Origin of the sequence: Microbaculum marinum (assembly GCF_037855135.1) — a bacterium.
Taxonomy (GTDB): domain Bacteria; phylum Pseudomonadota; class Alphaproteobacteria; order Rhizobiales; family Tepidamorphaceae; genus Microbaculum; species Microbaculum marinum.
Window position 1 is genome coordinate 170,137 of the sequence record NZ_JAZHOF010000001.1, and the last position, 114,823, is coordinate 284,959.

107 protein-coding genes (2 of these 107 running past the window's edge) are annotated in these 114,823 nt (G+C 66.8%); 58 read left to right on the plus strand and 49 right to left on the minus strand.

What is annotated here, in order from left to right; genetic code table 11:
- The 12 genes from V3328_RS00795 to V3328_RS00850 form a co-directional block, all read left to right on the plus strand.
- Positions 1-1,349, plus strand: partial view of a TRAP transporter permease gene (locus tag V3328_RS00795; protein ID WP_340327731.1) — the 3' portion only. Its footprint begins 583 nt before the window's first position; 1,349 of the gene's 1,932 nt are visible here — the last part of the coding sequence; its start codon lies off the left edge, out of view; it ends in the stop codon at positions 1,347-1,349.
- Positions 1,342-3,678, plus strand: coding sequence for a xanthine dehydrogenase family protein molybdopterin-binding subunit (locus V3328_RS00800; protein ID WP_340327732.1), 2,337 nt, complete (start codon positions 1,342-1,344; stop codon positions 3,676-3,678). The genes V3328_RS00795 and V3328_RS00800 overlap by 8 nt, the downstream gene beginning before the upstream one ends.
- Positions 3,671-6,037 (plus strand): xanthine dehydrogenase family protein molybdopterin-binding subunit, encoded by a 2,367-nt coding sequence (locus V3328_RS00805; protein WP_340327733.1) that lies wholly within the window; start codon positions 3,671-3,673, stop codon positions 6,035-6,037. Before V3328_RS00800 ends, V3328_RS00805 begins: the two co-directional genes overlap by 8 nt.
- Positions 6,034-6,792 carry a class II aldolase/adducin family protein gene (locus V3328_RS00810; RefSeq protein ID WP_340327734.1) on the plus strand — a complete coding sequence of 253 codons (759 nt, stop codon included), beginning with the start codon at positions 6,034-6,036 and terminating at the stop codon, positions 6,790-6,792. The genes V3328_RS00805 and V3328_RS00810 overlap by 4 nt, the downstream gene beginning before the upstream one ends.
- Positions 6,789-7,670, plus strand: a complete 882-nt coding sequence (locus V3328_RS00815; protein ID WP_340327735.1) for an FAD binding domain-containing protein — start codon at positions 6,789-6,791, stop codon at positions 7,668-7,670. The genes V3328_RS00810 and V3328_RS00815 overlap by 4 nt, the downstream gene beginning before the upstream one ends.
- 7 nt (positions 7,671-7,677) lie before the next feature.
- Positions 7,678-8,169, plus strand: a complete 492-nt coding sequence (locus V3328_RS00820) for a (2Fe-2S)-binding protein (RefSeq protein WP_340327736.1) — start codon at positions 7,678-7,680, stop codon at positions 8,167-8,169.
- A 15-nt stretch (positions 8,170-8,184) separates the two neighbouring features.
- Positions 8,185-9,087, plus strand: coding sequence for a polysaccharide deacetylase family protein (locus V3328_RS00825; protein WP_340327737.1), 903 nt, complete (start codon positions 8,185-8,187; stop codon positions 9,085-9,087).
- 29 nt (positions 9,088-9,116) lie between these two features.
- Entirely contained in the window at positions 9,117-10,328 is a 1,212-nt protein-coding gene (locus tag V3328_RS00830; protein WP_340327738.1) for an MFS transporter, read from the plus strand.
- Positions 10,329-10,360: 32 nt separating this feature from the next.
- Complete coding sequence (locus tag V3328_RS00835; RefSeq protein ID WP_340327739.1) at positions 10,361-11,371, plus strand: asparaginase; 1,011 nt, start codon at positions 10,361-10,363, stop codon at positions 11,369-11,371.
- Between the two features lie 167 nt (positions 11,372-11,538).
- Entirely contained in the window at positions 11,539-12,936 is a 1,398-nt protein-coding gene (gene tcuA, locus V3328_RS00840; RefSeq protein WP_340327740.1) for an FAD-dependent tricarballylate dehydrogenase TcuA, read from the plus strand.
- A complete protein-coding gene (gene tcuB / locus V3328_RS00845) occupies positions 12,923-14,068 on the plus strand; it encodes a tricarballylate utilization 4Fe-4S protein TcuB (RefSeq protein WP_340327741.1) in 1,146 nt (381 codons plus the stop codon). Before tcuA ends, tcuB begins: the two co-directional genes overlap by 14 nt.
- Positions 14,069-14,104: 36 nt before the next feature.
- On the plus strand, positions 14,105-14,779 hold the full coding sequence (locus V3328_RS00850) for a GntR family transcriptional regulator (RefSeq protein ID WP_340327742.1): 675 nt from the start codon (positions 14,105-14,107) through the stop codon (positions 14,777-14,779).
- A gap of 13 nt (positions 14,780-14,792) precedes the next feature.
- On the opposite strand, the gene V3328_RS00855 is transcribed toward V3328_RS00850, so the two are convergent.
- The 6 genes from V3328_RS00855 to V3328_RS00880 all read right to left on the minus strand — a co-directional run bounded on the left by V3328_RS00855 (position 14,793) and on the right by V3328_RS00880 (position 19,746).
- On the minus strand, positions 14,793-15,395 hold the full coding sequence (locus V3328_RS00855; protein ID WP_340327743.1) for a DJ-1/PfpI family protein: 603 nt from the start codon (positions 15,393-15,395) through the stop codon (positions 14,793-14,795).
- Between the two features lie 20 nt (positions 15,396-15,415).
- Positions 15,416-16,099, minus strand: coding sequence for a hypothetical protein (locus V3328_RS00860; protein WP_340327744.1), 684 nt, complete (start codon positions 16,097-16,099; stop codon positions 15,416-15,418).
- Between the two features lie 24 nt (positions 16,100-16,123).
- Positions 16,124-16,999, minus strand: a complete 876-nt coding sequence (locus V3328_RS00865; RefSeq protein WP_340327745.1) for an ABC transporter ATP-binding protein — start codon at positions 16,997-16,999, stop codon at positions 16,124-16,126.
- Positions 16,996-17,979, minus strand: a complete 984-nt coding sequence (locus V3328_RS00870; RefSeq protein ID WP_340327746.1) for an ABC transporter substrate-binding protein — start codon at positions 17,977-17,979, stop codon at positions 16,996-16,998. Before V3328_RS00870 ends, V3328_RS00865 begins: the two co-directional genes overlap by 4 nt.
- Positions 17,980-18,085: 106 nt before the next feature.
- Complete coding sequence (locus tag V3328_RS00875; RefSeq protein WP_340327747.1) at positions 18,086-18,925, minus strand: ABC transporter permease; 840 nt, start codon at positions 18,923-18,925, stop codon at positions 18,086-18,088.
- Complete coding sequence (locus tag V3328_RS00880; RefSeq protein ID WP_340327748.1) at positions 18,922-19,746, minus strand: IclR family transcriptional regulator; 825 nt, start codon at positions 19,744-19,746, stop codon at positions 18,922-18,924. The genes V3328_RS00875 and V3328_RS00880 overlap by 4 nt, the downstream gene beginning before the upstream one ends.
- Before the next feature lie 181 nt (positions 19,747-19,927).
- Between V3328_RS00880 and V3328_RS00885 the strand changes: the two genes are divergently transcribed.
- Positions 19,928-22,000, plus strand: coding sequence for a hydantoinase/oxoprolinase family protein (locus V3328_RS00885; protein ID WP_340327749.1), 2,073 nt, complete (start codon positions 19,928-19,930; stop codon positions 21,998-22,000).
- Positions 21,997-23,967 carry a hydantoinase B/oxoprolinase family protein gene (locus tag V3328_RS00890; RefSeq protein ID WP_340327750.1) on the plus strand — a complete coding sequence of 657 codons (1,971 nt, stop codon included), beginning with the start codon at positions 21,997-21,999 and terminating at the stop codon, positions 23,965-23,967. The genes V3328_RS00885 and V3328_RS00890 overlap by 4 nt, the downstream gene beginning before the upstream one ends.
- Positions 23,968-24,022: 55 nt before the next feature.
- Here the strand turns inward: V3328_RS00890 and V3328_RS00895 are convergent, their stop codons facing one another.
- Positions 24,023-24,982, minus strand: coding sequence for a LysR family transcriptional regulator (locus V3328_RS00895; RefSeq protein ID WP_340327751.1), 960 nt, complete (start codon positions 24,980-24,982; stop codon positions 24,023-24,025).
- A 106-nt stretch (positions 24,983-25,088) separates the two neighbouring features.
- On the opposite strand from V3328_RS00895, the gene V3328_RS00900 reads away from it, so the two are divergent.
- The 7 genes from V3328_RS00900 to V3328_RS00930 all read left to right on the plus strand — a co-directional run bounded on the left by V3328_RS00900 (position 25,089) and on the right by V3328_RS00930 (position 32,221).
- The gene (locus tag V3328_RS00900; protein WP_340327752.1) at positions 25,089-25,955 is read left to right on the plus strand and encodes an ABC transporter permease; all 867 of its coding nucleotides are present in this window, start codon (positions 25,089-25,091) and stop codon (positions 25,953-25,955) included.
- The gene (locus tag V3328_RS00905) at positions 25,955-26,740 is read left to right on the plus strand and encodes an ABC transporter permease (RefSeq protein ID WP_340327753.1); all 786 of its coding nucleotides are present in this window, start codon (positions 25,955-25,957) and stop codon (positions 26,738-26,740) included. The genes V3328_RS00900 and V3328_RS00905 overlap by 1 nt, the downstream gene beginning before the upstream one ends.
- A 40-nt stretch (positions 26,741-26,780) precedes the next feature.
- Positions 26,781-27,920 (plus strand): extracellular solute-binding protein, encoded by a 1,140-nt coding sequence (locus tag V3328_RS00910; RefSeq protein WP_340327754.1) that lies wholly within the window; start codon positions 26,781-26,783, stop codon positions 27,918-27,920.
- A gap of 76 nt (positions 27,921-27,996) precedes the next feature.
- Positions 27,997-29,088 carry an ABC transporter ATP-binding protein gene (locus tag V3328_RS00915; protein ID WP_340327755.1) on the plus strand — a complete coding sequence of 364 codons (1,092 nt, stop codon included), beginning with the start codon at positions 27,997-27,999 and terminating at the stop codon, positions 29,086-29,088.
- Between the two features lie 123 nt (positions 29,089-29,211).
- Positions 29,212-30,000 carry an enoyl-CoA hydratase gene (locus tag V3328_RS00920; protein WP_340327757.1) on the plus strand — a complete coding sequence of 263 codons (789 nt, stop codon included), beginning with the start codon at positions 29,212-29,214 and terminating at the stop codon, positions 29,998-30,000.
- Positions 29,997-31,190, plus strand: a complete 1,194-nt coding sequence (locus V3328_RS00925) for an acyl-CoA dehydrogenase family protein (RefSeq protein ID WP_340327758.1) — start codon at positions 29,997-29,999, stop codon at positions 31,188-31,190. Before V3328_RS00920 ends, V3328_RS00925 begins: the two co-directional genes overlap by 4 nt.
- Complete coding sequence (locus tag V3328_RS00930) at positions 31,187-32,221, plus strand: acyl-CoA dehydrogenase family protein (protein ID WP_340327759.1); 1,035 nt, start codon at positions 31,187-31,189, stop codon at positions 32,219-32,221. The genes V3328_RS00925 and V3328_RS00930 overlap by 4 nt, the downstream gene beginning before the upstream one ends.
- 8 nt (positions 32,222-32,229) lie before the next feature.
- On the opposite strand, the gene V3328_RS00935 is transcribed toward V3328_RS00930, so the two are convergent.
- Positions 32,230-33,006 carry an IclR family transcriptional regulator gene (locus V3328_RS00935; RefSeq protein ID WP_340327760.1) on the minus strand — a complete coding sequence of 259 codons (777 nt, stop codon included), beginning with the start codon at positions 33,004-33,006 and terminating at the stop codon, positions 32,230-32,232.
- Positions 33,007-33,417: 411 nt separating this feature from the next.
- On the opposite strand from V3328_RS00935, the gene V3328_RS00940 reads away from it, so the two are divergent.
- The 9 genes from V3328_RS00940 (at position 33,418) to V3328_RS00980 (ending at position 44,647) form a co-directional block, all read left to right on the plus strand.
- Positions 33,418-34,476, plus strand: a complete 1,059-nt coding sequence (locus tag V3328_RS00940) for an ABC transporter substrate-binding protein (protein WP_340327761.1) — start codon at positions 33,418-33,420, stop codon at positions 34,474-34,476.
- Positions 34,477-34,615: 139 nt separating this feature from the next.
- A complete protein-coding gene (locus V3328_RS00945) occupies positions 34,616-35,740 on the plus strand; it encodes an ABC transporter ATP-binding protein (protein ID WP_340327762.1) in 1,125 nt (374 codons plus the stop codon).
- Positions 35,737-37,464 carry an ABC transporter permease gene (locus V3328_RS00950; protein ID WP_340327763.1) on the plus strand — a complete coding sequence of 576 codons (1,728 nt, stop codon included), beginning with the start codon at positions 35,737-35,739 and terminating at the stop codon, positions 37,462-37,464. The genes V3328_RS00945 and V3328_RS00950 overlap by 4 nt, the downstream gene beginning before the upstream one ends.
- An 86-nt stretch (positions 37,465-37,550) precedes the next feature.
- Complete coding sequence (locus V3328_RS00955) at positions 37,551-38,981, plus strand: phenylacetate--CoA ligase family protein (RefSeq protein WP_340327764.1); 1,431 nt, start codon at positions 37,551-37,553, stop codon at positions 38,979-38,981.
- Between the two features lie 14 nt (positions 38,982-38,995).
- Complete coding sequence (locus tag V3328_RS00960; RefSeq protein ID WP_340327765.1) at positions 38,996-39,790, plus strand: CoA transferase subunit A; 795 nt, start codon at positions 38,996-38,998, stop codon at positions 39,788-39,790.
- Positions 39,790-40,623 carry a hypothetical protein gene (locus tag V3328_RS00965; protein ID WP_340327766.1) on the plus strand — a complete coding sequence of 278 codons (834 nt, stop codon included), beginning with the start codon at positions 39,790-39,792 and terminating at the stop codon, positions 40,621-40,623. The genes V3328_RS00960 and V3328_RS00965 overlap by 1 nt, the downstream gene beginning before the upstream one ends.
- Positions 40,624-40,637: 14 nt before the next feature.
- Positions 40,638-42,386, plus strand: coding sequence for an acetolactate synthase catalytic subunit (locus tag V3328_RS00970; protein WP_378758875.1), 1,749 nt, complete (start codon positions 40,638-40,640; stop codon positions 42,384-42,386).
- Between the two features lie 112 nt (positions 42,387-42,498).
- Entirely contained in the window at positions 42,499-43,260 is a 762-nt protein-coding gene (locus V3328_RS00975; RefSeq protein ID WP_340327768.1) for a TetR/AcrR family transcriptional regulator, read from the plus strand.
- Positions 43,261-43,264: 4 nt separating this feature from the next.
- Positions 43,265-44,647 carry an FAD-dependent oxidoreductase gene (locus V3328_RS00980; protein WP_340327769.1) on the plus strand — a complete coding sequence of 461 codons (1,383 nt, stop codon included), beginning with the start codon at positions 43,265-43,267 and terminating at the stop codon, positions 44,645-44,647.
- Between the two features lie 9 nt (positions 44,648-44,656).
- Here V3328_RS00980 and V3328_RS00985 read toward each other — a convergent pair whose 3' ends face one another.
- A complete protein-coding gene (locus V3328_RS00985) occupies positions 44,657-45,835 on the minus strand; it encodes an AI-2E family transporter (protein ID WP_340327770.1) in 1,179 nt (392 codons plus the stop codon).
- Positions 45,836-46,105: 270 nt separating this feature from the next.
- On the opposite strand from V3328_RS00985, the gene V3328_RS00990 reads away from it, so the two are divergent.
- The 3 genes from V3328_RS00990 (at position 46,106) to V3328_RS01000 (ending at position 47,137) form a co-directional block, all read left to right on the plus strand.
- Complete coding sequence (locus V3328_RS00990) at positions 46,106-46,303, plus strand: CsbD family protein (RefSeq protein ID WP_340327771.1); 198 nt, start codon at positions 46,106-46,108, stop codon at positions 46,301-46,303.
- 141 nt (positions 46,304-46,444) lie between these two features.
- A complete protein-coding gene (locus tag V3328_RS00995; protein ID WP_340327772.1) occupies positions 46,445-46,603 on the plus strand; it encodes a DUF3309 family protein in 159 nt (52 codons plus the stop codon).
- 51 nt (positions 46,604-46,654) lie between these two features.
- A complete protein-coding gene (locus tag V3328_RS01000) occupies positions 46,655-47,137 on the plus strand; it encodes a YciE/YciF ferroxidase family protein (RefSeq protein ID WP_340328251.1) in 483 nt (160 codons plus the stop codon).
- A gap of 61 nt (positions 47,138-47,198) precedes the next feature.
- Here V3328_RS01000 and V3328_RS01005 read toward each other — a convergent pair whose 3' ends face one another.
- Positions 47,199-47,948, minus strand: coding sequence for a Crp/Fnr family transcriptional regulator (locus tag V3328_RS01005; protein ID WP_340327773.1), 750 nt, complete (start codon positions 47,946-47,948; stop codon positions 47,199-47,201).
- A 655-nt stretch (positions 47,949-48,603) separates the two neighbouring features.
- Here V3328_RS01005 and V3328_RS01010 point away from each other — a divergent pair.
- A complete protein-coding gene (locus V3328_RS01010) occupies positions 48,604-50,424 on the plus strand; it encodes a sensor histidine kinase (RefSeq protein WP_340327774.1) in 1,821 nt (606 codons plus the stop codon).
- On the opposite strand, the gene V3328_RS01015 is transcribed toward V3328_RS01010, so the two are convergent.
- The 5 genes from V3328_RS01015 to V3328_RS01035 all read right to left on the minus strand — a co-directional run bounded on the left by V3328_RS01015 (position 50,410) and on the right by V3328_RS01035 (position 55,203).
- A complete protein-coding gene (locus tag V3328_RS01015; protein ID WP_340328252.1) occupies positions 50,410-51,756 on the minus strand; it encodes a DUF2254 domain-containing protein in 1,347 nt (448 codons plus the stop codon). The two genes, V3328_RS01010 and V3328_RS01015, sit on opposite strands and share 15 nt — an antisense overlap.
- On the minus strand, positions 51,732-52,100 hold the full coding sequence (locus tag V3328_RS01020) for a response regulator (RefSeq protein WP_340327775.1): 369 nt from the start codon (positions 52,098-52,100) through the stop codon (positions 51,732-51,734). The genes V3328_RS01015 and V3328_RS01020 overlap by 25 nt, the downstream gene beginning before the upstream one ends.
- Positions 52,097-54,085 carry an HWE histidine kinase domain-containing protein gene (locus V3328_RS01025; RefSeq protein WP_340327776.1) on the minus strand — a complete coding sequence of 663 codons (1,989 nt, stop codon included), beginning with the start codon at positions 54,083-54,085 and terminating at the stop codon, positions 52,097-52,099. The genes V3328_RS01020 and V3328_RS01025 overlap by 4 nt, the downstream gene beginning before the upstream one ends.
- 345 nt (positions 54,086-54,430) lie before the next feature.
- Positions 54,431-54,982, minus strand: a complete 552-nt coding sequence (locus V3328_RS01030) for a sigma-70 family RNA polymerase sigma factor (protein ID WP_340327777.1) — start codon at positions 54,980-54,982, stop codon at positions 54,431-54,433.
- Positions 54,979-55,203: a NepR family anti-sigma factor gene (locus tag V3328_RS01035; RefSeq protein ID WP_340327778.1), complete on the minus strand. Its 225-nt coding sequence runs from the start codon at positions 55,201-55,203 to the stop codon at positions 54,979-54,981. Before V3328_RS01035 ends, V3328_RS01030 begins: the two co-directional genes overlap by 4 nt.
- A gap of 169 nt (positions 55,204-55,372) precedes the next feature.
- Here V3328_RS01035 and V3328_RS01040 point away from each other — a divergent pair, with 169 nt between their 5' ends.
- The 12 genes from V3328_RS01040 (at position 55,373) to V3328_RS01095 (ending at position 63,902) form a co-directional block, all read left to right on the plus strand.
- A complete protein-coding gene (locus V3328_RS01040; protein ID WP_340327779.1) occupies positions 55,373-56,167 on the plus strand; it encodes a response regulator in 795 nt (264 codons plus the stop codon).
- A gap of 142 nt (positions 56,168-56,309) precedes the next feature.
- Positions 56,310-56,474, plus strand: a complete 165-nt coding sequence (locus V3328_RS01045; RefSeq protein WP_340327780.1) for a DUF1328 domain-containing protein — start codon at positions 56,310-56,312, stop codon at positions 56,472-56,474.
- A gap of 94 nt (positions 56,475-56,568) precedes the next feature.
- Positions 56,569-56,739: a hypothetical protein gene (locus tag V3328_RS01050; RefSeq protein WP_340327781.1), complete on the plus strand. Its 171-nt coding sequence runs from the start codon at positions 56,569-56,571 to the stop codon at positions 56,737-56,739.
- A gap of 15 nt (positions 56,740-56,754) precedes the next feature.
- Positions 56,755-56,955 (plus strand): PLDc N-terminal domain-containing protein, encoded by a 201-nt coding sequence (locus V3328_RS01055; protein WP_340327782.1) that lies wholly within the window; start codon positions 56,755-56,757, stop codon positions 56,953-56,955.
- 19 nt (positions 56,956-56,974) lie between these two features.
- Positions 56,975-57,211, plus strand: coding sequence for a hypothetical protein (locus tag V3328_RS01060; protein WP_340327783.1), 237 nt, complete (start codon positions 56,975-56,977; stop codon positions 57,209-57,211).
- A gap of 308 nt (positions 57,212-57,519) precedes the next feature.
- Positions 57,520-58,008 carry a hypothetical protein gene (locus tag V3328_RS01065; protein WP_340327784.1) on the plus strand — a complete coding sequence of 163 codons (489 nt, stop codon included), beginning with the start codon at positions 57,520-57,522 and terminating at the stop codon, positions 58,006-58,008.
- A gap of 13 nt (positions 58,009-58,021) precedes the next feature.
- Entirely contained in the window at positions 58,022-58,444 is a 423-nt protein-coding gene (locus tag V3328_RS01070) for a phage holin family protein (protein ID WP_340327785.1), read from the plus strand.
- Positions 58,441-58,818, plus strand: coding sequence for a hypothetical protein (locus tag V3328_RS01075; RefSeq protein WP_340327786.1), 378 nt, complete (start codon positions 58,441-58,443; stop codon positions 58,816-58,818). The genes V3328_RS01070 and V3328_RS01075 overlap by 4 nt, the downstream gene beginning before the upstream one ends.
- Positions 58,819-58,964: 146 nt before the next feature.
- A complete protein-coding gene (locus V3328_RS01080) occupies positions 58,965-59,408 on the plus strand; it encodes a hypothetical protein (protein WP_340327787.1) in 444 nt (147 codons plus the stop codon).
- 282 nt (positions 59,409-59,690) lie between these two features.
- Positions 59,691-60,566: a YihY/virulence factor BrkB family protein gene (locus V3328_RS01085; RefSeq protein WP_340327788.1), complete on the plus strand. Its 876-nt coding sequence runs from the start codon at positions 59,691-59,693 to the stop codon at positions 60,564-60,566.
- Positions 60,567-60,773: 207 nt separating this feature from the next.
- Entirely contained in the window at positions 60,774-61,574 is an 801-nt protein-coding gene (locus V3328_RS01090; protein WP_340327789.1) for a CbbQ/NirQ/NorQ/GpvN family protein, read from the plus strand.
- A 3-nt stretch (positions 61,575-61,577) separates the two neighbouring features.
- Positions 61,578-63,902 (plus strand): nitric oxide reductase activation protein NorD, encoded by a 2,325-nt coding sequence (locus tag V3328_RS01095; protein WP_340327790.1) that lies wholly within the window; start codon positions 61,578-61,580, stop codon positions 63,900-63,902.
- A gap of 168 nt (positions 63,903-64,070) precedes the next feature.
- Here the strand turns inward: V3328_RS01095 and V3328_RS01100 are convergent, their stop codons facing one another.
- The 18 genes from V3328_RS01100 to ilvD form a co-directional block, all read right to left on the minus strand.
- Entirely contained in the window at positions 64,071-64,931 is an 861-nt protein-coding gene (locus V3328_RS01100) for an urease accessory protein UreD (protein ID WP_340327792.1), read from the minus strand.
- A complete protein-coding gene (gene ureG, locus V3328_RS01105) occupies positions 64,928-65,581 on the minus strand; it encodes an urease accessory protein UreG (RefSeq protein WP_340327793.1) in 654 nt (217 codons plus the stop codon). The genes V3328_RS01100 and ureG overlap by 4 nt, the downstream gene beginning before the upstream one ends.
- A 4-nt stretch (positions 65,582-65,585) precedes the next feature.
- On the minus strand, positions 65,586-67,295 hold the full coding sequence (ureC, locus tag V3328_RS01110; RefSeq protein ID WP_340327794.1) for an urease subunit alpha: 1,710 nt from the start codon (positions 67,293-67,295) through the stop codon (positions 65,586-65,588).
- Positions 67,296-67,297: 2 nt separating this feature from the next.
- Positions 67,298-67,993, minus strand: coding sequence for an urease subunit gamma (locus tag V3328_RS01115; protein WP_340327795.1), 696 nt, complete (start codon positions 67,991-67,993; stop codon positions 67,298-67,300).
- Positions 67,994-68,005: 12 nt separating this feature from the next.
- Positions 68,006-69,451 carry an amidase gene (locus V3328_RS01120; protein ID WP_340327796.1) on the minus strand — a complete coding sequence of 482 codons (1,446 nt, stop codon included), beginning with the start codon at positions 69,449-69,451 and terminating at the stop codon, positions 68,006-68,008.
- 51 nt (positions 69,452-69,502) lie between these two features.
- Positions 69,503-70,516: an alpha/beta fold hydrolase gene (locus V3328_RS01125; protein WP_340327797.1), complete on the minus strand. Its 1,014-nt coding sequence runs from the start codon at positions 70,514-70,516 to the stop codon at positions 69,503-69,505.
- Between the two features lie 65 nt (positions 70,517-70,581).
- Positions 70,582-71,916 (minus strand): purine-cytosine permease family protein, encoded by a 1,335-nt coding sequence (locus tag V3328_RS01130; RefSeq protein WP_340327798.1) that lies wholly within the window; start codon positions 71,914-71,916, stop codon positions 70,582-70,584.
- 147 nt (positions 71,917-72,063) lie between these two features.
- Positions 72,064-72,744: an urease accessory protein UreF gene (locus V3328_RS01135; protein ID WP_340327799.1), complete on the minus strand. Its 681-nt coding sequence runs from the start codon at positions 72,742-72,744 to the stop codon at positions 72,064-72,066.
- A 4-nt stretch (positions 72,745-72,748) separates the two neighbouring features.
- The gene (gene ureE, locus V3328_RS01140) at positions 72,749-73,210 is read right to left on the minus strand and encodes an urease accessory protein UreE (protein WP_340327800.1); all 462 of its coding nucleotides are present in this window, start codon (positions 73,208-73,210) and stop codon (positions 72,749-72,751) included.
- An 84-nt stretch (positions 73,211-73,294) separates the two neighbouring features.
- Positions 73,295-74,332, minus strand: a complete 1,038-nt coding sequence (locus V3328_RS01145; protein ID WP_340327801.1) for an aliphatic amidase — start codon at positions 74,330-74,332, stop codon at positions 73,295-73,297.
- A gap of 64 nt (positions 74,333-74,396) precedes the next feature.
- Positions 74,397-75,092, minus strand: a complete 696-nt coding sequence (gene urtE, locus V3328_RS01150; protein WP_340327802.1) for an urea ABC transporter ATP-binding subunit UrtE — start codon at positions 75,090-75,092, stop codon at positions 74,397-74,399.
- Positions 75,093-75,102: 10 nt separating this feature from the next.
- The gene (gene urtD, locus V3328_RS01155; RefSeq protein WP_340327803.1) at positions 75,103-75,855 is read right to left on the minus strand and encodes an urea ABC transporter ATP-binding protein UrtD; all 753 of its coding nucleotides are present in this window, start codon (positions 75,853-75,855) and stop codon (positions 75,103-75,105) included.
- Between the two features lie 11 nt (positions 75,856-75,866).
- Positions 75,867-77,015, minus strand: a complete 1,149-nt coding sequence (gene urtC, locus V3328_RS01160) for an urea ABC transporter permease subunit UrtC (RefSeq protein ID WP_378758883.1) — start codon at positions 77,013-77,015, stop codon at positions 75,867-75,869.
- A gap of 19 nt (positions 77,016-77,034) precedes the next feature.
- On the minus strand, positions 77,035-77,928 hold the full coding sequence (gene urtB, locus V3328_RS01165; RefSeq protein ID WP_340327805.1) for an urea ABC transporter permease subunit UrtB: 894 nt from the start codon (positions 77,926-77,928) through the stop codon (positions 77,035-77,037).
- Positions 77,929-77,991: 63 nt separating this feature from the next.
- The gene (locus tag V3328_RS01170) at positions 77,992-79,248 is read right to left on the minus strand and encodes a transporter substrate-binding protein (protein WP_340327806.1); all 1,257 of its coding nucleotides are present in this window, start codon (positions 79,246-79,248) and stop codon (positions 77,992-77,994) included.
- A 326-nt stretch (positions 79,249-79,574) separates the two neighbouring features.
- Positions 79,575-80,201, minus strand: coding sequence for an ANTAR domain-containing response regulator (locus tag V3328_RS01175; RefSeq protein ID WP_340327807.1), 627 nt, complete (start codon positions 80,199-80,201; stop codon positions 79,575-79,577).
- Positions 80,202-80,214: 13 nt separating this feature from the next.
- A complete protein-coding gene (locus tag V3328_RS01180; protein ID WP_340327808.1) occupies positions 80,215-81,399 on the minus strand; it encodes a transporter substrate-binding domain-containing protein in 1,185 nt (394 codons plus the stop codon).
- 156 nt (positions 81,400-81,555) lie between these two features.
- Positions 81,556-83,445: a dihydroxy-acid dehydratase gene (gene ilvD / locus V3328_RS01185; RefSeq protein WP_340327809.1), complete on the minus strand. Its 1,890-nt coding sequence runs from the start codon at positions 83,443-83,445 to the stop codon at positions 81,556-81,558.
- Between the two features lie 137 nt (positions 83,446-83,582).
- Between ilvD and V3328_RS01190 the strand changes: the two genes are divergently transcribed.
- From V3328_RS01190 to V3328_RS01225, 8 genes are all read left to right on the plus strand, one after another.
- Positions 83,583-84,434 (plus strand): LysR substrate-binding domain-containing protein, encoded by an 852-nt coding sequence (locus tag V3328_RS01190; RefSeq protein WP_340327810.1) that lies wholly within the window; start codon positions 83,583-83,585, stop codon positions 84,432-84,434.
- 347 nt (positions 84,435-84,781) lie between these two features.
- A complete protein-coding gene (locus V3328_RS01195) occupies positions 84,782-85,771 on the plus strand; it encodes a TRAP transporter substrate-binding protein (RefSeq protein ID WP_340327811.1) in 990 nt (329 codons plus the stop codon).
- Positions 85,772-85,773: 2 nt separating this feature from the next.
- Entirely contained in the window at positions 85,774-86,163 is a 390-nt protein-coding gene (locus tag V3328_RS01200; RefSeq protein ID WP_340327812.1) for a cupin domain-containing protein, read from the plus strand.
- 423 nt (positions 86,164-86,586) lie between these two features.
- On the plus strand, positions 86,587-87,141 hold the full coding sequence (locus V3328_RS01205) for a TRAP transporter small permease (RefSeq protein ID WP_340327813.1): 555 nt from the start codon (positions 86,587-86,589) through the stop codon (positions 87,139-87,141).
- Entirely contained in the window at positions 87,138-88,415 is a 1,278-nt protein-coding gene (locus tag V3328_RS01210) for a TRAP transporter large permease (RefSeq protein WP_340327814.1), read from the plus strand. The genes V3328_RS01205 and V3328_RS01210 overlap by 4 nt, the downstream gene beginning before the upstream one ends.
- A gap of 10 nt (positions 88,416-88,425) precedes the next feature.
- Complete coding sequence (locus V3328_RS01215; protein ID WP_340327815.1) at positions 88,426-89,208, plus strand: IclR family transcriptional regulator; 783 nt, start codon at positions 88,426-88,428, stop codon at positions 89,206-89,208.
- Positions 89,205-91,277, plus strand: a complete 2,073-nt coding sequence (locus tag V3328_RS01220) for a hydantoinase/oxoprolinase family protein (protein WP_340327816.1) — start codon at positions 89,205-89,207, stop codon at positions 91,275-91,277. Before V3328_RS01215 ends, V3328_RS01220 begins: the two co-directional genes overlap by 4 nt.
- A gap of 182 nt (positions 91,278-91,459) precedes the next feature.
- Positions 91,460-93,007, plus strand: coding sequence for a hydantoinase B/oxoprolinase family protein (locus V3328_RS01225; RefSeq protein WP_340327817.1), 1,548 nt, complete (start codon positions 91,460-91,462; stop codon positions 93,005-93,007).
- 15 nt (positions 93,008-93,022) lie between these two features.
- On the opposite strand, the gene V3328_RS01230 is transcribed toward V3328_RS01225, so the two are convergent.
- From V3328_RS01230 to V3328_RS01295, 14 genes are all read right to left on the minus strand, one after another.
- The gene (locus V3328_RS01230) at positions 93,023-94,045 is read right to left on the minus strand and encodes a LacI family DNA-binding transcriptional regulator (protein ID WP_340327818.1); all 1,023 of its coding nucleotides are present in this window, start codon (positions 94,043-94,045) and stop codon (positions 93,023-93,025) included.
- Between the two features lie 126 nt (positions 94,046-94,171).
- Positions 94,172-95,077: a beta-keto acid cleavage family enzyme gene (locus V3328_RS01235; RefSeq protein ID WP_340327819.1), complete on the minus strand. Its 906-nt coding sequence runs from the start codon at positions 95,075-95,077 to the stop codon at positions 94,172-94,174.
- A 54-nt stretch (positions 95,078-95,131) separates the two neighbouring features.
- Positions 95,132-96,028: an MBL fold metallo-hydrolase gene (locus V3328_RS01240; protein ID WP_340327820.1), complete on the minus strand. Its 897-nt coding sequence runs from the start codon at positions 96,026-96,028 to the stop codon at positions 95,132-95,134.
- Positions 96,029-96,046: 18 nt separating this feature from the next.
- Complete coding sequence (locus tag V3328_RS01245) at positions 96,047-96,865, minus strand: alpha/beta fold hydrolase (RefSeq protein ID WP_340327821.1); 819 nt, start codon at positions 96,863-96,865, stop codon at positions 96,047-96,049.
- A 174-nt stretch (positions 96,866-97,039) separates the two neighbouring features.
- A complete protein-coding gene (locus tag V3328_RS01250; protein ID WP_340327822.1) occupies positions 97,040-97,738 on the minus strand; it encodes an ABC transporter ATP-binding protein in 699 nt (232 codons plus the stop codon).
- Positions 97,735-98,514 (minus strand): ABC transporter ATP-binding protein, encoded by a 780-nt coding sequence (locus V3328_RS01255; RefSeq protein WP_340327823.1) that lies wholly within the window; start codon positions 98,512-98,514, stop codon positions 97,735-97,737. Before V3328_RS01255 ends, V3328_RS01250 begins: the two co-directional genes overlap by 4 nt.
- A 2-nt stretch (positions 98,515-98,516) precedes the next feature.
- On the minus strand, positions 98,517-99,377 hold the full coding sequence (locus tag V3328_RS01260) for a branched-chain amino acid ABC transporter permease (RefSeq protein WP_340327824.1): 861 nt from the start codon (positions 99,375-99,377) through the stop codon (positions 98,517-98,519).
- Positions 99,378-99,386: 9 nt separating this feature from the next.
- Entirely contained in the window at positions 99,387-100,262 is an 876-nt protein-coding gene (locus tag V3328_RS01265; RefSeq protein WP_340327825.1) for a branched-chain amino acid ABC transporter permease, read from the minus strand.
- A gap of 9 nt (positions 100,263-100,271) precedes the next feature.
- Positions 100,272-101,381 carry an ABC transporter substrate-binding protein gene (locus V3328_RS01270; RefSeq protein ID WP_340327826.1) on the minus strand — a complete coding sequence of 370 codons (1,110 nt, stop codon included), beginning with the start codon at positions 101,379-101,381 and terminating at the stop codon, positions 100,272-100,274.
- 309 nt (positions 101,382-101,690) lie between these two features.
- Positions 101,691-102,971: a TRAP transporter large permease gene (locus V3328_RS01275; protein WP_340327827.1), complete on the minus strand. Its 1,281-nt coding sequence runs from the start codon at positions 102,969-102,971 to the stop codon at positions 101,691-101,693.
- Positions 102,972-102,991: 20 nt separating this feature from the next.
- Positions 102,992-103,549 carry a TRAP transporter small permease gene (locus V3328_RS01280; RefSeq protein WP_340327828.1) on the minus strand — a complete coding sequence of 186 codons (558 nt, stop codon included), beginning with the start codon at positions 103,547-103,549 and terminating at the stop codon, positions 102,992-102,994.
- Positions 103,550-103,565: 16 nt separating this feature from the next.
- Positions 103,566-104,552: a TRAP transporter substrate-binding protein DctP gene (gene dctP, locus V3328_RS01285; protein WP_340327829.1), complete on the minus strand. Its 987-nt coding sequence runs from the start codon at positions 104,550-104,552 to the stop codon at positions 103,566-103,568.
- A 64-nt stretch (positions 104,553-104,616) separates the two neighbouring features.
- Positions 104,617-105,804: a CaiB/BaiF CoA transferase family protein gene (locus tag V3328_RS01290; protein ID WP_340327830.1), complete on the minus strand. Its 1,188-nt coding sequence runs from the start codon at positions 105,802-105,804 to the stop codon at positions 104,617-104,619.
- A 73-nt stretch (positions 105,805-105,877) separates the two neighbouring features.
- The gene (locus V3328_RS01295) at positions 105,878-106,849 is read right to left on the minus strand and encodes a helix-turn-helix domain-containing protein (RefSeq protein WP_340327831.1); all 972 of its coding nucleotides are present in this window, start codon (positions 106,847-106,849) and stop codon (positions 105,878-105,880) included.
- A 141-nt stretch (positions 106,850-106,990) separates the two neighbouring features.
- Here V3328_RS01295 and V3328_RS01300 point away from each other — a divergent pair, with 141 nt between their 5' ends.
- From V3328_RS01300 to V3328_RS01315, 4 genes are all read left to right on the plus strand, one after another.
- On the plus strand, positions 106,991-108,010 hold the full coding sequence (locus V3328_RS01300; protein ID WP_340327832.1) for an NAD(P)H-dependent flavin oxidoreductase: 1,020 nt from the start codon (positions 106,991-106,993) through the stop codon (positions 108,008-108,010).
- Positions 108,011-108,019: 9 nt separating this feature from the next.
- Complete coding sequence (locus V3328_RS01305) at positions 108,020-108,901, plus strand: NAD(P)H-binding protein (RefSeq protein ID WP_340327833.1); 882 nt, start codon at positions 108,020-108,022, stop codon at positions 108,899-108,901.
- A complete protein-coding gene (locus V3328_RS01310) occupies positions 108,901-110,265 on the plus strand; it encodes an amidase family protein (protein WP_340327834.1) in 1,365 nt (454 codons plus the stop codon). The genes V3328_RS01305 and V3328_RS01310 overlap by 1 nt, the downstream gene beginning before the upstream one ends.
- A gap of 79 nt (positions 110,266-110,344) precedes the next feature.
- Positions 110,345-111,637 (plus strand): nickel-dependent lactate racemase family protein, encoded by a 1,293-nt coding sequence (locus V3328_RS01315; RefSeq protein WP_340327835.1) that lies wholly within the window; start codon positions 110,345-110,347, stop codon positions 111,635-111,637.
- A 203-nt stretch (positions 111,638-111,840) separates the two neighbouring features.
- Here V3328_RS01315 and V3328_RS01320 read toward each other — a convergent pair whose 3' ends face one another.
- On the minus strand, positions 111,841-112,818 hold the full coding sequence (locus V3328_RS01320) for a helix-turn-helix transcriptional regulator (protein ID WP_340327836.1): 978 nt from the start codon (positions 112,816-112,818) through the stop codon (positions 111,841-111,843).
- A gap of 67 nt (positions 112,819-112,885) precedes the next feature.
- Positions 112,886-114,823, minus strand: partial view of a N,N-dimethylformamidase beta subunit family domain-containing protein gene (locus V3328_RS01325; protein WP_340327837.1) — the 3' portion only. It continues 366 nt past the right edge of the window; only the last 1,938 of its 2,304 coding nucleotides appear in the window; its start codon lies beyond the right edge, outside the window — the gene reads right to left on this strand; the stop codon is at positions 112,886-112,888.

The window sequence follows — 114,823 nt, forward strand, 5'->3', positions numbered from 1 at the left end:
TGTTCGTGATGTTCGGCACGTTGCTGGAGCGGGCCGGCGGCGGGCAGTTCTTCTTCGACCTGGCGGCATCGCTGACCGGCAGGCGGCCGGGCGGTCCGGCCAAGGTGGCCGTCTTCTCCTCCGGCCTGTTCGGCATGATGTCGGGCAGCCCCACGGCGGACGTGGTGACCACGGGGTCGGTGACCATCCCGGTGATGCGCAGGCTCGGCTACAGCCCGACGCTCGCCGGCGGAGTCGAGGTCGCCGCTTCGACCGGCGGCAGCATCCTTCCGCCGGTCATGGGCGCGGCCGTGTTCATCATGGCCGAGTACACCGGCATCTCCTATCTCGAGATCGTGGTGGCGAGCATCATTCCCGCCATCCTGTACTATCTGTGCGTGTTCCTGCAGGTCGACTTCAGGTCCCGCAAGCTCGGGCTGCTGGGCCTCGACGAGAGCCAGTTGCCGAGCATCGCGGCGACCATACGCACAGGCTGGCTGTTCACCCTGCCGCTGGTGGCGCTGACCGTGGCGCTGCTCCAGCACTACACCCCGACATATGTCGCGCTGTTCGGGCTGATCACGATCCTGGCGATATGGGTCGTGCGGTGGCGGACGTTCTCGCTGCGGTCGCTGTATGACGGGATCGCCCAGACGACTATCAGCATGGTGGCGGTGACCGGCGCCTGCGCGGCGGCGGGAATGGTGATCGGCGGCATCACGATGACGGGCCTCGCCGGCAAGGTCTCGGAACTGCTGATCCTCATAGGCGGCGCCAACATCGTCCTGACGCTGCTGATCTGCGCGGGGATGACGATCCTGCTCGGCATGGGAATGCCTACGCCTGCGGCGTATGCTCTCGCCGCCGCCCTGCTGGCCCCGACGCTCGTCGGCGACTACGGCTTCTCGGTGATGCAGGCGAACCTGTTCCTGCTCTACTTCTCCGTGCTCTCGGCGATGACGCCGCCGGTGGCGGTCGCGGCCTATGCCGCTTCCGCGATCGCGGACGCGAATCCGATCTCGATCGCGGCGGCGGCCTGCCGGCTCGCCGTCGCCGCCTTCGTGCTGCCGTTCGCCTTCATGTTCGACCCGGGCATCCTGCTGCTCGACACGGTACCGGCGATCGTGCTGGCGGTGCTGACCACGGCAACGGCCGTCGTGCTGATCTCCGTTGCCGCGGAAGGATTCTTCCGCGAGAAGGTCGGCACACCGGCACGCATTGCGCTTGCGGCGTGTGCGCTGGCCCTGCTGGGCCCGAACGTGGAGCTTATTCTGGCCGGTCTCGTCGTCGGCGCGATCGGCATAGTCATGGCCTATCGCGACCACATGTCGGCGCGGTCGGAGAGCGTGCGGAGGTCGACAGTTGGCTGAACGTGTCGCGCAGGCGTCCCGGCGGGCCGGCCGCTACATCGGCCGGCCGGTCACCCGCCTCGAGGATCCACCGCTGGTCACCGGGCGCGCCCGCTTCGTCGGCGACGTCAACTTCCCGAGGCAGCTGCACGCCCGGATCGTCCGCTCGTCGCATGCCAAGGGCCGCATCGTCTCGATCGACGCCGATGAGGCCCGCGCGGTGCCCGGCGTGGTGGCCGTGTGGACGGCCGCGGATATGGCGGACGTCCCCAACATTCCGTTCCGCGCCACTGCCATCAAGGGCCTGACGCCGTATACCCAGCCGCCGCTGGCGCGCGACTACGTGCGCTTCGTGGGAGAGCCTGTCGCCGTCGTAATCGCCGACGACGCCTATGTCGCCGAGGATGCCGCAGAACTGGTCTTCGCCGACATCGAGGAGCTGGATCCCTATCTTGACGCGACGGCGGATCCCGGCGAGTTCGCCCCCGGCCTCGGCTGCGAGCCGGTGGTGATCGAGAAGGGCTACGGCGACACCGACGCGGCGTTCGATGCAGCGCACGCGGTCGTCGAACTCGAGCTGTCGACCGGCCGGCACTCCGCCGTGCCGATGGAACCGAGGGGACTGCTCGCCCGCTTCGATGAATCGCGCGGCGTGCTCGAACTGTACGGGGCGGCAAAGCGCCCGCACTGGAACCGCGACCAGCTCGCCGAACTGTTCTCCATGAGCCCGGCCGACATCGAGCTGTTCGAGAACAGCGTCGGCGGCGGCTTCGGGGTTCGCGGCGAGCTCTATCCCGAGGACCTCATCCTGTGCCACGCGGCGCTGACGCTCCGGCGGCCGGTGAAGTGGATCGAGGATCGCCGCGAGCACCTGCTGTCGGCCAACCAGTCGCGCGAGCAGACGCACCGTATCCGGGCCGCCGTCGACGCGGAGGGGCGCATCCTGGCGATCGACGAGTGCCTGTTCCACGACCAGGGCGCCTATGTGCGCACGCATGGCGCGCGCGTCGCCGACATGACGATCGGGCTGCTGCTCGGCCCCTACCGCGTCCCTGCCTACAGGGCGCGGGCCCACTACCGGCTGACCAACAAGACGCCGGCCGCGACCTATCGGGCGCCGGGCCGCTTCGAGGGCACCTTCGTCCGCGAGCGGCTGATCGAGGCGATCGGCCGGAATCTGGGCATAGACGCCCTGCAGGTCCGCCGCGTGAACCTGCTGGCCAGCTCCGACATGCCGTACGAGCGCGGGCTGAGCGCGCTTGAGACCGAGGTGGTCCTCGATTCCGGCGACTACGAAGGCCTGCTCGACAAGGCGCTCGACTTCGTCGGCTGGAACGATCTGCAGGACGAGGCGGAACGTCGCCGGGCCGCCGGCGAGGCGGTCGGCGTCGGTCTGGGCATGTTCGTCGAGAAGAGCGGCCTCGGCCCCTCCGAGGTGGTGGACGTCTCCGTCCAAACCGACGGCTCGGTCCGCGTCGTGACCGGCGCGGCCTCGGTCGGCCAGGGCATGGAAACCGTCATCGCACAGATCTGCGCGGAGACGCTCGGCGTCGACTACCGCCGCATCCGGGTGCTGCACGGCGACACCAACCTCATTCCCTTCGGCTTCGGCGCCCATGCCTCGCGGGTCACCGTCATGACGGGCGAGGCGGCGCGGCGGGCCTGCGAGACGGTGCGCGACAAGGCCCTCGACCTGGCGGCCGAGCTGCTGCAGATGGACAGGGACAAGCTCTCCATAGAGGAGGGCACGGTCGGCGCATCGGAGGGCGAGGGGCCGTCGATCTCGCTCGGCGAACTGGCGCGCAACCTGACGCCCGCGTCCACCGTGCGCGGCGACCGCGAGCCGGGCCTGTCGGCGACCGGCTGGTTCCACAACAAGCACATGAACTATCCCTACGGCATCCACGTCGCCAAGGTCCGCGTCGACCGCGAGACGGGCCACGTCGAGGTCGAGAGGTATGCCGTCATCTATGACATCGGCCGGGCCGTCAATCCGGCCCTGGTCGAGGGGCAGATCGTCGGCGGCCTGGCGCAGGGGCTCGGCGGCGCGCTGTACGAGGAGTTCGTCTACGACGACACCGGGCAGCCGCTCTCGGTGACGCTCGCCGACTACCAGATGGTGACGGCCACCGAAATGCCCCCGGTCGACGTGCTGATCCTCGAGGATGCGCCGAGCCCGCTCAATCCGCTCGGCATCAAGGGGGCGGGCGAAGCCGGAGTGAATGCGGCCGGCGCGGCGATCGCTTCAGCGGTCGACGACGCGCTGCAGATGCCCGGCCTGGTGCGTCGCCTGCCGATCACGCCGCAGTCCCTGCGCAAGCAGCTTCTGACGGAGAACGCGGGTGAGTAACGAAGCGGAGACGAAGGTCTTCGGACGTCGCGTCCGGCGGCTCGAGGACAGGGCCCTCGTCACCGGCAAGGGCCGGTATCTCGACGACATCCAGCCGGCCGGTTGCCTTGCGGCAGCCTTCGTGCGCAGCCCGCACGCCCACGCAGCGATCCAGTCCATCGACGCGAGCGAGGCGCTGGAGATGCCGGGCGTGCGCGGCGTCTACACGATGGAGGACCTGGCCCCGTTCCTGACCGGCCGACGGCTGGTCGTCGGGCTTCCGAGCGCCGCGATCAGGCTGCAGGTCGACCGCCCCGTGCTGGCCGACGGAGAGGTCGTGCATGTCGGCGAGCCGATCGCGATCGTGATCGCCGACACCCGCTCGCAGGCCGAGGATGCGGCCGAGGCGTTGTTCGTCGATTTCGACCCGCTGCCGGTCGTTTCCGACTGCAGGGACGCACTGCGCGACGGCGCGCCGACGGTTCATCGCGACGGGCCGCACAATTGCCTGGCGACGTTCGGCTTCTCCTTCGGCGATGTCGACGCCGCCTTCTCCACCGCGACCCACACGGTCAGCGGCACCTACGAGGTCCATCGCGGCGGCGCCCATTCGATCGAAGGGCGCGGTGTCGTCGCCATGCCCGATCCGGTTCCCGACCGATCGACCGACCGGCTGCTGGTATGGAGCTCGACGCAGACGCCGCTGGCGCTGAAGAAGGTGCTCTGCCAGCTCCTCGACCGCGACGACGACGGTGTGAGGGTACACACCCCGGACCTCGGCGGCGGGTTCGGGCCGAAGCTCGTCACCTATCCCGAGGAGGTGGCGGTCGCCGCCGTCGCATCGATGATCGCCAGGCCCGTCAAGTGGGTGGAGGACCGGCAGGAGCATTTCGTCGCCACCGCGCAGGAGCGCGACCAGGTCTGGGACATGGCGATGGCGGTCGACGCGGAGGGGCGCATCCTCGGCATCCGCGGGACGCTGCTCCACGATCACGGCGCCTACACCGCCCGCGGTCTCAACATCGCCTACGGCTCCGGCGTGACGGTGCCGCTGCCCTACAATGTCGGTGCCTACGGGATCGACATCTCCGTTGTGCTGACCAACAAGGTGCCGACGGCGCCGATCCGCGGTGCCGGCCAGCCGCAGGCCGCCTTCGTCATGGAGCGGCTGCTCGACAAGGCCGCCGCCGCCGTCGGTATCGACCGGGCCGAGATCCGCCGGCGCAACCTGGTGCGCGCCGACCAGATGCCCTGCGAGAAGCCGCTCAAGCTGAGGGGCGGCGGCAACATCGTTCTGGACAGCGGCGACTATCCCGCCACGATGGAAAGTGCGCTGAAGCGGGTCGACTGGGACGGATTCGCCGCGCGCCGGCAGGCGTCGCGCGAAAAGGGCCTGCTGCGCGGCATCGGGCTTGCCAACTACGTCGAGGGCACCGGCCGGGGTCCCTACGAAAGCGTCAAGGTCGAGATCAGCCGCAACGGGCGGATCCAGGCGACGACGGGCGCCGCGGCCATGGGCCAGGGCACCGAGACGATGATCGCCCAGATCGTCGCCGAACAGCTCGGCGGCGAGCTCTCGCTCGTCTCTGTACGGACCGGCGACACCGACAATCCGCTCGGCTTCGGCGGGTTCAATTCGCGCCAGACCGTCGTCGCCGGCGCCTCGGCGCACGCGGCCGCCATCAAGGTGCGCGACAGCATGCTGAAGCTGGCCGGTCACTTGCTGGAGACGAGCCCGGACGATCTCGAGGTTCTGCCCGGCCGCGTCGCGCTCAAGGGGGTCGGCGATCGTCATGTCACCTTCGCCGATCTCGCCAGTGCGTCCCTGGGCCTGCCGGGATATCCGCTGCCGGGTATCGAGACACCGGGCCTGTCGGCCCGCGAAAGCGTGGTGATCAACGACATGGCCTACACCAACGGCACCGCCGTCGCCGAGGTCGAAGTCGACCCGGACACGGGCTCGGTCGAGGTGCTGGACTTCACCTTCGCGCACGATTGCGGACGCATGGTCAATCCGGACCTCGTCGACGGCCAGATCGTCGGCGCCGTCGCGCACGGACTGGGAAACGCGCTGTTCGAGCACATGCTGTTCGACCAGGAAGCGCAGCCGCTTACGACGACATTCGCGGACTATCTGATGGTGACTGCAGCCGAGATGCCGACGGTCGAGATCCTCCACACGGAATCGCCGAGCCCCCTAAACGCGCTCGGCGTCAAGGGCGTGGGAGAGTCCGGCGTCATCCCGATTACGCCGGCGGTCGCCTCGGCAATCGACGACGCGCTGTCGGAATTCGGCGTGCACATCGCCCGGGCGCCGGTCTCACCGCAGGCGGTGCGGGCCGAGATCCTGCAAGCCCAGAGCGGGGGGCAGGCCTCGTGAGCGATCGCGCTTCGCCTGCCGCCGGTCTCGACGATCTCGTCGCCGCCCACCGCATCCTCGTGCGCGAAGGCGTGCTCGATGCGTTCGGCCACGTGAGCCTGCGCGATCCTCAGGAACCCGACAGCTTCTGGCTGGCCTCCGCGTTGCCGCCGAGCGTGGTGGGCCGCCGCGACATGATCCGTTTCGGCATCGACGGCGAGCCGCGCGAGCAGGTCGACTTGCCGTTGTTCGCCGAGCGCTTCATCCACTCGGCGATCTATGCCGCCAGGCCGGACGTCCAGTCGATCTGCCACCATCACGCCCCGTCGATCCTGCCGTTCTGCCTGTCGGACACGCCGCTGGTCGCGGTCAGCCAGACCGGCGCCTTCATCGGCGAGCGGGCGCCGATCTGGGACAGCGCACGGGAGTTCGGTCCGACGCGGATGGTCGTCGACACGCCCGCCCAGGCCGCGTCACTTGCCGGCGCGCTGGGAGGCCAATCGCTGGTCCTGATGCGCGGCCACGGCGCGACGGTTGCCGGACGCTCGGTAAAGGACGTGGTGTTCAAGTCGATCTACGCCTGCCGCGACGCGGACTTCCAGCGCGCGGCACTTGCAATGGGGCCGGTCACACCCCTGTCGGCCGGAGAGATTGCATTGGGCAGGACACCGGGAGATCCGGCGCTGGAGCGCTGCTGGATCCATTGGAACGCGGTCGCCGGACCGGAAGGCGGCGGGCCCGGACACAAGGACAAGAAAGAAGGACAAGAGCCATGAAGGCGGCACCCTTCACGCTGCACCGGCCGGCTACGGTCGAGGAGGCGGTCTCCCTGATGGCGCGATATGCCGAGGACGGCGGACTTGTGCTCGCCGGCGGCCAGAGCCTGACGCCGATGATGGCGCTTCGGGTCGCCTATCCGCCGCATCTCGTCGACATCAACAACGTCGCCGGCCTCGATTCCCTGACCGCCGGCGAGGGATATTTCGGCATCGGCGCGACGGTGCGCCATGCGCGCTTCCACCGCCCGGTGCCGGAGGCCGGGAGACTGGGCGAGGTGCTGGCGACGGTCGTGAGGCACATCGCCCACTATCCGATCCGCCAGCGCGGCACGTTCTGCGGCAGCCTCGCCCACGCGGATCCAGCCTCCGAATGGTGTCTCGTCGCCGCCACCCTCGATGCCGACCTCCGCCTCGTCGGCGAAGGCGGCGAGCGGCTCGTGCCGGTATCCGAATTCATCGACGGCGCCATGTCGACGGTACGCGAGCCCGAAGAGATTCTCGTCGAGGCGCGTCTGCCGCTGCTGGCAAAGGAAGTCCGCTTCGGCTTCTACGAGTTCAACCGCCGCGCCGGCGACTTCGCGCTCGGCATGGCACTCGTCGTCTACGACCTCGACGGCGGAGTCATGCGGAACGTGCGCGTCGGCCTCGGCGGCATCGAGGAGAAGGCGCGGCGGATAGGCGTCGCCGAAGCCGCCCTCGAAGGCCAGGCGGCCTCGGCGGAGGCTTTCGCTGCGGCGGCGGCGGCAACCGTCGACGATGTCGAGGCAATGGAAGACGCGACGACGTCGCAAGCCTACCGGCGCGATCTGTCCGGCGTCGTCGTGCGCCGGGCTCTGGAAGCCAGCCTCGACACGGACACACGCGGAACCGAGTGAGCGATCAATGGACAAGCAATCCCTGCAACTGACCGTCAACGGCGAAGCCCACGACATCCGCGTCGAGCACCGCAAGACGCTGGCCGACGCCATACGCGACGACTGCGGCCTCACCGGAACGCATGTCGGCTGCGAGCACGGGGTGTGCGGCGCCTGCACCGTGATGGTGGACAGCCGGCCGGTGCGCTCCTGCCTCATGTTTGCGCACCAGGCGGCGGGATGCGATATCCGCACTGTGGAATCGCTCGCCGACGGCGACGACCTGCATCCGCTGCAGCAGGCCTTCATCGACAATCATGCGCTGCAATGCGGATTCTGCACGCCGGGGTTCCTGATGCTGGTGGCCGGAGCCTATGAGAACGATCCCGACATCGAGGATTCCGAACTGGTCGAGCTGCTCTCCTCCAATCTGTGCCGCTGCACCGGCTACCAGAACATCATCAAGGCGGTGCGTTCGGTCTCCGGGCAGCTGAAGGCCAGGACGACCGAGAAAGCCTAGGATCAGGAGGTCGCCATGGCGCTGATCGAGTTGAAGACCCACGACCGGTATCCCTACAGCCCGATCCCGGAACGGCCGGATTTCAGCTGGCCCGACGGCAAGCGGCTGGCGGTCTGCGTCTGCAACAACATCGAGGTGTTCAGCTTCCTGTCCGGCCTGGGCAGCGACAGCGCCTCCCTGACGGCGCCTCAGACGACGCGCAACTATGCGTGGCGGGACTACGGCAACCGGGTCGGGCAATGGTACCTGTTCGATCTGCTCGACGAATACGGCCTGCCGGCCTCGCACAATTTCAACTCCCTGCTGTTCGACGCCTGCCCGCAGATCGCCGACCGGATCATCGCCCGCGGCGACGAGTTCGTCGGCCACGGCCGTACCAATGCCGAACGCCAGGACGTTCTCGACGAGGCCGGCGAGCGTGCCCTCATCGCGGAATCCACCAGGGCGATCGCCGACTACTCCGGCACGCCGCCCCAGGGCTGGCTCGGGCCCTACCTGGCGCAGACGCCGGCCACGCTCGATCTGTTGAAGGAGGCAGGCTATCGCTACGTTCTGGATTGGCCGGCCGACGACCAGCCCTTCTGGATGCGCACCCGGTCGGGTCCGCTGCTGTCGGTTCCCTATTCGATCGAACTCAACGATTCCCCCTCGATGGTGTTCCGCCAGGAAAGCGCCATGTCGTTCGAGCGGATGATCGTCGACCAGTTCGACGAGATGCTGCTGCAGTCGCGCAAACATTCGTTAGTGTTCACGGTGGTACTCCATCCCTTCGTGATCGGTATCCCGTTCCGGCTCCGCGCCCTTCGCCGGGCGCTCGCCCACATCATGGGGCACCGGCAGGATATCTGGGTCGCGACACCGGGGCAGGTTGCCGAGCACTACGCGCAAGTCATGCCTCCGCCGCAGGATGGTGCGTAGGCTGGGAGCATGTTCGAGGAAGAGGTGAGGTGGCTTCGGCGCAATGGTCGTTGCCGATGCCGTCCCTGAGGCTGCTGCCGGCGCCGCTGCTGGCGGTGAACCTGTCCGCGTTCTTCAGCCTCGGCCTGCTGCAGATGGTCGCCATGGCGACGCCGATGTGGGGCAGCCATCTCGGCCTGTCGGCGGCGCTGATCGGGCTGGCGGCGGGCTGCCGCTCTATTTCCCCGTTCGTCTACGCCATCCATATCGGGTCGCTGCTGGATATCGTCGGGGTGCGGCGGCTGCTGATCTTCTTTTCGCTGCAGTGCGCGGTGCTGCCGCTGCTGTATCCGCTGCTGCCCGCGAACGGGCCGTTCCTGATCCTGCAGGTGTTCCTCGGTCTGGCATCCGCGACCGCCTGGATCGCTTCCCAGACGGCGATCGCCCGGACCGCCGGCGGCGATGCGCGAAAAACCGGCTGGTTCTCCTTCTTCGCGTCGGCGGGGACGGTGATCGGCCCGCTGGCGCTCGGATTGATATGGTCGTGGCTTGGACCAAACAGCGGATACTACCTGATGGCCGCGTGGGGCGGGGCCATGTTCGCCGTGAGCCTCACCATTCCGGCCCGCAAGGACATCGTCCGCCCGAAGCTGCGTTTCGGCCACTTCATCCCGCGATTCCGGATCTACGCACTGGCGATCGCCAGCCTGAAGCGGCCGGTCATGGCGTTCGTGATGGCCTGCACGTTCATCCGGCTCGGCGGGGTCGGGATGGTCGAATCGTTCTTCCCGGTGCTGGTCCAGGAGCGCGGGCTTTCGGCGGCAACCGTCGGCATACTGTTCGCGATCGGCAATTTCGCCGGATCGCCGTCCTCGCTGCTGGCCAACCGGTGGGTGCTGATCTGCGGCTCCGCGCGCATGGCGCTGATCCTCAGCGTTGCCGTGTCGACGGCATGTCTCGTCGCCGTTCCGTTCCTGTCGCAGGTGTGGCTGTTGACGGTCGCCATGGCCGGCTACGGGTTCGGCGTCGGCATCTCGATGCCGGTGATCTTCGCGCTGCTCTCGCAGGACGTGGCACCGGAACAGCAGGGCATGACGGCAGGCATCCGTACGACCGCGAACCGGCTCGCCGCGTTCGTCGTGCCGGTCGCGGTCGGGCTGCTCGCCGAGTTCGCCGGCGTCTCGACGGCCTTCTGGATGGCGGGGCTCGTGCTTCTGGTGGCGCTGTTCGGTATCGCCGCCACGGTCGGCCGGCGCATTTGAGTTCGGGCCGACGAAGGAAACGGAGGTAGAGGATGGCGCACGGCTTGAAGCCGAAGATCGCGGTGATCGGCTGCGGCGGCACGATCTCGACAATCGCCGAGCATCCGCTGGACTTCATCGAATATCCCGAGACCGGCAGGAAGATGGAGACTGCCGAAGTCGTCGAGCGGATGGGTGACCTCGCCGCGTTCGTGGAGCTCGAGCCGGTCCGGTTCCGCGCCGTCGGCAGCAGCGCGGTCGGTCCGACCGAATGGCTCGAACTCACCAGGATGATCGACGCCTATCCCGTCGCACGGCCGGACATCGACGGCGTGGTCATCCTGCACGGAACGGCGACCCTCGAGGAAACCGCCTATTTCCTCAATCTGGCCTTGTCGACGTCGTTGCCGGTGGTGCTGGTGGGCGCGCAGCGGCCGTTCAACGCCGCGAGTTCAGATGCTCAGGTCAACCTGATCTCCGCCCTGCGGACCGTGATCGATCCCAAGGTCGCCGGCTGCGGCGTTCTGGTCGTCCTGAACGACGAGATCCATCAGGCCCGTGACGTCACCAAGACCTCGACCTATCGGCTCAACGCATTCGTCAGTCCGGGAGCGGGACCGATCGGTGTGGTCGACGCCGATCGCGTGACGGTCAACCGGCGCCCGGTTCGCGCGAATACCCGGGAAACGCCCTTCAGGATCGAGGCGGAGGTGGCGACGTTGCCGCGGGTGGATATCGCCTATGCCTACGCGGGAGCCGATGCGGTGGCCGTGCGGGCCCTGATCGAAGCCGGGGCGCAAGGCATCGTCTCTGCGGGCTTCGCGCCAGGCATGCCCACTCCGGGCGAGCGCGCGGCACTGGAAGAGGCGGCGCGCAGCGGCGTCGCGGTGGTCCAGGCGACCCGCGTCGGCTCCGGCCGGGTCGCGCGGCGCTCGTATCTCCGCGACCGCGGCTGGATCGCCGCGGGCGATCTCAATCCGCAGAAGGCGCGGATCCTGCTGATGCTGGCCCTCTCCGTGACCCGCGACGTCGAGGCGATACAGGGCTTCTTCGACTCGTACTAGCCGGCTGCAAACCGGCTGGCGCCCGCGAATGAAGATCGAACCTCGATATTCGTTGCGCACGCCGGTTGCATGCGATTGTATACATCTGTATGCATTTCGGCAGGCCGCGTCTCTGGCGACCCTGAACGGTCGGCCCCGGTGCGGCGCCAGATCAATCCGAGACGTCGATGAAACCGAGCGCAACATCCTATGACGTGCTTGTCGCCGGAGGCGGCAATGCCGCGCTGTGTGCCGCCATCACCGCGGCGCGCGCCGGCGCGCGCGTCATCGTCGTCGAAAAGGCGGACAAGGACGCGCGCGGTGGAAACACCCGCCATACGCGCAACATGCGGGTCGCTCACGACGAGGGCAACGGCATCCTGACCGGTCCCTACCACTCCGAGGAATATCTCGACGACCTGAAGCGCGTCACCAAGGGCAACTCCGACTGGGAACTCGCGGAACTCGCGATCGAGAAGTCGAAGGAGCTCTGGGATTTCCTGGAGGCGCAGGGCGTCCGGTTCCAGCCGTCGCTCGGCGGCACGCTGTCGCTCGGCCGCACCAACGCCTTCTTCCTGGGCGGCGGGCGCTCCATGCTGAACGCGCTCTATCGCGCGGCGGAGGATCTCGGCGTGGAAGTCCTCTACGAAACCGAGGTGGTCGACGTGGAGATCGCCGACGGCTTCTTCACCGGTGCGACCCTGTCCGACGCGCAGGGACGGTTTCCGCTGTCGGCCCGCGCCTTCGTCGCCGCGGCCGGCGGCTTCGAGGCCAACATCGAGTGGCTGAAGGAGGCCTGGGGCCCGGCGGCGGAGAACTTCCTGATCCGCGGAACGCCGAACAATACCGGCACGCTGTTGAGGCTGCTGATGGACAAGGGCGTGGAGATTACCGGCGACCCGCAGCAGTGCCATGCCGTGGCGATCGACGGCCGCGCGCCGAAGTTCGACGGCGGCATCGTCACGCGGCTCGACTGCGTCCCGTTCGGCGTCGTCCTGAACGCCGACGGCGAGCGGTTCTACGACGAGGGCGAGGATTTCTGGCCGAAGCGCTACGCCATCTGGGGACGGCTCGTGGCCGCCCAGCCCGACCAGATCGGCCACGTGCTGATCGATTCGAAGGCGATCAACCTGTTCATGCCGTCGGTCTTCCCGCCGGCCCGCGCCGATACGCTGGAGGAACTCGCCGAAACCGTGGGGCTCGATCCCGCGGCGACGCGCCGGACGGTCGACGCCTTCAACGCCGCCTGCGTCCCCGGCAGCTTCGACCACACGGTCCATGACGACTGCCGGACCGAGGGTCTGACGCCGCCGAAGAGCCACTGGGCACGCCCGATCGACACCCCGCCGTTCTACGCCTATTCGCTGCGGCCCGGCATCACCTTCACGTATCTCAGCGTACGGGTGAACGCCGAAGGCCGGATCCTCATGGCGGACGGACGGCCCTCCGCGAACATGTTCGCCGCCGGCGAGATCATGGCGGGAAACGTGCTCGGTGAAGGGTACCTGGCGGGAATCGGCATGATGATCGGCAGCGTGTTCGGGCGCATCGCCGGCAAGGGAGCCGCAAGCTATGTCCGCAATTGATCTCGCCGCGCTGGCCAGTGCCGATCAGCAGGAGGTGCAGCGGCAGATGGGCGTCTGCAACGCTTGCCGCTACTGCGAGGGACTGTGCGCGGTGTTCCCGGCGATGGAACTCCGTCGGACCTTCACGGCCGGAGACGTCGATTACCTCTCCAACCTCTGCCACAACTGCGGCGCCTGCTACTACGACTGCCAGTACGCGCCGCCGCATCCCTTCGCGATCAACGTGCCGGTGGCGATGGCCAACCTGCGCGAGGAGACCTATGCGCGCTACGTCTGGCCGTCCGCCCTGGCGCCAGTCTTCGAGCGCAACGGATTGTGGGTGGCGATTGCGTCTGCGGTGGGCGTTGCGGCATTCATCGGCGGGGCGATGCTGCTGAACGACCCCGGCGTCTTCTTCGGGGTCCACGTCGGCGAGGGGGCGTTCTACCGGATCATGCCCCACAATGTGATGGTGGCGCTGTTTGGCACCGTGTTCGTCTACGCCATGGCTGCCATAGCCGTGGGGGTGGTGCGGTTCTGGAATGCCGCCGGTCCGGTCACGGGTCTGTCGATGCGGTCGCTCTGGCAGGCGATGCACGACGCCGGCAGCCTGCGCTATCTCGACGGCGGGGGCATGGGCTGCATGAACGAAAGCGAGCGGCCCGAAGACCGGCGCAAGCTCTACCACCACCTTACGTTCTACGGCTTTGCGCTGTGCTTCGCCTCGACGGCGAGCGGCACGGTATTCCACTATTTCGGCTGGGAGGCCCCGTATCCTCTCTGGCACCCCACGGTGCTGCTCGGGCTCGTCGGGGGTCTCGGCCTCGTCGTCGGGCCGATCGGCCTGCTCGCTGCGAAGTCCCGCCGCGACGGTCGGATCGAGGCGCGTTCCAGCGGGATGGGAACCGCGTTCATCTGGATGCTGCTGCTCACCAGCGTCACCGGCCTTGCGCTGCTGGCGCTGCGTGCGACCCCGCTCATGGGGCTGCTGCTTGCCGTGCACCTGGGCGTGGTGTTTGCTTTGTTCCTCTCCTTTCCCTATGGCAAGTTCGTGCACGGGTTCTATCGCTTCGCGGCCCTGGTGCGGCACGCCCACGAGCAGCGCGCCGCGGGCCATGTTCCCGCAGCGAAGGACCTGCCGAAGGCGGCGTGACGACGCGCGCCTGCCCGGTCGACAGGAAACCGGCCCATGACGGGTGACGCCACGATCCCGGACGCCGCAGCGAGACCCCGCGACGGGCACGAGGCCTACTCCTCGCGGGCGGAGTTCGTCTACCGGACGATCCTGAACGACATCAAGGCCGGCCGCCTCGCCCCGGGAGAGCGCCTGCGCGAGGTCGAACTTGCCGATCGTCTCGCCGTCAGCCGGACGCCGATCCGCGAGGCGATCCGCCGGCTGGCGGAAAACGGTCTGGTGTCTCACGGAACCGGCGGCGGCCTCGCCGTCGCGGTGCTGGACCTGGCCCAGATGAAGGAGCTGTACGACGTCCGCGCGGTGCTGGAAGGTGCGGCCGCCGGCTTCGCCGCCCAGCACGCCTCGGGCGACGACGTGGAGCGGATGCGGATTCTGGCGGAGCGCTGCCGCGACGCGTCGACGTCCGAAGAGGCGGCTGCCTGCAACGAGGATCTTCATCGGATCCTGCACGCGGCCTCCCACAACCGTTACCTGACAATGCTGCAGGCACAGTTCTCCAACTGGCTCGCGCTCTTGTCGGGGACGACCTTCTCGCGGCCGGGCCGGGGCGCCACGGCCTATCAGGAACACTGCCGGATCATCGACGCGATCGCGGCGCGCGACGGACAGGCCGCACAGGATGCGGCGATTGCCCATATCCGCAGCGCCTACCGCATCCGGATAGGCTGAGCCGCGGGGCGCCTCAGGCCGACTTCATTTGCGGCCGCGACGCACTCTCGACTTCTTTCAGCATCTCGATCCACGGCCGGATGTAGTGGCCATGGTCGTGCCATGTGCGGCCCGATACCAGGTTGCCGTCGATCACGCACGGCTCGTTCACGAAGATGCCGCCGCACACCTCCAGGTCGAACTGGCATTTGGGAACGGTGGCCATCCGCCGGCCGCGCACCCGGTCGGCGCGGGCGGGGATTTCGACGCCATGGCAGACGCAGGCGATCGGCTTGCCGGTGTCGAAGAACTGCTGGGTTATGCGGATCAGGTCGGGATCGTCGCGAATGTATTCCGGGGCGCGGCCGCCGGAGAAGAAGATCGATGCATACTCCGTCTCGTCGACGTCCGAGAAGGCGATGTCGGCGTCGATCGTGTAGCCTTCCCATTCCTTGGTGATCGTCCAGCCGGGTTTCACTTCGTGGCAGACCATCTGGTAGAGGCGCTTCTCGGGTGCGGCGACGACGGGGACATATCCCTCCTCCTGCAGGCGCAGGTGCGGGTAGAGCGTGTCGACGGTCTCCGTTGCGTCCCCGATGATGATCAGGACCTTCAGCGGATCGGTGTTCTCGGGCATGCCGGTTCCTCCGGACGGGGTCAAGCGAAGGCGGTCTTGTTTCGGATGTATTCGAGCCGGTAGAGCGCCGGGGCGTTGATCTCCGCAGCGCCGGCCGCAGTCAGTCTCGCGTCGGAGAAGGCGGTCTCCCGCATCTCGTCGACGATGTCGGCGGTGCCGCCTTCGACCATGAGTGTCCAGCCGGGAATGCCCGTGCTGCCGTCGCGTCCCTCTTTTTCCTTGGTCATGATCGCGCTGACGGCCGCGTCGGTCTGGCAGAGGTGCACGCCGGTGATTCCGTGACGGGTCGAAAGCGGCGCCAGGACCTTTGTGATCATGTTCTCCGAAAACGCCGCGGGGTCCCCGGTCTCGAGCTGGATCGAGTAGAGGTGTCCGCCGATTCCGGGACCGGCCGAGTACACGACACGCTGGACCGACCTGGAGACGTTGCGGAAGTGTTGCGTGGCGCGGGATGTCCACGGGGTCGGATTGTTCAGCCTGTTCAGATAGTCCTGCCCGCCGAGGGTTTCTATCGAGATGGCTTCGTAGAGCGTGAAATACTCCGGCGACCCGTGCTCGGCGATATAGCGGCGGCCGCGCGCGAAACCCGGAATGCCGACGCGTTCGGGCATGTGCTCCTGGGTGTGCCAGGCATAGAAGTCCTGCAGACCCTCCGGCGCGATGTCATGCCAGATGACCACCGCGCCTTCACCGGCCAGGCTCATCGAACCTTCCCCGAAGAGTGGCTGTCACGCGCTGACAAGCTTGGGCCCCTTTCTGCCGCCGTGCAGGACGCCGCGCGCCAGGAATATCTGGGTGATGCTCTCGACTGCCGCGATGAAATCGGGATCCTTGCGCCCCTCCAGACCGCGCGGACGCGGCATGTCGAGGTCGACGATCCGTTCGATCTTCCCCGGCCGCGGCGACATCACGACGACGCGATCGGCAAGAAGCACCGCCTCGTCGATGGAGTGCGTGATGAACAGCACCGTCTTGCGGCTGGCCAGCCACAGCTCCTCGAGGTCGATGCGCATCTGTTCGCGGGTCAGCGCATCGAGCGCTCCGAACGGTTCGTCCATGAGCAGCACCGGTGGCTCGTGTATCAGGGCGCGGACGATGGCCACGCGCTGCTGCATGCCGCCGGACAGTTCATGCGGGAACCGGTTCTCGAACCCTTCCAGCCCGACTGCGGCCAGAAGCCCCTTGGCCCGGTCGACCAGTCCGGGATCTTTGCGGTGCCGCATCTCGGTCTGCAGCAGCACGTTCTTCAGTATGGTCCGCCATTCCAGCAGGATCGGTTTCTGAAACACGATCCCGAGATTGGTGTAGGGGCCGTCGACGGTTTCGCCGCCGATCACGACTCGCCCGCTGGAGGGCGGCAGCAATCCGGCGACGAGCCGCATCAGGGTGCTCTTGCCGCAACCCGACGGACCGACGATCGCGACGAACTCCCCGGCCCCTATTGTCAGTTCCACGCCGTCGAGGGCGTGGGTCTCCATCCTGCCGCGCCGAAAGGTCTTCGACGCGCCGTCTATCGCTATTTCCGTCCCCCCTTCGGGCGCGGAAGCCGCTTCCGCGGCCTCGCGCCCGACCACCGAGAACGCCCGTTGTGCGTTGGCCGTCATTGCTGGGGAAGGAACTCGTTCGTGTAGAAGCTGTCCGCGGACCGGTCGGTGTCCAGTTCGCGATATTCCTTCATCAGGTCGAGCGTCCGCTGCCAGTCTTCGGCGGCCGCATAGCCGATGCCGCCGTCTTTCGAGGCAGGCGTATGCAAGAGGTCGAGGTCGACCATCAGCTGGCCCTTGAGCGCCTCGGGGCTGACGTCGGGCTTGGCCGCGACCGCGGCGGCGATGGCAGCGTCGGGATCCTTGACGCCTTCCTCGAAGGAGCGGCGCATGGCCTTGACGAAGCGCCTGATCAGGTCGGGATTGTCCTCGATCGTGTCCTCGTGGGCGATCACGGTTATTCCGACCGTCGGCACGCCGACGTCGGCGAAGTTCATGGCGGCCGCCTCGACGCCCTTCTCCTCGATCTGGAAGAACTGCGCATCGGCGGAGCCCAGCAGGGCGTCGGCCTTCTTCTCGAGCACCGACACGACCTTGCCGGCCGGATCGACGAAGACCATTTCGATCGAGCTTTCATCGAGGCCGTTGGCGGCGATGACGGCCGGGAAAAGCTGCGTGAGCGAATCGCCCGCAGTCACCGCGAGTCTCTTGCCCTCGAGATCCTTCGGCGTGGTGATGCCGGCGTCCTTGCGGCTGATCACGCCGTAGGGCGAGATGTTCATCGGCGACATCACCGCCTTGATCGGAATGCCCTTGGAGGCGGCAAGGATCATCGTGCCGGCATCGGCGAGGCCGAACGTGTCGTCCTTGGCACCGACGACCTGGGTCGCCACGCCGGAGCCGCGTCCTTCGTTGATCGTAAGATTGATGCCCTCGTCGGCGAAATAGCCGCGCTCGACGCCGAGATAGATCGGTGCGTGGAAGCCGACGAGATACCAGTTCAACCGGATGGACGCGTCGTCGGCAGCGCTGGCCGATCCGGCGACGAAGCCGGTCAGGGCCATGGCGGCCGCCAGGCCCATAATAGTATGTCTGGTCATTTCCGTTCCTCCCTCTTCGCGAACCGATTGTTTGAAGTCCGGTTCGATCCTTGGTTCATTGACGGCGCTTCGCAGGAAGGCGCCGATTCAGTAGTCGTTGTCGCGGTCAGACGCCTCCCGCATCCATGGCGCTCGCCCGGCGCGACACGTGCCAGGGGATGACGAGCATCTCGAGAAGCTCGACCGCGTAATAGACGATCAGGCCGACGATCGAGAGAACGACAATGGTTGCGAACACCATGGGCGTTTCCAGGTCGCCGTTGTAGCGCAGAAGCAGGTAGCCGAGCCCCTTGTCCGAGGCCACGAACTCGGCGACGACGGCTGCCGTCGCCGACAGCGCCGCCGCCACCTTCAAACCGGTGAAGATCGAGGGCATCGCATGCGGCAGCTGTATCTTCCGGAAGGTCGTCCAGCCTTTCGCGCCCGTCGAGCGCGCCAGTTCCATCACTTCGTCGTCGATCGACTTGAAGCCCGCGATGGCGGCCACGACGATCGGGAAGAACGACAGCAGGAAGACGAGCAGCAGCTTCGGCGTGAAACCGAATCCGAACCAGATGATGAACAGCGGGGCGATCGCGATCTTCGGCACGATCTGCAGGAAGACGATAAGCGGATAGAAGGCCTGCTCGATGAACCGCGAGTAGGCGATCATGATCGCCATGGGAATCGAAACCACTACCGCGGCGAGATATCCGGCGACTATCTCCCCGGTTGTGACCCAGGTATGCTGGAGGACATAGGCCCAGCGCTCGGAGAACTCGCTCCACACCAGGCTCGGCGGCGGCAGCAGGTAGGTGGGCACGTCGAACAGCCGGACGCCGACTTCCCAGATCACGAACAGGGTCACGAAGCTGATCAGCACGTAGCGCAGGCTCGTCAGCCAGCGAAAGCGCTCGGACAAGGTCAGTTCGCCCTGCCGGGGGTCGACTGCCGCTGTATCGGTCATGCGGATTTCCTGACGTTGTGGAACGAGTCCGGGTTCGGGGCCAGCGGCTGGTAGCGCCGGATCGGCCACAGCTCGCTCAGCCGTTTCGCGACGTTCACGACGTCGGGTGCAATCTCGTCGAGACGCTGGCGGGTCTGTCTGGTGATCGGCCCCGCCACGCTGACGGTACCGACGCAGTCCTCGGCGGGATTGGATGCCGGAATCGCGGCGGCGACCGCGGCGATGCCGGGTTCGCCCTCTTCATAGGCGATGCCGTAGCCCCGCTTGCGGGTCGTCTCGAGTTCCTTGAGGAGTTCGGCCATCGACGAGATCGCGTTCTGGCCGAGTTCGGCGCGGTCGCCGAAGCCCAGGCTCGCGACGATGCCGACTGCCCGGTCGTCCGACATAGTGGCCAGGCGCGCCTTGCCGGATGCCGTGGCCGGCTGCACGACGTGCCGGCCCAGATTCCCGTCGTACCGCAAGCCGTACCGGGCGCCCTGCGCCTGGGCGACCCAGGTCATCGTGTCGCCGTCCACCATGGCGATACGGGCCAGTTCGCCGGTTCTTGCCGCCAGTTCGTCGAGCTCGGGCTGGCAGATGTCGGTCAGGCCGGTCTTCGACAGAAAGCGGAATCCCAGCACCGACAGCCGCATCGTGAGGCGATAGCGCTGGCTCGCCGCGTCCCGTTCCATGTAGCCGCGCTCAACCAGCTGGGAAACGAGTCGATGCGTCGCGCTCTTCGGCAGGCCCAGCTGCAAGGCGACTTCGCCGAGGGCCAAACCTTCGGGATTCTCGATCAAAAGCTCGAGGATATCCAAGGTGCGATCGATCTGTTGCGACATTCTTGACGTCGTTTCCGGAACGTGGTTCCAATTTGGAACGCTGTTCCAGTTTCTTTTTCACCGGTCCGGATGTCAAGCAGTGACGTTACGGACCCACAAGGCGGGCGGAACACCGGCCGCCACAATCCGGGAGCAATCGCTTATGGAGCTTGCCGCAGAAGTGGGAGGCGGACAAGGATCGTTGTCCGGCGTCCGGTTGTCGGCCGATGTCGGCGGGACCTTTACCGATACCGCCGTCTTCGACCCGAGAAACGGCGAGATCCGCTACGGCAAGACGCTGACGACGCCAAGAGTCCTGATCGAGGGCGTCAGGACCGGCGTCGAAAAGGCCGATACGCAGTTCGCAGATACCGCGCTGTTCCTGCACGGGACGACGGTGGCCATCAACACCGTGCTGGAGCGATCGGGTGCGCGTACCGCGATCCTGACGACGAGGGGATTCCGGGACATCTACGAAATCGGCCGCGTCAACCGGCCCGATGCATACAACCTGTTCTTCCGCAAGCACGAGCCGCTGGTCAGCCGTGCCCTGCGCTTCGAAGTCGACGAGAGGCTGTCGTCGGACGGCGACGTCCTGGTGCCGCTGAACGAGGATCAGGTCGGGCGGATCGCGGAGGCGCTTGCCGAGATGGGGATCGAGGCGATCGCCATCCTCTTCCTGCATTCCTACCGCGATCCGCGGCACGAGATACGTGCCCGGGAGATCGTCGCGCAGCGATGCCCCGGCGTGTTCGTGACGGCGAGCCACGAACTGTCGCAGGAGTACCGCGAGTTCGAACGGACCTCGACCGTCGCGGCCAACGCCTATGTCGGGCCGCGCGTGAAGTCGTATCTGAACGGATTCACCGACTTCCTCGACAGCAGCGGCTTTCCCGGATCCTTCCTCGTGGTCCAGTCCACCGGCGGCCTCTACACCGCCGACCGGGCCCGCAGCGAATGCATCCGCATGCTCGAATCGGGCCCGGCTGCCGGCCTCATCGGTTCCCGGGCGCTGTGCCGCCAGATGGAACTGCCGAACGCCATCGCGTTCGACATGGGCGGGACGACGGCCAAGGCCGGCGTCATCCACGACTACGAGGTGCTGATGACCGGCTCGTCGATGATCGGGGGCTACGAGACGGGCCTTCCCGTCCAGATCCCGATGATCGACATCCAGGAGGTCGGCACCGGCGGCGGCAGCATCGCCCGGCTGACGCCGGGCGGCGGCCTTCGCGTCGGCCCGCGCAGCGCCGGCGCCGATCCGGGGCCGATCTGCTACGGCCTCGGCGGGAGCGAGCCCACGGTGACCGACGCTAACCTGCTGCTCGGGCGGCTGAGCGCCACCCAGTTCCTCGGCGGCGAGATGCCCCTCGATACGCAAGCCGCGGAGCGCGGTCTTAAGGAGAAGGTCGCCGATCCGCTCGCCCTGACGGTGACGGAGGCGGCCGAAGGGATCCTGCGGATCGCCACCACGACGATGGCGCATGTGGTCCGCCGCGTGACCACCGAGCGGGGCCTCGATGCGGCCGACTTCAGCATGTTCGCCTACGGCGGCGCCGGTCCGCTGCACGCCACGATGGTCGCCCGCGAACTGCAGATCGACCGCGTCATCATTCCCAATTCGCCCGGACATTTCTCGGCCTTCGGCATGCTCATGTCCGACTTCCGGCACGACGAGGTGCGGTCGTGGTTCCGCCAGCTCAGGACGATCGAGTTCGACGACATGGAAGCGATCTTCGCGGACATGGAGGAGGCCGGACGCAAGGCGATCGAGACGGGCGGCGTGTCGATGGCGGGCGTCGCCGTCTCCCGTGCCGCCGACATGCGCTATGTCGGCCAGGAACACGCCGTGACCGCGGATCTGCCGGCGGCCCTGTTCGAGACCCAGGACATGCAGGGGATCAAGGCGGCGTTCGATGCCGTGCACGCGGTCCGCTACGGCTACTCGTCGCCGGACGAGCCCGCCGAGATCGTCAGCCTGCGCAGTTCCGTCAGCGGCGTGATGGCCAAGCCGGCCCAGACCGCCATCGGCGCCGGCGCGGAAGACCCGCCGCCGGCGGCGCTTCGGGAGACCAGGCCCGTGTTCTTCGGATCCGCGGGGGCCTATGTCGACACGCCGGTCTTCGAGCGCTCGGCCCTGCTGGCGGGAAACCGGATCGCCGGACCCGCGCTCGTCGAGGAATACGCCTCGACCACCGTCATCCATCCCGGCGACCTGCTGTCGGTCGACCGGCACGGCAACCTTGTCATCGTAATCGGACGGGCCGCATCATGAACGAGCATCGCGTCGACGCCTCCCCGCACGCTGCGCTGAAGCACGATCCGGTCACCACCGAGATCGTCCGCAACGGCCTGATCGCCGCCACGGAGGAGATGAAGCAGAACCTGATGCGGACCGCCTACAACATGATCATCTACGAGGCGCTCGACTTCACGGTGGGCGTGTTCGACCGCGACGGCAATGTGCTGTCGATCGGCATCGGCCTGCCGATGTTCATTCGCGGCATCTCGGAGACCATCAAGGCGAAGATCGCGCATTTCGGCATCGACGGGATCCATCCTGGCGACGTCCTCCTGACCAACGACGCCTACATCACCGGCAGCCATCTCAACCACATGACCTTCACGGTGCCGGTGTTTCACGACGACGAGATCGTCGGATTCGCCGGCTGCATGGCACACTGGCAGGACGTCGGCGGCACCTTGGACGGCATGACCACCGACATCTATTCCGAGGGGCTGCAGATGCCCATCGTGAAGATGTACCGGCGCGGCGAGATCAACCAGGACATCGTCGACATCATCGAGATGAACGTCCGCCTGCCGGAACGTGCGATGGGCGACATGCGCGCCCAGATCGCCGCCGTGCGGTCCGGCGAGCGGCACATGACGAACCTGTTTAGGAAGCACGGTCGCGACCGCGTCCTGGGGGCGATCGCCGCGATCATGGACCATTCGGAAGCGCTGGTCAGGGAGCGCGTCCGCGCCATTCCCGACGGCACCTACGAAGCGGAATCGTTCATGGACGACGACGGGGTGGATCTCGGCAGGCGGGTCCCGATCCGGGTCAAGGTGATCGTCGCCGGCGACAGGATGACCATCGATCTCACCGATGTCAGCAAGCAGGTGCGCGGCTTCTACAATTCCGGGACGACCGCGGGCCTGTCGTGCTGCCAGGTCGCCTTCAAGTGCCTGACGTCGGCGCTCGATTTCCCGCTCAACGACGGCAGCTTCCGGCCGCTCGACATCATCCTGCCGCCAGGCCGCGTGGTCAGCGCCCAGAAGCCCGCCCCGATGCGCTGGTGGATGACGTTCCCGATGACCATCGTCGACACCGTGTTCAAGGCGCTGCAGCCGGCGATCCCCGACAAGGTCATCGCCGCCCATCACGCCGACCTGGTCGTCGCGCTCGTCAACGGCTACCAGCCGAAAGACGGCAAGCTGTTCATCTACACCGGCGGCCTGATCGGGGGCGGCTGGGGCGCGAAGTCGTCGGAGGACGGCGTCTGCACGACAATCGCCATCAATGACGGCGATACCCACAACGGTCCCTCCGAGCAGGTCGAGGTGAAGTATCCGCTGCTGGTCGAACGCTACGGCCTCTACGAGGATTCCGGCGGGCCCGGGACTTTCCGAGGCGGCCTCGGCGCCGTCTACACGGTGCGGGCGCGTGGCGACATCATGCTGAATGCGCAGATCGAGCGCGTCATCTCCAGACCGTGGGGGCTTGCCGGCGGACTCTCGGGCGCTGGCAATCAGGTCACGGTGCAGCATGCCGGCGGAGACGAAGACTACTTCCCGTCCGGCAAGGTGCTGTCGCGGCGGATCAGGGGCGGCGACAGCTTCACCCTGCGCTCGGGCGGGGGCGGCGGCTACGGGTCGCCGCTCGACCGGGATCCGTCCCGCGTCGAGGACGACGTCATCCATGGCTACGTGTCGCGCGAGAAGGCGGAGACCGTTTACGGGGTCGTGTTCTCGGAGGACGGCGAAACGATCGATCTGGAGGCGACCGCGAGCAGGCGCGCCGAACTACGCGATGCCGGCAGGCCGACGGACGAGGACGGCATGACCCTGTACGGGCAGAAGGCCCAGGAGGCGGCCGAGAAGGCCGCGGCTCAGCAGGCGGCGCGACAGCGGCACGACCACGATCATCACCATCACGGCCATTCCCATGACCTGATACGCGACAAGGACGACTACGAGCTTCGCCTGCAACTGGCGCTGGCGCGCCGCTGCTGCTGACGGGGCGGACCCGGGCGGAGGGCATTGGGGCCCCGGCTCCCGGCCGGGGCCCGGACTAGAAATAGGTGCGCTCGCCGATCGGCGTCTCCTCGATCCGGGCGAGCAGCATCTGCAGCAGGGCCTGTTCGGCGCGGTTCATCCGCGACTTCGGGTTCCAGACCACGTAGACGTCGATTGCCGGCGGGTCGTCGTATGGCGGCAGCCGCCACAGCAGCCCGTCCTCGATGTCGCGGCGCATGACGTGCAGCGGCAACGGCCCCACTCCTAGGCCCGCCACGATCATCCGGCGCACCTCTTCGAGATTCGCAGATGTCGCCACGACCCGCTCGTCCAGGTCTGCCTTGGCGCGCATGAGGGTGACGGGCCGCAGTGCGTCGGTCATCTGGTCCGTGACGAAGCTCACCGACGACTGGCCGGCGAGATCGGGCATGGTCAGCCCCTGGACGCCGTAGAGCGGATGGGTCGGGCCGCAGAACAATCCGAAGAACTCCCGGTACAGGCGGCGGTATTCCAGCTTCGGACTGCGTTCGCGCACGAGGCACAGGCTCAGCGACGCGCGCTGGGTGAGCACCGCTGCGACGGCCTCCCGGCTCGCCATGACGTTCAGTGACAGCGTCGCGCGCGGGTGCGCGGTGTGGAACGCCGTCAACGCGTCGTCGAACAGGGGGCAGACGACGTGGCTTGCCAGGACCACCCGCACGTGACCCTGGATCTCGTCGGCGACCTCCCGCATCAGCGTGTTCAGGCGGAGGATCGATCCATGAATGTCGATTGCCTCGCGATGGAGGAGCTGGCCGGCTTCGGTCAGCTTGAAACGGCCCGGCGATCGGTCGATCAGCCGCCGGCCCAGCCTGTCTTCGAGGCGCTTGAGTGCATTCGAGACGGTCGGCTGCTTCAGCCGCAGCCGTTCGGCGGCTTCGGTGACGCTGCTGGATTCCGCCAGCACGACGAACGTACGCAGCAGATTCCAGTCCAGGTCACGGGCGAGCCGTTCGGAGGAGTCCCGGTATGCCACGCCCACCATTCTCGACGTCTATAATGAAGATTGCAACTATCTATTTGAGGAATACCGCGGGCCCTGACACGGTTGACTCTGCGGGAAGCGATAGAGGGAACCCCCAATGACGGTAGAGGCGCGCGAAGCGCGGCAGCCCTGGATACTGCTGTCGCCGGCGCTCGCTACGATCGCGCTGCTGCTCTTCGTGCCGTTGCTGTTCATCGTCGTCTATTCGTTCTGGCTGCGCACCGCGACCGGAGCAGATCAGGTCGGCTTCCATCTGGACAACTGGCGGGAGGCGCTGACCGATCCGTTCTACCGGGACATCCTGCTGAGCACCCTGAGGATCGCCGCGATCACCACGTTGCTGTGCGCGGTGATGGGATATCCGGCGGCCTATTTCATTGCCCGCTCGCGCGGCAACAAGATGCTGCTGCTGCTGCTCCTGATGCTGCCGTTCTGGATCAGCTACATCATCCGGACGATGTCGTGGATCAACATCCTCGGCGTGTCGGGAGCGATCAATTCGACCCTGATCGCGCTGGGTGTGATCACAGAGCCGATCCAGATGCTCTACAACGAGACCACCGTCATTCTCGGTCTCGTCCATTTCCTGCTGCCGTTCATGGTTCTCAACGTCTACGTCAGCCTGGAAGGAATCGACGAGACGCTTGAGGATGCGGCCTGCTCGCTCGGGGCGACGCGGTGGAACAGCTTCCTCGAAGTCACCCTGCCGCTGTCGCTGCCCGGTCTGGCGGCAGGCGGCCTGCTGTGCTTCGTGCTGGCGGCGGGAACCTACATCACGCCGCTCGTCCTCGGCGGGCCGACCGACGCGATGTTCGCAAATCTCGTCTTCGAGGCGATCATCACGCAACTCGACTGGCCGCTCGGATCGGCGTTGTCGCTGATGCTGCTGGCCGTGCTCGGCGTGCTGGTGCTGGTCTACAACCACTTCCTCGGCATGGCGCAACTGATGAAGGGGCTGGGCTGATGGGCTGGTCCCTCGTTCGCCTGTGGGCGGTCCTCGTCTACGTCTTCCTGTTCCTTCCGGTCGCGGTGGTGGTCCTGCTGAGCTTCAACGCGAGCCAGTTCGGCAGCTTCCCGATGACGGGGGTCTCGCTGCGCTGGTTCGTGGAACTCGCCAACAACGACGCGATCCTGCGGGCGTTCCGCACCTCGCTCCTTCTCGGCGCGCTGACCGCGCTGATCTCGACGACCCTCGGTGTCCTCGCCAGCGTGGCACTGGTCCGCTACAAGGTGCCGGGCAGCAACCTGATCTCTACGGTCCTGATCGCGCCGATCCTCGTTCCGGAGGTCGTGCTCGCCGTCGCGCTGCTGCTGTTCCTCAACTTCCTGTCGATCCCCAAGAGCTTCCCGCTGCTGCTGATGGGGCACGTGATCTTCACCCTGCCGTTCGTGGTGCTCGTGGTGCAGGCCCGTCTCGTCGGCATCCGCCGCGACATGGAGGAAGCGGCGATGAGCCTCGGCGCCAGCCCGATCCAGACCTTCTTCGAGATCACGCTGCCGCTGCTCGCGCCTGCCGTCTTTGCAGGCATGCTGTTCGCCTTCACCATCAGCTTCGACGACATCACGGGGACGATGTTCTGGAAGCCCGGCGGCGTCGAGACGGTTCCCACCCAGATCTTCGCGATGCTGCGCAACTCGATCTCTCCGGAGATCAATGCGCTCGGTACCGTGATGATCCTTCTCACGGTCGGGTTGCCGCTGGTCGGTCTGGCGATCGCCCGGCAAATGGCCGCCCGACGCGGCGGATAGAGCCGCCAAACAACCTTCCATGAGGAAAAAGGAGCCACAAATGGACGATACGAAGCGGTACGAGCGACTTCGCGAGCGCTACCTCAACGGCGATCTCGACCGCCGGAAATTCCTCGGCCTGCTGGGGGCGGCCGGGCTTGCATACGGTGTGCAGATGCCCTTCGCCGGACGGGCGCTGGCGGCTGTCGAGGAGGTTCGGTTCGATGGCTGGGGCGGGGTCGTTTCCGAGGCGTTCCGGAAGTATGCCTTCGACCCCTATACCGCAAAGACCGGCGTCAAGGTTGTCGACGGCACCTTTGGCGGCGGCGACGAATACCTTTCCCGGGTGAAGGCGAGCCAGCCCGGCGAGTACAACATCGCCCACCTCTCCGGCGTCTTCGACTATGCCCGCTACACCAGCCTGGGCCTGGGATCGAAGCTCGACGAAAGCAGGATCCCGAACCTCGAATACGTGATCCCGAAGCTCACCGACGTGTTCCGCAAGGTGACGGACGGCTCGCTGTCGTGCGTGCCCTATGACTACGGGACGACCGGGCTTGCCTATAACCGCAAGTACATCTCCGACGACGAGATGAAGGAGAAGGGCGCCAGGATCCTCATCGATGAGAAATACAAGGGCAAGATCGGCGGCTGGGCCGACTGGCGCACGAGGATCTGGTACGCCTCCCTGCAGACCGACCAGGATCCCAACAACGCCACCGACATGGACGCTGTGTGGAACGCGGTGCGCGAGAACCGGGATCTCCTGCTGAAGTACTGGACGTCGGGAGCCGAACTCATGAGCCTGTTGGCGGAAGAGGAGATCTACGTGACCGAAGGCTGGTCCGGCCGCATCTACGCCCTTCAGGAGCAGGGTCATGACATCGGGTACATGGATCCCCCCAACGGCTTCGGCTGGCAGGAATGCCTGTTCGTGATCAAGGGCTCCCCGATGGCCGAATGCGAGGAGCTTCTCAACTTCATGCTTGCGCCCGAGACCTCGATTGCCGTGGCCGAGGGACAGAATTACCCGCCGGCTCTCGACCCGCAGAAGGTCGACCTCGGCGACAAGATCCCGAAGCTTCCCGCCTTCGATCCGACCGGCACCCTGTCCGGGCTGACCTTCGCCGACCCGGCCTACTGGAACGGCCACGAGCAGGCATGGTCGAAAGAGTTCGGCCGGATCCAGAAGGGCTACTAGCCGAACCGGCCGGGAATGCGCGGCACAGGCGGCCGCGCATTCCGGTCTCCCCAGCAGTCAAAGTCGGAGCGTCCCCGTGAGTGCGGTCACCCTAACTGACATCGTCAAGCGCTTCGGCAGCTTCACCGCCCTGCACCGGATGTCGATGGAGATCGCCGAGGGCAATTTCGTCACGCTGCTGGGGCCGTCCGGCTGCGGCAAGACGACGACGCTCAGGATGATCGCCGGGCTGCTGGACCCCACCGAGGGAGAGATCCGAATCAAGGGGCGGCGGATGAACGAGGTGCCGATCCACAAGCGAAACCTCGGCCTCGTTTTCCAGAACTACGCGCTCTTTCCCCACAAGACGATCGCCGAGAACGTCGCCTTCGGCCTGAAGTACCGCAGCGTGCCGAAGGCAGAGGCGGCCAGACGCGTCAGCGAGACGCTGGAACTCGTCCAGCTTCCCCATGTCGGCGACCGCTATCCCAAGCAGCTCTCCGGGGGTCAGCAGCAGCGGATCGCGCTTGCCCGTGCCCTCGTCATCGAGCCCGACGTCCTGCTGCTGGACGAGCCGCTGTCGGCGCTCGACGCCAACCTGCGCGAGGACATGCGGGTGGAACTGAAGCGCATCCAGCATCGCATCGGGGTCACCACGGTCTTCGTCACGCACGATCAGTCGGAGGCATTGGCGATGTCAGACCTGGTCGTGGTGATGTCGGACGGGCGGGTGGAACAGATCGGCGCGCCCGAGGAAGTGTACAACACGCCGGAGACCGAGTTCGTCGCCCGTTTCCTCGGCGCGGCCAATATCGTCGAGGCGCGCAGCCTGGGCGCCGACGGCGGCAGCATCGGCATCGAGGCGCCGGATTTCGGACGCCTGGAGATTCCGCGCGAGCGGGCGCCGAAACTGAACGGCGCCGGACCGGCGAAACTCGTGATCCGGGCGGAGAAGCTGCACCTGGCGCTGCCCGACGCGACGACCGAGGGCATGGTCTCGGCGCCGGGAGTGGTCGAGACCGTCGACTATCAGGGCCAGGCGGCCCGGTACTTCGTGCGGGTCGGGGATCGGCAGTTGCAGGCGGTCAACATGATCGACGAACGGCCCTTCGCCGAAGGCACGGCGGTGTCGGTGCAGTTGCGCCCGCGCGACTGCGCGGCGCTTCCCGTCGGCGGCAAGCCTGGCTGACGGCTCTCGGTCCATCTTCCATATGATGGAAGGTGATCGCGCGCCCTGTTCTTTTGCCGTCTGGCGGGCACGGATATTGTCCGGATCGAAACCTAGTCCTTCGCAGCGATCCGGGTGGGCGACGTGTACAACGACATCGAATACCGCATCGACGGTCCCGTCGCCTACGTACTCCATGCCCGGCCGGAGGCGCGCAATGCGGAATCCAAGCGCCTGCTCGACGAGATGGACGCCGCGCTGGCCCAGGCGGTCGCGGACGAGGCGGTCCGCGTCATCGTGCTGGGCGGGCAGGGCGATCACTTCTCGGCCGGGCACGACCTGAAGGAAGCCGAGCGGGAGCGCCAGGACTTCACCGTCGAACAGCGCTGGGCCTACGAGGAACGGCGCTACTTCGACTATGCGCTGCGGATCTGGGACTGCCCGAAGCCGACGATCGCCCGGGTCCAGGGTGCCTGCATCGCCGGCGCCTTCATGGTCGCCAACATGTGCGACCTGATCGTCGCCTCAGATGACGCCTTCTTCGCCGATCCGGTCGGACGCACCCTGTCGGCCGCGGCCGTCGAGGTGCTCGTCCATCCCTGGGTGATGGGGCTGCGGCGCGCCAAGGAGTTCCTCTACACCGGCGACCGGATGACCGCGGACGAGGCGCTGTCGATCGGCATGGTCAACCGGGTCGTGCCGCGCGCCGACCTGGACGCCGAGACGCAGGCTTTCGCCGAGAAGATCGCCGGCACGCCGCCGTTCGCGCTGAAGCTCATCAAGCGCTCGCTGAACCGGACCTTCGACGCCCAGGGCTTCCGCACCGCGCTCGCCGCCCACTTCGACACGCACCAGCTCTCGCACGTCACGGACGAGTTCGCCCGGATGCGCGGCAGCGGCCTGTCGGGGGCGATCGGGCGGGGCCGGACGTGACGGCCGCGCCGCCCTTCCTCTTCGAGGCCGACGACGAATGCTTCCGCGCCGGGCTGCGCGCATGGCTGGCCGCCGAGCTGCCGCGCGTCGCCGGCGCCCGGCTCGGCACCGCCGACCTGCACGGCCTCGAATTCCGCAAGGCCTGGGAAGACCACCTGTGCCGGTCCGGCCTGTCGGGCCTCGGCTGGCCGCGCGACCACGGCGGCCACGCGCTGTCGCTGACCCGCCAGGCGATTTTCCACGAGGAGTGCGCCCGCGCGGGAACGCCGCTCGCCGTCAACATGATCGGCCACGGGATCGTCGCGCCGACCCTGATCGCATTCGGGTCCGAGGCCCAGAAAGCCCGCTTCCTGCCGCCGATCCTCGACAACTCGGAGGTCTGGTGCCAGGGCTATTCGGAGCCCGGCGCAGGCTCCGATCTCGCCGCACTGTCGACCCGGGCCGAACGGCGCGGAGAGGTGTACGTCGTCAACGGCCAGAAGATCTGGACGAGCTTCGCCAACCTGGCCGACTGGTGCCTGCTGCTGGCGCGCACCGGAGCGGGCGCCTCGCCGCGCGCCGGAATATCGGTCCTGCTGGTCGACATGCGCCTCAAGGGCGTCACGGTTCGGCCGATCCGCCAGATCACCGGCGAGGCCGACTACAACGAGGTCTTCCTCGACGATGTCGAGGTGCCGGCCGACTGCCTGCTGGGAGAGCAGGACGCCGGCTGGAAGATCGCCATGGCGGCGGCGAACTACGAACGCAGCACCTACTTCGTGCCCCGCATCGTGCGCATGCAGGCGGAGATGGAGGCGCTCGTCGCGCTGGCCGCCGGGACCGTGCGCGAGGGACAGCGGATGCTCGACGATCCGGCCGTCCGTTCGGCGATCACCGATCTCAGCCTTAACATCCACGCGCTGCGGCTCTATGCCGACAGCATCCTGGAAATGGCCGAGCAGGGCGTGCCGCCGGGCGTCGACGGCTCCTCGGTGAAGCTCCTGTGGAGCGAGAACCATCAGCGCCTGATGGAGGTGGCGATCGACATCCTCGGCCCGCAGGCGGCGCTGGGCCCGCAGGAGAGTTCCGCCGTCGCCGAGGGGCGCTGGAACCGCGACTTTCTGTGGACCCGCGCCGAGACGATTCTCGCCGGCACCTCGGAAGTCCACCGCAACATCATCGCCGAGCGCGGACTGGGGCTGCCGCGATGATCGCCGAGCCGCCGGCCTTCGCCGATGCGATGGTCCGCTCCGCCGTCGCCAGCGCCCTGGCCGAGGTGGCGCCGACACCCGAATCGGATTTCGCCAGTGTCGCAGAGACCCATTGGCAGCTCGCGGTCCGGATGGGCTGGACCGCGACGATGATCGCCGAATCGAACGGCGGCCTCGGCCTCGGCCTCGGCTACGTCGCGGATGTCTGCGAGGAGGCCGGACGCAACCTGTTCTGCGGCCCGCTGCTGGAGACGGCGGTGCTGCTTCCCTTGGTCGCCCGCGAGACCGGCGCACTGTCGGACCTGTTGCCCGGGATCGTGTCCGGGGATGTGCGGGCGGCCTATGCGGAAGCGGGCTTCGACGATCACCCCGCTGCGCTCTCGCTGTCGCCCGTGGAGCACGCCGCCGGGGCGACGCACGTATGCCATCTTGAAGAGCGGGCCGGGAGCCTGCGCGTGGCCATCATTGAGGCGGACAATGCGGCATTCACCGACCTGCAGGCGATGGATCCGTCTGCATCGGTGGCACGGGTCGACGTTGCGGACCGTTCGGCCTGCCTGGGCTTCGTGCTCGATGCGCCCGCCGCGGAGCGCGTCCTGACTGCACTGCACGTCGCCGTCGCAGCCGATCTGCTCGGCGTCGGCGAGGCGGCGCTCTCCCGGACGGTGGAGCATGTGCGCGAGCGCAGGCAGTTCGGACAGCCGATCGGCGCCTTCCAGGCGATCAAGCACCGCCTCGCCGATGTCTACACGGCGCTCCGCGCGGCGCGGCTGTCCATCGCCTGCGCCGTCGGCGCGTCGGGAACATTCCGCGATGCCCGCATCGCCCGGGTCCTGGCGGCGGATGCCGCGCTCAGGGCGACGTCGGCTGCGATCCAGCTTCACGGCGGATCGGGATTTTCGTGGGAGATCGACGCGCACCTCTTCCTGAAGCGGGCGCGGCGTCTTGGCGCCCGCAATGGCGGCACCTCCCGGCTGCGCCGCGCCAGCGGCGACGACTACATCGATCGCGCCATTTCGGCAGCGCCGTAGCGCGGCGGTCAGGCCCTGACGGCCAGGTGCCGGTCCGCCAGCTCGCGCATCTTCGCCACGGCGGCGCTGCGGCGCGGCTCGGCGAAGTTCGCAGCTTCCGTGGCACCGGAGACCGCGACGTGCGCCGGTCCGCCCAGCGTCGACAAGGCAAGGCCGAACCCGACGATTCCCGGCGTTACCGGGCTGCGCCGCACCACGTATCCGTCGCGCCGCGCCGCCTCCAGGTGCTCGCGGAACCGGCTGCCGGTGGTGCGCACGAAGCGTCCGTAGACCGGCGCGTTGGCGGCGATGATGCGTTCGGCCTCGTCCTCCGGCAGCGCCGCGAGCAGCGCCATGCCGCCAACCCCCACCCCGAGGGGCAGGCGGTCGCCGATCTTCAGCGTCGGGCACTTGTGGTTGGCGCCGGCGTCCACCCGGTCCACGCAGATGCTGTCGAGGCCGCTGCGCAACAGGAGGTAGATCGTCGCCTGGGTCACCGAGGCGAGTTCCTCGACCAGCGGACGGAACCTCGCCGCGTCCCGCGTTATCTGATTCGTGGACAGGCCCAGTTCATAGGCGAAGCGGCCGAGAGTGTACCGGTGCTGTGATTCGTCCTGGGCGATGACGCCATGCTCGACCAGCCGCTTGAGGATCCGGCGTGCCGTCGGTGCCGGAAGCCCGGACTCCTTCGCCAGATCGGTAAGCCGCGCACCCTTCGGGCAATAGGTCGCCACCAGCCGCACGAGTGAGACCGTGCGGTCGATCATCTGGGTGCCCTGGCCCGGCGTTGCCTGAACCTCGGTCATCGCTTCTCTCCCAGGCTGACGGGGATCTGACGTCCCCTGCGCATGCCTCGCGTTGCTCGGTAGGTCGAATCCCGTTGCTCCGGGTCCGGGACGGGATTGACGCTTCCGCGTCTCATCGTACAATGTGTCGAAAGATCGATGCAATTGTCGAAGTTCTGGAGAGCCAGCGGCAAAGGTGCGAATTGCGCCGTCGCCTGCCGGTCCTGCAGAAGAAATCCGGACCATGCGCCGGAGAGAGCCGCTCTCTCCGGTCGTATTTGTTTTTGTCCGGAAGAATTGTTTTCACATAGTGGAGTACAAAACCGCTCGGCCGGGCAGTTCTGATTTCCTACCGTCTGCAAATCCTCCATAAACGACGGAGTTCCGATCCGGACGCGAGCGAACGTCCGGCTACAAAAATGGGAGGATTACATGAAGCGTTCATGCGCTGTCTTCGCAAACGCGGTTTCGGCATCCGTACTCGCACTCGTGGCTTTGTCGGTTCCCGCCAGCGCGGCGACCTTCGAGGAGATTCTCGAAGGCGCCAGGAACGAAGGCCAGCTGTTCGTTCTGGTCTCCAGTCCCGGCAAGCCCGAGACTCACAAGGCGGTCGCCGATGCCTTCAACGAGAGGTTCGGCCTCGACACGCAGATCGAATGGACGGCCACGAACCCCGTCCAGACGGGGACCAAGCTGATTGCCGAACAGGGCGGCGCCGGATTCGTCGACGTCATCGGGGCGGGTGGCAACCAGGAGATGGCGGCGCTCGTCGAGCGTGACATTCTCAAGCCGTATCCCTGGAAGGAGACGTTCGGCGGCGAACTGGACAATATCGGCGCTGCCGTGGATCCCGTCATCGACGACCTCAAGGGCGACGGTTTGCTGATCGCACACAATGTTTACGGGCTGGGCTGGAACCCGGACCTTATCTCCGAAGACGAACTGCCTGACAGCTATGCCGATCTCATGGATCCGGAATGGAAGGGTCGGTTTGCCGTCAACGCCTATTCGCTCAACCCGGTCGACTACTACTCCTTCGATCTCGGCGACGAGAAGACGATGGAAATGGCGAAGGGCATCCTGGACAACGAGCCGATCCTGGAACGCGGCACCGGCGCCGTCACCCGGGCGATCTCCGTCGGTCAGGCGCCTGTCGGCATTTCCTCGTTCCATCAGGCCGGCCGCGTCGAGAACGTGAATTTCAAGCTGTTCGACGACTATGTCCCGGTCGGCGTGTTGCACGTCTACGTCCCGGAGAACGCCCCGAACCCGAACACGGCTCGGCTGTTCGCCGCCTGGTTCGCGACCGACGGCATCAAGATTGTCAACGAAATCGAGCCGCTTCCCCGGATCGGCGAAGGTTCCGACCTCGACAAGATGCTCGAGGACGTGAAGGCCGGCGGCGGCAAGGTGCTGACCGAGACGTCGCTGGAAGACACCGGTCATGCGGCCGAAATGCGCAACAAGATTGCCGATCAGATGACGCAATAGCTGGCGGCACCCCTTCTGCGCGGCCGTCTCGGATGGCCGCGCAGTTGCCACACTCGCATCGAGCGCTTTCACTTGAACCATCTGATGTGAGCCTGGCTTCGGCCGGATATCGCGATGACCGGCGGTTGGCGGATCTGTGATGCTTGAACTCGACAGCCTAGAAAAGACCTTCCCCGGCTCGCACGGCCGCCAGGCGACCAGGGCGCTGGACGGGGTTTCCTTCACTGTCGAGGAAGGGGCCTTCTTCACCCTGCTGGGACCCAGCGGTTGCGGCAAGACCACTACGCTTCAGTGCATCGCCGGCCTGGAAGTGCCCGACAGCGGAACGATCCGCATGGGCGAGACCACCGTCTTCAGCGACCGCGACCGGATCATGGTGCCAGCCAACAAGCGGCGGCTCGGCATGGTGTTCCAGTCCTACGCGATCTGGCCGCACATGACGGTCTTCGAGAACGTCGCCTTTCCGCTGCAGCGCGGCAGCCAGCGTACGTCGGGCGCCAACGTGCGCAAGGAGGTGGCAGCGGCGCTGGAGATGGTCGAACTCGGCCATCTCGCGGACCGGCCGGCGCCGATGCTGAGCGGCGGCCAGCAGCAGCGCGTCGCACTCGCCAGGGCGCTCGTCCATCATCCGCGCATCCTGCTACTGGACGAACCGCTGTCGAACCTCGATGCCCGGTTGCGCGACTCGATGCGCACCGAAATTCGCAACCTGGTCAAGTCGGTGGGCATAACGACGATCTTCGTCACGCACGACCAGGTCGAGGCGGTCGGCATGTCCGATCAGATCGTCCTGATGCGTGACGGGGCGATCGTCCAGCAAGGCGCGCCGCGTGATATCTACCTGCGGCCGAACAGCGTCTTCACCGCCGATTTCATGGGCCGCAGCAATCTGGTGCCCGGCCGGCTGCTGGCCGCCGGCCCGGAGGCTCGCATCGAGACGCCGTTCGGAACGCTCCTCGGCAACTCGGCCCCGGGCCTGACGCCCGGCGATCCGGCCGTCGCCGTCATCCGGCCCCAGGCCGTCGAGATCCTGGCCAAGGGCCAGCCGCCGACCGACAATTCGTTCTCCGCCCGTGTCGTATCGCTCAATTTCCTGGGCAACGTCGTCGAGACGGAGGTGGAGGCGGGCGGCCAGTCGCTGCTGCTGATGCTGAGCCCGTATGTCCAGCACGGCGTCGGCGATGAACTCCTCCTCTATGTCCCGGCGGAGCGTTGCATGATCGTGCCGCCGGAAGCCCCGGCCCGGACGACGGTCGCACCATGACCGCCATCGATCTGCAGCCCGCCGGTCGACCGACGTCGCGCGTCAATCAGCAGAACGTCACTCTCGTGGCGCTGCTCGTCATCGTCGGCGTCCTGGTGCTCGGACCCGTCTTCATCCTCATTCGGACGTCCTTTGCGCCGGCCGGCACAATGCCGCTGGAGACTTGGCAATTCAGCCTCGAGCACTACAGGGAACTGCTGACAAGCCCGACCACATGGAAGCTGGTTCGCAACACGCTCGTATATGCGTTGTGTTCCATGGGGATCGGCGTCGCCATCGCAACGGGCATCGCCTGGTGTACCGAACGCACCGACATGCCGGGGCGTTTCGTCGTCCGCGTGCTGATGTTCTCCTGGATGGCGGTTCCCGCCCTGGTCGTCGGCTTCGGGTGGATACTGCTCATCAACCCCGGCAACGGCGCCCTGAACGTGCTCTACCGCGAGCTGCTTGGCGTGCGCGGCATCCTGTTTCCGCTCTATTCGTTCTGGGCCTTGACCATCATCACGGCATTCGCGGTGGTGCCCACCGCCTATGTCATGATCTCGGGGCTGTTGCGGAACATGGACCCGCAACTCGAGCAGGCCGCCCGCGTCCACGGCGGCGGCGGCTGGACGGTGATCCGGCGCGTCACGCTGCCGCTGATCGTGCCGGGCCTGTTCTCGATCGGCATCTACATGTTCATGGCGGTGGTCCAGACCTTCGACCTGCCGCTGATCATCGGCCTGACGGCACGGTTTCCGGTTCTGTCGACCCGCGTGTTCCTGCTGTCCTCGCCCGACAACGGATTGCCGAACTATGGCTTCGCCGCCGCCTTCGGCGTCCTCCTGCTAGTCATTGCCTCGGGACTGATGTGGGCCTACCTCAGGGCGACCAGTGCGGGCGAGCGGTTTCGCGTCGTCACCGGCAAGGCGTTCCGGCCGCGCCGCATCAAGCTCGGAACCTGGATGCCCGTCGCGCTCGGCTTCGTCGCGCTCTACTGCCTCGTCATGGCGCTGCCGCTGCTGATGCTGCTCTGGGTCAGCCTCAACACCGCCTTCGTCATGCCGAGCCTGGAGGCAGTGTCCGGACTGACGCTGGAGGTCTACAGCCGCGTTATCGCCAACCCGGTGACCATGCGGGCGGCCACGAACACGATTGTCCTTGTAGTCTCGAGCGCCACCGCGGTGATGGTGGTCTCGACGCTGGTGGGCTGGTTCACCACGCGCTCCGACAGCCGCATCGGCAAGGCCCTCGACGCGCTGTCCTTTGCGCCGATGGCGATACCGCCGATCGTGCTGGTGCTGGCGATCGTGCTGATCTACCTGCGCACGCCGGTCTACGGAACGATCTGGGTGATCGTCATCGCCCATTCGACGATCTTCCTCGCGTTCGGTGTGCGCACGATGAGCAGCGCGCTCATCCAACTGCATACCGAACTGCAGGATGCCGCCCTGGTGAGCGGCGCAAGCTGGCTGACCTCGCTGCGGACCATCACGCTGCCGCTGGTCTGGCCGCAGTTCGTCAATGGCTGGCTGTGGGTGTTCGCGCACAGCGCCCGCGACCTCACCGCGCCGCTGATGCTGCTGTCGACGACGAACGTGGTCGCCGCCTCGGCGCTGTGGAACATGTGGCAGTTCCCGGACCTGCCGGGCACCGCGGCGCTGTCGATCATGCTGATGCTGGCGCTGCTGGTGATCGTCGTGCCGTTCCAGATCTACACGGCGCGCCGGCTGGAGGCGCACTAGGGCATGCGCGGGTGCAGGCGACGGATTCGAGGCTTGGCGCGCCCGGTCGGCGCGGACGGATTGCCGGCGCGGCCGGCGGCAAGAACATGAGTATGGACGTGGACGTGCAACAACCGAGATACTACTGGCAGGCCCTCGACTGGGACGCGCTGACGAGGGCTTACCCGCCGCCCGGCCGGTTCGAGGCGTCGACGGGGCGCATGTCGTCGGACGAAATGCGCGCTCTGCAGAACGATCGATTCCTGGCTCGCGTCGCCGACGCCTGGAAGCTGCCGTTCTACCGCAACCGATGGGCGGCGGCGGGCCTCGAACCCGGCGATGTCCGCGGCCTCGACGACATCGAGAAGATCCCGCCGTTCACCAGTGACGACCTGAAGGATGCCATCGACCGCGCTCCGCCCTTCGGCGACCACCAGCCTTCCTCGCCGGAATTCTTCGCCGACACCCATGTCCGCATCCTGACCAGCGGCGGCACCACCGGCCTGCCGCGCGTTACGCTGTTCGATGCCGTCGCCCTGGAGGTTCAGGCGATCCAGAGCGCGCGGGCCTTCTGGGTGCAGGGGCTCCGGCCGTCCGACGTCATCCAGATCACCTACACCAACTCGCTCGCGAACGCCGGCTGGTGCACCTTCAACGGCGCGTTCCACTGGGTCGGCGCAACGCCGATGACCGCCGGTTCCGGCGTCGTCACGTCCAGCGAGCGGCAGCTCGCCTACGCCCGGGCGTGGGGAACGACGGCCTGGTTCACCCGAGCCGAATATCTCGCCCGCCTCGCCGAGGTCGCCGGCGATACCGGCTTCGACCTGCACCAGCTCAAGACGAGGCAGATCCATTCGCATATCGGCCCGGACGCCGACGGATCGCGGCGCCGGGCGCTGGAAGAGGCCTGGAACGCGCCCGTCTACGACAACTACGGCACCCACGAGATCGGCGAGATCGCCTTCGAGTGCCGCGAGAAGTCGGGCATGCATCTCAGCGAGGACACGGTCTACATCGAGATCGCCGACATCGCGACCGGCGCCATCCTGCCGCATGGCGAGACCGGCAACCTGATCGCCACCAGCCTCTACCGCAGCGTCCCGCCGATCATCCGCTTCAACATGCGCGACCTGCTCGCACTGCATGATCGCGAGGAATGCCCCTGCGGCCTCCACACCCACAAGCTCTCGAATTTCCGGGGGCGCAGCGACGAGATGGTGAAGCTGCGGGGCACCAACGTCTACCCGCTGGCGTGCATGGAGGCGGTGTCGCGCGACCCGCGCACCAACGGCGAGTACATCTGCGTCGTGTCCAATGTGGGCGAGGGCCTGTCGAAGCGCGAGCATTTCGTCGTCCGCGTCGAGCGCAAGTCGGCCGGCGTCGACGCGGAGGCGCTGAGGACAGACATGGAAGCCGCGCTGCACCGCGACCTCGGCGTCCGCGTCGACGTCGAAATCGCCGACCCGGGCGCACTGGCCGTCTATACGGGCCTCGGCACGCAGAACAAGGCAAAACGCCTTCTCGATCTCAGAAAGTGACGGCACCCGACAACATGAGCAAACGAATAGACTTCAGCGAAATGGTGGCGCTGATCGGCGCCGACGACCTCGTCGCCTTCGGCGGCGGCGGCTTGCAGCGCAAGCCGGTCGCGGCCGCAGCAGCGATCGCGAGATCCAACCTTTCAGGACTCGACGTCGCCTCCTTCCTTGGCGGGCCGGAGGTCGATCTGCTCATAGGCATGAAGAAGATCAGGCGGCTCCACTTCGCCTTCGTCGGCTTCGACATGTTCGGCCTGGCGCCGAATTTTCGCGCCGCCCGCCAGCGCGGCGAGCTGGAGATCGTCGAATATTCCGAAGGACTGATGATGACGGCCTACGAGGCCGCGGCGAAGCGGCTGCCCTTCCTCCCGTCGCGTTTCGGGCTCGGCACGGATCTCGTCGGCACGTCGACCAGCGTCTTTCGGCAGTTTTCCTGCCCGCTCACCGGCGAGCAGCTGCTGGCCGTGCCGCCGCTGGCGCCGGACCTGGCGATCGTGCACGTCAACGAGGCCGACGAGGCGGGCAACGCGCTGATCCACAGCGACGCGTTTGCCGACATGCTGCTCGTCCAGGCGGCTTCCAAGGTCGTCCTTACCGCCGAACGCATCGTTGCGGAAATCCCGAGCGAACGGCGCGGCCGGTCGACCTTCGTGTCGCGGCTCTGGGTCGATCACGTCATCGAAGCGCCGGGCGGCGGCGGCTTCTCGGCGGTGTTTCCGGATTACCGCTTCGATCTGCCGAAGATCCTCGACTACCAGAAGAACGCCACCGACGAGGCGTGGCTCTCCCAGCACATAGCGATGGCCTGATGACCGACACCGCCTACACCCTCGAAGAGCTGCTAATTGCCCGGATGTCGAAGGAGTATCGCGGCGGCCGCCTCGGTGTCGGTGCGACGATCCTGTCGGACCTGTCGGCGCGTCTCGCCAAGACCCTCTACGTGCCGGATCTGTTCCTGACGACCTCCTCGCGCGCCGCTGCGGACCCCGAGGTCCATGCGAAGGCGCTGTCGGAGGAATGGACGCTCGATGCGACGGCGAAGATGTCGCTCGACTGGGAGCAGATGTTCCGCATGATCGCGCAGCACAAGCTGCAGATCTGGATCGGGGCGGTGCAGCTAGACCGAACCGGCGGATCGAACATCTCCGTCATCGGAGACTGGCAGCGCCCGCGCGCCCAGCTGATCGGTGCTCGCGGCATTCCCGACGACCTGTGGGGCTGCGAGCGGCTGAACTACCATATCCGAACCCATTCGCCGAAGAGCTTCGTGGAGAAGGTCGACTTCATCTGCGGCTTCGGCCGCAGTCCGCTCGAGAGCAGCGGATCCGCGCATCCCGCCAGGCCGGGGGTGGTAATCTCCGATCTGGGTGTCTTCGACTACGGCGGACCGGAGGGCACCATGCAGGTGGTGTCGCTCCATCCCGGCGTGTCATTCGCGACCGTGCAGGAGCGTACCGGCTTCGACCTGCCGGATCCCGGTCCGGACGTCGCAGTCACCGCCGCCCCGACCTCCGAGGAACTGCGGGTCATCCGCGAGGTCATCGATCCGGAGGGCCTCCGGCGGCTTGAGAGCACGGAGGGAGGGCCGAAGCTGATGCTGGAACTTTGGGAGCGCGAGCTCGCCGGCCAGGCCGTCGCATAGGAGGAAAAGGTCCCGTGCTCGTCGCCGACAACGTTACCACCGAACTGCACCGCAAGATCTCCGGCAACGTCCCGGTCGGCGGGCAGCGGCTCGCGCGGGCCTTTGCAAGGCACGGGGTGAGGGTGGCGTTCGGCCAGAGCATTCCCTCGATCTTCCACCTCGTCGCCCCGGCCCACGGAATCATCCAGGCCGTATACCGTACCGAGAATGCGGGAGGGGCGATGGCCGACGCGTACGCGCGCGTGTCCAACCGTATCGCTCTGGTCACCGCCCAGAACGGCCCCGCCGCAACGCTGCTGGTGGCGCCGCTGGCGGAGGCGCTGAAGGCCTCGGTTCCTGTCGTCGCGCTGGTGCAGGAGGTGACGCCGGATATCGCCGACCGCAACGCCTTCCAGGAGCTCGATCATTCCGCGCTCTTCTCCGGCGTGGCCAAGTGGATCCGGCGGATAGACGATGTCGATCGCATCGACGACTATGTCGACCTGGCCGTCACCACGGCGACGACCGGCCGGCCGGGACCTGTCGTGCTGCTGGTCCCCGGTCACATCCTGTCGGCCACCGCCAGGTCCGACTCCGGTCGGGGCTCCGCCCTTGGCACGTTTCCCCTGGATCGCGTCGCGCCCGATGCCGAGAACGTACACCGGGCGGCGAAGCTGATCGCCGGCGCCCGGCGCCCGCTGGTGATCGCCGGCGGCGGCGTGCATCTGTCGGCTGCGCAGGCGGCGCTGGCCGAACTGCAGGATCGCCACCACCTTCCCGTCGCCACCACCCTGATGGGCAAGGGAGCGGTGGCCGAGGACCATCCATTGTCGCTCGGCGTTATCGGCTACTTCATGGGCGACGGCGCGCGTACCGAGAAGCTGCACGAGTTCGTTCAGGCAGCCGACGTGATTGTCCTGATCGGCAACCGGACCAACCAGAACGGCACCGATTCCTGGCGGCTGTATCCGCGCGAGGCGGCCTGCATACACCTCGACATCGACGGCCAGGAGATCGGTCGCAACTATGAGGCGCTTCGCCTAGTCGGCGATGCGGGTGCGGGGATCGCCGCACTGTCCGGTGCGCTCGACCGGCTGGATCTCGCCGATCGCATCGAAAGCCGCGCAGGCTTCGAGGCGGAGATCGCAGCTGCCGTCGATCACTTCAGGACTAGGTTCGCCGAACTGAGCGAGACCGGGTCGGCCGTGCGCCCGGAGAGCGTGATGCGTGAACTGGACCGCGTGCTCACACCGGAAACGACGGTCGTCTCGGATGCGAGCTATGCGTCGATCTGGACCGGCAATTTCCTGACCGCCAGGCGGCCCGGCATGCGCTTCATCTCGCCGCGCGGCCTGGCGGGTCTGGGGTGGGGCCTTCCGATGGCGATCGGTGCGAAGATTGCCCGACCCAACGACCCGGTGGTCTGCGTCACCGGCGACGGCGGTTTCGCTCATTGCTGGGCCGAACTGGAGACGGCGGTCAGGATGGAGCTGTCGATACCGGTGATCGTGCTGAACAACCAGATCCTGGGCTACCAGAAGGACGCCGAGGACATGATCTTCGGCGCCCATACCGAAGCGTGCCATTTCGCGCCGGTCGATCATGCCGTGATCGCGACGGGGTGCGGGGCGAGGGGAATACGTGTCACCGACCCCGGCGACCTGCCCGACGCCCTCGCGGAGGCGCTCGCGCATCCGGGACCGACGGTCATGGACGTGATAACCGATCCGCACGCCCGGCCGCCGCTGACGTTCTACCGCGGCCGGTTCCGCGACGCGCCGTGATCGCATAGGATTTCACGAGGGCTGGCCCGATGAATGTTGGCGGTTTCGGTTTGTGCGCGACGAGTCCTTGCGGGCCTGCCGTTCGGCCTGATCGGAAGGAAAGGGCCTCGACGTGACCAACACCACCGAAACGCTTCCGGAGATCGAAGACGCGGCGCGTCGCACTCCGCCGAAATCCCGTCGCGGGGCCAACAATACGCGCAAGGAGCTGGTGCGCGAACGGCTGCTCGAAAAATCGGCAGAACTGTTCTGCGCGAACGGCTTCTCCAAGACGAGCATCAACGACATCGCCGATTCCCTGTCTCTGAAGCGCTCTTCGGTCTACCACTACTTCCAGAACAAGGAAGAGATCATCAGGGAGTTGTTCATCGAGGAATACGAGCGCCGGTGCTCGCAGCTGCTCGACCTGTTCGAGCGTGAGGACCTCACCGCTCTCGAGCGGCTCGTGCTGGCGGTGGAGGGCGCCATCACGCAGCGCCTCAAGGGTGGCAGCCGCTTCCTTGTGTTCGACCGGCTCGAGGCGGACGTGCCGGAAGACCTGCGCGTCAGCTACAATCGCAGCCGACGGCAGATCCTCGACCTCTACACCCGACTGATCACCGAGGGAATCGAAGCCGACCAGTTTCGCGCCGTGGACCCCCAACTCACCGCATTCGCTGTCATCGGCATGTCGAACTGGACGGCGCTGTGGTACTCGCCGGGCGGCAGGATGAGTCCGAACGAGATTGCAAAGGCGCTCGTCAATCTGCTGGTAAGGGGCATCGAAAAGCGCGACGGCGATCGCGAGGAGCCTCATTCGATCGCATCGGCGATAGGGATCCTCCGCGAGGACCTGGCAAGCCTCGAACGCCTCGCCGGCATGAACAAGAGCTAGCGGAATGAGCGGGGAGGTTCCCGCATCGGCCGACGTCATCGTGGTGGGCTGCGGCGCCGCGGGGCTGAGCGCCGCGATCGAAGCGGCGGACCTGGGGGCGGATGTCCTCGTCCTGGAATCGCAACCCGCTCCCGCGGGCAGCACGCGCCTGTCGGCCGGCTACGCCGTCTTCTGCGAGACCGATCTCCAGCCCGGCCCGGCAAACGAACTCTACGAAGACCTGCTTCACGCTCACCACGGCGATCATGACGAGGCCCTGGCGCTGAAATACGTCGAAGCAGCGCCGTCCGCCTATCGCCGGCTGGTGGACCTCGGCGTGACGTTTGCGGGGACGTTCCAGTTCGCGCACATGCGGCGGCCGTGGGCGCACGAGATCGAGAGTGTGGATCTGCATGGGGGCGCCGAGCTCGGCCTTCGTCTCGAACGGGCCGCGCGTGAGAGAGGAATACGCATCCTCACGTCGGTACGCGCCAGGCGGCTGATCTGTGACGAGAGCGGGCGCGTCGTCGGCGTCAATGTAGAACGGACCGGCGGTGCGCCCGAAATCGGCGCATCTACGGGTGTGGTGCTGGCGAGCGGCGGTTTTACACGCAACACCCGTCTCATCGGCAACTACGGGGCGCCCGGCACCGAGTCGATTCTCCCGATCACGGGGGCGGGTTCATTGGGTGACGGGCTCGTGATGGCGCTCGCGCGCGGCGCAGATACCGCATACATGGCCGCCGGCGTTGCTCCGACAGGTCCCGCCGATCCCAGAACCGGCAAGGGTGCGATGCTGATCTATTCCGGGGCGGTTATCCTCAACCGTTCGGGCAGGCGGTTCTGTGACGAGTCCGGGCTCTACAACGACATTTCGTGGGCCGGTCTGAAGCAGCCCGGAACCCAGATCTTCCAGATATACGACGCCGCCATCCGGCAAGCGCATCGCGATACGATGCTGGGCCGCACGCTCAAGGGATATGACGAGTTCCAGGCTGGCTCGCTGACGGAGTTGATGCACTTGCTCGAAGCCGACAGCGGCCTCGACGCTGACGCGGCGCTGGAGAGCATCGAGCGCTACAATGGCCATGTCGACGCGGGTGTGGATCCCGACTTCGGCCGCAACCACCTGGTCGGACATTCGGGAACGCCCCGAAAAATTGCGGCCCCGCCCTACTACGGGATTGTCACGGTTCCGGGGACGACGCACTTCAACGGCGGCCTGAAGATCGACCCGGAGATGCGGGTCATCGACGTCTTCGGGCATCCCATCGCCGGACTGTTTGCTGCGGGGGAGGTGACCGGAGGCTTCCACGGACGCGGCTACCTGTCGGGAACGCATGTGGGAATGGCCCTGATCTTCGGGCAGCTGGCGGGCCGCAACGTCTGTGGCGCGGGCTCACCCTGAACGGAATGATCAGGCGGCCGCTTCCGGCTCCTCGGCCTCATCAACTTCCTCTTCCAGCCGACGGGTGCCGGCCAGAAACTCGCCAAGTCCCTCGAGGTCTTCCACGTGGTCGCAGAAAACCTTCAGGATGACCAGCAGGGGTACCGCGATCAGGACCCCGACGACTCCCCAGACGAATCCCCAAAGGGACACCGACAACAGGATGACCACCGGATTGAGTTCGAGGCGGCGCCCGAGAATTGCGGGCGTGATGAAATTGCCCTCCAGGGCCGTGATGCCCAGATAGACGAGCGGCGCGATGGCGGCGTGCGCCAGGGACTCGAAGGTAACGATCGCGACGGCGGCGGATACGAGGACGCCTACGGCCGATCCGATGTAGGGCAGGAAATTCAATAGCCCGGCGGCGATGCCCCACAGTACGGGGCTCGGCATGCCGATCAGCCACATCGCCGTACCTACCGCAAAGCCGAGACAGGTGTTAATCGCCGCAACCGTCAGAAGATATCGGGAGACAATCCGCTCGACATCATAGGCGATACGCAGCGCTCTCTTCTTGTCGCTGAGGCGCGGCAGGATCTTCACGACCTTCTCGTAGAACAGCGAACTGTAGGCGAGCATGTAAAGCGTCAGCCCGAAGGTCACCAGAATCGTTGCGGCAAATCCCGCGATATGGTTTGCCGCGCGGTTGAGGAGGCCCGGCTGCCGGACGACGACCTCCTGCACGCTCGGATCATTGGACTCCGCCAGTTTCTGGACCTCTTCCCCCGCTTCGTTCATCGCCTCCATCGGACCGCGGATGCTCTCGAGCCGGTTGCGCAACTCGGACCCGATACGCGGTGCGTCGTCCACCCAATCCATGACGGGCTGGGTGAGGGTCAGCGATCCTACCAGCGCAATGATCGCGAGGCCGAACACCAGCACGCTGGCTGTTATACCTGAGGGGATGCCGCGGCGACTTGCCGAACGCACGATCGGGCTGAGCGTCAGAGACAGCACCATCGCGATCGCGATCGGCATGAACAGCCCCTGTCCGAAGTAGACTCCGAACAAGACGGCCGCCGCGGCAATGATGAAAAGGCAGGCCCTGACGGAGCCTGCCAGCTGGACGACCACTTGACGCGGAGGATCCGCACGGTCCCGCTCCGAAAATACGGGGTCCGACACTCCCGACTGCGGTCGATTGTGCATGTTTGCCTCGAAGGATGACGTTCGTTTCTAACGCACGGACGAGCTTTGGAGTTCCCGCAGGACCCAAGTATTGCCCGGCCTGCTTCAAGTGCATGATTTTGTCGGACCCTCGGGAACCTGCAGACCTCGCGAACGTTTGTTCGAGCAGGACGATCGCAGCGGAAGTCGTTGCCGATCGGGCACTGTTCTATCACAGCGACTGAGGATGCGCGTGCAGCGGAGCGGGAGTTCGTTGTTTTCCCGCCAGCGAATGCGCCGGAAAGGAGACACATGAATTGGGATCAGATCGAGGGCCAGTGGAAGCAGTTCACCGGCAAGGTTCAGACCCAGTGGGGCAAGCTCACCAATGACGACATGGATGTCATCGACGGCAACCGTCAGCAGTTGGTCGGCAAGATCCAGGAGCGCTACGGCGTCGAGAAAGCCGAGGCCGAGCGTCAGGTCGATACCTGGCTGAGCCATCACTGAATCCGTGGCAGTGCCGGCATTTGCCGGCACTGCCACGCAGTATTGAGTCTGATGCGTCGCTCGGTTGACGCTCGATCCTAGAAGGCCCGTCGGAGAGCTTCCCCGGGCCGTTTCCCACGACGATTCCCACGGAGGCCCGCCATGACGCTTGGCACCATTCTCGTCATCATCCTCATTCTCATTCTGATCGGCTCGCTCCCGACCTGGCCGTACAGTCGCGGATGGGGCTACGCACCGGGCGGCATACTCGGCACCATCCTGGTCATCGTCCTGATCCTCGTATTGCTCGGTCACATCTGACGACCTGCAGAGACCACCACACCATCAAGGAACAGGGAGGCCGATATGGCCATGAACAACCTCAACGACCTGTTCGTGCATTTCGTGCGCGACATGTATTACGCCGAGAAGCAGATCCTGAAGACGCTGCCGAAGATGGCTCGCAAGGCCGATTCCGAGCAGCTCGCTGCGGCATTCGAATCCCACCGCGAGGAAACGGAAGGCCACATCGAAAACCTCGAGAAGGTTTTCGAGATTCTTGACCTGAAGCCTCGGGGTGTCACCTGCGACGCCATCCTAGGCATTCTCGAGGAAGGCAAGGAGATCATGGAAGAGGCCGGCGACAAGGACACCCGGGATGCGGGCATGATCGCCGCCGCGCAGGCGGTCGAGCACTACGAGATCAATCGCTACGGCACGCTGGTCGCCTGGGCGAAGCGGCTCGGGATGAACGACGCTGCCCGGCTGTTGCAGGCCAATCTCGACCAGGAGTACGCCGCCGACGAAAAGCTCTCGAAGCTGGCCGAGGGTTCGCTGAACAAGCAGGCTGCCTGATCGAAATCCAGCCTCAAGTTCAAAGGCGCCGGACGTGTTCCGGCGCCTTTCACGTGGAGCCCTAGAGGAAGGGCCTCGGGCCTTCCTCGTGCTCCTGGGCCTGGGCTATTTCGATCAGCTTCGACTTGTCGAGCACCTCCACCGTGCGCTCTTCCACCGAAATGCAGCCGTTGGCCCTAAGCTTCTTGAGAGTCTTGTTGGTATGGACCAGCGAAAGGCCCAGCGTATCGGCAAGATGCTGCTGAGTGACCGGGAGGTCGAGCCTGTTCCCGGAGGCGAGGCCTACCGACAAGGCCCGCTTGTAGAGATGCCAGATCACGAAGGCGACGCGCTCGATCGCGGTGCGTCTGCCGACCGTCAGTAGATGCTCGTCCAGCAGGCGCTCTTCCCGGGACGCCAGCCACGTCACGTCGAACGCGAGCGTCGGGTGGCGGGTGTAGAGCGTCCAGAGCTTGTCGCGGGGAAACACGCACATCATCATTTCGGTCAGCGCCTCGACGCCATGGCTCATGACCTCGAAAACCGAGCTCTGCAAACCGATGAAGTCGCCCGGCATGACATAATTCAATATCTGTCGACGTCCGTCCGGGAGCGTCTTGTACCGGAAGCCCCACCCCTCCAGTACGGTATACAGATGAGGGCTGTTGGATTCCTCGAGAACAATCGGTGCGCCCGGGTTGACCGTCAGTTCGCCCTGTTTGAACTCGTGAAGGAACTCCACTTCCTTCTCCGTGAAGTCCCGGAAACACTCGAGATCCCTGAGCGGGCATTTGCTGCAGGGAATTCGAATCGAAACGTCTCTAGCGGCCAAATTGCCTCCTATCAGGTATGTCTTTTTTCAATGACAACCGTGCAGATCGGGGTCCATGATAGGAAACAAACTATCCCTTTGGCGATGGCTGAAATGCCGCCCCGATTCGGGGCGGCAGGAGAGAGATGCGTGTCAGGACAAGCCTCGCGCGCTGCACTGTTCCTTATGGACAATGAAGCGCTCGCATTGGAATTGCAGGGGAAATTACGCTCCAGCGGACCTGGCTGGACCGTCATGCTGACCCGCGCTGTCGACGCGGCCAGGGCGGCCCTGTTTGCCGGCCGCGTGGACCTGGCTGTCCTCGTCCCGGGGCCTGGGGCGAAAGTCGCGATCGATGAATTGATCGCCGCCTTGCATGCTGCAAGAACTCCGACAATTCTGGTGTCAGACCATGATGAGGGTCAAGCCGACATACCCGCCCATTTCGTTCGGCTGTCATATCCCGTTGACGCGGATCGATTGACATCCGCGCTCCTGTCCTTTCTGACAGTTCCTGCGCCCGTTTCTCCATCTCATGCCTCGTAAGCATGAGTTTTCCAGCCGACTGCCCACTATAGCCCATTATACTGTATCGTGGATGCTCGCTGGTTTCGCCGGACAGACCGTGTTCGCCGAGCAGCTGGCTCTGCCATTCATGGTACACTTGAGGTGGTGAATGGATAGAATTCTCCAGTATTTGTCCGGCCAGGCGAATTTCGCGACGCTGCACGTGATATCAGATGCAGGTATCGCAGCGGCGTACTTTGCCATTTCCATCGGAATTCTTGTTTTTGCCAGCAGACGCAGAGATCTGGTCGGTGAAGCGCGGCATCTTGCGATCCTCTTCTCCGCGTTCATCGCACTCTGCGGACTGACCCACCTCGCAGCCGTGATTGCTCCCTGGCATCCTTATGAAGGACTCGAGGTTCTGCTGAACGCCCTCGCCGCGATCGTGTCGGTCGTCACCGCCCTCTTCGCCTGGCGGCTGATGCCGCGACTCGTCGCCATGCCGTCGGCAGGGCATGTCGAGCAGATCAACCAGCGGCTGATCGAAGAAGCTGCGGCGCGGGAGCATGCCTATTCGGAACTGGACGAGGCACGGCGCAACCTCGAGCGCCAGGTTGCGGAGCGCACCAGGGAGCTGGCCGAAGTGCGGCAACTCTTCGAGGCTGCAACGCGAGGCGCACGGATAACCGTCTACTCCCAGGACCGGGACCTGAGGTACACGTGGATCCACAACCCGTGGCTTGGATTGGCGGAAGAGGAAATCGTCGGCAGGTCGGACGACGAAATTATGCCTGAGCCGGCAAGGTCGTCCATCGCCGAGCACAAACGTCGCGTGATCGAGACGGGACAATCGGAGACGTTCGAAGTCGAAATACCGGATGGCGACGTTGCAGCCTGGTTCCGGGTTGATGCGACGCCATTGATCGATGCCGATGGCCGTGTCGACGGTATCGCCTGCACCGCAATCGAGATTACGCGGTCGAAACGCCTGGAAGCGATGCGGACCGACCTGAGCGGGCGGCTCTCGGAGTCGGTGCAGCGCTTCAATGTGGCGCTTCGGTCGAGCGACATCTTCGTGTTCGCGCAGGATACAGACCTCCGTTACACCTGGTCGAACACGAGCGAGACCCAGATGGGACCCGTGGTCGGCAAGACCGACGAGGAACTGCTGAGCGAGCCCGATCTGTCCCGGGTGGTGGAACTGAAGAAGGACGCGATGCTCGCCAAGGAGCCGCGCTCGGGAGAGATCCGTATAGACAGCGGTGACGAGGTCCGGTGGTACGATCTGTTCATCGAACCGAACATCTCCAGTGAGGGCGAAGTCACGGGCATAACGTGCGCGGCGGTCGACATTACCGAGTCAAAGCGCAACGAAGATCAGATGCGTCTCGTGATGAGGGAGCTGACCCATCGCTCCAAGAATCTGCTCGCAGTGGTCCAGGCGATTGCCCGGCAGACGGCGCAGCAGGCCGACACCGTGCCGGAATTCGTGAACGGATTTGGCGAAAGACTGCGCGCGCTCGCAGGAGCGCAGGATCTGCTGGTGGCCGAAAACTGGGTCGGCGCACGACTCGACCACCTGATCCGTGGTCAGATCGGCCACTACATGCCGAAGGACAAGTCGCGCGTCGTCGTCGAAGGACCAGAGATCACCCTTACTCCCGAAGCGACCCAGGTGCTTGCCCTCGCGCTCCACGAGCTTGCCACCAACGCGGCGAAGTATGGAGCCTTGTCCAATGATTCCGGTGTGGTGACGGTCAAGTGGTCGGTGACCGGTGACAAGGACAGCCGCAATCTGCGCCTGACGTGGGAAGAGGAGGGCGGGCCAGCAGTCCAGCCGCCGACGCATCGCGGCTTCGGGCGTATCGTCGTCGAGCAGAACGTGGCGCGCTCCTTGGATGCCGACGTCGATCTGACGTTTCCTCCCGACGGGGTGAAGCTCCGGTTCGTCATCCCGCTGGAGCAGCTCAATCCGTCAGCTCGAGCCTGACGCGTCCTGCCCGTCGGAATCGGTGTCAGTATCGCCTTGCCGTTTCCTTGCAGCGATTGCCAGGGATTCGATCTCGTCGCGGTCGTCGTCATTGCTCACCTCGCGGCGGGCGTCTTCGACAATGAGATCGAGGTGCTTCTCCAGGAGGGGGACGTGCGATGATTGTGCTATGGCGATAAGGCGTCCGATGGAACGGATCAGTCGCAGCGTCACCGTCACGTTGCCGGCCGCGGCGCGGCGCAGGGGATGCAGTGCCGTACCGACGAGGGAATTCACGGAAACCCCGTCAAACCAGAGTCTGGCCTTGCCATCGCTGTCCTTTGACAGCGGCGGCGGGGCGAAGCCGCTCACCGGAAGCGCCAGCGCGGCGGACAATTGGTCAATGCAGGCGATCGCGGTGTAACTGTCGTTGACGCCGGGCGAAAGCGCCCGCATGGCGATCTCGACCAGAAGATGGACGGAGAACTCGGCATCGGAATCCGCGGTGCGATGTCGTTCCAGAAACACCGCCGTGCGGATCGCTTCGGCAAGGCCGCCGATGTCCTCGGGTCCCGTAACGACTGCGATCTCCTGACCGGCGATGACGAAGTCGCCATGCCGCACGTTCATTTCGACGAAGGCGTCAACATCCTTCGCAGCGGCGCAAATCGACTGCGCATCGAGTGCGGTGACGTAGCCGTCCGATGCGCTTTTTACCGAAGTCTTCTCGCCCGACCCGCGCAGTTCCTCAATCGGCGTGTGTTCGGTCGCTTCGTGCGTGGCTATGCTTTCGAGCGCGGCGAGCAACTGCGACGACACGCGCCCGATCTCGTTGTCGATGGAAACGCGCTCGGCCACGGAGCGGATGAAGATGATCAGGGAGGTCAGCGTGGCCCCGGTCAACAGCAGGGCGCCGAATGTCGCCACGCGGGGCACGTCGTCTACGTCGATGCGGCTGAGCACGATGACGGCGTAGACGAAGGTGCCCACCAACATGCCGGCGGTGATCTGCGTGGTCCGGTCGCTCGTGAAGCGTTCAATCAGCCGGGGGCCGATATTGCCGGCAGCGAGGGTGAAGACGATCAGTGTAAGGGAGTAGACGAGGCTGAGCACCGTCATCATCGAGCCGGCGATGACGGACAGGAGCGTTCGCGCGGTATCCGGATTGATCGGCGGCAATATGCTGCCATAGCGCTCCAGGACGCCGTACTGTCCGAAATCGATTCGCAACGCGACGATACCCAGCACGAAGGCCAGGACCGCGAAGGCGGCGGGAACCGCGACGAAGCTTCTGACCAGCCGGGTCCAGGGACGCAGCAGGAACCCTGTCAGCGAGGTGCTGGAACTAGGCATCGCAGGACGTCGATCAGCTTCGCCGCATCGACGGGCTTCTGCAGTATGGGCACGCCATCGCCGTAGCGCTGCACCAGTTCCGATGTCTGGTATCCGGTGCAAAGTATGAACGGGACGGCGAGTCTGTGCAGTTTCTCGGCGATCGGGGCGCTCGTCTCGCCGCGTCCGAGGTTGACGTCGAGAACGCCCGCGTCGGGTTTGTCGGATTCCAGCAGGGCCAGCGCTGCCTCGACATCGGCTGCCGGCCCGACCACGCGATAGCCCGCGTCGAGCAACACGGTCTCGAACTCCATGGCGATCATGAATTCATCCTCGAGAATGAGAACGCTCATCGGTTCGCTCATGCCGAGACCCCTTCCGCAAGACGCTCCCGGAAATGAATGCTGGCGGTCATCGGCCTTACCCTCTCCCACGGGATCTCAATTCTGCAGCTCACGCCGTCGGGCGCGAAGTCCAGATGCGTCCTTCCGTCCAGGTCATAGGTGATGCTGCGTTCAAGGAGCAGGGAACCGAAGCCGCGATGATCCGGTATGGAGACCTTCGGTCCTTCGCTCTCCCACCAATTGAACACCAGCATGCGGTCCCTGTCGTCTCCTTCGAGCGACCACTCGATATCCAGCCGCCCTTCGGGCACGGACAACGCCCCGTACTTGATCGCGTTGGTGCCGAGTTCGTGGATGGCCAGGGCAAGCGCGAGAGCTCCTTTCGGATTTACCCTGATGGGCGGGCCGCTCACCGTAACCGACCGGCCCTCCTCGAAGGGCTGTATCTCCTGCAGGATGACCGTGCGAAGATCCGCGCCGAGCCAGCGCTCGCGTGCCAGCAGGTCGTGTGCGCGTGCCATGGTGGTGATACGGCCGAGCAGCGCACTCTCGAACGAGCCGACCGAATTATGGCTGCGCGCGGTGCGGCGCACGACGCCTTGAACCACCTGCAGGGTGTTCTTCATGCGGTGGTCGAGTTCCCGCATGAGCAGGCGTTCCGTCTCCGCTGCCTCGACCCGCTCGGACACGTCGAGGGCGGACACAACGAGGTGGGTGATGTCGCCTCGCTCACCGGCAATGGGCCTGACCGCCACGTCGTACACCGTCTGACCGAGCTCCGTTTCGGTGGATAGAACGTCGAGCCTGCGTTCCTCGCCCGCAGAGGCTCGCAGGATGGCCAGATGCAAAGCATCCTTGTTACCGGGGTCGTCGTCCCAAAGCGGCAAGTCCTCCAGCGGTTTGCCGACGAGATCCTCGACGCTGTTGCTGGAGGCGTCCAACGCCGCGCGATTGGCGGTGATCAGCAGGCCGTTCGGATCGGTCATGAACACGAGCGGCACCAGCCCGTCCAGCGTCCGGCGAAGCCGCGTCTCCGCCGATTTGAGGTCGCGACCGCGCCGCGCCGCTGTCGAGTAGCCCACGACGGCGGCAGCGGCGCCGAGACCCGCGAGCAAGACAAGTGTCATCAGGCCGTATCCGCGGGCATAGTCGGAGACGTCCGGCTTCCCGCTCATGCGAAAGCGCCACAGCCGGCCGGAGTGATTTTGCTCGCTGACGACCAGAAACGGCTGGGAATCGTCGTTCACGTTGGGAAAGTCGACAGGGGCGCCTCCGGCAATATCAAGCGGGCCGATATCGATGCTCAGGTCCTGTATCTCAGGCGCGGCAGCCCTCGCCAGCGAGATCAGGAGCTTCAGCTCCACGCTTCCGCTGACGATGCCTACGACCTCGCCGTCGACGACGACCGGCTTGTAGAAGATCACCCCACGCACCGGGTCCTCGCCGCTCGAAACGAATGTCACGACGTCGGTGGACGTCCCGAGGCGGGTCTCGATCGCCATGTCCAGGGGAAACCTGCGAGTGGGATTGGAGCGGATGTCGAAGCCGTAGGTCGAACCGGCTTCGGCAAAGAAATATGTTGCAGCAACCGGAAAGTACGCGTCGGCCTCGGCGGCCCGCACCGGCTTGCCGTCCTGAATGGTCCAGATGCCGTTCGGGCTCTTGCCGCTGCGGATGAGTTCCCGTTCGAACTCCGCGCGTTCGGAACTGAGGACCCGCGGCTGGTAGACGATCGCGCGAAGCCCCGCAACGGGTCCGATCCCCTCGACGAACCGCGCCAGTTCCTCTTCGGTCAGCGCCGGGTTATCGGCATACAGGCCCTGTACTGCGCGCACCGTCAGGAGCGCACGATCGAGAACGAGATCGACATTGGCGAGCGCCGCCTTCGCAGATGCCGAGAAGGCATCCACCTGGCTTTGCCGCCACGTCATGAAGGCAAAAGCCGACGCGGCGACCGCAACAATCACGATCACCAATGCCGCGATCCGGCTTTGCGCAGCAGTCATACTCAAATACCCGTACCCTTGGCATTTGAAACGCCGGACTGGAGTGTGGCGTTCCAGGACAGATCAAATTCCATGAACAACGATGCTCGTTATATGGCCTTCCCGATAGCCTTCGTTCGCTGAAGCGGCGTTCCCTTTGCGCGGGCACAACTCGTGTGTGCGTAAGTGGTCACGACAACCGGCCGAGGACCGGACTTTCTCGTCCGGCCGAGGTGCAGTCGCGATGCGCGATGCGGTGAGCGCGCCAGCGCGGCGCCACTGCATCTCGATGTAGAATTCATTTTCCTGGAAGCAGCTGACAGAACCGGACCGGTGGCCACACGGATTATCCTCGAGCAGTGGCGATCAGGCGACCGACCGTGTCGTAGTGGGGGAGCTCACTATCGGTTGGGACGTGCCGTCGGGGCCAAACTCGGCGACCGATTCCAGCGCCAGGATTTCCGCCAGCCGCTGCCGCGCACGGTTTACGCGGCTTTTCACGGTGCCTACCGCGCAATCGCAGATCTCCGCAGCCTCGTCATACGACATGCCCGATGCCCCGATCAGAACGAGGGCTTCGCGCTGGTCCGGGGGCAGCTTGTCGAGGGCAACCCGAAAATCCTTGAAATCCATGTGGCCGGACTGGGCGGGATGGGTGGCGAGCTTTGCTGCCATTGCCCCGTCGGCATCCTCCACCTCGCGGCGACGCTTGCGCAGTTCCGAATAGAAGGCATTGCGCAGGATGGTGAACAGCCACGCCCTCATGTTGGTGCCGACCTCGAAACTGTCGAGATTGCTCCAGGCCTTTACCAGAGCCTCCTGGACGAGGTCGTCGGCCCGATCGGCGCTTCCGCAAAGGGACATGGCAAATGCCCGAAGATTGGGTATGTGCTCAAGGAGTTCCTTGCGGGGGTTCATTCCTTGGACTCCCCTCGCGCGGCCTTCTTCTCGGAGACACGGTCCAGTTCCTGGAGCAGTTCGACGAGGCGATCCGGGATGGGCTCGGTCAGAAAGGAGTCGTACATCGACTTCAGCTGGGTGCCGATGTGAGCCTGCAGACGCTCGTCCAGGGCAGCGCTGCCGGGTGGATTAGGGTTCTGTTGGTTCACGTTGCGCTCGCTTTTCTGATTGCTGGACATGAATGCTCCCAAGCCTGTCGGTCCCCGTCCGGCGGCCAACACCTCCGCAATCAAACGTGAGCGGGCGCGGTTGGTTCCCTGTCGTCGAAAAAAATTTCCTTTGGCAGGGAACCCGATATGTTTTCGGGCGTTAAAGAACGGATAAACACGGCCTTGCAAGGGAGTAAGTATGTCGTTTGCTATGACGATTGCGCCGCATCTTCCGTATTTGCGGCGCTTCGCCCGCGCACTCACGGGCACGCAAGCCGGCGGTGATGCCTATGTCGCGGCCTGTCTGGAAGCGATCATTGCCGATCAGACCATTTTCGACGAGTCCTTGGAACCGCGTGTCGCGCTCTACCGGGTCCTGATCGGAATATGGGACACCATCGATATCAATCATCGCGATGGCGGTCCGGCGACCCCCTTCGAACGCAATCTCGATGCGATCATGCCGCGGGCCCGGCAAGCGTTCCTGCTGACGACCGTCGAAGAGTTTTCGATCTCCCAGGCCGCGGAGATCCTGAACACCGACGAGGATGAGGTCCGCTCCCTGATCGACGAGGCCGGTCGCGAGATCGCCACGCAGGTCTCGACCAACGTCCTCATCATCGAGGACGAGGCGATGATCGCGATGGATCTGGAAGCTCTGGTAACCGGGCTCGGCCACGAGGTTTCCGGCCTCGCCCGCACCCATCGCGAGGCAATCGCCGCTGCACGGAAGCGGCGGCCCGGCCTGGTGCTGGCCGACATCCAGCTCGCGGACGGAAGTTCGGGGCTCGAAGCGGTCAACGAAATGCTCGACGAGATCGACGTGCCGGTGATCTTCATCACCGCGTATCCCGAGCGCCTTCTGACCGGCGAGCGTCCGGAGCCGGCCTTCCTCATCACCAAGCCTTTCCAGACGGACACCGTCAAGGCCATCATCAGCCAGGCTCTCTTCTTCGATACCCGGGCAGGCACCCAGCAGAAAGCTGCGGTGTGACTTGTTTCCGACCGGTCCAGACGGACGGGCTACACGGGCGCTGCGGCGCCCGTTTCTTTTTGTGGGACGGAAACAAAGGAAACGATTCTCGTCGTGCGACGTTCACGAGTAAGCACGGCACAATAAATGAAAGGAGAGCAGGATGCTGTACTGGGCCCTTGTGTTTCTCGTAGTGGCCATCATCGCCGGTGCATTTGGCTTTGGCGGTGTTGCGGGTGCGTCAGCTGGAATCGCGCAGATTCTGTTTTTCATCTTTTTGATCGCACTTGTGGTCTCCGTGGTGATGCATCTCGTGCGCAGAGCCTAACGTAGCGCCCTTGCCAAGACGGCCGGTTGCCCAAATGCGCGACCGGCCGTTTTCCGGGCAACGGCATTTCATTGAACCTACAGGAACAGGACTGATGGCACAGAAGCCCACTGAACGACCCAACCCGGCGAAGAATGTGAACGACGCCGCAGTCGGAGACGAAGAGGCCGCCAAACAGGCGGCGCGACTGCGTGCGCGCATCGACCAGTTGGCTATTGGCGATCGCGCGGTCTACGATGAAGATTCACAACCCGACAACAAGTAAGGGGAGGGGCATCCGATGGGTATAGAAGTTGGTGGCCTGTTTGGCCTGATCATCCTTATCCTGGATATTTATGCGATCGTGAAGATCGTTGGTTCGGGTGCCTCGACGGGCGCCAAGGTGCTGTGGATCCTGTTGATCCTGATCCTGCCCATCGTCGGCTTCATCCTCTGGCTGCTGTTCGGCCCGTCGCGTCCTGCGACCGCGGCGTCCATGTGAACCTCTCCGGGAGCCTCCGATGATCGACAACATGCCGCAAACGCCTATCGACACCTCGGGAAACGCAGCACGCGGCACCTATGCCCATCCCCGGGACGTCGTGGGAGATCCGGCGCTGTCGAACGTCGAGAAACGTCAGATTCTCAACGAATGGGCAGAGGCGGCCAGAGCCGAAAATCGGGCTTCGGGTAAGGGCGAGTCCGATGTGGCTGACGACGATCTCGAGGCCATCGAGCAGGCCCTACAGATGCTGTGAGTATGGCACCGCCAGGTTGAGGTTGTGCCATCCTGAATGCAGAGCCTTCGCAGGGTTTTGCCTGACCTGAGCAGCGGTGGCCGCCAACCTGACGCGCCAACGCTTCCCGGACGCTAACGGCCAAAGCCGTCCCTCCAGTCCCAGTCAATCACAACCCCCGACGCCGGCGCCGGGGGCCGGGGCTGTGCGCGAAGAAACGGGATCCCCGAGAATCCGCAATGTTCGGCCTTCCTCGGAACTGTCGGCCTCGCGCAACGTTGTTAGCGAACAATGCGAGGCATGTCCGATATCACAATGAGGAGCCCCAGATGACAATCGACGGGAATGCACGTGCCGGCCTTCATGAAGGGGCCGGTCACCGTGCAGACGATGACTTGGCAGGTGAGGAGGACCTTCTGAAAGAAGGCGCCCGTCGAGCCAAGGAGGGAGCTCGACACGCGTATGAGGCGGCGACCGAAGAAACACAGCGTGTCGGCGAATTCGTCCGCGAGCAGGCAGGCGCGCTTGTCGAAAGGCAGAAGTCCGGGCTCGCTCGTGGCGTCGCGGAGATCGCGCGCCATATCCGCAAGTCCTCGGAGGGGCTGATCGACCAGCCCAATATCGAAGACCTGGTGATGCGGACGGCGGATCAGGTCGATGCCGCGGCCACTTCCATAGAGCGGAAATCGACTGGAGAACTTTATAGCGACGCAGAGGACCTCTGCCGGCGTTACCCCGTGACGGTTGCGACATGCGCGGTCGTGCTGGGCGCATTGGTTTCGCGTTCGCTGAAGTCGCCGCCCCGATACGAACGTTGAGGGGAGTCGTCCGATGACCATTCAGGGCAACATTCCCCGCGATCCCGCCGAGCCCAAGCCCGCACTGAATGCTCTGCTGGGCGAGGCGCTCCGAAACGGAGCGGATCTCATAAATACAGAAATGGCTCTCTTGCGAGCGGAACTTGCCTCGAACATCCGGCAGGTCGCCCTCGGGCTGGCGTTGTTCCTGTTTTCCGCCGTCTTCGTGATCATCGCCCTGGGGCTGGCGATCGATGCCCTGGTGGTGTGGCTCACGCCCGTACTCGGGTCGCCCGCGAACGCAGCCATCGCCTGTGCCGCCGGCGCGGCGCTGATCGCACTGCTGCTCTTTTTCGTCGGCTACCGGAAAGTGCGGGTCGACACGCTGTATCCGGAAAGGACCGCCTCGTCGATCCGCAGCGATGCGCAGATGCTCAAGAGGAAGGTCACGTCATGACCGACGCCCCCAGCGCGCTGGCGCGCGACGCCGAAGTGTCCCGTGCCCGGCTCGATCTCACGATCGATCGAATAGAGCAGCGACTGACGCCGCTTGGCTTGGCCGATGAGGCCGTTGGTCTCGTCCGGCGCTCCACGTATCGGCCGGCCCTCGAAAAAGGGCTCAGTGCGGCGCGCCGCAACCCGCTTCCCGTGCTGCTCATCGCCGCAGGAGCGGGGCTTTTCGCCTGGCGGCTGATGAACGAGCGGAATGACGGTGCCGCCCGTCCGAGAGGCCGCGATGGTGCCGCATCGCCGAACGGTTTCGACGGAAGAGGTTCCCCAGCGCCCCACAACTATGAACCGCCTAAGACAAACCAAGGAGATCTGATATGAACACGACGACATCCCCGGACAAATCCAAGACCACCGCGTCGCCTACGCCTACGCCGACCCGGCCTGCGGGAACGACGGCCTCGGCCGGCCCGGTCCGGCATGATCCATCCTCTAGCGAGGACTCCCGTGGCAAAGGCTCAAGCACCATGGACACCCTTGCCGACCGTGCATCCGAAACGGCCGAGGGGGTTCGCCACGCTGTCGAGGACGGCTATCGCCGGACCGTGGAAGGCGCGAGCGAGGCTTACGAGGCCGCCGCGGACACGGTCGACAGAGGCTATCGCCAGGCGCGCGCAGGCGTCGAGAGCACCTATCGTCGCGCCGACTGGCAGACCCGCCGGGCGGGTGCCGAGGTTTCCCGGTACGTGAACGACAACCCGGTCATGGTCGGTGTCATCGGCTTCGCCGGCGGCCTGCTCCTCGGAGCCCTGTTGCCCTGGGGCCGGCGCAGCAACGGCGGCGGCAATGAAAGCTATGCCAACCGGTATCGCGAGGCGGCCTACTCGCAGGGCGACCACCACCGCAGCGGCTACAGCGGCGGTTATGGTCCCTATCCGTTCACGGAAGATCGTCCCGGCGACTACCGCTGATCGAGATTACGAAACGCCGGTTTGCCTGACCGAACCTGTTCCGGGCGGAGCGAAATGACCTGGAGATGTATCCGGGCCGCTCCGCCCCTGCTTCTGTCAGGACCCGAGAATCGAAGCACTAAACGCATCTGGTAGGATCGCATGACGACAGCCGGAAATCCGGATGCGAGTTCCGCGGAACTTGACCAGCGCGTCCAGCAACTGCGTGCGCACGAACCAGGCCGGGGCCGGTCAGCTCGCAGCGTGACGGAAATACCGCTTTCAGGTTGGCGCGACATCATCATGCGTGTGAGCCGCGAGGTCGGTGAAGACCGGGCGGCGCTCGTCGCCGCCGGCGTGACGTTCTACGTCGTTTTGGCGATGTTCCCCGGGATGATCGTGATCATATCGGTCTACGGTCTGGTCTCGGACGCGTCGTCGATCGGCGAAACACTCAGCCTGCTGCGCGGCTTTGCTCCCCCTTCGGCGATCGACATGATCGGCGACGAACTGGCTCGCATCACCGGCAACCGGGCCGACAGTCTCGGCCTGGCGGCGATCGGGGCGCTCGTGCTGACCCTGTGGAGCGCCAACGGTGCCATGAAGGCGCTGTTCATCGCCATGAACGTCGCCTACGACGAGCCGGAAAAGCGGGGCTTCTTCATTCGGACCGTTTACACGCTCGGGTTTACGGTGGCCGGCATCGTCCTGCTGGTGATCATTCTCAACATCATCGTCCTCGTCCCCGTTGCCGTGGAGTACCTCGGCCTGACCGGGTTTGCGAGAGCGGCAACCACGGTGCTGCCGCTGCTGTTGCTCTTCTGCCTCCTCCTCGCGTCGATTTCCGTATTGTACCGATACGGGGCGAGTCGGCGGCCGCCCAAGCTGCGCTGGATCAGTGTCGGCGCGGTAGCCGCGGCTGTCTTCATCGTGATCGGCTCGGCTGCCTTCTCCCTCTATCTGTCCAATTGGGGCGACTACGGTGCCACGTACGGATCGCTCGGCACCGCGATCGCGCTGATGATGTGGATCTATCTCGCGACGTTCATCGTTCTGGTTGGCGCGGAGCTCAATTCCGAGATCGAGCACCAGACGGCGCAGGACACCACCGTGGGACCGGACCGCCCGATGGGCGAGCGCGAGGCGTTTGTCGCAGATACGGTGGGGGAAAAAGCCTAGCGTATCCGCACCGTGCGTGGATGGCACCGGACATCCCGCTTGTGGCACCGCGGACAAGTATGATTATCTTGGCGTCGAGCCGGAAATCGGCAGTTTCGCCCGGTCACCAGTGACGCTGACCGGCAATGGCATGGGAGCCCGCACGCGCAATCGCGCGCAGCGGGCTTTTTGCGTTTCAGCTTGGTGCAACACGACCAGAGCAACCGCATGGACATCGACGGCTACCGGATATCGGAACAACCCTACTACCTGGCCTCCGGCAACGAGGTCGCCCTGTACGAAGCAGCCTACGCGGACCGCATGCCGATGATGCTCAAGGGGCCGACCGGATGCGGCAAGACCCGGTTCATCGAGCATATGGCCTGGAAGCTCCAGAGGCCGCTCATCACGGTGGCCTGTCACGAGGACATGACGGCGTCGGACCTCGTGGGCCGCTACCTCCTCGACGAGACAGGGACCGTCTGGCATGACGGGCCGCTGACGATCGCCGTGCGATGCGGCGCGATCTGCTATCTGGACGAGATCGTCGAGGCACGGCAGGACACCACCGTGGTCATCCATCCGCTGACCGACGAGCGCCGCCTGCTGCCGCTCGAAAAGAAGAACGAGCTGGTCAGGGCGCATCCCGATTTCCAGCTCGTGATCTCCTACAATCCCGGCTACCAGAGCGCCATCAAGGACCTCAAGGAATCGACCAAGCAGCGCTTCGGCGCGATCGATTTCGACTATCCCGAAAAGCCGCTTGAGGCGGCCATCGTCGCACACGAAGCGAAGATCGACACGGCGCTTGCCGAAAGCCTCGTCGACATCGCGGCGCGGTCGCGCAACCTGCGCGGCAGCGGCCTCGACGAGGGCGCCTCGACGCGCATGCTGATCTATGCAGCGCGGCTGATCTCGCGGGGCATCCCGATCCTGGAAGCCTGCGAGGTGGCGCTGATCACGCCCGTTACCGACGATGCCGATATACGCGATGCGCTGCGCTCGGCCGTCGCTGCCTGTCTGCAATAGGCGATGGCCGATCGCGTCCGCCCCGCACTTCGCATCATCGAGACGCCGCCGGATACGGCGGTCACGCGACTGCACCGCCTGATCCGCCATCGGCCCAATCTGCATGCGGTATTTCACGAGCTTTGGCGTCGCTTCGAGCGCACCGTCTCCCCGGCCGACCGCGAAATCTGGGCTGACGCCTCGCTCCTGCTGTTCAATGCCAATGCGGGGCCTGCCTGCCTGCTGGCCTATTGGCGCGCCAGCCTGGGATCGGTCGACAGCCTCGGTGCGGGCGGGTTGGCGCAAGCCGCGGCCATCGGGCGCGACATCTGTTGCGAGGCGGGCGCATCGGCCGCGACCGCCGCGTTTTCCGTCCTTCCGGACGTGGTGTCGAAGTCCGGCCCGGCCGGCTCGATAGCCTGGATGCGAGCGGTCGCCTTGGCCGCCGGACCGGCACCGGAGTGTGTTGCGGAGATCCTCGCGCGAACCCACCTGCTGCTCGCGGAGCTTACGCCCGCCGAACTGCAGGGCTGGGTAGCGACCGGGCTGAAGATCGGCGGCCGGGAGCGGCAACGACGGATTGCCTATTTCACCCTGGAAGATCCGATCGCGCGCCGGATTCTCTACAGCCGCCGCGATGGCGTGACGCTCGCCGATGTCGAGCGGCAGCTCAAGGCCTACTTGAAGGCGCTCTGGAACATCGGACCGCCGGTCCGCAGCCTCGATGCGGCAGACGCGGCGGCGCCCGCTCGTCGGGTGCGGATCGCAGGCGGCATTCTACTGGTGCCGGAGGTGTTTCGGGGCGTGCCGGAATATCAGGCTCGCGATCTCTTTCGCGCCGCCTTCGCGCATGCCGGTGCGCATCTCGTCCATACCCGCGAAAGGTTCAAGGTCGATCAGCTCAAGCCTATGCAGATCGCGCTGATCAACGTGATCGAGGACGCACGGGTCGAACGCCAGGCGATGGCGGAGTTTCCCGGGCTGCGTAGCCTCTGGATACCGTATCATGTGGCGATCCCTGGAAGTGCGCAGACCGCTCCGGCCCTGTTCGCGCGGCTGGCGCGGGCACTGATCGATCCCGACTACGCTGATGACGACGGCTGGGTGCGCAAGGGTCGGTCGCTTTTCGAGGACGCCTTCGCCCTTCGGCCGCACGACCAGACCCTGTCGCGCGAAATTGGCGGGCTGCTCGGCAACGATCTCGGCCAGCTCCGCATCCAGTTCAATGCCCGGGCGTACGTGGTCGAGCCGGCCTATCGCGACGACGGGCTCGGCCTGTGGGATTTCGGCGAAGAGGCCGATGCCGACCCGGAGACGATCGAGATGATGGTCGATTCGGTGAGGCTCGAGCAGCAGGAGGCGGAAACCGACGGCGACCGGCAGGAAGAGGCTCCAGAGGCGGCGACGGCGAACCGCGCCCGGACGAGCGACGTGCCAGCCGAGGACGGGATTGCCGTTGCGACCTATCCCGAGTGGGACAGCGCCGCCGGCCTCGAACGCACCGACTGGGTGACGGTTCGCGATTATGCGGTGAAGCCCGGGAGGCCGGGGACGATGAACGAACTGCTGGCGGAGCAGGCGGACATCGCCAACCGGGTGACGGCGCTGGTGCGCTCCCTGAAGGTCGGTCGGCCGCAACGGCTCAAGCGCCGGCCCGAAGGCGAGCAACTGGATCTGGATGCCACCATCGAGGCGGAAATCTCCCGGCGTGTCGGCGAGATGCCCGACACGCGAATCCACCAGACGAAGGCGCGCCGTCACCGTGATGTCGCGACGATGATCCTGCTGGATGTTTCGAAATCGACGGAGGACCGTGTCCCCGGATCGGACCGCACCGTGCTCGACATGGAGCGCGTGGCGACCGCGGTCCTCGGCGAAGCGATGTCGGCGCTGGGAGATCCGTTTGCGATCTGGGCCTTTGCCTCCGACCGCCGCGAAGACGTCCGGATCATCCGCGTGAAGGATTTCGCCGAGCCGTACTCGCCGCGTGTCGGAGACCGGCTGGCCGGTCTCAGGTCCGGCCTCTCGACACGGCTCGGCACGGCGATCCGCCATGCCGGCACCGAGCTTTCCAGCCAACGCAGCTTCCGACGACTGATGATCGTGTTGACCGATGGAGAACCGTCGGACGTCGACGTCCGCGATTCGCAATACCTTACGGAGGACTGCCGGCGGGCGGTTCTGGCGGCGCGTGGACGCGGTCTGGACATCTTCTGCGTCGGGCTGGATCCGGCCGGCCACGGATCGGGCTCGACGATCTTCGGCCGCGGCAACTACATTCCGATCAACCGCCTCGCCGATCTGCCGGCGCGGCTGGCCGCACTCTATTTCAGGCTGGCCGTGCGCTGAGGGACATACAGATGCGGACGGCGCCGCAACCCCTCACCCGGCCGGGCGCAGCCGACCTCTCCCGGTGGGAGAGGTGTTGCTCCGAGCCTGCCGCCACCTCTCCCCGGCGGGGAGAGGTCGGGCCGTTGACCCGGGTGAGGGGGGCTCGAACGGTGACCCGTTTCGATGCTACTTGCGGCGTCTGCTCGGCGGTGTGCCGAAGCGGGCGGCGAAGACCGTGTCGAACACCCGCTCCAGCGCCCGCGTCAGCGACACGCCTCCATCGGCGAGGATCCGCATGCCGATACCCGCGCCGTTCGGGAGCTCCGAGGCGCCGCACAGGGTGCCCGGTCCGGCAAGCGCCGTCTCCAGGACCTCGGGCGGAAGCCCCGATGTGTCGAACCCGGCGGCAAAGACGCTGGCGGATGCGCTGAAGCCGCCGTGCGGCGAGACCGCTCCCGCGAGATCGGCACCTTCTATGCGCGTCCGATCGATGGCCAATCGGGCTCCGTCCTGGTCCATAATCTCCACGACACTGCGGTAGAGGCCGAAGGGACGCTGCCGGCCGCCCGGGTCGTGGCTGAGGAAGGCGTCGGTGACCAGGGCCGCCGATCCCCGGCCGAGCCGCACGGTTACGAACTGCTCGATCGCTGCGCCGGGAAACAGGATCAGCGGGTCCGTCGCGAACGCCATGAACGAATTCTCCCCGACGTCGATGTGAATGACCTGCCGGGCAGGCGCCCCGCGCGTATCGTGGACGACGGTCGAGGCCTGGCTGGTGATGTGGATACCGGTATCGCCGGCGGCTTCGATATCGATAGCGAGGTCGTCGCCTGAATAGATGCCTCCGGACGCCGACTGCAGGTAGAGCGTCGCCAGATGCGCGGGCTCCGCCTCCAGATGGAACGGCCGCGTGACGTGGAACGGATAGCCCACCTGCTGGCGGGCGAGGAATGTGCGGTCCTGCGTCCGGGCGAATGCGAACGAGGCGCGTCCCTTCCGGCCGGGGGCCGGCGCCACGGTGTCCATCGCCGCGACGGTTGCCGTCATTTCAGCATCAGCACATCGTGCGCTATCGCATCGGCGACGGCATCGACACCTTCCCCCGTGCGGCAGTTGGTGAAGACGAGCGGCTTGCCGGCGCGCACTTCGGCCGCCTCGCGTCCCATCGCCTCTATGTCGACGCCGACATGCGGGGCGAGATCGGCCTTGTTGATGACCAGCAGATCGGCCTGGAGGATGCCCGGCCCTCGCTTGCGCGGAATATCGTCACCGCCGGCGACGTCGATCACGAAGATCCACCAGTCGACGAGGTCCAGTGAAAAGGTGGAGGCGAGATTGTCGCCGCCCGATTCGATGATGATCAGATCGAGGCCCGGCAGACTGGCTTCCAGATCGTCGGCTGCGGCGATGTTGAGAGTGGGGTCCTCCCGGATCACCGTGTGCGGACAGGCGCCGGCTTCCACCGCGGCGACGCGGGCGGGATCGATCAGGCCGCTGCGCTTCAGCCGCTCGGCGTCCTCGCGGGTGACGAGATCGTTGGTAACCACGGCAAGCGATATGCCGCGCTGCGACAGGACCGGGATCAGTTTCTCGATCAGCGCCGTCTTGCCGGATCCGACCGGGCCGCCGATGCCGATGCGGGCGGCGCCTGCCGCCTCCGCTTGCCCGTCAAGCGAGCGGCTCGATGCCTCATTCATCCGGTCACCTCATCATGTAGCGTTGGGCGAGCGGCAGTTCGCTTGCCGGCTCGCAGGTTGCCAGTTCTCCGTCGACGAAGACCTCGAAGGTCTGCGCATCGACGCGGATCTCCGGCAGCGCAGAGTTGTGCAGCATGTCCTGCTTGCCGAGGCCGCGCGTCCCTCGGGCCGGCAGCAGCGGCTTGGTCAGTCCGAGCGTGACCGACAGGCCCGCATCGATTGCGCGGGGATTGACGAAGCAGGCCGACAGCGTCTGACCGGCGCGACCGAAGGCGCCCCATTGCGGGCGCATGATCAGCGGCTCGCAGGTCATCAGCGAGGCGGCGCTGTCGCCCATCGCACCCCAGGCGATGAAGCCGCCCTTGATGACGAGTTCCGGCTTGATGCCGAAGAAGGCCGGCCGCCACACCACTATGTCGGCCATCTTGCCGTCCTCGAGCGAGCCGACATGGTCGTGGATGCCGAAGGTCCGGGCGGCGTTGATCGTGTACTTGGCGATGTAGCGCTTGATCCGCTCGTTGTCGCCGAAGGTCTGCTCCTCGGGCAGGCGGCCGCGCTGGTCCTTCATCTTGGAGGCGAGCTGCCAGGTACGGCAGATCACCTCGTTGATCCGGCCCATGCCCTGGCTGTCGGACCCGAGCATCGAGATCGCGCCGATGTCGTGCAGGACGTCCTCGGCGGCGATCGTCTGGGCGCGGATGCGGCTTTCGGCAAAGGCGACGTCCTCGGGGATCGCCGGATTGAGGTGATGGCACACCATCGTCATGTCGAGGTGCTCGTCGAAGGTGTTGACCGTATAGGGATTGGTCGGATTGGTCGACGAGGGCAGGCAATTGGCGACGCCGGCGACCGAAATGATGTCCGGCGCATGGCCGCCGCCGGCCCCCTCGGTATGGTACATGTGGATCGTCCGTCCGCCGATCGCGGCCAGAGTGTCCTCCACGAATCCGGATTCGTTCAGCGTGTCGGTGTGGAGCTGGACCTGGAAGTCGAGGTCGTCGGCGACCGCCAGGCAGGTGTCGATCGCGGCCGGCATCGAGCCCCAATCCTCGTGCAGCTTCAGGCCGAGGCAGCCGGTCTCGATCTGCTCCACCAGCGAAGCCGGCTTGTGCGAGTTGCCGCGGCCGAGGAAGCCGAAATTGATCGGCCAGGCCTCGGAGGCTTGCAGCATCTTCCCGACGTTGAACGGTCCGCCGGAGTCGATGCCGACCGTGATCGGCCCCAGCGATCCGCCCAGCATCGTCGTGATGCCCGACGCGATGGCGTGCTCGCAGAGCTGGGCGGAATCGAAATGAACGTGCACGTCGAGCGCGCCGGCCGTGGCGATCAGGCCCTCGCAGTCGCGCACGGTCGTGGCCGCGGAGACGATCAGCCGCTCGTCTACGCCGTCCATGATGCCGGGATTGCCGGCCTTGCCGATGCCGACGATCTTGCCGTCGCGGATGCCGAGGTCGCCCTTGACGATGCCGACGACCGGATCGATCACCATGACGTTGCACAGCAGCATGTCGAGGGCGCCGTCGGCGCTGGTGTGGCCGGCCACCAATCCCATGCCGTCGCGTAGCGTCTTGCCGCCGCCGTGCAGGCACTCGTCGCCGTAGGTCGCGTAGTCCTTCTCCACGACGGCGATCAGCGACGTGTCGCCAAGCCGGACGCCGTCGCCGGTGGTCGGGCCGTACATGGCGGCGTAGTCCTTGCGGCTGATCGTGGCCATCGCTATGCCCCCTTGAATCCGGCGGCCCGGGCGCGCTCGAGAGCGGCCGATTTCCGGTCTTCGCCGTCGATCGGTCCGTCCGTCAGGCGATGCAGACCGGAGACCTCCCGCGTGCCGCCGAACCCGACCAGCGTCACCTCCTTCGACTGCCCGGGCTCGAATCGGACCGCTGTCCCCGCAGCGATGTCGAGGCGCATGCCGAAGGCTGCGGCCCGATCGAACTCGAGCGCTTTGTTGACCTCGAAGAAATGGTAGTGGCTGCCGATCTGAACGGGCCGGTCGCCGGTATTGACGACGCTGAGCGTGGCCAGCGGACGGCCGGGGTTGAGCTCGATGTCTCCCTCCCCGGCAAGGACCTCGCCGGGCACGCGCGACGGACTCGCCCCGCCGGGTACCGGGCGGATCGGATCATGCAGGGTGACGAGCTTCGTGCCGTCGGGAAACGTACCCTCTACCTGCAGCATGTGCAGCATCTCCGGCACGCCCTCCATCACGTCGGCGCTGGTCAGAATGGTCGCCCCGTACGACATCAGCTCGGCCACCGACCGGCCCTCGCGGGCGCCTTCGAGGATCTCGTCGGAAATGATGGCGACGGCTTCCGGATAGTTCAGCTTCAGACCCTTGGCGCGGCGCTTCCGGGCGAGTTCGGCTGCCGTATAGATCGTCAGGCGTTCGAGTTCGGTCGGTGTGAGGAGCACGTCGTTTCCTTGTCAGGCGTCCAGGACGGGGGGACGGCGATCGATCCACGGGCGGGCCGCCTCGAAGGCGGCGGACGCCCGCAGCACGAGCGGATCGTCGAGATGCCGGCCGACGATCTGCAGGCCGACCGGCAGGCCACCGTCGGTCCAGCCGGCCGGAATGGAGGCCGCAGGTTGGCCGGTCAGGTTCATCGGGAAGGTGAAGGCCAGCCATTGGAACGGCGCCACCATCCGCCCGTCGATCTTTTCCGGTCCCTGGATGTGGACCGGGAAGGGCGGCACTGCGAGCGTCGGCGTCAGCAGCAGGTCGTAGTTCTGCATGAACCGCCACATCTTGTTGTTGACGGCCTTGCGGACCATGACGGCGTCCGTCAGTTCCTCGGCGGTCCATGGCCGGCGAATGAAGTCGAGCAGGTGCGGCGTCATCCGGTCGCCGTACTCATCGGCCATCCTGCGCAGGCCTTTCAGGTCGGATTCGAGCGCGACGATGCCCCAGAACGCGCCATACGGGTCCTCCCAGCCGGGATGGGCTTCCTCGACGGTGCAGCCGAGATCGGATTCGAACACCTTCGCCGCGGCCGTGACGATCTCGCGGACCTCCGGGTCGACCGCGGCGTAGCCCCAGTCGATGCTCAGGGCCACCTTCTTGCCGCGGATGTCGCCCTTGATCGTCTCGAGCCAGTCGAAGGACGGCTCGGGCAGCGAATGCCGATCTCGCGGGTCGGGGCCGGCGATGACCGACATCATCAGCGCCGCGTCGGCCACGGTGCGGCTCATCGGGCCTATGTGCTCGAGGCTCTCCCAGCTCGAGACACCGGGATAGCGTTCGTCCTTGGTGCCGGGATAGAGCGGCACGCGTCCCATTGAGGCCTTCAGACCGTAAAGGCCGCTGTGCGCCGAGGGAATCCGGATCGAGCCGCCGCCGTCGCTGCCGAGCGCGAAGGGGCACATGCCCGATGCCACCGCCGCGCCGGATCCGGCGCTGGACCCCCCGGGTGTCATGTCGAGGTTCCAGGGATTTCGCGTCGTCTCGAAGACGGGATTGTGGCCGACGCCGCTGTAGCCGAACTCCGGCACGTTGGTCTTGCCGAGGATCACGCAGCCCGCGTCCTTCAGCCGCTCGACGACGATATCGTCCTCGTCGGGGACAAAGTCTTCGTAGGCGAACGATCCGGAGACGGTCTTGATCCCCGCCGTGCAGATCAGGTCCTTGACCCCGACCGGCACACCGGCGAACGGCCCGACCGGATCGCCGGCCGCGATGGCCGCGTCGATCGACTTCGCCGTATCGAGAGCGAGCTCCGGCGTCGGCGTGCAGAAGGCGTGGAGCTTCGGCTCCAGCGCCGTCATGCGCGCCAGGTGCGCTTCGGTCACCTCCACCGCCGACACGGTGCGCTCGCGCACGTGCCGGGCGATCGCCGTGGCATCCATGCTGCAGATATCGTCAGTCCGGGACATAGCATGCTCCTGTGACACCGATGGCCGGGCGCCCGGCCGAGCCTTCCTCCGCTAGGCGGCGAGCAACTCCTTCAGCATGTCGTCGAGCGCCTTGACGTCGACCGGGTTGGTGCCCGGTCCGCCGGCGAAGTGGCCCCAGACTGACTCGATCGGCCGGAACTCCGCGTTCGGCATGTTGGCGACCTCGTTCTCGCTGTCCTCCGGCGGGAAATAGAGATCCGTCCTGCCGGGCATGACGAACGTCTTGGCTTTGATTGCGCCGAGGGCCTTCTCGAAATCGCCGCCGTAGAGCTCGTTGTCGCTGATGTCGCCGTTCTGCCAGGTCCACAGCATGGTCAGAAGGTTGTTTGCGTCCTTGGGCAGGAAGAAGCCTTCCCAGAAGGCGACCAGGAAATCCTCGAGTGAGGAAAAGCCGAGCGTCTCGATGTCGAGCTTCTGCCTGTAGAACGCCTGCGAGAAACCCCACCCGGCATACACTCGCGCTGCGGCCCGCAATCCCTTTGCCGGCTTTTCATCGTACCAGCCGTTGTTCCAGGCAGCGTCCGCCGTGAGTGCCGCCTTGACGCCTTCCAGGAAGACGAAGTTGTGCCGGGAGCACTTGGCCGAGCCGCAGAACGGCGCCAGCTTGTCCATCATGTCGGGATACATCGCGCCCCAGTGGAAGGTCTGGAGGGCGCCCATCGACCATCCGACCACCATCACGATGTGCTCGATCCCGAACTTCTCGGTGATCAGCCTGTGCTGCGCCTTGACGTTGTCATAGGCGGTCACCTGCGGGAACCGCGGCCCGTTGTACGGCTCCGGGTAGTTCGAGGGCGACGACGACAGGCCGTTGCCCAGCATGTTGGGAATGATGATGAAGTACTTCGAGGGATCGAGCGCCATTCCCTCGCCGACCAGCCATTCGTTGTCATAGTGCTGGCCGGAGTACCAGGTCGGATAGACGATGACGTTGTCCTTCGCCGGACTCAGCGTTCCAAACGTCTTGTAGGCCAGCTTGCAGTCCCTCAGCGTCGCGCCACGCTGCAGCGCGAAGTCGCCCAGATCGAAGATCTCGTAGTCCATCGCTTTTCGTTTCCTCGTTGGTGGAGACCCGCCCCCATGGGGGCGGGTCAGCGCAGGTGTTCCCGTCAGGTGGTCTGGGGCTGGCGCGCCACGACCAGCGAGAGGCCCCAGTAGGCGACGGCGGCGACGACGGCGGCCGAAATGGCGGTGGACAGGTGCGGCATCGTTTCCTCGACGATGAACGCGACGATCGAACCGATGGCCCAGGCGCCGAACGCCGTCCCCCGCCAGTCGGTCGTGGCGGTCGCACCGCGGCGCAGGACATACTGGTCGACCAGGATGATCGCACCGATCGGCGGCACCAGGATGCCTAGGAGCGAGAGCCACTGGATGAAGAACGCCCAGACGTTGCCGGCGGCGACGGCGATGCCGATGACGCCGAGGATGACGGCGAGCAGGCGCATGTGGCTTCCCACGATGCGCGACCAGCCCGTCGCCGCGTTGTACAGGCAGTGCGAGCACACCGAGCCGAGGTTGATGTAGAGGAACAGGAACGCCAGCACGCTCAGCCAGGTGAGCTGCATGGAGTTCATGTAGCCGAACATGTTGTCGGTTCCGAACGGGTTGGCGTCGGGAACCGCCAGCGCCGCGGTCATCACGCCGCCGACCAGCATCGCCACCAGGTTGGCGAATGGAAAGGCGCTGAACGTCGCGATCAGCGAACTCGGCGTGTCCTTTGCCCACCGGTTGAAGTCGGCCGTCACCGTGCCGGCATCGATGAACAGTGCGATGACCACGGTGAGCCCGATGCCCATCGACATGCTCGCGACACCGTTGTTGCCGGCATAGGAGTAGATCGCCTCCCAACTCGAGGTCGAGGCCGCGTGGCCGGCGACCCACAGGCCGAGGACGACGAACAGCGGCACGGAGATCGTGCCGATCCAGTGGAGGCCTCTCACGCCGACGAATGTGATCGCGATGTAGAGAACGCCCGCGATGATCGTCATCAGCACGTAGTTCAGGCCATATGTGCTGGAAACGAGTGCGCCGGTAATGCCGGTCTGGACCGCGTACCAGCCAAGAAGCAGCGTCGAAAGCAGGCCCGACGCCAGCATGTAGCCCTTGTTGCCGAAGACGACGCTGGCGATCAGCGCGAAGTTCATGCCGGTCCGGTTGCCCAGTACGCCGAGCGCCCCGACATAGGCGAACATGATCGCGTTTCCGACGATCATGGCGATCAGCGCGTTCCGGAAGCCCATGCCGAGGACGAGAATGGATCCGGTCATTGCCCCGGTGATGATCATCGGGAAGCCGATCCATACCATCGTCACCGATAACAGGCTGCGGCGCGCACTGGGCGGAACCGGTTCATGTTCGTATTCATGGCCGAGGATCGCGTCGACGTGCTCCTCTACCTCTTCTACCTCGTGCGCGATCGAACTTTCATTTCGGGTGGACATTCCAAGTCTCCTTTGTTTCGCGAGAGCTTGCGGCTGCCGTCCCAATTGCATCCCCGCCCCTTGGAAGATTTCTCGAAGCTCCGGGCTTCGGTGTTCGTGCCTCGTCTGTTCCGCCGCCGGTCGTGATCGATGCCGTGGCTGGTTGTCTTAGTTGGCAAATAACCGTGACTCCTGCCGCGCGTGGCGCATCGCCGCGATGTCGGCCAATGGGGTGTAACTCTCGATGTCGGCATCCCTCGGCACCGGCCGCTCCACCGCGGCCGCGATCTCCGGGCGCAGTTCGGCCAGGACGCGCTGCGCATCGATCGCTCCCGTCAGACCCAGGCGGACCGCCGCCTGGATCATCGCGGCGGCGAACTGGTAGCCCGACACGGCGGCTGCTTCGGCCTCGCCGACGCCGAGCGTGGACCAGACCAGGCCCTGCATGGCGAGGAGGTGGCCGTGGCCACGACCCTGTCGGATGCGGGCGCGATAGGCGGTCGCGGCCGCTACTCCCAGGCGAGCATGGGTTGCTAGGAACGCAGCGCCGTTGCGCCGGGATCCCGAGCGCAGCGGTTCCGGCAGCGTCACAGCCTCGATCTCGGCATCGATCTCCGAGATTGCCTCCAGGTCGCCGCCGGTGCGGTGGGCGCGGATCAGGGCGATCCGATCGGCGCTGGCCCAGCGCAGCCGGATCTGCGTGCGCAGAAAGCTTTCAAGGCCGGCGAGCTCCGGCCGCCCGGCAAGCGCCGCATATCCCTCCAGACCCTGCGAGAAGGCAAAGCCGCCGCTTGGAAATGCGCTGTCTGCGTGTTGAAGGACGAGGAGCAGTGCATCTTCGTTGCCCATCGTCTCACGGCTCCCCCGGTTCGGGGCCGACGGGCGAGACGCGGCCCGCCTCGATCAGCGGCGCGATGCGTGCGAGGTAGCCTTCCACCGGACCTTCCAGCGCCACCAGCAGATCGCCGCCGTCGAAGCGGACCCGCCAGTGCAGATTGCCGGCGCTGTAGCCGAGCTCCAGCGCGTCGGCCGCCGTGGCCGGTCTGAGGCGCAGCCAGCGCTCCTCCAGAACGCGCAGTACGATGGCGCGGTCGTCGCCGAGCGACAGCACCGCGCCATCGAAAAGCGATTGCGACCGCGGGATCGCGATGGCGCAGTCGGTGCCGCGGTCGGTCGTCACGCGCAGCCGCTTGCGGGCGGTGTCTGCCGTCGGCAGCCGCACGTACTCGACGGCATCGTGATGCTCCAGATGATGTATCCGGTCCGACAGGCCCGGATCGAGCCTGCTGCCGACGACGGAATCGATGCGCACCATGCCGGTTCACCCCGCGAGGACTGCGTCCAGATCAGTAGGAGTGGCGGGACCAGACGGTGCGCCCCGCCACTCGGGCCGCAACTCCTAGCGGTGTGCGACCTTTTCCGTCGGGATCCCCTCGATCGGGCATTCCTCGGTGCCGACGGACGAGCGGGTGATCTGCTCGACCATCTCGCGGGTCCCTTCCGGGTCGGTGACCCAGTTCTTGTAGAACTCGAAGGGGCAGACGGCGTGTCCCTGGATCTCGTCGCCGGAATTGATCGTGCCCGTGTAGCCGCGGTGCATGAGCTTGAAGAGATGGTTCTGCGACTGCATGTTCCTGCGCGCATCGCGGATCAGGTTGAGCGACAGCTGGGCGTACTGGATGCCCATGTCCTCCTCGCCGCACTCGCCAAGCGTCCGGCCATCGAAGCCGACGATCGCCGAGTGGCCGAAATAGGAGTAGACGCCGTCGAAGCCGGCGGCGTTGGCAACCGCGACGTAGACGTTGTTGGCCCAGGCCATCGCCTTGGCCATCACCACCTGCTGGTCCTTGGCCGGGTACATATAGCCCTGGCAGCGCACGATCAGTTCGGCGCCGCGCATGGCGCAGTCGCGCCAGATCTCCGGGTAGTTGCCGTCGTCGCAGATGATCAGGCTGATCTTCATGCCCTTCGGGCCGTCGGAGACGTAGGTGCAGTTGCCCGGATACCAGCCCTCGATCGGCACCCACGGCATGATCTTGCGGTACTTCTGGACGATCTCGCCCCTGTCGTTCATCAGGATGAGCGTGTTGTAGGGCGCCTTGTTGGGATGCTCCTCGTGGCGCTCGCCGGTCAGGGAGAAGACGCCCCAGACCTTCGCCTTGCGGCAGGCCTCGGCAAATATCTCGGTCTCCTCGCCGGGGATCGTCGCGGCGGTCTCGTACATCTCCTTGGGGTCGTACATGATCCCGTGGGTCGAGTACTCCGGGAAGATCACCAGATCCATGCCCGGCAGGCCGCGCTTCATGCCGACCAGCATGTCGGCGATCTTTCGGGCATTCTCGAGAACCTCGGCCTTGGTGTGCAGCCGCGGCATCTTGTAGTTCACGACGGCTACGCCGACGGTATCGTTGGAGGAGGAAATATCACCGTGCAGCATCTTAGACTCCCTTGACGCATTGCCCTAAGTGGCAGCGCCTTGTGCGGCGCGGCCGGTTGTCGGTTCACACGGCGAGATGCCGGTGGACCAGTTCGTCGGTCAGCTCGCCGATGCCGCCGGACGCCACCACCTGGCCCTTCTCCATCATGGCGAAGCGCTGGGCGGCACGGCGCGCGAAGGCGACGTTCTGCTCGACGAGAATGACGGTCAGTTCCATCTCCTTGTTCAGGCGGATGATGATGTTCTCGATTTCCTCGACGATGTTCGGCTGGATGCCCTCGGTCGGCTCGTCGAGCAGCAGCACCTTCGGCTCGGCGGCCAGGGCCCGGGCGATCGCGAGCTGTTGCTGCTGGCCGCCGGACAGGACCCCGCCCGGCCGATCGAGGTTGTCGATCAGATAGGGAAACAGCTCGGGCACCAGATCCGGCACGACGTGCCTGCGGTCCGGTCGCGCGAACGAGCCCATCAGGATGTTCTCGCGGATGGTGAAGTCCGGGACGATCTCGCGGCCCTGCGGCACGTAGGCGATGCCGGACCTGGCACGCCGGTAGGTCGGGGCCGTGCCGATCTCGACGTCGCCGAGGCTGATGCTGCCGGTCATCCGGTCGGTGAGGCCCATCAGGGTCTTCAGCAGGGTGGTCTTGCCGGTGCCGTTGCGGCCGAGGATCGCCACGAAGCTGGCGTCGGGGACCTGCAGCGAGACGCCGTGCAGGATGTGGCTGCGGCCGTAGTAGCTGTCGACGTTGGAGAGCGTCAGCATGCCGGGCGCCTCACGACACGATTCCGTGGGAACCGAGATAGGCGCGGCGAACCTTCTCGTCGGTCTCGATCTGGGCGATCGATCCTTCCGCCAGCACCTGGCCGAGATGCATGACGGTAATCCGCTCGGCGATCTCGCGAACGAAGGTCATGTCGTGCTCGACGACGAGGATCGTGTGGCGGCCGCGCAACTCGTTGATCAGTCGCGCCGTCTTCTGCGTCTCGGCCTGGGTCATGCCGGCCGTCGGCTCGTCGAGCAGCAGGATCTTGGGGTCCTGCACCATCAGCATGCCGAGTTCGAGCCACTGGGTCTGGCCGTGCGACAGGATCGCGGCGGGAAGTCCCTCCTCCTCGGCGAGGCCGACCAGTTCGAGCGTCGCATCGACCTTGTCCCTGGACGGCCTGGGAAAGCCGAAGCCGAGATTGGCGAAGACGCTCGGGCTCGGGCAGCTCGCCACCTCGAGGTTGCGGCGCACCGTCAAGTCCTTGAAGACGCTGGGTATCTGGAACTTGCGGCCGACGCCCGCCCGAGCGATTGCGTGCTCCGACTTGTTGGTGATCTCGTCCTCGTAGAGATAGACGTGGCCGGAGGTCGATTCCGTCTTGCCGCTGATCAGGTCCATCAGCGTGGTCTTGCCGGCGCCGTTGGCGCCGATCAGCACGCGGAGTTCGCCTTCGTCGACGATCATCGACACGCCGTCGACGGCCCGGAAGCCGGAGAACTCGACCCCGATATTGTCGATGGTGAGGGCTGCGGTTGCCATGCCTGCCTCCCTCACTCCGCCGGCTGGACGCCGTCGGCGGCCGCTTCGACGTCTTCGCGGCTGCGCAGTCCGAGGCGCACCAGCGCCCAGTCGGCGACGTCGCTCGCGAAGCCGGCCAGGCCGCGCGGCAGGAACACCACGACGAGGACGAAGATCAGGCCGATGATCGCCTTCCAGGCCTCGACGAAGGCCTCGGTCTCCGAGACCGTCGCCTCGATGGTGTTGATCAGGATCGCCCCGATGCAGGCCCCCAGCAGCGAGGCGCGACCGCCGACGGCCGCCCAGACCACCATGGTGATCGAGAAGGTGAGGTCCATGAAGGTCGGCGAGGCGAATTCGGCGACGATGACGTAGAGCATGCCCGCGAAGCCGGCGATCGCCGCCGACACGGAGAAGAAGAAGATCTGGTAGACGGGAACGTCGAAGCCGAGATAGCGCGCCCGGCTGTCGGAGTCGCGGATCGCCTGCAGGATCAGGCCGGCGCGGGTCTCGGTGAGCAGGCGGACCCCGACCAGCAGCACCGAAAGCGAGATGGCGACGAGATAGTACGTCTCGACCATGTAGGGATCGAACTCGAAGCCGGCGACGGTGAACCAGCCGAGGTCGGTGAGCCCGTTGAAGCCGTTGGTCACGGGCTGGGCGTCTATCACAACCAGCCGCACCAGCAGCACCAGGGCCAGCGTGATGATCGATACGAAGACGCCCGAAACGCGCTTCCTGAAGATGATCGTGCCGACGATCGCGGCGACCACGACCGGCAGCACGATGCCCATCGCGACGCCGAACCATTGCGCCTGGAACGGGATCCACAGGAACGAGCCCTTGTTGATGCAGCACAGGTCGGTCAGCGCGCCGGGCTCGGCGTTCCACAGCATGAAGTCGGGAACGGGCGTGTCGGAGCCCTGCTGCAGCGAGGTGTAGCTGGCCAGCTTCAGCGACATCGCCAGCATGTAGGCGCCGATCCCGAAGAACAGGCCCTGACCGAGATTGAGGATGCCGGCATAGCCCCACGACAGGGCGATGGCGATGCCGAGCATCCCGTAGACGAGGTACTTGGCGAAGCGGTTCAGCCAGAATTCGTCGAAGAAGTACGGCGCCAGCAGGATCCCGGCGATGAAGACGGCGTAGGCCAGATAGTCCAGGCGTCGTTTGGTGATGATGGGCTTGGCGATCATCGTCTCACCGGCCCTTGAAGGAGAACAGGCCTTGGGGCTTCAGGACGATGACCATGATCACGACCCCGAACACGACGGCCCTGGCGAGAATGTCGTTGGTGACGGAGGCGACGACGCCGTTGATCTCGCCGAGGATGCCCGCCGAAGCCACCGAACCCAGCAGGCTGCCGACGCCGCCCATCACCACCACCATGAACCCGTCGACGACCATCGACGTGCCCATGTCGGGAAACACGGTCTTGAAGCCGGACATCATCACGCCGGCGACCCCGGCGAGACCGGACCCGTAGGCGAAGGTAAGGGCGTTCACCCGGTCGACGTCGATGCCGCAGGCCGCCGCCATCGACGGATTGCGGATGATCGCGCGGACCTGCGTGCCGATCGGTGTGCGGTACATCAGGTACCAGGTGAGCAGCGTCAGGACCGCCGTCACCAGGATGATGAACGTGCGGTAGGTGTTGATTTCGACGGCCCCGATCGAGAACGCGCCCTGCAGGAAGTCGGGCACGGTGACGTTCTGAAGGCCCGGTCCCAGCCCTTCGACGTGGATGCCGAAGAAGGACAGCCCGAATTCCAGCCGCACCGCCTGCTGGATCAGGATCGCCACGCCCCAGGTCGCCAGCAGCGTGTCGAGCAATCGGCCGTACAGGCGCTTGACCACGATCCTCTCGATCAGCCAGCCGAGCAGCGCGGTCACGATGAAGGCCAGCAGGATCGAGGGAATCAGGCCGATTCCGAGCCAGATCGCCGACATGACGGTCGTATACGCACCGATCATCACCATCTCGCCATGCGCCATGTTGATGACGCCCATGGCGCCGTAGGTGATGGCGAGGCCGAGGGCGACGAGCAGCAGGATCGATCCGAGGCTGAGGCCTATGAACAGGACGTCGATCATCGCATTCCCGGGTGTTCTCAGGAGCCGCCGCGCGGGGGCGTGCCCCGCGCAGCGAACATCCCGTCAGCCTTTGAGCTTGGAGGTATCGAGGCCCTTTTCGGTGCAGAACAGGGTGTCCTCGGTCTCGCCGTAGGCGACGTAGGGCAGGGGACGGATCGGCTCGCCGTAGTCGTCGACGATCTTGCCCTGGCCGTCCGGCAGCCACTCGGCGATGCGCGGGGTGAGAAACGTGTGAAGGTTCTCCGGATCGATCTTCACGTGGCCGTTCGGCGCATCGTATTCCTGGCCCATCACGCCGGCGCGGATCGCCTCCGGCGTCGCCTCGCCGGCCTTCTCGAGCGCCTGCTTCCACAGGTAGACCTGGAAGTAGGAGGACTCCAGCGCATGGTGCGTCACCGCCTTCGGGTCGTTGACGAACATGCGGTACCGCTCGATGAAGGCCTTGTTCAGGTCGGTGTCGATCGCCTGGAAGTAGGGGAAGGAGGTGTAGCTCCCGACCGCATATTCCGGCCCCATCGCGGCGATCTCGATCTCCGAGGTCACTGTCGCGCAGATCGGCAGCTTGTCGTGCGTGAGGCCCTGGTTCTTGAACTCGCGGTAGAAGGCAACGACGGAGTCGCCGACGACGTTGGACAGCACGACGTCGCAACCCGACGACTTGATCTTGTTGACCATGGCGCCCCATTCGGAATGGCCGAGTTCCAGATACTCGTCCGCCACCCACTCGGCGCCGTTGCCTTCGATCAGGATCTTGCAGACCTTGGCCATCTCGCGCGGATAGATGTAGTTCGATCCGACGATGAAGAACTTCTTCTTGCCGAGGTTCTCGATGATCCAGGGAATGAAGTTGGAAAGCTGCTGGTTGGGAACGGCGCCGGTGTAGACGACGTTCTTCGAGCACTCGAACCCTTCGTAGTAGGTGGGGTAGAAGTACAGGTTCCTGCGCTTCTCGAAGACGGGAAGGACCGCCTTGCGGCTGGCCGAGGTGTAGGACCCGAACACCGTCGGCACCTTGTCGCTGATGACGAGCTTCGAAGCCTTCTCGTTGTAAGTCTTCGGGTCGGAGGCGCCGTCCTCGACGATGGGATTGATCTGCTTGCCGAGCACCCCGCCGGAGTCGTTGATCTCCTGGATCGCCATGAGCGTGGCGTCGGACAGGGACTTCTCGATGATCGACAGGCCGCCGGTCTGAGAGAACAGCACGCCGACGTCGACGGTGTCGGCGGCCAGTGCGGTGCGGTGAAAGAAGTAGGGTGTCACCAGCGCGCCTGCGGCGCCGGCTGCGGTCGACTTGAGAAAGTCGCGACGGTTGATAGCCATGGTTCTAGAACCTCCCGTTCTGAGTGGCGCCGCTCGCCGCTGTTTCGACCGGCGCATGAAATCCCCTCGGACCGACAGCGCGCAGCCGTCGGAACCAGCCGTTCCCGAAGTTTCCTCCGTGCACCGCAGCGGCCCGCTGCGGTGTTCATCTGGTTTGCTTGGATCGCGCCGACTCCCCTGTCGGCGCGGTGGACGAGGCACAAAAAAACCCGCCAGGTTCGCATGAACCTGTCGGGCTGCTTCGCCTTGCCGACCCAACACCACTGGTGGAGCGGCGGACGTGGCTGCCGGCAAATCGTTGCCTAACTGCTAGCCACGACTAAATTCTAACCACGCTTCGGACCGAAGTTCAAGAGGTTTTGGGGGTTCAGGAGATCGTGGGCATTGATGATCGCCAGCGCCATCTCGTCCATGGGCACACGCTTGGACATCGCCTGCTTGCGGATCGTCTGGTAGGCCTCCTCCTCGCTGAGGCCCTGCCGTTCCATGAGGATCGATTTCGCCTTCTGGATCTTCTGGACGCCGGCCAGCTTGCGTTCCACCTTGGCCAGGCGCTTCCCGTGTTCCGCTCTCTCCAGCCAGAGGCTGCGGGCAATCGTCAGATTGGTGAGGAGGCCGAAGGGGCGGACGGGGCGTTCGACGACAGCCAGCGCGCCGATCTCGAGGACCATCTGCAGGGTGCTCGGGTTCTCGTAGTCCACCATGGCGATCAGGGTGGGCGGCACCCCGTCGTAGCTGCGTGCAAAGCGCAGGACGAGGTCGCGGCTCTCCTGCTCGACGACCAGCATGACGATGTCGCAATGCGACGGGATCCGGTCCGGCACCGGCCATTGCGCCTCGACACGGCAGCCGATGCGGCGCAGATGTTCCGTCAGGCTGCGTCCCTCCGCGTCGGCGGGGTGGACGACGAGGACGTTCAATCCCTTGAGGTCGCGCAGGATCTGCATGGCCATCAGGGTGCTTTCCTCAACGGGTCGCGGTGACCGCCTCGGCGAGCCACCATTCGTCGAGGCTCGGGGTCAGGAAATACGGGTCGGGCTTGGCGCGCACACCGGGATTCCAGATGATCTCGAAGCGTCGGTCCGGGCCGACGCGGGCGACCCGCGGCCAGAGCCAGGTGTGATTGTTGTCGGGGTCGATTTTGACAGTGCCCTGCGGCGCCTGGAACTCGCTGCCGCGCAGCGGTTCGAGCAAGGCGGCGGGGCGATCGGTGCCTGCCGCGGCCAGCGCGTTCGCCGCCAGATGGACCTGGAAATAAGCGGCTTCCGCGCAGGCCGTGACCGGTGATTCCGCTCCGAAGCGGGACTTGAAGGCGGCGACGAAGCCGCGGCTTGCCGGCGTGTCGAGGACCTCGAAATAGGGAGCGGCCGTGATGTGTCCCTCCGCCGTTTCCGCCGACATTTCGGCGATCTCCGCCTCGCTCGTGGTCAGGCTGGCGATCGGCATTCTCGCCGGATCGAAGCCCGCCCGTCGGTAGGCCTCATAGAACATCGCGGTGGCCGATCCGACGACGGTTGAGAAAATCACGTCCGGCTTGTGTTTCTCGATCTCGCGGATGACGCGGTCGAAGTGCTCGGTCTGCGCCGACAGCGGAACGTAGATCTCGTCCAGCACCTTGCCGCGCGACTGGACGATCAGGTCGCTCATGATGCGGTTCGACTCGTAGGGGTAGATGTAGTTGGAGCCGACGAAAAGGAACCGGTTTCCGTAGGTATCCAGCAGGTGCCGGGCCAGCGGGACCGAATTCTGGTTCGGCGCCGCGCCGGTGTAGATGCAGTTCTTTGAATACTCGAACCCCTCGTAGAGCGTCGGGTAGAACAGCAGCCCGTCGCGGGCCTCGACCACCGGGAGCACGGCCTTGCGGGTGCTCGACATGTAGCAGCCGAAGACGATGCGGACGCCGTCCGAGATCAACAGTTTCTCGGCGAGGGCGCGGAACCGCTTGGGGTTGGACTGCGGGTCGTAGACGACCGGCGACAGGGGCTTTCCGAGGATTCCGCCGGCGGCGTTGATCTCCTCGATGGCAAGGATCGTGGCATTGAGCTGCGTGCGCTCTATCGCGGCGGTGACGCCGCTTTGCGAGAACAGGACGCCGACCGGCCATCCGTCGGCACTCCCCGTCTTCGCAGGCTGCACACCGTCGACCGCCATGAATCGCCTCTCCAAAAAAAAACGGCTCCGCCCCCAACCGGGGGTCCGAGAGCCGCCTTGCCCTTATTCCGGAAGCGAATTCGGTTCCGGATTGCCGCAGCTTATAATCCCCGGTCGGGCGAACGCAACGGAGAAGGCGCGGCCGCGGCCACGCAATCAGCCGATCGGCTCGCCGGTGCGCAATCGGCGGGCCGCGCCGAGAGACGCGCTGCTGGTGGTCGCGGCGTAGATCCTCAGGGCGTCGCTGACATGACGCCGGCGCGATTCGGGCTGCCAGGACCGTGCCGTCGGTGTGCCGTGAGCATGCCGTCGCTGCGCCAGGACAGTGTCAGGCACGGCCAGCGTGATCGTCCGTGCCGGGATGTCGATGGAGATCGTATCGCCGTCCTCGACCAGCGCGATCAGGCCGCCCTCCGCCGCCTCCGGCGAGATGTGTCCGACCGACAGGCCGGCCGAGGCGCCGGAGAAGCGGCCGTCGGTGACCAGGGCGCAGCAGCGGTCGAGTTTCCGCGCCCGCAGGTAGGAGGTCGGGTAGAGCATCTCCTGCATGCCGGGCCCGCCCCTGGGGCCTTCGTAGCGCACGACGACGACGTCGCCGGGCGCGACGTTGCCGGAGAGGATCGCGCTCGATGCGTCCTCCTGGGATTCGAAGATGCGGGCGGGGCCGAAGAAGGTCTCGAGGCCCTCGGGCACGGCTGCGGTCTTCACCACCGCGCCGTCGGGGGCGAGATTGCCGCGCAGCACGGCGAGGCCGCCGTCGGCGCGGTAGGCGTGCTCGCCCGAGCGGATGCAGCCGTCCTTGCGGTCGAGGTCGAGATCTTCGGCGAACCGCGCCTGGCTGAACGGCTGCTTCGTGCGCCGGCCGCCGGGCGCGGCCCGGTAGAAGCGGCGGACCTCCCCGGACGCGCCGCCGCGGACGTCCCAGGCTTCGATCGTCTCGCCGATCGTGCGGCCGGTGACGGTTGCCTGGTCGCGGCGGACGAGGCCGAGCCGGTCGAGTTCGCCGAGGATCGCCATGATGCCGCCGGCGCGGTGGACGTCCTCGATGTGGTAGCGGTCGGTCGACGGGGCGACCTTGCACAGGGTCGGCACCTTGCGCGACAGCCGGTCGACGTCGTCCAGCGTGAAGCCGATGCCGCCCTCGATGGCGATCGCCAGGGCGTGCAGCACCGTGTTCGTCGAGCCGCCCATGGCGATGTCGAGGGCCATGGCGTTCTCGAACGCGCGCAGCGAGGCGATCTCGCGCGGGCAGGTGGCGTCCTCGCCGTCGCGATAGTGGCGCAGCGCCAGGTCGACGATCGTGCGGCCGGCCGCCTCGAACAGGCCGCGCCGGAGCTCGTGGGTGGCAAGCAGCGTGCCGTTGCCTGGCAGCGCCAGCCCGAGCGCCTCGGCGAGGCAGTTCATCGAGTTGGCGCTGAACATGCCCGAGCAGGAGCCGCAGGTCGGGCAGGCCTGCTGCTCGTAGGCGTCGAGGTCGGCATCCGAAAGCGCGGCGTCGGCGGTGCCGGCCATGATGTCGGCAAGGCCGATGCGCTTCTCCTCGCCGCCGATCACGACCTTGCCCGCCTCCATCGGGCCGCCCGAGACGAACACCGTCGGCACGTTCAGCCGCATCGCCCCGACCATCATGCCCGGGGTGATCTTGTCGCAATTGGAGATGCAGACCATGGCGTCGGCGCAATGGGCGTTGACGACGTACTCCATGCTGTCGGCGATCAGCTCGCGCGAGGGCAGGCTGTAGAGCATGCCGCCGTGACCCATGGCGATGCCGTCGTCGATGGCGATGGTGTTGAACTCCTTGGCGATCCCGCCGGCGGCCTCGATCTCGGCGGCGACGATACGGCCGACGTCGCGCAGCGAGACGTGGCCGGGGACGAACTCGCTGAACGAATTGACGACGGCGACGATGGGCTTGCCGAAGTCGCCGTCGCGCACCCCCGTCGCCCGCCACAGGCTGCGCGCGGCTGCCATGTTGCGGCCGTGGGTGACGGTCCGCGAGCGCAGCGGGCGCGCCCATTTCCGGGGTTCGGGTTTCGGCTGTTCCATGACTCTCCTCACGGCGTGCGCGTCTGCCGGCCTCCCTTCGAGGGACGGCAGCGGATCGGGGAAGCATCCCGATAGCACTCGGCAAAAGATCACAATAATGAATTGTTTTGAGTTAACCGATCACGCATCATGATTGGATGCGGCGCAACATCGACACCGACCTGCTGCGGACCTTCATCGCGGTGGTGGACCAGGACGGATTCATCCGGGCGGGGCAGGCGCTCGGCCGCTCGCAGTCGGCGGTCAGCATGCAGATGCGGCGGCTCGAGGAGGCCGTCGGGTCGGCCCTGTTCAGGCGGGCCGGGCGGAAGATGCAGCTGACGCCTGCCGGCGAGACGCTGCTCGGCTATGCGCGCCGGCTGGTGGCGCTGCACGACGAGGCGCTCGACGTGGTGCAGGACCGGCAGGTGTCGGGCAGCGTCAGCCTCGCGGTGATGGGCGACTACGCGACCAACGTGCTGCCGAACGTGCTTGCCACCTTCATCGAGCAATATCCCGACATCGCCGTCGACGTGACGACCGGCTTCTCCTACGAACTGATCCATCACCTCGGCGAGCGCTTCGAACTGGTCCTGTCGACCCAGGCCGAGGGTGCGCGCAAGGGCGAGGTGCTGCGCAGCGAGCCGACACGCTGGGCCTTCGCCGCCGATCGCGAGCTGCCGGGGGGCGAGGTGCTGCCGCTCGCCCTGCTGCCGCCCGGCAACATGTTCCGCGAATGGGCGCTGCAGGCGCTCGACAGGGCCGGCCGGCCGTGGCGGATCATGTTCACCTCGACCAGCATCGCCACGGTCGAGGCGGCCGCCGAGGCCGGCATCGCACTGACCGTGGTCAAGGAGGGTTCGGCGCGTCCGGGTCTGCGCCTGATCGGTCGGCGCGAGGGCCTGCCGGAGCTTCCCCGCTCCGAGATCGCTATCCACCGGGCGCCTGGCCGCCTGTCGAAGGCGGCGCAGACGCTGTCGGACTTCATTTCGGACGCGCTGTCGAACTGAGCGATGGCGGCGGCTTCCACGCCGCCCCGGCGGCTGCGCCGGGTCCTTGCGCTGGATCCCCGCTTCCGCGGGGATGAGCGGAAACACACTACGTGCCGTGTGGCCCCTGGGTCCCGGCTCGGGGGCCGGGACGTAGGCTGTGGTGTGGTGAAGCACTTGCAGGAAATACTGAATACGTCCCGGGCTTGACCCGGGATCCAGCGCAACGGCCGGCCGAAGGCGCCGCTTTTCTGACGCGCAACCGGGGCCGCGCAGCTCTGCTGCAGCGCATTATTGACGGTCCGAAGGTGCGCCGGTATATCTTAATCAGAAACACTGTTTCATAATAGGAAACAACGGAGGAAGCGATGAAGCTGTTCCAGGGACTGGTTGCCGGCACCCTCGCGCTGGCCGCGATGAGTTCCGCCGCGGCGGCGGCGGAGTACGAATTCAAGATCGGGCACGCGGCGTCCAGCCGGCATGCCTTCAATACCGGCGTCGAGATGTTCGCCGAGGCCGTTGCCGAGAAGACCGGCGGCAAGGTCGCGGTCGAGGTGGTCGGCGACAGGGCGCTGGGCGACGACAAGCAGCTGCTCGAGGGCGTGCAGCTCGGCACCATCGACGGCGCGCTGGTTTCCGCGCCGACCTTCCCGCTGGCGGCCGGGGCGGCCGGCTTCGATGCCCTGCAGCTGCCCTTCGTGGTCACGTCCTACGACGACATGGCCGCGGTGCTCGCCGGTCCGGTCGGGCAGAAGCTGCTCGACAGCCTGTCGGAGAAGGGCATGAAGGGCCTGTCGTTCTACGAGGCCGGCCAGCGCCACTTCCTCAGCCGCGAGAAGCCGGTCAAGTCGCTCGCCGACTTCGAGGGCCTGAAGACGCGCATAGTGCCGATCCCGCTGCACAAGGCGACCTGGGAAGCGGTCGGCACCAATCCCGTCGGCATGCCCTACGGCGAGGTCTACTCGGGCCTGGAAACGGGCGTCATCGACGCCGTCGAGATCAACCTGTCGTCGGTGGAATCGGAGAACCTGTTCCAGAACGCCAAGGAGGTGACGCTCACCGGACACTACTTCTGGCCGGGCGTGCTGGTGATCAACAAGGCCAAGTTCGATGCGCTGCCGGAAGACATCCAGGCGGCGATGATCGAGGCCGGCCGCGAGACCATCGCCAGGCAGTACGAGTTCGTGAAGACCGACGAGGCGCGCGTCGCCGAGGCGCTGAAGGAGAAGGGCGTCACGATCAACCAGCTCGACGACCTGAAGGCGATGCAGGACAAGACGGCGCCGGTCGTCGAGGAATGGTCCGGCAAGGACCCGGTCATCGTCGAGTTCATCGACGCCGTCCGCAAGGGGTCGTGACGATGGGTGGCCGGAACGCCGGCGGCCCGCAGGCCTATCGCTGGGAAGACCTGCCCCGGGAGGACGTGCGTCCCGGGGTCTCCCGGGCCGGCTTCCGGGGCAACCAGGCGATGATGGTGATGAACTGGCTGGAGCCTGGGATGGAGGTGCGCCCGCACAGCCATCCCGAGGAGCAGCTGGTGATGGTGGTACAGGGCCGGATGCGCTTCTATATCGGCGACGACACCGTCGACGTGGAGCAGGGCGGGATCGTCCGGATCCCGCCGAACGTCACCCATTGCGGCGAGGTGTTGGGCGAGGAGACCGTCCTCAACCTCGACGTCTTCTCGCCGCTCCGGCAGGACTACCTTCATCTGGTGACGTACCAGAAGGACAATTTCGAGCCCGTGTGAGGTATCCCACTAGCGGACGCCTGCGGGGCATCGAGCCCCGCCAGGCGTTACCCCTCTCCCCGACCCTCTCCCGCAGGGGGAGAGGGGACGGATACGGCTACGTCGAAGAGCTGGTCGCCGATCGACAAATGGCGTGCGGACATCGGCCGGTTCGGACCGGATGGAGCGGGCTGGCTTACGGTGACTGCACCGGTCGCCACTGACGAGTCTGGCAGGCTGGGTCCCGGATCAGGTCCGGGACATGGGCAAGAGTTCGTGGCGCAGGTCACGCCACACGAAAGGCCGACGCCCCGGACGTGATCCGGGGCCCAGTCGGGCGGCACCCAGTCGGGCACCGATGGCGGTGCCCGACTGGGTGCCGGATATTGGAAGGTGCGGCGGGGCCGCGCGGAACAGGGACGACTGGAGACGATGCCGGAGGCAATGACTGCACTCGCCCGCGCCTACCGGATGCTGATGGTCGCCGTGCTCGGCGCCATGATGGCGATCCTGTTCGCGGTGATGTGCATCCAGGTGTTCTTCCGCTACGGCCTCAACGATTCGCTGATCTGGGCGGAGGAGGTCTGCCGCTACCTGCTGATCTGGGTGTCGTTCCTGGCCTGCGGCGTCGCCTGGCAACGCGGCGAGATCGCCGCGATGCGCATCCTGGTCGAGGCCGTGCCGGCGCGCGCGGCGGCGGCGCTGGCGCTCGTGGCGGATGCCGCCGTGCTGGTGCTGCTCGGCTTCCTGATCGTCTACGGCTGGCGCTACGCGGTGTTCTCTGGCGGCCAGACGATGCCGGCGGCCGACTTCATCTGGATCGACGTGCTGGGCGGCGAGGGATCGGCGAACATGTCGCTGTTCTGGGTCTACGTGGCGATCCCGGTCGGCGCCGCCCTGCTCGGCCTCCACATCGCCGTGCATCTGGCCGGCTGCGCGGCCTCGCTCGCCAGCGGCACGGCGCCGGCGTTTCCCGGCGGACCGGAGGACATGGCGTGATCTTCTACCTGTCCGGCTTCGCGGCGTTCCTGCTGATCGGCGTCCCGGTCGCGCTGGCGCTCGGGCTCGCCTCGCTCACCTACCTTTTCCTGACCGGCAACACGCACCTGCTGATCGCCTTCCCGCAGCGGATGATCGCAGGCGTCGACCAGTTCGTTCTGCTGACGATCCCGTTCTTCCTGCTGGCCGGCAACTTCATGAACGCCGGCGGCATCACCGAGGAGATCGTCAAGCTCGCCCAGACGCTGGTGGGGCGGGTGCGCGGCGGGCTTGCCGCGGTCACGGTGGTCGCCAGCATGATGTTCTCCGGCGTCAGCGGCGCGGCGACGGCGGAGGCCTCGGCGCTGGGCAGCGTGCTGATACCGGCGATGAAGCGCGACGGCTACGACGCGCGCTACGCCGCCGCGCTGGTCGCCACCTCCTCGATCCTCGGCCCGCTGGTGCCGCCGTCGCTGGCGCTGATCCTCTACGGCGTGCTCACCGGCACCTCGATCGGCGACCTGTTCATCGCCGGCATCGGACCGGCGATCGTCCTGTGCCTGGCGCTGATCGTCTACGTGCTGATCAAGGCGCAGCGTGAGGGCCATCCGGTGTCGCCGGTGCTGGACCGCGCGGCGCGGCGCCGCTCGTTCATCCGCGGCGCGCCGGCGCTGCTGCTGCCCGTCATCATCGTCGGCGGCATCCGCTCCGGCGTCTTCACGCCGACCGAGGCGGCGGCGATCGCCGCGCTCTACGCACTGCTGCTGTCGGTGTTCCTCTACCGGACGATGGGCTTCGGCTCGTTCTGGACGGCGCTCTACGAGACCGCGACGCTGTCGGCCGGCATCATGCTGATCGTCGCCATGGCCTCGATGACGGCCTTCGTGCTCGGCTTCGAGAACGTGCCGAAGCACATCGCCGTGGCGATGATGTCGATGACCACCGAGCCGGCCCTGCTGCTGCTGCTGATCAATGCGCTGCTGCTGATGCTCGGCCTGTTCCTGGAGCCGCTGGCGGCGCTGATCCTGGTGATGCCGATCCTCAGCGAGGTGATCCGCACGATCGGGCTCGATCCGGTGCAGTTCGGGGTGATGGTGGTGCTCAACCTGATGATCGGCATGATCACGCCGCCGGTCGGCCTGTGCCTGTTCATCGTCAGCGCCATCGGCCGGGTGCCGATCGAGGGGGTTAGCCGGGCGGCGCTGCCGATGATCGCGATCTGCGTCGCCGTGCTGGTGCTGGTCGCCTTCGTGCCGGAGGTGACGCTGTTCCTGCCGAGCCTGGTGGCGGAGTGAGGGCCGCACGATGAGCGACGACAGGCAGCCGGCCGGCATCCAGTCCCTGAAGCACGCCTTCGACGTCATCGAGGAGATGGCGGCGATCGGCGAGCCGGTCGGCGTCACCGAGCTCGCCAAGGCGCTCGGCATCCCGAAGACCAGGACGTTCCGCTACCTGCGCACGCTGAAGACGCTGGGCTACGTCTCGCAGGACGATTCGACCGAGAAGTACCGGCTGACGCTGAGGCTGTTCCATCTCGGCCAGGCGGTGGCCGATTCGACCCGGCTGCTGACCGAGGCGCGCGCCGCGATGGTGCAGCTTCGCAAGGAGACCGGGCAGACCGCGACGCTGTCGGTGATCGAGAGCGGCGGCGTGCGGGTGCTCGACATCGTGCGCGCGCAGTCGCCGGTGCAGATCGTGACGCGGCCGGGCGCGTTGCTCGAGTTCCATTCCTCGGCGCAGGGCCGGGTGGCGCTCGCCTTCGGGGCGCCGGGCCTGTGGAAGACGGTTCGCGGCAGGCAGCTGTCGAAGTGGACGCCGCACACCAATACCGATCTCGGCGTGCTGGAGGCCGAGGTCGCCAAGGCGCGCGAGCGCGGCTGGGCGACGGCGCCCGAGCAGGTGCTGGTCGGCGTCAACGCCCTGGCGGCGCCGATCTTCGACGCCAGCCGCGAGCTCATCGCCACCATCACCGTTGCCGGCTCGCTGCAGCACGTGCCGGCCGAACCGCCCGAACATCTTCGCGCCTCCGTGCTGCAGGCGGCGCGCCGCATTTCCGAAAATCTGGGTTGCACGGAGTATCCTGTATGACGCGTTACGCGCTGGCGGTCGACATCGGCGGAACCTTCACCGACGTCGTCCTGGTCTCTGGGGACGGGACCAGTTTCGTCGACAAGACATTGACCACCCATCACGACCTGCTGGAGGGCTTCTTCCGCGGCGTCGACCTGGTGCTTGGCCGGGCCGGCATCACGCCCGCCGACGTCGACGACGTCATCGTCCATGCCACGACGATCGTCACCAATGCGCTGATCGAGCGGAAGGGGCCGCCGACCGCGCTGATCGTCACCGAGGGCTTCCGCGACGTGCTCTACATCCGCAACGAGCACCGCTACGACATGTACGATCCGCAGATCGAGTTCCCCGAGCCGCTGATCACCCGCGACCTGACTTTCCCCGTTTCAGAGCGCGTCTTCGCCGACGGCGAGGTGGGCCGGGCCGTCGACGAGGCCGAGGTGCGCGCGGTCGCCGCCGAGCTGAAGGCGAAGGGGGTGGAGTCGGTCGCCGTGTGCCTGCTCAATTCCTACAAGAACCCGGCCAACGAGGCGGTCGTCGGCCGCGTCCTGGCCGAGGAGATGCCGGAACTGTTCGTCTCGCTGTCGAGCGACATCGCGCCGCAGATGCGCGAGTACCTGCGCGCCTCGACCACCGCGATCAACGCCTTCACGGTGCCGATCACCCGGCCCTACCTGAACGCGCTGACGAAGGAGCTGGCGGCGCGCGGCTTCTCGCAGCTGCCGCTGATCATGCTGTCGAGCGGCGGCGTCGTCGGCGCCCCGACGGCGGGGCGCAATCCGGTGCGGATGATCGAGTCCGGCCCGGCGGCCGGCGCGCTGGTGGCGAGCTTCCTTGCCCGCCGCTTCGACATCCCCGACCTGATCTCCTTCGACATGGGCGGGACGACCGCCAAGGCCTGCCTGATCCTCGACTACGAGCCGCTGGTCAGCGGCGAGTTCGAGGTGGATCGCCGCTACAGGTTCAAGCCGGGCAGCGGCATGCCGATCACGGTGCCGTCGATCGACATGATCGAGATCGGCGCCGGCGGCGGCTCGATCGCCCGGGTCGACGCGCTCGGCCTGCTGAAGACGGGGCCCGACAGCGCCGGCTCCGACCCCGGCCCGGTGTGCTACGGGCGCGGCGGCACCGAGCCCTGCATCACCGACGCCGACGTGGTGCTCGGCATCCTCGATCCCGACAACTTCCTCGGCGGCGACATGAAGCTCGACGCGGCCGGCGCCCGGGCGGCGCTGGCGGAGCTCGGCGGTAAGCTCGGCGTATCGGCGGAGAAGGCGGCGCTCGGCGTCTTCGAGGTGGTCTGCGAGCAGATGGCGGCGGCGGCGCGGGCGCACGCGACCGACCGCGGCGTCGACTACCGCGGCCTGCCGATGCTGGCCTTCGGCGGCGCCGGCCCGGTGCATGCCTGCAAGGTCGCCGAACTGGTCGACGCCGGCATGGTGATCTATCCGCCGCTGGCCAGCGTGCTGTCGGCGTTCGGCACGCTGGTCACGCCGACCAAGATCGACCTGGTGCGCAGCGAGCTGGTGCGGCTCGAGGACATCGACTGGGCCGGGCTCGGCGGCACCCTCGACACGATGCTGGCGGAGGGCCGCTCGGCGCTGGTCGAGGCCGGCTTCGAGGCCGGCGCGGCGCAGTTCGGCTTCGCCGCCGACATGCGCTATGTCGGCCAGCAGTCGGAGATCACCGTCGCCTTCGACGACGACCCGCGCCGGATCGGCGATCCGCAGACGCTGCGGGAGACCTTCGAGGCGGCCTACGAGAAGGTCTACGCGCTGAGGCTCGCCGACATGCCGGTCGAGGTGGTGAGCTGGCGCGTGGTGGCGCAGGGCCGGGCGCCGACGCGCGAGGCGAAGGTCGCCTTCGCCGCCGAGCCGGCGCGGCCGAAGCGCACGCGCCCGGTGCATCTCGGCGAGACGCCGAGCCTGGTGCCCGTCTACGACCGCGGCGCGCTTGCGGCCGGCCAGACGATCGACGGCCCGGTGATCGTCGAGGAACGCGAGACCACGGTGTTCGTGCTGCCCGGCTGGAGCGTCAGCCTGCACGACAACGGCAGCCTGATCGCCCGCAAGAAGGAAGCCTGAGATGGGTTTGCCAAGGTCACTATCGCCTGAACCCCCTCACCCGGCGCTCCGCGCCGACCTCTCCCCATGGGAGAGGTGGACCTCCGAGCCTGCCGCAACCTCTCCCCGGCGGGGAGAGGTCGGGCCAAAGGCCCGGGTGAGGGGGCTTGGGCGTATCGGTTCAAGTACGAGGTAGTGGAATAATGGACGGCATCGAACTCGAGATCCTGTGGTCGAACGTCATTTCGATCGTGTCCGAGCAGGCCCGCGCGCTGCAGCGCGTGGCGTTCTCGCCGGTGGTGCGCGAGGCGGGCGATCTCGCCAACGCGATCTTCGACAAGCGGGCGCGGATGGTGGCGCAGGCGGTGACCGGCACGCCCGGCCACATCAACTCGCTGGGGGCGGCGGCGCGCAACCTGCTGGAGGTGATCCCGCCGGAGACCCTGAAGCCCGGCGACGTGCTGATCACCAACGATCCGTGGATGTCGGCGGGGCACTTCTTCGACATCACGGTGCTGACGCCGATCTTCCGGGGCTCGGAGATCATCGGCTACTGCGGCTCGACGATCCACCACACCGACATCGGCGGCTACGGCGTCGGCTCCGGGGCCCGCGACATCCACGAGGAGGGCCTGTGGATCCCGGTGCTCAAGCTCTACGAAGCCGGCAAACCGAACGAGACGCTGCACGCCATGCTGCGCCGCAACGTCAGGACGCCGGACGCGCTGTTCGGCGATCTCGGCGCGCAGGTCGCCAGCGGCAACATCGCCGCCGAGCGTCTCGAGATGATGTGCGCGCGCTACGGGCTCGCCGACATCGAGGAACTGGCCGACGAGATCATCGGCCGGTCCGAAGCCGCGACCCGCGAGGCGATCTCGAAGCTGCCGGGCGGCACCTGGCACGGGGAAAGCCGCTTCGACGTGCCGAGCGGCGAGATCATCACGCTGCACACCGCGGTGACGATCGATCCGGAGGCCGGCGACATCACCATCGACTTCGAGGGCTCGTCGGGACCAAGCCCGATCGGAATCAACGTGGTGCCCGCCTACACCCACGCCTACGCGACCTTCGCGGTGCGCTCGACGCTCAACCCGGAACTGCCCAACAACTACGGCAGCCTGGCGCCGATCAAGGTCGTGGCGCCCGACGAGTGCATCGTCAACGCCAAGTATCCCGCGCCGGTCAACGCCCGCCACGTGGTGGGCATGTACGTGCCGTTCCCGATCCTCAAGGCGCTCGCCCACGTCGCGCCGGACCAGGTGGTGGCCGAGGGCTCCGGCGCGGTCTGGACCATACAGATCCAGGGCCGCGACCGGGCCGGGCAGCCGTTCACCTCGTCGATGTTCAACTATTCCGGCGGCATGGGGGCGCGGGCGACCAAGGACGGCCTGTCGGCGATCTGCTACCCGACCGGGGTCGCGGCGGTGCCGACCGAGGTGCTGGAAGCGTCCTTTCCGATCGCCTTCACCTGCAAGGAACTCGAACTGGGCTCGGGCGGCGCCGGCAGGCGGCGCGGCGGCGACGGCCAGCGCATCGGCTACCGCATGCGCACCGGCTCGCCCTGGCTGCTGAACGCCATCCCGAGCCGCCTGAAGGAAGGCCCGGAGGGGCTGCTCGGCGGCGGCGGCGGCCGGGCCGGCCGCTTCGAGATCAACGGCAAGGCATTCTCAGAGGCCCGCAAGGTCGAGATGCAGCCGGACGACGAGGTGGTGATGATCACGCCGGGCGGCGGCGGCTACGGCGCCGCCTGACGGGACGCCGGCTCATCAGAAGTCGAGATACCTGATCTCGGCGTCGACCAGGATGCGCTGAGGCGGCTTGGCGGAGCCCTCGATGCGCTCCGACAGAAGCTGCCAGGCGCGTGCGGAGATCTCGTCGCTCGGCTGCGCGACGTGGGATATGCCCGGCACCACGACGTCCGCCCAGTCCGGGTTGTCGAGCGTCAGTACGGACATGCTGGCGGGATAGTCGATGCCCCGCCTGCGCAGCGACTTCAGCGTCCAGGCGGCGATCCGGCTGTTGGAGAGGATGATGCCGGTCGGCCTCGGTCCGGCGTCCAGCGCCGCGCCGAACTGGGCATCGAACTGGTGCTCGTGCGCACCACAGGCCAGCACCTCGAACCGCACGTCCTCGCCGGAATCCCGGATCGCCCGGCGCAGGCCTTCGATACGGAGCTGCGTGACGATCAGCGCCGGCCAGTGGACGAAGAACAGCAGGTGCCGGTGGCCGCGGCGGATGAACTCGCGCGCCACCTCGTACATGATCTTCTCGTGGTCGAGCGCGACCTGGTCGAACCGGTGCTCGTCCGGCATCAGGCGGTTGAGGATCACGGTGGGCACCCCCGACTTGTGAAGGTGGTCGAGCATGTCCTGGGGCTCGAGGCTCGGTACCAGCAGCAGGCCGTCGACGCGGAAATCGACGAGCTTGCGGATGCGCCGGAACTCCTTTCCCGGATCCTGCCGGCTGAGCACCTGCATGAGCTCGTAATTGGCGTCGGAGACGCGTTCCTCGAGCGCGTTCACGAGCTGCGAGAAGTTCGAGAAGATCGTGAACGGCACGCAGAGCCCGATCACCGACGAACTCTGCCGGCGCATGCCGCGGGCCAGCAGGTTCGAGGTGAAGCCGAGATCGTCGATCGCCTTCCTGATCCGCCGCGACCGCTCCTCGCTGACGAAACGCCCGTTGAGATAGTGCGAGACCGTGCCGACCGAGACGCCGGCCTCCAGCGCGACGTCCTTGATGCGGACCTTGCTGCGCTGGGCGGGCGGTTTGTGCGGGGCGTCGGTCATCGCGCTGGGTCTGGGCGGCGGGGCTGACAGGAAGGCGAATGGCCAGTCTTCGCGCCATTCCCGTTCGCCATCCTACAGCCTGGCTTGTCCCGGATGAAATCCTCGCTGGCCGTGCCGCGATGCCGGCTACAGGTGCAGGATCTCGCGGGCCTCCGCGATGCTGGCGACCGGGATGTTGAGCGCCTCGAACACGGTGGAGATGCGTTCGACCTGAGCGGCGTTGGACTTGAACGGGACGCCCGGCCTGTCCATCAGGTTGTCCTCCTGGCCGACGCGGACATGGGTGCCGAGCAGCCCGCCGGCGGCCGCGGTGCGGATGTTGGCGGTGCCGGTGCCGTGGATGAACAGTTCCAGGTCGTCGCCGAACAGGTTTCTCGCGGTCGTCTTCATGTGCACCAGATGCTCGACGTCGGACTGGATGCCGCCGAGGATTCCGGTCAGGAACTGCACGATGATCGGCTTCTTCACGTCATGCCGGCTGAGATGGTGCTCGAGGATGTAGAGGTGGCCGACGTCGTAGCATTCGAATTCCATGCCGATGTCGTTGTCGATCAGGATCTCCATCATCCGGTCGATCCTGGCGAACGAATTGTTGGTGACGATCTCGTAGCTCTTCGGCCCGAACGCCTCCTTCTCCCAGTCGAGATTGAATACCGAGACGCCCTGGTTCTTCGCCTTGCGGAACAGGCCGTAGTTCATCGACCCGACGATCACCGTGGCGATCTCCGGCCGCAGGTCCAGGACCGCCGAAAGGCGATCCTCGGCGGTCGACCCGAGCGACGCCGACATGTTGACGATGACGTCCGATCCCTCGCGGATCCCGGACACGATCTCGCGCCACACCCCGACGTCGTTGGTCGGCCGGCCGTCGTCCTCGCGAGCGTGCAGGTGCATGATGGCGGCGCCCGCCTTCACGGCGTCCAGCGACTGCTCGACGATCTGCTCCGGGGTCACCGGCAGGTGCGGCGACATCGACGGCGACAGCGACGCACCGGTGGCCGCGCAGGTGATGATGGTCTTGTGGGACGGCATGAAACAGTTCTCCTTGTGCGCGGCCGTCGAGGCAAGCCGCCTGTTGACGGTGTGCTAGACGGCCGAGCCGTAGCCGCTGGCGGCCGGTTCGAATGCGTAGCCGCCGCCGCGGCGGCGGATGTAGCCGGTATGCGGCGGGGCGAAGTGGCAGGACATGACGAGGGCGCCGCTGTCGGCTGCCTCGGCCAGGAAGCCGGCGCGCGTCCGCAGCGCCTCGTCCTGCAGCGTGCAGAAGGCGGTGTTCCAGTCCGGCCGGTAGATCTGCACGGGATGGTGCATGACGTCGGCGGAGAACACGCCGGTCTCGCCGCGCGATTCCAGCCAGTAGTTCAGCATCCCCGGCGTGTGGCCCGGCGCCTTCGAGACCCTCAGGAAGCCCAGCAGTTCGGTCTCGTCGGTGATGAAGTCGGCCAGGCCCGCCTCGAGGACGGGATCGACGCTGTCGGTGAAGGCGCCGTCTTCGACCGGGCTGTTCTCCTTGCGCAACTCCTGGAAGAAGTCGAAGTCGGTCTTCGGCATCAGGTAGCGCGCATTCGGGAAGGTCGGCACCCAGCGGCCGTCCCTGAGCACGGTGTTCCAGCCGACGTGGTCGGGATGCATGTGGGTGTGAACGACGTGGGTGACCTTGTCCGGGGTCACGCCGGCTGCCGCCAGCCAGTGCAGGAAGAGCGAGTTCAGGTTCTTCATCCGCTCGGCTGAGCGCGGCTTGTGGTTGCCGACGCCGGTGTCGATCAGCACGACCTTGTCGGCCGTCTCCACGAGCCAGATCTGGATGGCGATCACCAGCCGGTCGTTCTCCCGATAGTAGTGGCCGGGCGGCAGCTCGGGCAGGATCGCCTCGAACGCCCCCCGGTCGAACTTCGGATACAGGAACTCCGGATCGTGGGTCGGGCCGTGGTACTCGACGAGGCTGGAGACCCTGACGTCGCCGATCTTCCATCTGTGCAGCATGTCGTCTTCCCTGTGTGGCTATCGGCCGCCGGTCGCGTGGCCCGGCACGGTTTCGCAGAAGCCGGCAATCGCGGCGGCGACGGGACCGGGCGTGATCTGAGCCGAGTGGTGGCCGCTTTCGATGGTGGCGAAGCTTGCGCCGGCAATGCGGGCGGCGATGCCTTCGACATAGGCCGGCGGGCGCAGCGGATCGTCGGTGCAGCCGACGCACAGCGTCGGACAGCGGATCGCCGACAGGACCGGCGCGATGTCGAGCAGCGCCAGCATCCGGAACGTTGCCGCAAAGCTCGCCGGATCGTTGCCGAGCCAGCGCCCGCAGAAGCGTGCGAAATCCGCCTCGCGGCCGGCCCGGAAGCGCTCCGGGAAGCCGGTGTCGAACGAGTTGCGGGCAATCGATCGCAGCCCGTTGGCCTGGATGGCGTCGGCGGCGACAAGGCGGTCGGCCCGCGTCTCGGGCGGCACGCCGACGGAGGGGCTGAACAGCACCAGGCCGGCGACGCGGTCCGGATACCAGGCGGCGAAACCCGCCGACAGCGCCGCGCCGACGGCGATCCCGGCGACGACGGCGGGTTCGTCGAGCCCGAGCGCGTCGAGCAGCGCCTTCAGGTCGTCGGCGAGTTCCTCGAGCGTGATCGCTCCCGTGATCTTTTCCGACTGCCCGTAGCCGCGGAAGTCGAAGCGCAGGACGCGGAAGCGATCGGTGAAGGCGGGAACCACCTCGTCCCAGGTCTCGATGCTGCCGCCCATCTCGTGGACGAGAACCAGCAGCGGGCCGCCGTCCCCTTCCAGCCGGTAGCGCAGGCTGCGCGTGCCGAGGTCCATCCACTCGTCGGTCATGGGGCGGCCACTCCGCGGTCCGACGCCCGTCCATACCCCCACGCGCTGTCATGACCGGACGTGTTCCGGGCATCCATACCCGCAAGCGCAGGGGGCATGGATTGCCGGGACAGGCCCGGCAACGACAGTGGGAATTGATGGACGGACAGGGGGCTATGCATTGGTCCGGATCACTCAGAAGAACTTCCAGATGTCGGTCCTGCGGGTCTCCTCGTTCGACCCGTAGAACACGACCTCGCCGGTATTGATGATCAGCACGTCGTCGACGATCTTCATCGCCGAAGCGATCTTGTGCTCGATCAGGATGGCGGAGACGCCGAGCTCCCGGCAGATCCGGGAGATCTGCGCGAAGAGATGCTCGACCAGGTCGGGCTGCAGGCCGACGGAGGGTTCCTCCAGCAGCAGGCAGCGCGGCGAGCCGATGATCGCAAGCCCCAGCGCCAGCATCTGCTGCTGGCCGCCGCTCATGTTGCCGGCCAGCGCCTGGCGGCGCTCGGCAAGCGCGGGAAACAGCTCCAGCACCTGGCTGGCGGTGATGGCGCCGCCGTCCCGTCCCGGGTTTGCGGCGCTGACCACGGCGAGGTTCTCCTCCACGGTCAGCTCGGGAAACACGCCGCGGCCCTCGGGCAGCAGCCGCAGGCCGTGCTCGACGCGCTCGGTGACCGGCAGGCGCTCGAGGTTGTGCCCGTCCAGGGTGATCGTTCCCGACGAGACCGGGATCAGGCCGAGCAGCGACTTGAGGATGGTCGACTTGCCGGCGCCGTTGTGGCCGAACAGGGCCATGATCCTGCCCGGCTCGATGGTGAAGGAGATTTCCGCGACCACCGAGCGGTCGCCGTATCCCGACGTGACGCGATCGACGACCAGGGTCATGCCGCCGTCTCCCCGAGGGCGCCGCCGAAATAGATCTCGATGAGCTTCCTGTCGGCCAGCACGGTGTCCGGATCGCCGCAGGCAAGCACGCGGCCCTGGTGCATGAAGACGACGTCGTCGGAGATCCGCCGGACGATCTGGGTGTTGTGCTCGACGACCAGCAGCGTCTTGCCGAGGCTGCGCAGCCGGTCGATCATCTCGACCATGGTGTCGAGCGCCTTGGCGCTGAGGCCGGAGGTCGGCTCGTCGAGCAGCAGCAGTTCGGAATCGGTCGCCAGCACGCGGGCGACGCAGAGCAGCTTCTGCTGGCCGAAGCTGATCTGGCTGGCGAGGTCGCCGGCCTTGTGGTCGAGGCCGACGATCTTCAAAAGGTCCATCGCCTGCTCGGTCTTGCGGCGCACGACGGCGTTGGAGAAGTACGGCCGCAGGATCGCGGTGGCCGGGTTGTTGCCGGTCTCGTCGGCGAGGCAGACGATGACGTTGTCGACGACCGTCAGCTCGTCGAAGATCCTGAGGTTCTGGAAGGTGCGGGCGATGCCGCGCTTGACGATCTCGCGCCGGTCGAGGCGGGTGATCGGCTGGCCCTCGAAGACGACCTGGCCGGAGGTCGGCCGGAGCAGGCCGGTGATCACGTCGAACAGGGTGGTCTTGCCGGCGCCGTTGGGTCCGACCAGGCAGGTGGCCCGGTTCGGCGCGACGGAGAAGCTGCAGCCGTCGAGCGCCTTGAGGCCGCCGAAGCTCTTGGAGACGCCGTCGATATCGAGGAAGCCGGGCATCGTCAGATCCTCTTGCCGGCGATGCCCTGCGGGCGCAGCAGCATGAACAGCACCAGCAGCACGCCGTAGACGAACTGGCGGGCCGGGCCGAGCAGGCTCGAGGGCAGCTCGACGAGGGTCAGGAGCTGCGGGATCGCCAGCAGCACGAAGGGGCCGAGGATCGCGCCGCGCAGCGTACGGGCGCCGCCGACCACCAGCATCGTCAGGATCAGCACCGAGACGTGGATGTCGAAGGAGGTCGGGTCGGCGTAGCTCAGGAACGAGGCGAACAGGGCGCCGCCGAGCGCCGCGAAGGCACCCGACAGGGCCGCGGTGCCGAGCTTGGCGCGCAGCACGTTGCGGCCGGCGGCGGCGACCGCCGTCTCGTCGATGCGAATCGCGTGCAGGATGCGTCCGTAGGTCGAGCGGATCATCAGCCAGTAGATCAGCGACACGCCGGCGAGCAGGATCGTCGAGACGTAGATGAACTCGGTCGGCAGGTCGGCGGTGAAGCCGAACTGCTGCGGCGGCGGGATCGCCGGTATGCCGCTGGCGCCGCCTGTCACGTCGGACCAGTTGATGAACACGGCGGTGGCGACCAGCTGGATGCCGAACGAGGTCACCACGAAGTAGTCGCCGGCCAGCCGCAGCGAGGGCAGCGAGGTCAGGATCGAGAAGGCCGAGCAGATCAGGACGGCGATGGCGGTGGCGGTGACGAAGTCGATCCCCGCCATGGCGCACAGCGCGTAGGTGTAGGCGCCGATGCCCATCAGGGCTGCCTGCGAGACCGAGAAGATGCCGATGATGCCGACCAGCAGGTTGGTCGAGATCGACATGATGGCGAAGATCTCGGCGAGGATGACGTAGCTGAGCAGGAAGTTCATGGCCGGTCCTCAGCTCGCTCTCTGGACGCGGGTGCGGAACAGCCCGGTCGGCTTGATCAGGATGAAGGCGATGAAGATCGTGTAGGTGAAGGCGAGCGACCAGCGGCCGGGCAGGTAGAGGATCGACACGTTCAGCACCATCGAGATGACGATCGCCAGCACGAAGGCGCCGATCAGGCTGCCGATGCCGCCGGCGATGACCGCGATGACGGCCGACAGCAGCACCAGGATCGAGGTGTAGGGCTGGATCGCCTGGTCGACGCCGGTCAGGATGGCGGGCACCGCGACGAGGCCGGAGGCGATCGCCAGGACGATGACGAAGACCCGGTTGGGGCGCAGGCGGGTGACCTCGGCGAGGCTCGGGTTGGAGGCCACCGCGCGGATCCGCTGGCCGAGCAGGGTGGACGAGGAGAACCACATCAGGCCGGCCAGGATCAGCAGGCTGGTCACCACGACGGCGATCTGCGGATAGCTGAGGAACACCGTGCCGACCATCGCCATCTCCAGCCGCCACGGCAGGTCGAACTGCAGGATGTTCGGGCTGAACGCCATCGCCACGATGTTCTGCAGCACCGCCAGCAGGCCGAGCGCGGCGATCAGCATGACCAGCGGCGAGGCGTGCCGCCGGGCGAGCGTCTCGTAGACGTATTTCTGGATCAGGGCGCCGACGGCGGCACAGCTTAGGATGCTGATCGCCGCCGCCGGCAGGAACGGCAGCCCCTGCTGCAGCAGGTACCACGCCACATAGGCGCCGAACGTGTAGACGCCGGCATGGGCGACGTGGAACACGCCCGTCGTCGAGTAGACGTAGGCGAAGGTGATCGCGACGACGCCGACGGCGCAGCCGGTGACGAACCCGTCCGCCAGGATCTGAAGCAGGAGCATGGTGGCGCGTTACTTCGACGGGGTGTAGTCGATCTTGATGCGCTCTTTCTCGCCGTGCTGCATGATCTCGACCTCACGCTGCGCGGTGTTCGTCTCGAACGTGATGTCGGCGATGCCGGACTTGAACGTCTTGATCTCGAGCAGCGCGTCGCGGAGGTTCGGACCCGTCACCTCCTTGCCGGCCGTCAGGACATGGTCGATCAGCTGGATGAGGATGTTGGTCGAATTGAAGTACTCGCGCGAGAAGAAGCCCATTTCCTTGGTGTCGAACTTCTCGTTGAACTCCGCCTCGAGCTCCGGCGTGATGCCCGACTTGATGGCGGTGTGGTACCAGCCGACGGTCGAGGGGTAGCCGAAGAACGGCGTCGAGAAGGTGTTGCCGACGGCGACCGGGAAGTTCGGGATCTGGCCGACCTGCTCGGCGAAGGCTTCCTGGCCCTGCGTCACCGAGATGTAGACGAAGTCAGGCTTGGCCGCGGCGACCTTGAGCAGCACCGAGCGGAAGTTGGTCTGGCCGAACTCGACCGGCTCCTCGGTGATGATCTCGCCGCCCGCTTCGACGAAGACCTTCTTGAAGTCCTCGGCGCCGTCGATGCCTGCCGCCGCGTTCTCGTAGATGACGGCGGCCTTCTTGCCGAGCTTCTCGAGCGCGTACCTGGCGACCACCGCGGCCTCGTCGCGCACCAGCGGGATGGTGTTGAAGAGGAAGGGCGAGGCGTCCGCCAGCTTGTCCGACTGGGCGGCCGGATTGATGATCAGCACCTCGCGCCGGGTGCCGAGCGGGGCGATCGCGATCGAGATCGAGGAGTAGGCGGTCAGCGTCGCGGGAACGTCGTTCAGGTCGACCAGACGGTTGAAGGCGAGCACGCCCTGGTCGGGCTTGCCCTGGCTGTCCTCGAACAGAACCTTGATCTTGTGACCCTGGACGCCGCCGTCGGCATTGGCCCGGTCGACGGCGAAGGTCACGCCCTGCTGCTCCTGCAGGCCGATCGGTGCGGCCGGGCCGGTGAGCGGCAGGATGGCGCCGATCGTGATGTCGTGGTCCGCGGCCGCGGAGACCGACATGGCCAGCAGCAGTCCGCCGGCAGCGCACAACAATGGCTTCAGCTTGGCAAGCATGGTTAGTCCTCCCTTTGTGTCCGATTCCGTATTTTGAAACGGTTCAATCGGCATCTAAAGGGCCATTCCGGCGAATTGCAAGACCGAACGCGTTCGCATTGCGTACTTCCGTTCGGCGAGCGGTTGCCGGCTGCCGGCCGGTGAGGAGCGAGGAGCCGGGAAACAGGATCTTGAAATCCCCCAAATGCCGCGGCGCGGGGCATGACGGCATTCCGGTCGGACCGCAACCTCGTCGCGGGCCGTCTTCGGCACCCTGCCGCTCGAAGGACAGAACCCGGTACCGTCAGCAGCGGCCCGGCCGATCAAACCCTATCGCCCGAAACCGGCGCTGTAGGGCAGCCAGGTGGCAAGGCCCGGGAGGGCGATCAGCAGCGCCAGGCCGGCGATCAGCAGCAGCACGTAGGGAAAGGCGCCCCGCACCACCTCAGACAGGGGTGCGTCGGTGATACCCTTGATGACGAACAGGTTCATGCCGACCGGCGGCGTGATCAGCGCCAGTTCGAGATTGATCATCAGCAGCACGCCATACCAGATCGGGTCGATGCCGAGGGCCGTGAGTGTCGGCATCAGGATCGGCGTGGTGATCAGGATGATCGAGATCGTCTCGAGGAACATGCCCATCACGAAGATCAGCGCCATCACCACGAGGATGAAGCCGAGCGGTCCCAGTCCCAGATGGGCGACGGTCTCGGTGATGCCGACGGGCAGGCGGATGATGGTGATGGCGTGGCCGAATATGGCCGCGCCGGCGATGATCATGAACATCATCGCCGTGGTGCGCATCGTCCTGTAGGCGCAGGCGAACAGGTCGGAGATGCCGAAGTTCCGGTAGGCGATGACCGCGACGGCGAGCGCGTAGACCGAGCCGGCAGCCGCGGCCTCGGTGGCGGTGAAGACGCCGAGATAGATGCCGCCGAGCACCAGCGGCGGCGCGAGCACCGCCCAGATCGAGCGCCGGATCGCCACGGCGGTCCTGCGCCAGCCGGCCCACGGCGGCGCCTCGACGTCGCGGCCGGCGCTGACGATGCAGTAGACCGCGAAGACCAGCGCCATGATCAGGCCGGGCACCATGCCGGCCAGGAACAGCGCGCCGATCGAGACCTCCGAGACGATCGCGTAGAGGATCATCGGCCCGGACGGCGGGATCAGGATGCCGAGCGTACCGCCGGCGGCGATGACGCCGACCGCACGCCGCTCGGGATACCCGAAGCGCTTCATCTGCGGCACGGCGCTGGAGCCGATGCTGAGCGCGGTGGCGACCGAGGATCCCGAAATCGCGGCGAAGATCGTGCAGGAGACCACCGTCGCCACGCCAAGGCCGCCGCGGACATGGCCGATCGCCGTGTTCGCCATGTCGTAGAGATCGTCGATGACCCTGGCGCGGATCATCACCTGCGCCATGAACACGAACAGCGGGATGGCCGACAGGATCGGATTGTTCAGATGCGCGAAGACGGTGTCGGCGACGCTCGACACCCTGCCTTCGGCGAGCCAGAGGATGGCCAGTCCCGACAGGCTGAGCGCCGCGAAGATCGGCATGCCCGACAGCAGCAGAAGCAGCAGTCCGGCGAAGACGAGGACGATTGTCATGGCCGGTCCGTCACGTCCGCCTACGCGCGGCCCTGGCCGGCCAGTGCGTCGACGACCCGCACGGCCGCGGCCAGCATCAGCAGAACCGACCCGGCGAGCACCGGCAGCATCGGGATCCACATCGCCATTTCCAGGTGGCCGGAGGAATAGGAGCCGAAGTCGTAGGCAAACGAGATCGAGCCCCAGGCGCTCCAGCCGAGCGCGGCGGCGAAGACGATCACCGCGAGGTTGCCCCAAACCTCGAGCGCGCGGGCATGTCGGCCCGCCAGCCGGCCGGCGAGCAGGTCGATGGCGATATGGTCGCCGCGGCGCAGCGCCTCCGCGGCCCCCAGCATCACCATGGCGACGAGCAGGTAGCCGTTCAACTCGTCGCTCCACAGCAGCGGGGCGTTGAACACGTACCGCCGGACGACCGCGTAGGTGACGATCGCCAGGATGACGAGGAGCAGGACGGTGCTGAGCGCGCCGCAGATCCGGGCCATCCAGTCGACCAGGCGGCCCAGCAGGAAGGAGGCGGGGACCGCCTCACGGTCCCCGCCGGCGCCCTGGCGACCGTCGGCCCGGCGATCGGCGTCCATCACGGGCGTGGCGGCGTCAGATCTTGCCGACCAGGTCGATCAGCTTCTTGCTGTCGGGGTCCTCGGTGATGAACTTCTCGTCGAAGGCCGGCCGCATGACCTCCTCGAGCGCGGCGTTCTCCCCGGCCGAGTTGACATGGACCTGCACGCCCTTCTCCCGAAGCTGGTCGGGTGCCGCGTCGCCGGCGGCAACCGAGGCCTCGACCGCCCACTGCGCGGCCTTGTCGCCGGCAGTCTTCAGCGCCGCCTTCGATGTGTCGGACAGGCCGTCGTACCAGGCCGGATTGACGTAGCCGTGGAAGTAGACGCTCATCACCGGCACGACGGTGAAGTGGTCCTGCACCTCGTAGTAGTTGCGCGACACGGCGGCGGCCACGTCGGTGAGGCCGGCGTCGATCACGCCGGTCGCCAGCGCCTGATAGACCTCGGAGCCGGGCATTGCCGCCGGCGAGGCGCCCATTGCCGCAAGCGAGGCGTCGAAGGTCGGCGTCAGGCCGCGGATCTTGACGCCCTCGAAGTCCTCGGGGGCGACGAGGAAGGATCCGTTGTGGGTGAACACCGAGCTGTTGGTCGTGAACAGCCAGTTGACGTTGCGCACGCCCTTGTCGAGCAGCTTCTCGCCCAGGAAGGCGGCCGCCTCGGAATCGGGCCACTTCTTCCAGACCTCGATGTCGCCGAAGGCGAAGGGCGCCAGCGTGACGTTCATGATCGGCAGCGTCTTGCCCCACTGGAAGTTCACCGAGTAGGCGCATTCGATGTCGCCCTTGGCGACCGAGACGATGTTCTCGTTGGCGCCGACCAGGCTGTTCGCGCCGAAGACCTGCACGTCGATCTCGCCGCCCGATTCCTTCTCCACCTCCTCGGCCCACCGGTCGATGACCTGGGCGATATGGTGGGCCGGCGGCAGCTGATGGCTGCAGCGCATCTGGGTGGCGGCCTGGGCGAGCGTGGCGGTTGACGCCGCCAGCGCCAGTGTGGCGATGAACGCGACTGATTTGTGCATCGTTTCCTCCGGGTTTCTCTTTATCGAACTGGTTAGGCCGTGGCGCCGGCCGGTGCAACCCGCTTCATCGGCCGGTCCGGCTGCGCGTGCCGCGGGCACGCGCGATGTCGGCTTCGCTCATGCCGAGCGCGCCGAGCACGGCATCGGTATCCGCGCCGACGGCCGCGACGTCGCCGCCGCCGTCGAGCACCCGGCCGTCGACCTCGATGGGCAGCGTCGGCGCGCGGAACGCCTTGCCGTCGGGCATGCGCGAGGTCGCCAGCCCGCCCGCCCGCAGAACGTGGGGATCCTCGTACATGTCGCAGGGCCTGGCGATCGGCGAGAAGGGAATGCCCATCTCCTCGAAGCGGGCGGCCATGTCGTCGGCGGTGCGGGTCGCGATCGCCTCGGCGATGCGGGGAATCGTCCATGCGCGCGCGTCGATCTGGTCCATGCGCGTCTGCAGGCGCTCGTCACGCACGAGATCGTCGAGGCCGAGGAACTCGCACAGCAGGCGCCATTGCCCCTCGGTGACCGCGCCGACGAAGATCTGGCCGCCGTCGGCCGTGTCGAAGATGTCGTAGACCGGCCAGGAGAAGTCCCGCTCGGGCATCGGCGGCGGGTTCACCCCGTGCAGCTCGAACTGCACCATGTGCTGGGCGACCAGCATCAGGCAGTTCTCGAACAGGCCGATGCGGATGTCGCGGCCCTTGCCGGTCCGGTCCCTTTCCCTAAGGGCCAGCGAGATCGCCAGCGTTCCGAACAGGCCCGCCATGATGTCGTTGGCCGAGGAGCCGACCCTGAGCGGCCGGCCGGTGGGGCCGGTCATGTAGGCGAGGCCGGTCATCATCTGGACCACCTCGTCGAGCGCCGTGCGGTCCTGGTAGGGGCCGTGCAGGAAGCCCTTGTGGGAGGCGACGATCAGGCCGGGATAGAGCTCGTTGAGCTCGTGCAGGCCGGCGCCGATCTTCTCCAGCGTCGAATCGCGGAAGTTCTCCACGAACACGTCGGCGGTAGCGAGCAGCGCCTGCAGCGCCTCGCGGCCGGCATCCGTCTTCAGGTCGAGCTGCACGGACTTCTTGCCGCGGTTGAACAGCGGGAAGAAGGCGCTTCCCATGCCGCCGAGATCGCGGGTCTTGTCGCCTTCGGGCGGCTCCACCTTGATTACCTCGGCGCCGAGCAGCGCCAGGAACATGCCGCAGGACGGGCCCATGATCATGTGGCTCATCTCGACGACGCGAATTCCCTCAAGCGGCCTGAACGACCCTTCCATCCATACGTACCGACATTCTCGTTTTCTGCGGGCCGCACGGTAGCCGGGTTGAGGGCCGAGGCAAAGCCTCCGGTCACACCGCCGCGCAATCGCGGGTGGCGGCGAGCCGCCGCAGCGTCGAGGGCGTCATTCCGTAGCGGCGGCGGAAGCTGCGGGCGAAATGGCTCGGGTCCTGGAAGCCGGCTTCCAGCGCGACCTCGAGGATCGGCCGGTCGCCCGCCAGCAGCAGCGCCCGGCGGGCGCGGTGCAGCCGGCAGCGCAGCAGGTACTGGCCGAAGCTCTCGCCGGAACGGGCGAACAGGCGATGGACGTAGCGCACGGAGATGCGGAAACGGCCGGCCACCGCCGCCGGCGACATCCGCGCGTCGGCGCAGTTGTGCAGAACGAACCGGCGGATATGGGCGAGGTGCCTGTCGGCCAGCGTGTCGGCGCGGCCGTCGGCATAGCACAGGCCGAGCAGATGCATCAGGTGCTCGGCGTCGCCTGTCTCGTCCCCGGTCCCGGCATCCTCGCCTTGCAGGGTCGCGATCGCATGGTCGACGAGGGCCGCCGCGTAGACCTCGCCGCGGTCGAGCCGCCGGGCGACCGCCCGGGCCGGATCGATGCCGTGCCGGTCGAGCCAGGCGATCGGCACGTGCAGGCAGATCTGGCGGAACGGTCCCTCGAAGCGCATCGCGAAGGGCTGGCGCGCATCGAGCAGGGCGAACGAGCCGGGCACGAGCCGCGTCTCGATCTCGCGCTGCCTGACGACGCTGGTGCCGGCGATCTGGATGTTGACGAAGACGGCGTCGCAAGGGCGCTCGGCGACGTCCTCGCGGCGGCGCAGGACGATCTGCGGGCTCGCCGTGATCCGCGACAGCGACCCGCCCCTGCCGAGCGGCACGGCGCGGATGTCGCCGGCGAAGGGCCCGTCGCCCAGCCGCCCGTCCAGGCGCTCCGGCGACAGCCTGGTGAACGCCTGGCAGACGACCTCGCGCCAGTGCACGAACGCATCGTCGCGGCCGACGGCCGACCAGACCCGCGAACGGTCGACAACGCTCTCCATGGCGAAAGCGTGACACGTCGCCCCGACCTGTACAAGCGGCGGCGGACAGAGTGCACTCTGGGTCGATCGCAGGTCGCGCCTGGCCGCGCGCGCCGCACGGCGGCAGCTACCCTTCCGGGTTCCGATCCGCGGGGGGAGCCGATGGAAGCGAAGCTGCAGACGAGACTGACCGAGCGCTACGGCCTGTCGACGCCGATCGTCCAGGCCGGCATGGCGTTCGCGGGCATGACGCCGCCGATCGGCGTCGCGGTCAGCGAGGCCGGCGCGATGGGGTCGATCGCCGGCGTCGGCATCATCCCGCCCGAGGGCGTGCGGCAGCTCGTGCAGGGCGTGCGGGCGGGCACCTCGAGGCCGTTCCACGTCAACTTCATCACCTGCTACACGAGCGACGCGCATGTCGACCTGATGTGCGAGCTGCGGCCGGCGGCGGTGTCGTTTCATTGGGGACATCCCTCGGCGGACTGGATCGGCAAGCTGCACGGCGCCGGCATCGACGTGTGGGAACAGGTCGGCTCGGTCGCCGGCGCCGAGGCGGCGGTCGCCGACGGGATCGACCTCGTCGTCGCACAGGGCTCGGAGGCCGGCGGCCACAACTACGGCAGCGCGGGCACGATCGCGCTGACGCCGGCGGTGGTCGACGCGGTCGGCGACCGGGCGATGGTGCTCGCCGCCGGCGGCATCGCCGACGGCCGCGGCCTCGCCGCGGCCCTGATGCTCGGCGCCGACGGCGCCTGGATCGGGACCCGGTTCGTCGCCACCGCCGAAAGCGCCGCCGCCGCCGAGTACAAGCAGCGCCTGGTGGCGTCGGGGGCGTCGGACACCGCTCTCACGCACCTGTTCGGCCGCCATCATCCCGAGTTCAATCCGATCCGGGTGCTGCGCAACCAGGTCGTCGAGGAATGGAGCGGGCGGGTCGACGAGATCCCGGCGGACAATTCGGCCGAGCCGCTGATCGGCAGCATGGACCTGCTCGGCCAGCCGACCGAACTGCGCCGGTTCGCCAACCTCGTGCCGATGGCCGGGGCGACCGGCGACTTCGAGGAAATGGCGCTGCTGGCCGGCGAGGGCGTCGGCCTGGTGCATGACCTGCCGCCGGCCGGCGAGCTGGTCGCGCGGATGACGCGCGAGGCAGTCGCCGCGCTCGGTCGTCGCCGGTCCTGAGGCCGGGCAATGGCGACTGTCCTCGTCACCGGCGCGACAGGCCGGATCGGCTCCGCACTGCTGCCGTTGCTGGTTGAACGGGACCACCGCGTGCTGGCGGTCACGCGCCGGGCCGAGGCGGCCCCCGGGCTTGCGGCCGGCGGCGCCACGCCGATCGTCGCCGACATCGCCTCGCCGGACACGCTGCGCGGCGACCTGGGCGAGGCCGACGTGGTGTTCCTGGCGACCGCCGACGCGCCGGACCAGGACGTGGTGGAAATCGGGCTGATCGATGCCGCGGCCGCGGCCGGCCGTCCGTTCGTCGTCAAGCTGTCGGCGCAGTCGGCGGGCCTGACGCCGCCGCGCAGCTTCGGCAGGTTTCATCGGCGGGCCGAACTGGCGCTCGCCGCCAGCGGCCTCGACCATACGATCCTGCGGCCGACCTTCTTCCAGCAGTCGCTGCTGCTGTTTGCGCCCGACATCGCCGCCAGGAAACGGTTCGTGGCGCCGGCCGGCCGGGGCCGCATCGCGATGGTGGACCTGGAGGACGTCGCGCGGGCCGCGGCCGCCGCGATCGGAGACCGCTCGCATGCCGGCCGCACCTACACGCTGACCGGGCCGTCGGCCCGCAGCATGCAGGACGTCGCGGAGAAACTGTCGTCGCTTCTCGGCGCCAGGATCGGCTATACGAGCCCGCCGGGCTTCGTGGCGCGGCTGGTGCTGCCGTTCGCCACCGGGATGCCGCGCTGGAAGTCCAACCTGGTGGTCGACCTGTTCGCGGCGCTCAAGGCAGGCGCGCAGCAGGACGTCAGTGCCGATCTGGAAACGCTGACCGGGCGGCCGGGGACATCGCTCGACGCGTTTCTGGAGCAGCATGTCGAGGCCTTCCGGCCCTCCGCGGAGACGCTATGATGCCATCGCACCGATCCCCGGACCCGCTGCGCCGGCCGCTGCGGGGGATCGCCGCGGCGGTCCGGGAGGGCAGCCTCGATCCCGACGATCTCGCCGAACGGGCGCGCGCCGCAGCCGAAGCGGCGGCCGGCCTGAACGCCTTCACCGTCGTCGCATCCGGAGGCGCCGCGCAGCGCACCGGCCCGCTCGCCGGCGTGCCGTTCGCCGCCAAGGACGCGATCGCGACGCGCGACCTGCCGACCTGCGCCGCCTCGCCGGCGCTGGCAGGATGGACGGTCGGCGAGGACGCGGCGGCGATCCGCCTGCTCAGGGAGGCCGGCGCCACGCTGATCGGCAAGGCGAACATGCACGAACTGTCGTTCGGGGTGACCAGCAACAACGCCGCCTTCGGGCCGGTCCGCAACCCTTATGCAGGCGACCGGATCGCCGGCGGCTCGTCGGGCGGCAGCGCGGTCGCGGTCGCGGTCGGGGCGGCCGCCTTCGCGCTCGCCGCCGATACCGGCGGGTCGGCGCGCATCCCCGCCGCCCATTGCGGCCTGACCGGGTTCCGGCCGAGCTCCGGGCGCTGGCCGGACGCGGGGCTGATCAAGGTGTCGCCGACGCGCGACACGATCGGCGCGATCGTGCGCCATGCCGATGACGGGCTGCTCCTCGACGAGATCCTGACCGGCGACGGCGCGATGCCTTCCGTGCCGGCGCTCCGCGACCTGCGAATCGGCCTGCTGCGGGCCGGCGAGACCGACGACGTGGCCGCGGACCTCGCCGCGATCGTGAACGGCTTCGTCGACCGCCTGCGCAGCGCCGGCGCGGCAATCGTCGAGCTCGACGCATCGGCGCTGTTCGAACTCGAGGCGCAATGCGGCTTCCCGATCGCCCTGCACGAGGCGCGCATCGAGCTGATGGCGCTGGCCGGCGACCTCGGCATCGGCTTCGCCGAGTTTGCCGCAAGGATCGCCAGTCCGGACGTCCGGGCAATCGTCGGGGGTCTCGCCGAGTCCGGCGACCCGCAACTCTATGATACCGCGATTGCCGTCACGCGGCCGGCCCTGCAGCGCGCCTACGAGGATCTGTTCAAAGGCGTCGACGTGCTGGTCATGCCGGCAACGCCGCTGACGGCCGCACGGATCGGCGAGGACGACACCGTGACGCTGAACGGCCGGCAGGTGCCGACCTTCCCGACCTATGCGCGCCTGACCAGCCCGGCCAGCGTCGCCGGCGTGCCGTCGGTGTCGATCCCGGTCGGCCGGACGGCGGACGGCCTGCCGGTCGGGCTGCTTGTCGAGGGACGGGCCGGCTCGGACCGGGCACTGCTCGCGGCGGCCGGCGCGCTCGGGGCTGTCGCGGAGCCGATCCCCGACCCCTGATCCGCAGTCGGTTCAAGTCCGCCGTTGACATGACCGCCGCCGCCGCCGACGATTCCGCTCCAACGACACGGAGGCGGGAATGGCCGCGCAGAAGATCAATGTCCTGTTCGGCCGCGGCCATCTGGAGGTGACGGTTCCCGACGGCGTCGCGCCGACGGTGGTCCGCAAGATGCCGGTCGACAAGCTCGCCGATCCCTCCGGCGCGCTCCGCGCAGCCTTCGACGATCCGGTCGGTGCGCCGCCCCTCGACGAGCTCGCGCGCGGCCGGTCGAGCGCCTGCATCCTGATCTGCGACATCACCCGCCCGGTGCCGAACGGGCTGTTCCTGCGGCCGATGATCGAACGGATGATGGCCTCCGGCATCCCTGCCGAGGCGATCACGGTGCTGGTGGCGACCGGCCTGCACCGGCCCAACGAGGGCGCCGAACTCGCCGAACTGGTCGGCGATCCCTGGGTGCTCGACCACGTCCGCGTCGAGAACCATTTCGCGCGCGACGAGGCGGCCCATGTCGACTTCGGCCGCACCGCGACGCGCGGCACGCCGGTGAAGCTCGACCGGCGCTTCGTCGAGGCCGACCTGAAGATCGCCACGGGCCTCGTCGAGCCGCACTTCATGGCCGGCTGGTCGGGCGGCCGCAAGGTCGTCGCGCCGGGCATCGCCCATCACGAGACGATCCGCACCTTCCACTCGGCCCGGTTCATGGAGGACCCCCTGGCGATCCAGTGCAACCTCGCCGGCAATCCGCTGCACGAGGAGCAGCTGGAGATCGTCCGGATGCTGGGCGAGGTCTATGCGCTGAACACGGTGGTCGACGAGGACCGCGACCTGGTGTTCGTCAATTTCGGCGAGATCATCGAGAGCCATCTCGCCGCGACAGCCTTCGCCGAGGCCTCGACCCGGGTGGCGGTGCCGCGGCGGTTCGCGACCGTGGTGACGTCGGCGGCCGGCTATCCGCTCGACAAGACCTACTACCAGACGGTCAAGGGCATGGTGACGCCGCTCGACATCCTGGCGCCCGGCGGCACCCTGATCATCGCCTCGGAGATCTCCGAGGGCTTCGGCTCGCCCGAGTTCCGCGCCGCCCAGGACCGGCTGGTGGCGCTCGGTCCCGAGCGGTTCCTGAAGACGCTGGAGGCCAAGACGCTCGCCGACATCGACGAGTGGCAGTCGGAGATGCAGCTCAAGCCGATGCGGCTCGGCCGGATCGAGCTTTACACGACCGGGCTCGCGCCCGACGAGCGCGCCGCCACCGGCGTCTCGATCATCGCCGACATCGACCGGGCGATCGCCGACAGCGTCGCCCGCCACGGCGACCCGAACGTCGCCTTCGTGCCGGAGGGACCGTACGTGGTGCCGGTGCACGGGGAGTAGCGAGACTACACTCGCGGCCCGCCCTCGTGGTTCGTCGCAGAGGCCGCGCTGGGCCCCGGATCAGGTCCGGGGCGCAAGCTGCGGCGTGGGGTGGATGCCGTGCCCCATGCACGGATTATGTCCCGGACCTGATCCGGGACCCAGGGCGGCGGCTGCCGCGCGTGAACTGCGCGCCGGTCGCGGGCACCGACAGGTGCGCCGCCTCAGCCCCCCGCCAGCACCATCCGTGCCAGGGCGACGCGGTTGTCGACGCCGGTCTTGCGGTAGATCGACTGGATGTGGTTGCGGGCGGTTGCCGGGGAGATGCCGAGGTCGCGGGCGACCAGCTTGTGGGTGGCGCCGCGGGCGATCTCGCGGGCGATCTGCAGCTCGCGCGCGGTCAGGCAGTCGAGTGCGCCGGCACGGCGGACGGACATGCTGGACAGGCCCGAGAACCGCTGGCCGGCCAGCGGCTTGACGTCGACGACCAGGCCCAGATCGCCGAACACCGTGCGGCCGCTGAGCCTGGCGGCGGACTTCAGCGGGGCGGGGAGCACGTCGCCGCGGGCTTCCGGCCACAGGTCCGCGAAGGCCGACGACAGCGCCGCGCCGCCGATGAAGGCGCGGCCGGACTCGTCGGTCAGGAGGTCGACCCCGTCGCGGTCCGACACCGCCTCCAGCGCGCCGCGCTGGCGGGTCCGGGCGGCGGCGGCGAGATGGTCGACGCCGCAGGCCAGGAACTCGGTCTCCTCCGCCATCCAGTCGGGGGCATGGCCGCCGCCGCGATAGACGGAGAGGAAGAAGGCCGTGCGGCCCGGCGGGCGCTGTTCCATGGCGGTCGCCATCCGCGTCAGGTGATAGCGGTCGGCGAGCGCCACCATGCCGTCGGTCTGCAGGCGGCCCCTGCGCGCGTAGGTGGCCACCGAGGCCGGGCGGCGCAGGATGGCGCGGGCGAGCAGATCCTCGGCGCTGATCGTCTCCCAGAACGAGGAATAGTCCTGCGGCAGGTTGCTGGCGCTCGAGCAATGCACCACCACCTCGTCGGGGGCGATCTCGGCCCAGCCGCACCAGGCGGCGTCCACCTCGAGATGATCGAGCAGCCGGTTCACGCCCCAGTCGATCAGCGACAGGGAGTCGTGTTCGCTGCTGGCGTCGCGCAGCTCGCCGATGAAATTGCTGAACGTCGAGATTCCGACGGCCATTGCGTGCGCCCGATCCGGTAGCCGGAGGCTGTTCCCCTCCGAAACGCTACTCGTTCGGCGGAAACTGTCAACGCCAGTGCTTCTCGTCGCCGACAAAGGCCGAGCCCGGCAGCGGTCCCTCGCGGGTGAACGCGTCGAGGACGTTGCGCATGACGCGGGCGACGTTGTTGTCGCCGCCCTTGCAGGGAAGCGCCTGGCTCCAGGCGATCGAGCCGGCGGCGAAGACGGCGCCGTGATTGGGCGTGGTGAAGTAGATCATGTCGCCGCGCACCTGCGGGTCCTGCGTGCCGCCGCGGCCCGGGAAGGCATAGGTGACCTCCTCGCTGACCAGGGGGTAGTTGTCGGAGTGGCCGTGGCTGGCGGCGATCAGCAGCGTGTGCGGCGGCGTGCCGAGCGCCAGGTCGTAGCGGTCGAGCTCGATGCCGGCGGCGCCGTCCTGGGCGAGGCCGAAATCGCCGATCGGCTCGTACTCGCCGATGCCCTCGAAGATCCAGGCGGCGCGCTTGTGAAAGGAGTCCGGCATCCGCTCGAAGGGCTGGCTCTCGTCCATGCCCTCGGTGGTGAAGCCCAGGCCGACGATCTTCTGGGGGGCACGGCCGCGCGAGCGCCACAGGCCGGAGCGCTCGCCGGTCGAGGCGAGATAGCCCTCGCCGGCCTCCGCCTGCCAGGCGCGCGAGCCGGCGTCGAGCTTGCGCACCTCGATGCAGGCCGGATCGCCCTCGCACAGCGAGGTCACCCAGTAGTAGCCGTTGCCGCCGGTGTAGAGGACCCGGCCGCCGGAGGTCAGGTAGTCCTCCGTGGCGTCCATCATCTCCTCCGAGTAGTACTCGGGATGGGTGCCGTTGATGACGGCCTTGTAGGGTTTGAGGGCGTCCACGCCTTCGAAGTGCAGGTCGTGGTCGGTGATCACCTCGTAGTCGTAGCCGGACTGCTCCATCCACCAGATCAGCGACAGGTCGGCCGGCAGCGCCCAGGGGAAGGTCATGGCGGGCATCCGATATTTCGGCCGCATGTTGATGATCGGGCGCCGCCAGGACGAGTAGCAGACGCCGGCGCCGTCGGTGTGATGGTCGTAGGTCGACAGCCCGAACTCCTCGAGCTTCTTGAACTCGATGTCCTCCGGCACCAGCACCGGCGTGTGCGCGGTGATCGCCTGGGCGATGTTGGCCTCGAAGGACAGGTGCTCGTTGGCGTAGGCGAGGTAGGTGAAGGTGGGCAGCAGGACGGCGATCGGCGCCTTCGGCTTCGCCGCGCGGATGATGACGGGGATGTAGTCCTCCGCCCCGCCGGCGGTCAGTTTCAGGGCATAGACGCCGCTCTTCAGGTCCTCCGGCGGGTTCCAGGTGACCGTCGGCGTCCAGCGGCAGTCGGTCAGCGCGTCGTCGTGGAAGGCGACGCCGCCATACTGCTTCGGGTCGAGGCGGAAGCAATCCTCGCGGCCCTGCCAGTTCCAGCCGGTCATGGCGCGCACCGGGCGGTTGTGACCCTGCGCGTCCAGCTTGTGCGGGCCGGTGTCGACGATGACGTCGCCGATGCCGCGGTCGGTGTAGCCCTCGGTGGTGTCCCAGTAGGCGAGCATGCCCTCCTGAGGGACGGCGCCCCCGGCCATCGCCTCGGCCTCGTCACGGGAGATCGGGCGACCGTAGACGCCGCAGCGGTCGATCTTGCCGTTGTAGTTCAGGGCGACGAAGGCGCCGCGCCTGGGATTGTGCTCGCGGGCGCCGGCGAGCAGGAACGGCGCGTCCGCGTCAGCCGGCCGGACGCGCAGCGTCTCGGCGACGTGGCTGTCGTAGTCGTAGGGCGTGACCGGGCCGATATGGGAGTTCCAGCGGTTGATGACGCCGATCTGGTGAAGGCGGGCCTGTCCGGTGGCGGGATCGTAGCAGGCGGCGGCGAAGTACCAGACCTTCGGGACGAGTTCGGTTTCCGCCGTGACGTGGTCGACGGCGTCGCCGTCGCCGACCCAGAATTCGAGCTTTCCCTCCGGATTGATGCCGAGCCCGTA

Excerpts from the sequence above, each read along its gene's own strand:
- V3328_RS00935 (WP_340327760.1), bottom strand. The coding sequence starts at position 33,006 with ATGACCGAGGTTCAGGCAACGCCGGGCCAGGGCACCCAGATGATCGAC.
- V3328_RS01000 (WP_340328251.1), top strand. The coding sequence starts at position 46,655 with ATGAACAACCTCAACGACCTGTTCGTGCATTTCGTGCGCGACATGTAT.
- V3328_RS00945 (WP_340327762.1), top strand. The coding sequence starts at position 34,616 with ATGCTTGAACTCGACAGCCTAGAAAAGACCTTCCCCGGCTCGCACGGC.
- V3328_RS01320 (WP_340327836.1), bottom strand. The coding sequence starts at position 112,818 with ATGGCCGTCGGAATCTCGACGTTCAGCAATTTCATCGGCGAGCTGCGC.
- V3328_RS01300 (WP_340327832.1), top strand. The coding sequence starts at position 106,991 with ATGGAAGCGAAGCTGCAGACGAGACTGACCGAGCGCTACGGCCTGTCG.
- V3328_RS00950 (WP_340327763.1), top strand. The coding sequence starts at position 35,737 with ATGACCGCCATCGATCTGCAGCCCGCCGGTCGACCGACGTCGCGCGTC.
- V3328_RS01225 (WP_340327817.1), top strand. The coding sequence starts at position 91,460 with ATGGACGGCATCGAACTCGAGATCCTGTGGTCGAACGTCATTTCGATC.
- V3328_RS01250 (WP_340327822.1), bottom strand. The coding sequence starts at position 97,738 with ATGACCCTGGTCGTCGATCGCGTCACGTCGGGATACGGCGACCGCTCG.
- V3328_RS00940 (WP_340327761.1), top strand. The coding sequence starts at position 33,418 with ATGAAGCGTTCATGCGCTGTCTTCGCAAACGCGGTTTCGGCATCCGTA.
- V3328_RS01195 (WP_340327811.1), top strand. The coding sequence starts at position 84,782 with ATGAAGCTGTTCCAGGGACTGGTTGCCGGCACCCTCGCGCTGGCCGCG.
- V3328_RS01050 (WP_340327781.1), top strand. The coding sequence starts at position 56,569 with ATGGCACAGAAGCCCACTGAACGACCCAACCCGGCGAAGAATGTGAAC.
- V3328_RS00880 (WP_340327748.1), bottom strand. The coding sequence starts at position 19,746 with ATGTCGCAACAGATCGATCGCACCTTGGATATCCTCGAGCTTTTGATC.
- V3328_RS01270 (WP_340327826.1), bottom strand. The coding sequence starts at position 101,381 with ATGCTTGCCAAGCTGAAGCCATTGTTGTGCGCTGCCGGCGGACTGCTG.
- V3328_RS01120 (WP_340327796.1), bottom strand. The coding sequence starts at position 69,451 with ATGTCCCGGACTGACGATATCTGCAGCATGGATGCCACGGCGATCGCC.
- V3328_RS01075 (WP_340327786.1), top strand. The coding sequence starts at position 58,441 with ATGACCGACGCCCCCAGCGCGCTGGCGCGCGACGCCGAAGTGTCCCGT.
- V3328_RS00865 (WP_340327745.1), bottom strand. The coding sequence starts at position 16,999 with ATGACGGCCAACGCACAACGGGCGTTCTCGGTGGTCGGGCGCGAGGCC.
- V3328_RS01290 (WP_340327830.1), bottom strand. The coding sequence starts at position 105,804 with ATGGAAGGGTCGTTCAGGCCGCTTGAGGGAATTCGCGTCGTCGAGATG.
- V3328_RS01295 (WP_340327831.1), bottom strand. The coding sequence starts at position 106,849 with ATGGAGAGCGTTGTCGACCGTTCGCGGGTCTGGTCGGCCGTCGGCCGC.
- V3328_RS01090 (WP_340327789.1), top strand. The coding sequence starts at position 60,774 with ATGGACATCGACGGCTACCGGATATCGGAACAACCCTACTACCTGGCC.
- V3328_RS01100 (WP_340327792.1), bottom strand. The coding sequence starts at position 64,931 with ATGACGGCAACCGTCGCGGCGATGGACACCGTGGCGCCGGCCCCCGGC.
- V3328_RS01135 (WP_340327799.1), bottom strand. The coding sequence starts at position 72,744 with ATGGGCAACGAAGATGCACTGCTCCTCGTCCTTCAACACGCAGACAGC.
- V3328_RS00870 (WP_340327746.1), bottom strand. The coding sequence starts at position 17,979 with ATGACCAGACATACTATTATGGGCCTGGCGGCCGCCATGGCCCTGACC.
- ilvD (WP_340327809.1), bottom strand. The coding sequence starts at position 83,445 with ATGGAACAGCCGAAACCCGAACCCCGGAAATGGGCGCGCCCGCTGCGC.
- V3328_RS01315 (WP_340327835.1), top strand. The coding sequence starts at position 110,345 with ATGGCCGCGCAGAAGATCAATGTCCTGTTCGGCCGCGGCCATCTGGAG.
- V3328_RS01035 (WP_340327778.1), bottom strand. The coding sequence starts at position 55,203 with ATGTCCAGCAATCAGAAAAGCGAGCGCAACGTGAACCAACAGAACCCT.
- tcuB (WP_340327741.1), top strand. The coding sequence starts at position 12,923 with ATGTCCGCAATTGATCTCGCCGCGCTGGCCAGTGCCGATCAGCAGGAG.
- V3328_RS01080 (WP_340327787.1), top strand. The coding sequence starts at position 58,965 with ATGGACACCCTTGCCGACCGTGCATCCGAAACGGCCGAGGGGGTTCGC.
- V3328_RS00930 (WP_340327759.1), top strand. The coding sequence starts at position 31,187 with ATGATCGCCGAGCCGCCGGCCTTCGCCGATGCGATGGTCCGCTCCGCC.
- V3328_RS00890 (WP_340327750.1), top strand. The coding sequence starts at position 21,997 with ATGAACGAGCATCGCGTCGACGCCTCCCCGCACGCTGCGCTGAAGCAC.
- V3328_RS00905 (WP_340327753.1), top strand. The coding sequence starts at position 25,955 with ATGGGCTGGTCCCTCGTTCGCCTGTGGGCGGTCCTCGTCTACGTCTTC.
- V3328_RS00910 (WP_340327754.1), top strand. The coding sequence starts at position 26,781 with ATGGACGATACGAAGCGGTACGAGCGACTTCGCGAGCGCTACCTCAAC.
- V3328_RS01255 (WP_340327823.1), bottom strand. The coding sequence starts at position 98,514 with ATGCCCGGCTTCCTCGATATCGACGGCGTCTCCAAGAGCTTCGGCGGC.
- V3328_RS01020 (WP_340327775.1), bottom strand. The coding sequence starts at position 52,100 with ATGAGCGAACCGATGAGCGTTCTCATTCTCGAGGATGAATTCATGATC.
- V3328_RS01245 (WP_340327821.1), bottom strand. The coding sequence starts at position 96,865 with ATGACCGACGAGTGGATGGACCTCGGCACGCGCAGCCTGCGCTACCGG.
- V3328_RS01170 (WP_340327806.1), bottom strand. The coding sequence starts at position 79,248 with ATGGCTATCAACCGTCGCGACTTTCTCAAGTCGACCGCAGCCGGCGCC.
- V3328_RS00815 (WP_340327735.1), top strand. The coding sequence starts at position 6,789 with ATGAAGGCGGCACCCTTCACGCTGCACCGGCCGGCTACGGTCGAGGAG.
- V3328_RS00875 (WP_340327747.1), bottom strand. The coding sequence starts at position 18,925 with ATGACCGATACAGCGGCAGTCGACCCCCGGCAGGGCGAACTGACCTTG.
- V3328_RS00960 (WP_340327765.1), top strand. The coding sequence starts at position 38,996 with ATGAGCAAACGAATAGACTTCAGCGAAATGGTGGCGCTGATCGGCGCC.
- V3328_RS00995 (WP_340327772.1), top strand. The coding sequence starts at position 46,445 with ATGACGCTTGGCACCATTCTCGTCATCATCCTCATTCTCATTCTGATC.
- V3328_RS01190 (WP_340327810.1), top strand. The coding sequence starts at position 83,583 with ATGCGGCGCAACATCGACACCGACCTGCTGCGGACCTTCATCGCGGTG.
- V3328_RS01025 (WP_340327776.1), bottom strand. The coding sequence starts at position 54,085 with ATGACTGCTGCGCAAAGCCGGATCGCGGCATTGGTGATCGTGATTGTT.
- V3328_RS01215 (WP_340327815.1), top strand. The coding sequence starts at position 88,426 with ATGAGCGACGACAGGCAGCCGGCCGGCATCCAGTCCCTGAAGCACGCC.
- V3328_RS01060 (WP_340327783.1), top strand. The coding sequence starts at position 56,975 with ATGATCGACAACATGCCGCAAACGCCTATCGACACCTCGGGAAACGCA.
- dctP (WP_340327829.1), bottom strand. The coding sequence starts at position 104,552 with ATGCACAAATCAGTCGCGTTCATCGCCACACTGGCGCTGGCGGCGTCA.
- V3328_RS01065 (WP_340327784.1), top strand. The coding sequence starts at position 57,520 with ATGACAATCGACGGGAATGCACGTGCCGGCCTTCATGAAGGGGCCGGT.
- urtB (WP_340327805.1), bottom strand. The coding sequence starts at position 77,928 with ATGATCGACGTCCTGTTCATAGGCCTCAGCCTCGGATCGATCCTGCTG.
- urtE (WP_340327802.1), bottom strand. The coding sequence starts at position 75,092 with ATGCTGACGCTCTCCAACGTCGACAGCTACTACGGCCGCAGCCACATC.
- V3328_RS01070 (WP_340327785.1), top strand. The coding sequence starts at position 58,022 with ATGACCATTCAGGGCAACATTCCCCGCGATCCCGCCGAGCCCAAGCCC.
- V3328_RS00855 (WP_340327743.1), bottom strand. The coding sequence starts at position 15,395 with ATGCCCGAGAACACCGATCCGCTGAAGGTCCTGATCATCATCGGGGAC.
- V3328_RS01095 (WP_340327790.1), top strand. The coding sequence starts at position 61,578 with ATGGCCGATCGCGTCCGCCCCGCACTTCGCATCATCGAGACGCCGCCG.
- V3328_RS00985 (WP_340327770.1), bottom strand. The coding sequence starts at position 45,835 with ATGCACAATCGACCGCAGTCGGGAGTGTCGGACCCCGTATTTTCGGAG.
- V3328_RS01220 (WP_340327816.1), top strand. The coding sequence starts at position 89,205 with ATGACGCGTTACGCGCTGGCGGTCGACATCGGCGGAACCTTCACCGAC.
- V3328_RS01010 (WP_340327774.1), top strand. The coding sequence starts at position 48,604 with ATGGATAGAATTCTCCAGTATTTGTCCGGCCAGGCGAATTTCGCGACG.
- V3328_RS01180 (WP_340327808.1), bottom strand. The coding sequence starts at position 81,399 with ATGGCGGTCGACGGTGTGCAGCCTGCGAAGACGGGGAGTGCCGACGGA.
- V3328_RS01240 (WP_340327820.1), bottom strand. The coding sequence starts at position 96,028 with ATGCTGCACAGATGGAAGATCGGCGACGTCAGGGTCTCCAGCCTCGTC.
- V3328_RS01230 (WP_340327818.1), bottom strand. The coding sequence starts at position 94,045 with ATGACCGACGCCCCGCACAAACCGCCCGCCCAGCGCAGCAAGGTCCGC.
- V3328_RS01130 (WP_340327798.1), bottom strand. The coding sequence starts at position 71,916 with ATGTCCACCCGAAATGAAAGTTCGATCGCGCACGAGGTAGAAGAGGTA.
- V3328_RS01310 (WP_340327834.1), top strand. The coding sequence starts at position 108,901 with ATGCCATCGCACCGATCCCCGGACCCGCTGCGCCGGCCGCTGCGGGGG.
- V3328_RS01265 (WP_340327825.1), bottom strand. The coding sequence starts at position 100,262 with ATGCTCCTGCTTCAGATCCTGGCGGACGGGTTCGTCACCGGCTGCGCC.
- urtD (WP_340327803.1), bottom strand. The coding sequence starts at position 75,855 with ATGGCAACCGCAGCCCTCACCATCGACAATATCGGGGTCGAGTTCTCC.
- V3328_RS01175 (WP_340327807.1), bottom strand. The coding sequence starts at position 80,201 with ATGGCCATGCAGATCCTGCGCGACCTCAAGGGATTGAACGTCCTCGTC.
- V3328_RS00955 (WP_340327764.1), top strand. The coding sequence starts at position 37,551 with ATGAGTATGGACGTGGACGTGCAACAACCGAGATACTACTGGCAGGCC.
- V3328_RS01015 (WP_340328252.1), bottom strand. The coding sequence starts at position 51,756 with ATGCCTAGTTCCAGCACCTCGCTGACAGGGTTCCTGCTGCGTCCCTGG.
- V3328_RS01030 (WP_340327777.1), bottom strand. The coding sequence starts at position 54,982 with ATGAACCCCCGCAAGGAACTCCTTGAGCACATACCCAATCTTCGGGCA.
- tcuA (WP_340327740.1), top strand. The coding sequence starts at position 11,539 with ATGAAACCGAGCGCAACATCCTATGACGTGCTTGTCGCCGGAGGCGGC.
- V3328_RS01235 (WP_340327819.1), bottom strand. The coding sequence starts at position 95,077 with ATGCCGTCCCACAAGACCATCATCACCTGCGCGGCCACCGGTGCGTCG.
- V3328_RS00980 (WP_340327769.1), top strand. The coding sequence starts at position 43,265 with ATGAGCGGGGAGGTTCCCGCATCGGCCGACGTCATCGTGGTGGGCTGC.
- V3328_RS01260 (WP_340327824.1), bottom strand. The coding sequence starts at position 99,377 with ATGAACTTCCTGCTCAGCTACGTCATCCTCGCCGAGATCTTCGCCATC.
- V3328_RS00835 (WP_340327739.1), top strand. The coding sequence starts at position 10,361 with ATGGCGCACGGCTTGAAGCCGAAGATCGCGGTGATCGGCTGCGGCGGC.
- V3328_RS01085 (WP_340327788.1), top strand. The coding sequence starts at position 59,691 with ATGCGTGTGAGCCGCGAGGTCGGTGAAGACCGGGCGGCGCTCGTCGCC.
- V3328_RS00825 (WP_340327737.1), top strand. The coding sequence starts at position 8,185 with ATGGCGCTGATCGAGTTGAAGACCCACGACCGGTATCCCTACAGCCCG.
- V3328_RS01145 (WP_340327801.1), bottom strand. The coding sequence starts at position 74,332 with ATGCTGCACGGTGATATTTCCTCCTCCAACGATACCGTCGGCGTAGCC.
- V3328_RS01055 (WP_340327782.1), top strand. The coding sequence starts at position 56,755 with ATGGGTATAGAAGTTGGTGGCCTGTTTGGCCTGATCATCCTTATCCTG.
- V3328_RS00990 (WP_340327771.1), top strand. The coding sequence starts at position 46,106 with ATGAATTGGGATCAGATCGAGGGCCAGTGGAAGCAGTTCACCGGCAAG.
- ureG (WP_340327793.1), bottom strand. The coding sequence starts at position 65,581 with ATGAATGAGGCATCGAGCCGCTCGCTTGACGGGCAAGCGGAGGCGGCA.
- V3328_RS01200 (WP_340327812.1), top strand. The coding sequence starts at position 85,774 with ATGGGTGGCCGGAACGCCGGCGGCCCGCAGGCCTATCGCTGGGAAGAC.
- V3328_RS01205 (WP_340327813.1), top strand. The coding sequence starts at position 86,587 with ATGACTGCACTCGCCCGCGCCTACCGGATGCTGATGGTCGCCGTGCTC.
- V3328_RS01125 (WP_340327797.1), bottom strand. The coding sequence starts at position 70,516 with ATGGACTACGAGATCTTCGATCTGGGCGACTTCGCGCTGCAGCGTGGC.
- V3328_RS01040 (WP_340327779.1), top strand. The coding sequence starts at position 55,373 with ATGTCGTTTGCTATGACGATTGCGCCGCATCTTCCGTATTTGCGGCGC.
- V3328_RS00820 (WP_340327736.1), top strand. The coding sequence starts at position 7,678 with ATGGACAAGCAATCCCTGCAACTGACCGTCAACGGCGAAGCCCACGAC.
- V3328_RS01045 (WP_340327780.1), top strand. The coding sequence starts at position 56,310 with ATGCTGTACTGGGCCCTTGTGTTTCTCGTAGTGGCCATCATCGCCGGT.
- V3328_RS00850 (WP_340327742.1), top strand. The coding sequence starts at position 14,105 with ATGACGGGTGACGCCACGATCCCGGACGCCGCAGCGAGACCCCGCGAC.
- V3328_RS01275 (WP_340327827.1), bottom strand. The coding sequence starts at position 102,971 with ATGACAATCGTCCTCGTCTTCGCCGGACTGCTGCTTCTGCTGCTGTCG.
- V3328_RS01280 (WP_340327828.1), bottom strand. The coding sequence starts at position 103,549 with ATGGACGCCGATCGCCGGGCCGACGGTCGCCAGGGCGCCGGCGGGGAC.
- ureC (WP_340327794.1), bottom strand. The coding sequence starts at position 67,295 with ATGGCCACGATCAGCCGCAAGGACTACGCCGCCATGTACGGCCCGACC.
- V3328_RS00860 (WP_340327744.1), bottom strand. The coding sequence starts at position 16,099 with ATGAGCCTGGCCGGTGAAGGCGCGGTGGTCATCTGGCATGACATCGCG.
- V3328_RS00965 (WP_340327766.1), top strand. The coding sequence starts at position 39,790 with ATGACCGACACCGCCTACACCCTCGAAGAGCTGCTAATTGCCCGGATG.
- V3328_RS01305 (WP_340327833.1), top strand. The coding sequence starts at position 108,020 with ATGGCGACTGTCCTCGTCACCGGCGCGACAGGCCGGATCGGCTCCGCA.
- V3328_RS00900 (WP_340327752.1), top strand. The coding sequence starts at position 25,089 with ATGACGGTAGAGGCGCGCGAAGCGCGGCAGCCCTGGATACTGCTGTCG.
- ureE (WP_340327800.1), bottom strand. The coding sequence starts at position 73,210 with ATGGTGCGCATCGATTCCGTCGTCGGCAGCAGGCTCGATCCGGGCCTG.